Source organism: Pseudoalteromonas sp. 2CM39R (genome assembly GCF_023161845.1).
Genome location: NZ_JALNTM010000001.1, coordinates 288,358 through 399,563 on the forward strand (window position 1 = coordinate 288,358; position 111,206 = coordinate 399,563).

The following is a 111,206-nucleotide window of genomic DNA, read 5'->3' on the forward strand; positions in this document are numbered from 1 at the left end:
CATTTGGTTTGAACGGTAATAGCATTGGTATTTTGCCTAGCGCTTTAATCACTTTAATAAAGCTTTCTACTAATTCAGCTTCGTAAAAACTAGTGAATGGGTCTTGAACTATTAGTACATACTCGGCTTGTTGTTCTTTTGAAAGCGAATTAAGTAATTCAAAATTAAATTGCTGATCTTTAGAAATACGTTTAGAAAGTTGCGGTACGCTTAAGCTTGGCGTATCAACATAACCAATTGTATTTTTAATTAAACCTGAAACAAGTTTTGTATTTACAATTGGATTTACCACTTTAGCAAACTTTGCCATCACCGGCGCAGTTTGCTCGATACCTGCTACTAAGTAATCTTTAGCAGGACGAGCGTAATAACTGTGGTAGAAATTTAAAAAGCGTGAACGAAATGTCGGTACATCAACTTTTATTGGGCATGCAGTAGTACATGCTTTACAAGCTAAACATTCGTCCATTGATTCTTTAACTTCGTGAGAGAAATCATAAACACCTTTTTTCTTATCGCGACTATGTTGATAGCGTTCCCACCAAGTGATTACTTCACCATTAACTAATTCTTTTTCGACATTGAGTAAATCAATATTTTCGGACTCTTGAAGTCGTAACCATTCGCGCATTAAACTCGCGCGACCTTTAGGTGAATAACGGCGGTCACCTGTTACTTTATAAGATGGACACATTGGTGATTTTTCATCGTAGTTAAAACACAGACCATTACCGTTACAGGTCATCGCGTTATTAAATTCTGTTTTAACATCGATAGAAATTTTTTTATCGAACCAGGCACGCTTTTGATCGTCAACAGAAACAAGTGAGTCTTTACTTTCAATTGGTGTACAGATTTTACCTGGGTTTACCCTGTTATTTGGATCAAATGCCGCTTTGATTTTTCGAAGTTGTGTAAATAAATGCTCGCCGAAAAATTCAGGGCCATATTCACTTCGATACCCTTTGCCGTGTTCACCCCACATCAAGCCGCCATATTTGGCAGTAAGTTTAACGACTTCATCTGAAATAAGACGAAGTAATTTTTCTTGCTCAGGGTCACACATATCGAGTGCAGGTCGTACGTGTAAAACACCAGCATCAACATGGCCAAACATACCATATTGAAGGTTGTGGTTATCGAGAAGTTCACGAAACTCGACTATAAAATCTGCTAAGTTTTCTGGTGGTACTGCAGTATCTTCAGCAAAAGCTAACGGCTTTTGACTGCCTTTTACATTACCTAAAAGACCAACTGACTTTTTACGCATTGCATAAATTTTTAAAATATCAGCTTTGTCATTTGTTAACTGATAACCGATCACCCCATTAGTTTGCTTTGCAACACATTCATCGAGTAGCTTACAAAGAGTGTCTACTTTATCTTTAATATCTTCAGGTGAAACTGCATTAAACTCAACCATGTTGAGTCCCTGCATATCTTTGTTTTCAACATCGGTTATTAAGTCCGATACTGAATGCCAAATGATATCTTCTCGAGCAAGGTTAAGTACTTTGCTATCGACTGTTTCTACAGAAGTTGCATTTGCTGAAACTAGAAATGGTGAATGACGAAGTGCAGAATCAAAGCTATCGTATTTAATATTTATTAATGTCTTAAATTCAGCAATGGGCGTAATATTTAGTTTTGCTTCAGTTACAATACCTAATGAACCTTCAGAACCCGTAATTAATCGGCTCATATCAAAGGTTTGTAAATCATCAGAAAAAATATGTTCTAAATCGTAGCCGGTAAGAAAACGGTTTAAGCGTGGGAATTTTTCTAAAATAGCGTCTCGATTCTCAAGGCCAATATCAAGAACTGTTTTATATAACTTACCTACTGTCGTGTTTTGTTCAGCAATTACTTTTGCTTTTTCAATAGGCATAGGGGTTGTGGACATTTCAGTGCCATCAACAAGATAAATTGTCAGGCCTAAAACGTGATCACTTGTTTTGCCATAAACCAAAGAGCCTTGACCTGATGCATCTGTATTTATCATTCCACCGATTGTTGCACGGTTACTTGTTGATAAATCGGGCGCAAAGAAAAAACCATAAGGACGCAAAAAGTCGTTTAATTGGTCTTTTATAACACCCGTTTGCACGCGCACCCAGTTTTCTTCAACATTTATTTCTAAGATTTCACGCATGTAGCGAGATAAATCAACAACTATACCTGGGGTTAGCGATTGTCCATTAGTACCTGTACCACCTCCGCGTGGACCAAAAGTCAGTGATAAAAATGGATCACGTGAAGCAATTTGCATAGCAAGTTGTATGTCTTTTGCTGACTTTGGAAAGATGACACCTTGAGGTACCTGTTGGTAAACGCTGTTATCGGTCGATAAACTTAAACGTGTAGAAAAGCTTGCATCGGTATCACCACTAAAACCTTGTTTTTGTATTGTATTTAAGTAATTAGAAACGAGTTCTGTGGCGGCTTGTTGTTGACTTATTGTTGCTATCATGACGGTGATAAATTAAGGCATTTTGCAAATTATATCATGCTAATAGCTAAGATAAATTGAAGATTTTACAGTTTGTAACACTCTTTTTATCGATTTCGGGGGCAATACTTTTATACTGTGTATTAAAGCAGCAAATGAGATAGTCAGATGAAAAAAATTGCATTAATCAGTTTAGGTGCCTTGTGCATGTTATTGGGTTTAGTTTTTGTCATTATTCCCGGACCGTCGCTGATCTTCTTTATTGCGGGACTTTTCTGTTTATCTTTTTATTATCCTAAAGCGCGTCATTATTTAACCTTGTGCCAAAAGGCTCTGACTAAGTCATGTGCTTATATCGATAAAAAACTTGCTCGCTGATTTAAAGGGCGTGTTGACCTTTTATGATTGATTTTGCAGCAGTGTGTTTGGTATTTAGGCAAGGCAGAGCCTGTGTAGTGTGGTTTTTTCACATAAATAGGCGATAACGCAGCATCAATGCCAAACACGCGTTGCCCTTCGGGTTCTTTCTAGGGGCGATTAACTCTTTGTTGCTCGATTTTTACTTAGCCCACTTGGTTACAAATCTCGCGCCGCGATTAAATCGCCCCTAGAGTGAACAAAGTCTAATCTACAAAGGGCAACACGCCCTTCGAAGTAACAAAAATGCCAGCTAAGTGCTGGCATTTTTTATATCAGAATCTTTATTTTAATTAAATAAAGTACTTAGTCGGCTAATTTCTTAGCAAGATATAACCAAGTTTCTAATACTGTATCTGGGTTCAGAGAAACAGAATCAATGCCCTGCTCAACTAACCAAGCTGCAAAGTCTTCATGATCTGAAGGACCTTGACCACAAATACCTACGTATTTGCCTTTTGCTTTAGCAGTTTGAATAGCCATTGATAATAGTTTTTTGATTGCAGGGTTACGCTCATCAAATAGATGCGCAATTAAACCTGAGTCACGGTCAAGACCTAATGTTAACTGAGTTAAGTCGTTTGAACCGATAGAGAAACCATCAAAATATTCTAAGAACTCATCTGCAAGTAACGCGTTTGATGGTAATTCACACATCATGATTACTTTCAGACCATTTTCGCCACGTTTAAGGCCATGTTCTTCAAGTAATTCAATAACGCGCTTACCTTCTTCAAGCGTACGAACAAATGGGATCATGATTTCAATATTAGTCATACCCATTTCGTTGCGAACACGTTTAATCGCTTCACACTCTAACGCGAAACAGTCACGGAAATCTTCAGAGATATAACGTGCTGCACCACGGAAACCAATCATTGGGTTTTCTTCTTCCGGCTCATATTGCTGGCCGCCAACAAGGTTTGCATATTCGTTTGACTTAAAGTCAGACATACGAACAATGACACGTTCAGGTGCAAACGCACAACCTAGTGTAGCAATACCTTCAACAAGCTTAGAAATATAGAATTCTACAGGTGATTCATAACCTGCCATCATTTCTGAGATTTCAGCTTTTAGCTCGTCAGATTGAGCATCAAAGTTAAGAAGTGCTTTAGGGTGAACACCAATCATACGGTTGATTACGAATTCAACACGCGCAAGGCCAACACCTGCATGAGGTAAGCGTGCAAAGTCAAATGCACGATCAGGGTTACCTACGTTCATCATAACTTTCATTGGTAATTCTGGCATTTCATCAACACGTGAAGTAAGTACTTCGTAATCCAAAATACCTTCGTAGATATAACCTGTATCACCTTCGGCACACGAAACAGTTACATCGTGGCCTGCTTTAATTAAATCAGTTGCATTACCACAACCAACAACTGCAGGAATACCTAATTCTCGAGCAATGATTGCCGCGTGACATGTACGACCGCCACGGTTTGTAACAATCGCAGCGGCACGTTTCATGATTGGCTCCCAGTCTGGGTCAGTCATGTCAGTAACTAGAATGTCACCTTGTTGTACTTTGTCCATTTCATCAATTGAATCGAGTACGCGTACTGTACCTGAACCAATCTTGTGACCAATTGCACGGCCTTCAGCAACAACTGTGCTTGTACCATTTAATTGGAAACGCTCCATAACGTTAGCGTCTTCGTTTGAACGAACTGTTTCTGGACGTGCTTGAACGATGTAAAGTTTACCGTCGTTGCCGTCTTTTGCCCACTCGATGTCCATTGGACGACCGTAGTGCTTTTCGATGATCACAGCTTGCTTTGCAAGTTCTTGAACTTCAGCATCTGTGATTGAGAATTTGTTTGAAAGTGACGAATCTACGTCAACAATTTCAACTTGCTTACCATGTGATTCATCCGCAGAGTAAATCATTTGGATTGCTTTTGAACCAATATTACGGCGAACTACTGAAGGCTTACCGTTAGCAAGTGTTGGTTTATGAACATAAAATTCATCTGGGTTTACAGCACCCTGCACAACCATTTCACCAAGACCATAGCTTGAAGTGACAAATACAACATCTTCAAAGCCAGATTCAGTATCAATACTGAACATAACACCTGAAGCTGCTTTATCTGAACGAACCATGCGTTGGATACCAGCTGAAAGTGCAACACCACGATGGTCATAACCTTGGTGAACACGGTAAGAAATAGCGCGGTCATTAAATAGTGAGGCAAACACGTGTTTGATTGCAGTCATTACTGAATCAATACCACGTACGTTTAAAAACGTTTCTTGTTGTCCTGCGAATGAAGCGTCTGGCATGTCTTCTGCTGTAGCAGATGAGCGAACTGCAAATGAAACATCTTGTGATGCGTCGCCGTGTAGTTGGCTATATGCGTCGCGGATGGCTTGGTCTAGGTTTGGTTGGAATGGTGTATCGATAATCCATTGGCGGATTTCGGCACCGACTTTAGCGAGTGTATTTACATCATCCACATCCAATGTGTCTAAAATATCGTGGATTTTTGAGTTTAAACCAGATTGCTCTAGGAACTCATTGAATGCTTCAGCGGTTGTAGCGAAACCACCTGGCACTTGAACACCAGCGTTAGCTAGGTTTGAGATCATTTCACCTAGTGAAGCGTTTTTACCGCCAACACGAGGAACATCTTGCATACCAAGCTCTTGATACCAGAGAACGTATTCTTGCACGGATCTTTCTCCATAAACAAATTGTAGTACTAACTGTGAGAGTTAAGAAAGAAAACCTTCTAAAAAGGTCGTAGTCATTCTACACTGGCAACAGACCTCACGTAAACCGTGAAGCCCCTATTTTGCAGATAAAGGTAATAAAAAGGTTAAATATGAGAACTGCATTTTATATCTCTGATGGAACAGCAATCACCTCTGAAGTCTTTGGTCATGCGACCTTATCTATGTTTCCTGTTGAGTTTAATCACAAAACAATTCCTTTTGTTGAAACAGAAAAAAAAGCGAATGAAGTTAAAAACTTAATTAATTCAACGGCGCAACGTGATGGGGAACAGCCACTCGTGTTCTTCACTTTTGTTAACCACGAGCTAAGTGAAATTATTAAATCGTCTTGCGCGGTGTGTTATGACTTTTTATCACAATACAGTGATAAAATTTCACAAGAGTTAAAAGTTGCGCCAGTACCGAAGGTTCATAGAACGCATTCGATGCACGAGAAAAGTTATGATTTTCGTATTGATGCGGTTAACTATGCGTTGACCAATGATGATGGCGCTAACATTAAAAACTACTCTGAAGCCGACATTATTTTAGTGGGTGTTAGCCGAAGCGGTAAAACACCTACTAGTTTATACCTGGCATTACAATATGGCATTAAAGCAGCCAATTACCCGCTAACAGAAGATGATTTAGAAAGAGGCACTTTGCCTGAGTGTTTAAAAGCTTACAAACATAAACTTTTTGGTTTAACGATTGACCCTGTTCGCCTTGCCGATATTCGCCAGCGTCGTATGGCAAATTCAAAATACGCGTCTTTAAAACAGTGTCGTATTGAAGTTCGTGAAGTTGAAATGCTATATAAAAAGCAGAAGATTCAATTTTTAAATTCAACTCATCATTCAGTAGAAGAAATTTCTGCAAAGATTATATCTGATACTGGACTTGAAAGACGTAAGTACTAACTTATTTTAGTATCGGACATTAAAAAAGGCTGCTATGTGCAGCCTTTTTTGGATAACTTAATGTTATTTACGTGCGTCTTTTAATAAGTCAGCAACTAAGAAACCTAGTTCTAAAACTTGATCCGCATTTAAGCGTGGATCGCACTGTGTGCGGTAGCGTTGTGCTAAATCTTCATCAGATAATCCATACGCACCACCAGTACATTCAGTAACGTGTTGGCCTGTCATTTCAAGGTGAACACCACCTGGATATGAACCTTCAGCTTTGTGTACTGCGAAGAACTGGCTAATTTCACGAAGAATATTATTAAAGCTACGTGTTTTATAACCTGAGCTCGCTTTCTCAGTATTACCATGCATTGGATCTGAGCTCCAAATAACTTTACGACCTTCTTGTTGTACTTTACGTACTAGTGCCGGTAGTTTCTCTGGCAGTACATCAGCGCCCATTCGTGTAATTAACGTTAAGCGACCTGGAATGTTATCTGGGTTAACTGCATCAATAAGTTTGATTAGCTCATCTGGGTCCATACCTGGGCCAACTTTCACACCAATTGGATTTTTAATGCCTTTAAAGAATTCGATGTGTGCATGATCAAGTTGACGTGTACGTTCACCAATCCAAACAAAGTGTGCAGAACAATCGTACCAATCACCTGATAAGTGGTCACGGCGTGTTAGAGCTTCTTCATAGCCTAATAATAACGCTTCGTGTGATGTAAATAAGTCTGTTTCTTTTAAGCTCGGCGCAACGGTTGAGTCGATACCACACACTTCCATAAATTCAAGCGCATCTTGAATTCTGTCAGCTAGCTGTTGGTATTTCTCTTTAAGTGGATTTGCAGCAACGAAGCCCATGTTCCAGCGATTTACTTGATGTAAATCGGCTAAACCACCTTGCGCGAATGCGCGTAATAAATTTAGCGTTGCAGCACTGTGATGATATGCCGTCATCAAACGCTGTGGATCAGGTACACGGGCTTGCTCTGTGAATTCAAAATTATTGATGATATCACCACGGTACGAAGGTAATGAAACACCGTCGATTGTTTCATAATCTGATGAGCGTGGCTTAGCGTATTGACCTGCCATACGCGCAATTTTAACTACAGGGCATTTACCACCATAAGTTAAAACAACGGCCATTTGTAAAAGTGTTTTAAATGTATCGCGGATATTTGCGGCATTAAAGTCACTAAATGACTCTGCACAATCACCACCCTGTAATAAGAAGGCTCTACCTTCACATACAGCTTCTAATTGTTTGTATAAGCTACGCGTCTCTTCAGCAAATACTAAAGGTGGTGCGCTTTTTAATTGCCCTTCAACTGATTTAAGGGCTTCTTGATCTGGGTACTCTGGCTGCTGAAGTATCGGCAGTTTTCTCCAGCTGTCTGGGTTCCACGATTGCATGTTCTTTCCTCATTCTTAACATAGACCGTTAACGAAAACTAACTTATTGCACGTACTAAGTTCAAGGACAATATTCAGCTATTTACGATTATTTCGTTATTTGATAAGTGGTTTCGATATTAACAATTAGGGTTCCAACATTTTATTGTTTCAAACCAGTTAGTTACACTTTTTTGTTCACCTTATTCGTTGCCTCGTAATATAAGAACACATCTTACCTAACTAAAGCCTTACTGTAACCTCAGCTTTACATGCTTAAATATACTTTTTCAGTTCTACATTGATCAAATTAAAAACTTGTACTAATAGCATGTTAAGGAACACATCATACTTAATCGGAATCATTAGTAAGGTCAACATTACTAGAAAAATAAACTTCAAAAGACCAAAGGATAGGGTTACAATAAAACCAACAATAAGTAAGATGTGTTCCTATGAGTACAAAGTTAGAAATACGCAGTCAGTTTGATTTAGTAAGTGAGTTAACTCATTTGCTTTGTGAAGAATTAAAGGAAGTTGGTTTTCATAAGGCATCATATTATCAATTACCAGATATCGATATAAACGACGAAAAGAAAGTCCCTTCTTCAATTAGTGTACAACAAATTGAAGGCGATGATGCTCATAAGTTAATTCTAAATTCATTTGGTGATTTTTATAAAAAGACAGGATTAAGCAGTCGAGTGTTAAAAAGACATCCTGGTTTATTAGTTTTAAAAGATGTCGATAAGCAACATTTCATTGCAAGGATAAATCAGTTAAATAAAGCCAAAGCTGATTTTAAAAATAGTGTAATAGCTATCGATAATAATGATGCGCGATTTGAAGCGGTTCACAATGCTGTGCCTAATCTCATTACACTTGCTGCATATCGTAAGATCCACTTTGAAACTGAATCGCCCTACTCTGTTCGTTTTACTTGGATGCATAAACACGCAACTAAAACGCTAACTAAAAAAATGGCCTTAGCAATGCTCGATAAATCGGCTAGTTATTCTAATCCAAGAATGATCGACCAACACTCTTGGCAAGCGCTAGTTGCACAAGAGCAAAGTCGTGTTGCAAGTTTAGGTGATAAAGAAAAATTACGAATTCGTAGACCAACAAGAGTTAGTCCACAAGTTAATGTAAGGTATACAGCTCAAAACCGATATCATGTTAGTGCTGCTTTACCTTTTATTTTGATAAACCCAGAACCAGATGTAAAACTTGGTACATTATCTGATTATCAAAAACCAGAAAGTCATCCTCGAAAAAGAGAATATGATTTCTTAGTTGATAGACTTTACTTAGAACAAGTAACAGATTGATTATGTTAAAAAGGCCACATATGTGGCCTTTCCTTTATAGTTAGCAGTCTTTAAAATTTAGTCTTCTACTATTTCTTCAATTTTATCTTCATCGATTAAAACAGCATTTTCAACAATGCGCTTACCACCTTGAATTTCGATTCGTTTGTTATGCTTATTAAGCGTAAGAATCTCATCACAAAATTGATCAGATGGATGCATCTCATATGTGTAATCAATAATATTACCCGTTTTGTCATCTTTGACATTGGTAATGTTATATTCAGAGATTGCACCTTTCTCAATTAAGTCTTTCATTGTCGTAGTCATATCACGACGCAAAGCTTTTAATTTATTCTCGGTAATTTCGTCTGTTGAATAAATAGAGCCATATTTTTCCATAATCGATAATAGTCGGAAATGGTAGGTCTTACCCGGTGCCGCATAACGCCATAAATGATATAAACGAAGCATCATCCAACGAGATAAACCACGTTTTAATTCTTGAGCACTATTAAAGTAGTAACCTTTGTATTCAAGGTTATCGATCATGTTATGAACGAAGGCATTCAAACAAGCTACACATTTTACGTTACCACCCTGACCTTTTTTGCCGCTAAAATGAAGTGACGATAAAAAGTTCATGTTCGATTCGTAAAATGAGTCATCAATATCAGAGTTACGAGTATCTGTTGCTGAATATTTAAAAGAAAGCTTAGAACCTTGTAATGCTTCTAATGATTCTTTGATTTGCGGATAAGGCATCGACTGGCCAACAGCTTTCAGCTCTTGTGCTAATTCATTCATTGAAAAAACAACTGCGTATTGAATACCAGACTTAAAATTGATTTTTACAATTTTTCCTTTAGAGGCTAAACGAATTAAGGCACGTTCGACCTTTTCTTCACGATCAGATGGCCAAACAAGATATTCAACATCTTCACCATCTTTTCTTGTGCTTACTACTGCAGGTGTAATTTTGATTTCACCATCATAAAGAATGCCGTCTACTTTTTCAGAGATTTTTCGTGTAACGATGGTTTTCTTTGGTGCTTCTTCAACAGGAAGCTTCTTATGACCAGAACGGACAAATCGTCCCCATAAATCATAATGATTAAATGTATTTGAGTAAGCTCTCAAACCATGTGCAGCATTTTCAATTGAAACACGCACATCTTTGTTGTCTGTAAATAGTGCAAGACTTTCATTATCTATTGCACTTTCCACCCCGTGGATCTGCCCGCGTAATGTATCGGGTAAGTTATCTACCGAGATGTTGACCTTTCGGCTCATTGTTCTTATTTCCAATTTTTCTTCGACAGTTAATAACAACACATAAAACTTCAAAAGTTAAATGTTTAAGTTAGTATAAACTTGATCCGATCATAATTTATTTCTTTGGATCAGTTTTATACTAACTGTTTCGTAATTGCTGATTTTCAGATCAGATTTTTACTAAGTTATAGTTGATAGGTCGCAATTTTACTAACTCAGTTCAAATTATGTCCTGTTAATCACCTTTTTAAAGTGATTTAACACGACATAAATCGCTTTTTTAAAACTCCATGTGGATAAACAGCTCTTAAGTTATAATAGATCTGATCTGTACCAACTATAGATCAGATCCATACCAACTTATTGTGCATTTTAGTCATGCTCTCGGTGCATAACTTTATAATTTAGTTAGTAAAAAGTTGATCTACACCACTATTTTTGTGAGTAAAACAGTGGTTAAACTGTGCATAAGTCGAAAGCTCATTTTTTGCTTAGTAATTGGCTGATCTGCGAGTCATTAAAGATCTGATCTTAACTAAGTAAAAACACGATCTGGCTTTTTAGTAAATATTCAATGAAATCAGTCATATATTTCACTATTTTAGCATCTTAACCTTATATACCTATATACTTAACCGATATTAAACTTACTTATTTATACTTAGCATCAGTAAAGTTACAAATTTTTATTAAATGTCTTATAAATAAAAGGTATGTCGTCTTAAATACTTGTTTACAGCAATTTGAATGGACATTATACTTAAAGCATAACTTTGAGGAAGAAAGTATGTCTATCAATAATAATGCGCTAGCCACTTATAGGTTACTAAAAGCGACAGCAGAAGTTGCTGAAAAATCGCTAGAAGGACGTATTCAACATTATCGTGCCCATTTAAAGTCTGAAGAAAAAGAACTTCGTACTTATACGCAAAAAGCAGCCGCTGACTTATTAGGCTGTAATAATCGTACCTTAAAACGACGTCATGATAATGGTGACTTTGATGCACTTGATATCAAACGTGGTGCAAATGGCCACTACGCTTATACCTTAGTAAATATCTTTGCTATGGCTGATATCATGGATATTAAACCTGATCACCGTACAGTTGATGATAAATTACAAGTTATCGTTATTAACTCCTTAAAAGGTGGTTGTGGTAAAACTACCAGCATGGTTAACATTGCCGCTGCACTTGCTACTACCAATATTAAACGATACAGAATTGGTATTATTGACCTTGATCCACAAGGTTCTTCATCAAGCTTTTTCCCACCAAGTGAGCCAGACCCAATTACTGTGGGCGATTTAATGCGTGACTGTATTGAGCTTGATGAAAACGAAACCTGGGATGAGTTAGTATCGAACTCTTTCTTACCTACCCATATACCTAATATTCGTATTTTGCCTTCTGGTATGGATGATTTTTACTTCGAGCATGAAACAGCAACTTTATTAAAAGATAGCTCTAGTTACGATAAAACACGTCACTATCATAAATTGCTCGAAAAAGTTATTGAACCGGTAAAAGATCAATTTGATATTATTCTAATTGATACAGCTCCATCACTTAACTTTATGTTTTATAATGCATTAATGGCCTCTACGTCGATGCTTATCCCTGTTCATCCTGAAGCTGTAGACTTTGATGCAAACAATAAATACTTAAAGCGATTAGGCGAGATTTACCATACAGTTGCTGCCCTTGGCCACCAAGGTTGGGATTTCATGCAATTCTTAGTAACTAACTATGTTAAAGGGAACCACTCACAGCGCGACATCGTTAAAGATGTTCGTAGTGCATTTGGTCGTCAAGTAATGAGTTACCCAATCAATCATAGCTCGGCAATTACCGCCAGCTCATCTTCTTTTAATACCATTTTTGATCAAAAAACGTCAGATAGCTTAGCTAGTCGTGAGTCACTACTTCGTGCGCAAGAAAATATCAAAGATGTAGTTGATGAACTTGAAATGCTGATCCGTTCTAATTGGCAGTCAACTCAATCGTCTCTAAATACAGCTAAGTAAGGTAATTAATAAAAATGGCTAAAAAACGTAAAAACGATACCAGCTTAGACCCTTTTTCAACGTCTATCGAAAGCAGTAGTTTAGATGCTTTGCTAGAGCAAGCTTCAGCTGGTGATGTTATCAGTATGCCTGCTCCAAGCGATCCTACACGTCAAATTACTTTGGTGTGTAAGGTTATTCCAAGCTCAGAAATTGAAGCTAGAACAAAGGTCTATGGTAAAAACCGCCGTGTACAATCATTACTAAATGAAAAGTCAGTTGCCGATATCCTTCCTGCAATTGCCGAAGACGGCCGTAACCAGCACCCTGCCCTATGTTGGGATAAAGGTGATGAAATGCTTGTATTAGCAGGTTCTCGTCGTCGTAAAGCATGTATCTTAAGTAACTCTGATTACTTAGTTTTAAGCTCTGAAGATTTCACAGATCAAGATGCTAAAATTCTTGCTGTATCATCTGATCAATACATTGCCCCAAGTCTATGGGAGCTTGGTCAAGCATATCAACAGACCCGTGATGAGCTTATTGCTGAGGGTAAAAAAGGCTCTTATCGTGAGATTGCGGCAATTGAAGGTGTATCACACACTGCGATTGCTGATGCTATCAAAGCGTATGAGAATCTACCTTCTGAGGTTTTAAGCCTTTACCCTACAGCGAATCATGTTGGCCGTGAAGTAGCTAAAAAGCTTATTAGTGCCAAAGAGCGTGACGAGCAGCTGTTTACCAAGCTTGTAAATGACGCAAGTAGTGATAGCGAAATAGCGCAAATCAGCAGCGATGATAAACGTGCTCTTGCAATTACCAAGCTACTAACTGCTGAGCCAGCAGCGCCAAGCCGTCGTGAAGCCCTTATTGATAGTGAGTTTGTGAGCGTACAGCGTAATATCAAAAGCGGTGATTTATCTGTGAAAATCGATAATAAAGTGATGACAGACAAACGCTTAGAGCAGCTAACCAAGCTATTAAATAGCTTTAATTAGTTAGTAAAAGAATGATCTCTCACGCTTTTACTGTTAGTAAAAGCGTGATCTCCCCTTCCCTTTCGTTAGTAAAATAGTGATCTATTACCAGTAAAATTGGTACTTATTACACTTTCAGATCAATTTTTTACCAACTAATAACCCCTTTACAGGGTTTTTCGTTTCATAATTAGATTGCTTAGTAAAAAATTGATCTGTAAAGCCCCTGCCTTGTTATTAACCTGTTTATATCTTGTGCGATTGTTGTTTGTTAAATGCTCAGTATGTCAGTTTTCAGCTTTGATTTTATTTTAAAGCAGATTTTTACCAAGTTATCAGCTCCAACCAGTCCAATATTGCTCAATAGTGCTTTAGCTCTGGGCCGATAGATCATATACTGGCAGAATTATTTTTTGTTTTTACTGCCAAAAGCGTTATGTCTGCTAACTTATCCAAAAATGACTTATTAGCTATCTTTGAAGAAATCAAACAAGAGCAAGAAACTCAGTTTCCTCTGTCTGAGCGCTTCATCAAACAGCTATTTAAGCCGCATGTGTTAAGTAAAGCAAAAGAGTATCACCAGAACGGCCAAATCAACTGGTTAGAACATAACAGTGATTTTAGCGTTATTGATGCATCTATGTTTGGTAACGAAGGAAATACCTTTACTCAGCATATTGAGATCAGTAAATTACCAAGTGGTTTTTCGGTCGATTCGCATTGTACTTGTGGTTCTAAAACTAAATGCCGTCATATTGCAGCTGTGCTCCTAAAACTCAAAATTGAACATTCAGGTGACTACGGCGAAGACTACATCATTAACGATTGGTTTAGTGAGCTAAAAACCCTTAAGCAAGTTACTAATGACAATGCCAAACAGGTTCTATTATTTGTTCTTGATGTAGAGAAATCTGTTGTAACCCTTACTCCTAAAATAGCTAATTATGACGCTGAGCATAACTATACTCTTGGTCGTAACCTTACCGAGCAGCAATTAAATAGTTTTGTAACCCCTACTGATTTATTAGAATCTGACTTTCGGTTATATAGCTGGATCCGTTCTCAAAATGCCCTTGGAAAACTTGAGCTTAAAGGTCAGTGGGGCTTTGCAGCACTACAGCAATTAATTGCCACCCAGCGTTTGTTTTTAGGCCGTTCGCGCCAAGCAATTAAAGCTGACAGTATGCAAGCGTTAGAGTTTGATTGGAAACAAAACAAAGACTTAACGTCATTGAGCATGACGCTTGCTGGGCAAGATAATTGGTTATTGTTAAAAACAACACCCCCTACTTACCTTGACCCTGAGAAGCTAAAAGTAGGCCGAATTCGTACTCCGTTAACGGCTGATGAAATAGCGTTACTTGCCAATATGCCTGCTATTCACACAGAGAACTTTGATCGCGTTTATCAAAAGCTGAATGATAATTTTGGTGAAGGTGTGATCCCTCATGCATTTAAGGAAAGTAAAAAAAGCTTAGCTCGAACTGTATTCCCTGTCATCAGTATTAATAATGACGAGGGCACAATTCGCTTATCATTGCAGTTTAATTATCAAAACTCTTTGTATGATTTAAGCCAGGCGCCAGCTGATATATTAAACCAGTCATTAGAAAACACCGTTGTAAATGAATTAACTAACCTTGGCTTTGAATTATGTAAAGGGGCTTTACAAACTGAGTTTATCTTTAATAAACAATCAGTTATTCATGAGCACTGGTTAAAGTTTGAAATAATTCCAAACTTATTAAAACGCGGTTGGAAAATTAATGATGAGTTAGCAGTCGGCAAAGTCCTTAAACAACTTTCACTGCAAGTTGAGCGTGGTAAAGGTCATCAGATAGTTAGTAAAATCGTGATCTCTGGTGTTAAAACTCAACAATTGTTTGTTACTGATAACAATACTTATCAATCGCTTAATCGACAAAGTGAGCGCTTTTATTACTTTACTGTAGGAAAACGCTTTGCTGTGGTTGAAAAGGCCGCGATGATGCAGCTTAATGATTATCGTGAACGTTTTGAGCATATTAAAACCCGTGACGAAATCTTAATGCCTTTGTCGTTTTTGCCTAAGCTCATCGAGCAAAAAGCAATTAAGGTTAATATTGTTGACGATGCTCTAGATGCTTATCTATCGGAATTAAATAGCTCACAACAGCTTATTAAAAAGTCCGATATTCAAGGCTTAAACCAGGGTGTGCAATTGCGTGAGTATCAACAGCACGGTGTTGATTGGCTTAACTTTTTAAAACGTCACCAGCTTGGTGGTATTTTGGCTGATGACATGGGGCTAGGTAAAACCCTACAAGTTATTGCCTTTTTAGCTAATGCCAAGCAATCACCACAAGCAGGCCCCACGCTAATTGTTTGCCCAACCAGCTTGGTTGGTAACTGGCAAAGTGAAATTAATAAATTTGCGAGTAACTTAAAAATTACCACCGTCTTCGGTGCTGCGCGCAGCGACCAATTACAACAGTTGTCGCAAGCAGATTGTATTTTAACAACTTATCCTCTATTGAAGCGTGATATTGCCTTTTATTCGCCGCTGTATTTTGAAAACATCATTCTTGATGAAGCGCAATATATTAAAAACGACGCTGCGCAGGTTTCACGCTTGGTTAAGCGCCTTAATGCTGACTTTAAGCTCTGCTTAAGCGGCACGCCTATCGAAAATAACTTATTTGAGCTTAAATCTTTGCTCGACTTTGCAATGCCTTCCTTACTTGGTTCGCAAGCACATTTTAAGAGCTATTTTCAAACGCCTATTGAGCGTGATAACGACGTTGCCCGAGCTGATGAACTTAAGTCGTTGATCATGCCATTTATCTTGCGTCGTACTAAAGCACAGGTAACGCAAGAGCTCCCAGAGAAGACAGAGCTAGTTAAAGAGTTTGAATTTGAGAGCAAACAAAAGGAAATTTACACCGGTATAACTGAATCTTTAGAACAGAAATTAGTCGACCTATTTGCACAGCAAGGTGTACAAAAAAGTAAGCTAGCCTTTTTAGATGCATTATTAAAGCTCAGACAAATCTGCTGTCATCCAAAATTGATCGACCCTAGTTCACAGGCTGGCAGCGCTAAACTTGAATGGTTATCTAAGCATTTGCCTATCATGCTTAGCGAAGGTCGTAAGGTGATTATATTCAGTCAATTCACCATGGCACTTGATGTCATAGCAGAGCGATTAAATGAATTAGGCATCAGTTTTAGTTTGCTTACTGGGCAAACAAGACACCGCGACCGTGTTATCGAAGAGTTTACTCAAGGTGATACATCCGTATTCTTAATTAGCCTTAAAGCCGGTGGTACAGGGCTAAACCTAACTCAAGCCGATACTGTGATTCATTTTGATCCTTGGTGGAACCCTGCTGTTGAGAAACAAGCGACAGATCGTGCCTACCGTATTGGCCAAACTAACCCTGTGTTTGTTTATAAATTGATTATGGCTAACTCAATTGAACAAAAAGTATTTAAAATGCAGCAGCATAAGCAAGCTCTTGTTGATGCATTATTTACAGAAAAATCAATGAGTTTTACTCAATTTGATGAAGAGCAAATGCTTGCTCTGATAAAAAATTAAATTTTTTTAAAGTTTTTTTGAACTAATCAAATTTTGGGGCGTCTATTATTATGCTTGTTGTTAAATTGCAGTTTACATAAGCATTATGTTGATTTCCCATTTGGTTACTAAATTTTAGTAATGTTAGAGCCAGCTCACTTTGAGCTGGCTTTTTTTATGCCTAAACCCCCTACTCTGCTGAGCACTAATTCGTTATGATGATGTGTCTTTAAGTTATTGAGTTTTCGTTATGATTACAGAGCTGATTGCACAGATTAATTGGCAAAGTGTAGTGCTTGGTGCTGCTGTAGGTGCTGTTGCAAGTGGCGTTATTTTTGCCTTACAAAAAAGTCGCTTAAAAAATCAGTTAACCGAACTGCAAAATAGTCAGCAAATCCAGCAAAATCATTTAGAACAAAAGCAGCTGCAACTTGAACAAAGCCAACTTACGCTTTCGCAGTTACAGCAAGATTACGCTGAACAACGTGATGAGTCTCAACACTTTAAAACCCGCTTTGTAGAACAAGAAAAGCAAGCACAACAATACAACCAGTTTTGGCGTCAAGTTGAAGCTGAGCTTGCTGATACTAAAGCTGCACTTAATCAGCGTGATGTTGATTTAAGTACCTTAAGAAGCACTATAGAACAAAAAGAACTGCATTTTAAAGAGCAGCTTAGTCATATCAAAGAAAGCAAAGAGCAACTCAAAAAAGAGTTTGAAAACCTCGCTAATCAAATCCTTGAAGAAAAATCGCAACGGTTTAAAACCTTAAACCAAGAGAGTATTGAGCAACTTTTAAAACCGGTTCAGGGTGAGCTAAAAGGCTTTCGCGATAAGATGGAATTGATCCACGTGGAAGATCTAAAGCAGCGTGCAGCACTAAAAACGGAGTTATTGCATTTACAGGCTAAAAGCCAAGCTATCACCGAACAAGCTGATAGGCTGAGCACCGCATTACAAGGGCAAAAGAAAACCCAAGGTAATTGGGGGGAGTTAATGCTTGAAAATGTACTAGACAGCGCAGGGCTGCGTGCTGGAGTAGATTATCAGCGAGAAGTATCGTTTAACACCGAAGATGGCCGTTTGCGCCCAGATGTTGTGGTGTATTTACCTCAGCAACGTCATTTAGTTATCGATGCTAAAACTTCTTTAAACGCGTATACGCGCTATGTAAATGCCGATACAGAGCTTGAGGCGCAGCAAGCGCTTAAAGAGCATGTCACTGCGGTGCAATCACGTATAAACGAGTTAGCAAGCAAAGCCTATGACAGACTACCCGGTATTAACTCACCTGAAGTGGTGATCATGTTTGTACCAATAGAGTCTGCATTTGTTGAAGCGCTTAAGTACCAGAGTGATATTTATCAGCAAGCAATCGAAAAAAATATCTTAGTTGCAACTCCAACGACCTTATTGACTAGCTTGAACATCGTAAAACAATTGTGGCGTTTTGAAGAGCAAACTAAATACTCAAAAGAGCTTGCCGCCCGTGCTGAGCGTTTTTACAACAAGCTCAATGGTTTCCTAACCAGTATGGAAGGGGTTGGCAAGCAATTAGACCGCGCCAAAGAAAGCTATGATAAAGCGTTTTCTCAGCTGTACCGCGGTAAAGGAAACTTAATTAAGCAGGCGTCTGAGTTCAAAGAGTTGGGGGTTTCTGTGCAAAAAGAGTTACCCGCGGAAACTGTTGAAAAAGCCCAATTAGAGTTAGATTAATATGCAGGTTTTAAAGCGCATCGGGTTTGTTGTTTTGGCATATGTATGTTTTGCAAGTACTGTCAAAGCTGCAAATTATGATTACGACAGCCAACTTAATAAAGCGTTACACGCTAATAAACTCGTTGCAATTGGTGATGTTCATGGCAGCAAGCATGTTGTTACTAGGCTTATTAAATACTTAGATGAGCCTAGTAACTGGCAGCAGCTTGATGATCTTGTCGTTGAGTTTGGTAATGCGCGGTATCTAGATTTAGCTGATCAATACTTGTTGAGCAAACAGAATATAAGCATTGATGACGTAAGGCACATTTGGCGCGACACCTTGTATTTTATGGCATGGCAATATGATGTTTATGAGCAATTAGTTTTAAGGTTAAAACAGCTTAATAGCACCCGTGAACATAAAGTTCGTCTTGTCCTTGCTGAGCCTGCAATGAACTGGCAAACCCTCTCTAAAGAGGATTGGCAAAAGCTAGAGCGTAGCCGTGAAACTGGCTATTTAGAGGCTATAAATCAGCATGTTGTCGCTAAGCAGCGCCGTGCAATCTTACTCTTTGGTGCATTTCACACGTTTAAAAAGCCGGTAGTTATAAGCAATCAAGCTTCGCCTTTTAGTTCTGTTATTGCATTACTTGAGCAGCAAAAACTGGGCTCCACATACACGGTTTGGCCTGCGATGAAAAACGATGGTATTGCATCATCATACCCTGCGGACAGCTTGCTCCCTTTATCGGCTAATAGTTCGTTGAATAAGCCGTTAGCATCAATGTCTAAGCGCTTTGCGACAAATAATAATGTAAGCCTTGCGGATGTTGCAAATGCCTATTATGTGCTAAAAAACACTGACAGAAACGCGCCACTAAGTGATGCGGCTTTAAATGATCTGGCGTGGCATAAAGAGTTAAAACGTCGTGCTGAAATAGTGTCACCAAGAAGTGCTAAACAAATCCACTCTTGGCTTAGCCAACATAACTAATAAAAAGCCAACGTCATGTTGGCTTTTTATTAGTTAATAAGTTCTGCTGAAACAATATCGTTGAGCATCAAAAAGTGGTTAAGTACAGACTCTTCAAGTTCGAATACCTGCGCTAGTTTTTCGCCACTTGCTGACATCCCTGTTTGCGCACCAGCAAACTCAATATGCAACCCTAAACGCTTCAGGGTTTGAGCGTCGTAACTATAAATAGCAGAATCACGTTTTTCTGTAATACCAGGCATCATACCTATGATAGTAACCGCCTGTTCAACATTAATGATATCGAAGAATTGTCGCTCTGCGGCTTGCCATTTTGCTATATAGCTAGCGACCTCAGGTGGTTGCTCCATGGGCACGTATAATGGCTGTAATGAGCCCCCATGCCAGCCAATAACGGCTTGCTCTTCAACGAGGACATGTGGGCTTGCGGTAAGTACATAGTTGGCACAAGACGATGCACAAAGCTCGTGTACCACAACATCGAGTTGATATTCATGAACCAAGCCACCTAAATGTAAACCCGCCATTACATCACCACCTTGGCTATTAATAACCAAGGTGTTGATTTGTTGAGCGCTACTTACTAATAACTGTTCGAACTTTTCAACATTTTGCTTTGATGTTTCGCCCTGAAAATAAATAGTGCCCGGCGATACTTCACTAATTTCAGCAACGCTTTGCTGTGTTGTTTTACAACCAACCAGCAGCACGCTCAATAATAATAAAAAACGCATTAACAATGCCTTGAAGTTTTGTTTGTATACAGTGCGCAATTTAATAATATGTCATTAACGAACTGCAAAAATGGCATAGTACGTTTTTTTACTTGAGAAATAAATCCACATAATAGGAACAATTGTATGAATATTGGAATTTACATCTATGATGATGCCGAAGTACTCGATTTCTCAGGTCCGTTTGAGGTGTTTAGTACTGCTAAGCGCCTAGCGAATAATGATTGGCAAGTGAGTTTAATTGCCGAAAGTGATAGTCCTGTACTTGCCCGCGGTGGTTATAGTGTAAACCCCCATTACAGCATTGCTGACTGCCCTTCCCTTGATCTCCTTGTTGTGGTTGGTGGCGACCATACACGAGAGCTAGAAAAAGCAAAGGTTATTACTTGGTTAAAACACACAGCCACTAACACCAAGCGTGTTGCGAGTGTTTGTACGGGGGCATTTTTGCTTGCTAAAACTGGGCTTTTGAACGGTAAAAATGTCACGACTCATTGGCAAGATCAACCTGAGCTGGCTGCTTTGTTTTCTGATCTCAATGTGATTGCAGATACTCGTTGGGTCACCGATGGTAAGTTTACCAGCTCTGGGGGAATTTCTGCTGGCATTGATATGAGCCTAGCGTTAGTCGCTGAGTTTATTAGTTACGAGCACGCCCTACTTACTGCTAAACAGATGGAATATCAATGGCAGACGTTATAATTGTTCAGCAATATAGTCGGTTATAAACTGTTTTAAACAGACAGCCTTTTTACTCAGTAAACGTGCGCTTGGCCAGATAGCATAAATGTCGCGGTTTTCCCCTCGCCAGTGTGGCAGTACTTGAACTAACTGCTGAGATTTTAATTCATCTATAACTTCAAACCGAGGTAACAAAGCAATACCTTGCTCATCACAAACTAAGTATTTTACAAATCCAGTATCGTTAAAAGTAGTAGCAAATCGGCACATGTGAGTATAAGTTGCATTCGTTTGTGTATTGGTTAGCTGCCACTTACTTCTCAACGTGGTACCAATTAACCTATGCTGTTTTAAATCAGTTGGCTCTTCTATGGTAGGTGCCGAATCAAGGTATGCTTTTGTGCTTACAAATAAGGTATCAACACTGCCTAACTTTTTTTGATGGAGCATAGAGTCAGCCTGCGGCCCGACTCTTATTGCTATATCAGCTTGGCTTTTACTCAGCTCTTCAAGTTTATTATTAAGCAATAGCTCAAGTTGAATATCAGGGTACTGTTTAGTGAACGCGAGCCACATCGGCTTTAAGAAACCATGACTAATATTCAGAGGTGCTAAAACTTTAAGCTTTCCTGACAATTGTGCTTTTTGCTCATTAAGTTGGCGGTGAGTTTGTTCAAATTGCTCAATTAATTCAACATAACTTTGAAAATACACCTCCCCTGCTTGCGTTAACGTGCATTGCCTTGCTGAGCGATTTAAAAGCTGCTCGCCTAGGCGTTGCTCAAGCCGTTGCAAGCGTCTCGATACAGTTGCGGTAGGCAACGACAAGCTCTCAGCCGCATTACTTAGGCCGCCTTGTTTAACAATCTGTATGAATAGGGCAATATCGTCAATCATATTCTCATTTATGCAATCATAGTTTGTTTATCTTGCTATTTTTAGCATTTTTGCAATTAGATATCATGTCTTTTATTAAATCATTTAAGAGCATCTAATTATGAGTGTTAATGATATTTATGTGATAACTTTTGTAGGCATAGCGGCGACTTTGTTCATTGATCTTTATGCTTTTCTGCTGGCTAAAGTGTTTAAGATACCGTCATTAAACTTTTGTTTAGTTGGCCGTTGGGGCTTGGGTTTATTAGATGGAAAGTTTAAGCACCTGAATATAGCAACTAGTCCAGTTAAGCAGTTTGAGTGCGTGTTTGGCTGGTGTTTACACTACTTTATTGGTGTTTTATTTTCGTTTCTATTTATATTATTGGTCGGTATTGCTTGGCTTGAACAGCCCACCTTAATCGCTGCATGTATATTTGGATTAGCTAGCGTATCTATGCCATTTTTTGTTATGCAGCCCGCTTTAGGGATGGGGATAATGGCTACGAAAACAGCAAACCCACTTCAAGCCCGCTTAAAAAGTGCTGTAACTCACCTACTTTTTGGTGTCGGAATATATTTATCAGCTCAATTCATTCAATTTATTTAGGAGTATGTAATGGACGCAAAGCATTGGCATCAACGTTGGGAAAATAACGAAATTGGTTTTCATGAAGGAGACGTTAACCGTTATCTAGATCAGTATTTTACTAACTTGAATTTGCAGCAAGGCTATACTGTTTTTGTACCACTGTGCGGAAAAACTCACGACATTCATTATTTGCTAGCGCAAGGTATGCGTGTTGTTGGGGCTGAGCTTAGTGAGATTGCCATTAAGCAGTTATTTGATGAGTTAAAGCTAGAACCCGAAATTAGCCAACACGGCGAACTATTACGTTACCAAGGCGCAAATCTAACCGTTTGGGTGGGTGATATTTTTGCACTTACTGCAGCTGATCTTGGCCCTATCAACGCAGTTTATGACCGTGCCGCTTTAGTTGCGCTACCAAAGCCCATGCGCATTCGCTATACCCAGCATTTACTTGAATTAACTAATAGAGCTAAACAGTTAGTGGTGGTCTTTGAGTATCAGCAAAGTGAGTTTTCGGGTCCGCCGTTTAGTGTGGTCGCCGATGAACTACATCAGCACTACGATGCTTTTTATCAACTAACATTACTGTGCAAAGAACCTCTCGAAGGTGGCTTAAAAGGGCAAGTCCCTGCTATGAACGTAGCTTGGCATTTAATACCAATCCGCAATAATACTTAATCATTTTGAGGGATTAAACCTGTCGCTACCTGCGTTAAAAATTTCTGATTTAGAACAACTAAATAACGAAATTTTTGCCTTGTTATCAACGAGGTTTTATTGCCTCAAAATAGACCACTTTATTAAGCGAATTGGTATAAGTTAGTGCTTACAAACTCATAATGTGTAAATTCACACCTTAGTTGTGCGTTTTTGTGGCTAGTTATTGTACCTCTGTGCGTGCACTATAGAGATAAGCGTATTTAAGGAGTACATTTATGCAAAAGCCACGCGTTTTCTTTGTTTCACATGGCGGCGGCCCTATGCCTTTACTTGGCGATCCAAGTCATGCCGATATGGTTACTTGTTTGCAGTCTATTGCAGCAAAAATTAAAAAGCCATCTGCTATTTTGATGGTGAGTGCACACTGGGAAGCGAACCCTATTAGCATCACTTCGAGCGCTGCTCCTGAGCTAATTTATGATTACTATGGTTTTCCTGAGCCTGCTTACAGTATTGAGTACCCAAGCCCAGGTGAACCAGCCCTTGCCGAAAAAGTACATCAGGTATTGGCAAAAGCTAATATCGATAGCGCATTAAACCCATCTCGTGGCTTTGATCACGGTATGTATGTGCCTTTGAAAATTATGTATCCAGAAGCAGATATACCTTGTGTGCAATTGTCGTTACATCCAAGCCTTGAGCCAAGCTTACACCTAGCGATAGGTGAGGCTTTACAACAACTTGATTACGATAATTTATTGATCATTGGTTCTGGCTTTACTTTTCATAATATGCGCGCATTTTTCACCCCTGAAACCGCTGAAATTAAAGCGCAAAATATGGCTTTTGAGCAATGGTTAGTTGATGTATGTGGCAATACTGAGCTGAGTGAGCAGCAGCGTCAAGCTAAGCTATTAGAATGGCAAATGGCCCCTGCGGCGCGTTTTAGCCATCCTCGAGAAGAGCACTTATTGCCGTTACATGTTTGCTATGGTGCGGCGATGCGCCCTTGTAGTGATATCTACGAACTACGTATTGCTAACAAGCAAGCCAGTATGTTCTTGTGGGACGATTAAGTTTAAGTTCAACCCCCTTGATAACACGATAAAAGCTCAGATTTTATTCATCTAATTTGGTACGCTAGGTAAGTTAAAACCTAGGAACAACAAAATGAATTTAATAAAAACATCAACCCTTGCGTTTGCTGTGGTTGCAGGTTTAGGTTTGCAGGCATGCTCAACTACAGAGCAAGCTAGCACCCCATCAGCAACAGTGAACGCAACGGCTAATCCGCTCTCGCTTGAACAAATTTATAAAGAAAAAGACTTTAAAGCTGAGCGTAGCACCTATTTTACGTGGCTCGATGATGGTACTGGCTATACGGTACTCGAAGAGCGCGAAAGCGATAAAAATACCCAAGACGACAAAGCTAAAGACGATGAGCACGGCGTAAAAGGCAATGATATTGTGTTTTATAACGCCGATGGAACGGGTCGTAAGGTACTTGTTAGCTACGAAAAATTAATCCCAAAAGGTGATAAAGAGCCACTCACCGTTGAAAGCTATCAATGGTCTAAAGATGGTAAATGGCTGATGGTTTTTACCAATGGCGAGCAAGTGTGGCGCTCACGTAGCCGTGGTGATTTTTGGCTTTTAAACCTCGAAACTGATTCGCTATATCAGTTAGGTGGCGAAAACATCGAAGCGAAAAAGCTAATGTTTGCTAAGTTCTCACCAGATAGCTCAAAAGTAGCATACGTGCGTGATAACAACATCTACATGGAAAAAGTGGGCAGTAAGGCTGTGACTGCTTTAACCACTGACGGTAACGACACTATCGTTAATGGTAATTTTGACTGGGTATATGAAGAAGAATTTACCATTCGTGATGGTTTCCGCTGGAGTCCAGACAACAAATCAATTGCCTATTGGCAACTTGATACCAGTGGCGTGAAATATTTCACCATGATCAATAACACCGACGATCTCTACCCTACCCTTAAAGAATTCCCGTATCCAAAAGCCGGCGAGATGAACTCTGCGGTTAAAGTAGGTGTGGTCAGTCTTAGCGACAAGAAAACTCGCTGGGCTGAACTAGGTGGCGATAATCGCGATCGTTATATTCCACGTATTAGTTGGGCAGGCACAGGTGAATCTTTGATGATCCAAGATCTTAACCGTCCGCAAAGCCATAACAAGGTTTGGTTATTCGACTGGCAAAAACAACAGCTGACTAAAATACTTGAAGATAAAGACGATGCCTTTATTGAGTGGTTTTATAAAGCTAATTGGTCTAAAGACGGTAAGTTCTTTATTTGGCACAGTGAGCGTGATGGCTGGCGTCATTTGTACCGTGTATCTCGCGATGGCAAAACGGTTGTTGATTTAACACCGGGCGAGTACGACATCATTGATATGTTAGCGCTCAACGAAGATAAAAACGTTATGTACTTTACTGCATCACCGGATGATCCAGGTCAGCGTTATTTATTCCGTACCTCGCTTGATGGCAGCTCTAAACCGGTGCGCGTAACGCCTGAGTCATTTGATGGTTCAAACAGCTATTACATGTCTAAAGACACCTCTTGGGCAATGCATACCTTCTCTAAATTTGGCACCCCACCAATGAAAGAGATCATCAAAGTAAGCGATCACAGCAATGTGAAAACCTTAGTTGAGAACAAAGCATTAAAAGAGAAATTAGCGACTGAGCAGTTACCGACTCACGAGTTCTTTACGGTTAATGCGCGCGATGGTATTGAGCTTGATGGCTACATCATGTTCCCAGCAAATATGGATAAAAGTAAAAAATACCCAATCGTTTTCTATGTTTACGGTGAGCCGTGGGGCTCAACAGTACAAGACCGCTGGGAAGGTAACAGTTACTTATACAAGTCGTATCTAACTCAGCAAGGCTTTATTGTTGCCTCTGTTGATAACCGCGGTACGCGCGCACCAAAGGGCAGAGATTGGCGTAAATCTATCTATAAAAAAATAGGCTCTATTACCGTGCGTGACCAAGTTGACGCCCTTGATGCAATGGCAAAACGTTGGGATGTCATTGATACCGACCGTGTTGGTGTATGGGGTCACTCAGGTGGTGGTAGTTCAACGCTTAATTTGTTATTCCGCCATGGTGATAAATATAAAGTTGGTATTGCCTCAGCCCCTGTGCCAGATATTCGCTTGTACGATACTATCTACCAAGAGCGCTATGCAGGTAACCCAAATACCGATCCTGAAAGTTATGACAACACGTCTCCAATCACCTTTGCAAAAGATCTGCAAGGTAAGTTGCTACTGATCCACGGTACCGGAGATGATAACGTTCACTACCAAGGCTCAGAGCGTTTAATTAACGAATTAGTTAAGCACAATAAACAGTTCGAGTTTTTCTCTTACCCGAACCGTTCTCACAGCCTACGAGAAGGTAAAGGCACTACCCTGCACTATCACACTATGATGGCTAACTTCTTCGAAAAGCATTTACTTAACAAGTAAATATGCTTTATTAAAAAATACCGCAGCTTAGACATTATGCTGCGGTTTTTTCATACAAACTGTAAACCCCCGTTACAGATAATAAGCATTTTAATCAGAATTCTGTTTCTTCTTAGCTAACTCTCTATTATTGTTATGATGTTCTGCAAGTTCATACCAAAATTTATCTAGCCCTTTTTTTGATTCTAAGGAAATATAAAATCGTTTATTGCACCAACTGACTCGAGGATAGATGTGCTTAAATTGTTCAAGATCAAATTTAGCCCAATTATCAGCATGTCGAATATAAGGAATATCAGTTACCCAAAACCTTAAATCTCCAGAGCTGATTCTGATAATCGAAGAAATGATCTCCCCATACATTGTCCATAGTCTTCGATAACACCGACATATTTCTCCTCTAGAATATTTTTGCTTATCTTTACTGTAAGCAACTAAGTGCTCAAGATTAAAAATATCTAGAAATATAAACGTATAAGCAGAAAGAATGTCATTTGTTCCTTCAAACCCTGCTCTTAATTTTAATAACTTACGGTAATATTTAGGATGAAAGTCAGATTTCAGTGAACCAAGAAACTGACGAGCTGACTTCCAAGAGCCGTCAGTTTCTTTTGAATTTTGAACGAAAGAGTCTAAATCAACTTCCAATTCAATAATTAGCTCGGACAATTTCTCATTTAATGCCCACGACTGCTTATATCTTTCGATAATCATAGTATTCTTTGTTTTTATAGCTTCTACAAGTATGGTTAACTCATGTTGCCCTTTTGCTCCAGCAAATTTAGTAAGGCTATCTAAGCCCCATTTTAAGAGTGATTCATACATAATATGGCTCTTATATTTCCATTTTGAAAATAGGTTTTAACTCAAAAAGCAGTATATAACTATGCGCTAAAACGTGAGTTAAGGGGGTTATGTATTTATTACTATTTAAACGTAGCACTCATTAGAGTGAATGAGCTTTAAACAGAGTAATAAGAGTACATTTATTCGTTTTTGATAAATTTTATAAAGCTCAGTAATGACGAAAAGCAAACTTACAAATAGGTGTTAAACCAATTAACTAACTCTGCTTCTAGTTGCTCTTTATGGTTCATTAAAAAGTGGTCATCACCTTCATACACTATAAGTTTATGGGGGATATGATGCTTATCTAGCGCTTTGGCAAATTGAATTGAGTTATCGACCGATACTCGTTTATCGTCACTGCCATGAATAAGTAATATGGGCACTTTAGGTGAGAGCTGATCAACCCAGTTCATCACAGAGCGTGCTTCAAGCTCTGCTTGTTTGTTCTCTTTATAATTGGGGATACGACGCACATACACGTTTTTTTCCATGTTAGGTCTAAACGTAAGCTCTTTGACTAAATCAGTCGCCCCCGCAATGGTTGCAATGGCTTTTATCTTGTTTGTGTGTTGCATCGCAAGGTGGGTTTGCATGCCGCCTCGGCTCGCTCCTAACATGCCAATTCGACTTTCATCTGCACTTGCTATGTGAGGAATAAAATCAATAAGCGCAAGTACGTCGTTAACATCTTTGCCACCAAATTCATCTAAGTCATCATTTTTTGTTAGTGTTCCGCGGTACTGACTGCCGATAACCACAAAGCCTTGCTCTGCTAAAGGAAATAAATTGCGCATCATTGCTGCAAAATAAACACTGCCAAAATTACCGTTACCGCCGCGGTTATAAATTAACACAGGTAGCTTATTCTTGATGACTTTAGGTTTGATGATATAACCAAGCACCTCAACATCATCGACCTGATATTTAAAATTATGGCAGGTTAAATTTGTTTTAAAGTTATCGAACATATCTTGTGGAAAGGTTTCTTCAAAGGCTTTAATGCGCTTTAAGTATGCTTCTTCGTTTTTAGCTTTGCGTTTATTCTTTTGCGCAATAAATTGATGCCACGAATCATAGTCAGCAAAGATACCTGTGAAGCAGTCTGTTTCTTTTGTTACGTGTTCATCATCGATAATTTTTGCTGCGCTAGTAGAAAAAACAGCGAGAGATAAGCAGGTAGATAAGAGTAATTTATACACAACAACATCCTTATTGGTGACTAAAAGTTACTAATACACAGTAACTTAAATGATGGTTATTTGTATATAACTACTTTTTTACGTATCAAAACTTTTATATTATGAAAGTTAACTTATTGAATTGGAAGTCATAATGAGCAATAAACCGCCGCATATATTAGAGTCTCTGCCTAAGCGTTACACCTTGTGGGGGTTATTATGCCTATCCTTGGTATTCGCTATATTTGTAATTATATGGTCTCGAGCTCCTGAATACCGGCCTTTGGTACAAGATATGCGCTTAGTCAATGCCGTCAAGATAGTTGATGTACTGGACGTTGAAGAGATACCTTACAAGGCTGATATTAAAAATCATATTTTGTACGTTGATGTTCTTCATTCAGACCAAGCAAGGCTAGCACTTGCTAAAGTAGGTTTCGTCTTTGATTATCCAAATAAAGATACATTTAGTTCAATACCACAAGCATGTGCCTTACTTGAATCACAAGAAGCAAAGGAAAATAGGCCTATTCATCAAACTGAATGGTTTCTCCGATTAGTTCGCATGACAATGGCCTCGATAGTACTTATTACTTTAATCTTGGTAGTTGTACGACCCATTTTAAAGAATCTTATTCTTGAAGATAACAACAAGGATTAATATACCTTTTAGCAAATAAAAAGCCGCAATAAGCGGCTTTATCTGTAATGGGGCTTTACACTAAAAATAGGGTTTGGCGTTATTCAACTGAAATGAATACTTCAACTTCTTCACTACTTTTATAGAACTCATAGTCAGTTTTATATGCTCGAATATGCGGGCACTGTTCATTACTAAAGTACTGCCAAACTTGGCCCCAAACATCGATAACGGTTTGTGGCATTGCGCCTTTGCCGCTAAAGCGAAGGTAGTTACCTGTAGCGAGTGTAGTTTGTTCTACCTCTGATGACGTGACTTGCATGTCAGTACATGCAAATACATCAAACTCTCCTGTGACATCAGATTCATAATGAGTATACACGCCATAAACTTGGCTAGATGGCGTTAAATTTGGCGCTATGTCTGTGTAAAATTGCTGCCATAAGCCAGCGATTTTAGCGCCTTCACCACTCATTTCTTTCATATTGCTGGTGCGAACTTTGAGGCCAAATAAAGTCGTTGGGTTGTCTATATTTATTTTCGTTACTTGCTGATCCATTGCATTTTTCCGTGCTTATTTTGTTCCCAGTAAAATACCAGAGCATGTGTACTTTAACCTAGCCTTTTTAATTATTTATTTTTAAAAGACTATATTTTGTCAACGGCCTTTACAGCTTAAAAAACAGTCATGGCATCCTTATCTGCATCAGGTTAAGATGGGTAAAATAACAACAAAATCAGCGGGTGTTTAATGAATAAAATCAATGCGCTTATCTACTTTTTAGCCTTTAGTAGCGGCTTTTGCATTATGGGAATTGAGCTTTTAGGCGGGCGAATTTTAGCGCCATACTTTGGTAGCAGTGTGCATATATGGGGCAGTATTATCACTGTATTTATGTTGAGCTTATCTTTCGGCTATTTACTTGGCGGTAAGCTCTCAACCCGCAATCCTTCGTTAACTAAATATGGTCTCATTTTCTTTGTAGCGAGTATTATGGTGGTGCCAATAGTATTGTTTGCTGAGCCAATTATGACCTTTATTTTCACCCATGTTGAAGACAGTCGTTACGGCTCGTTGCTGGCATCAACGGCGTTGTTTTTTATTCCTACAACAATACTCGGCATGATCTCACCTTACTCAGTGCGATTATTGGTTACCGATCATGAAAAAAGTGGTCAGGTTGCCGGTGGTTTGTATTTTGTGAGCACCCTAGGAAGCGCCCTTGGCACGATTATTACCTCTTTTTATATGGTGCTAGCGTTCGATGTTAACGACATCATTAAAACCTTTGCTGCGGTATTAGGCGCGCTTGGTTTGCTTGCAATTGCTGTTAGTCAATTAAAAACGAAGGAGCGTGCTGTATGTTTAGAGTCTTAATGGTTTGTTTGATCATGACATTGCCTTTTAGCAGCTTAGCCGAAGTAATCCATAAAGAGCGCTCGCTTTATCGCAATATTTTAGTGGAGAAGACTGGCGATTTACTGTGTTTAAAATTTAACGAAAAAACCCGTAAAAGTACGCAAAGTTGTATGTATAAGAGTGAGCCTAAAAAGCTGGTGTTTAATTACACCAAAATGACGTTTGCAAGCTTACTATTTATTGATAACCCTAAAAATGTACTGATCATAGGTTTAGGGGGAGGTTCACTCTCAAATACCATTCATGAGCTTTACCCTAGCGCTCATATCGAAAATGTCGAAATTGACCCAGCGGTAATAAAAGTTGCCCGTGATTATTTTAGCTTTGTAGAAACTGATAACGTAACGTCTAAGGTGCAAGATGGCCGAATTTTTATTAAACGTGCCGCACTTAAAAAACAAAAGTACGATTGGATTATTCTTGATGCCTTTAACGGCGATTATATCCCTGAGCACCTCCTCACTAAGGAGTTTTTTGCGGAAGTAAAAAGTGTTTTGGCTGATGGTGGAATTGTCGCTGCAAATACTTTTTCATCGAGTAAATTGTACCAGCATGAGTCGGCAACTTACTTCGATGTGTTTGGTGACTTTGTTAATGTTGTGACCGATGAAAACTCTAATCGCATTATTTTAGCTGGCTTCGAGACTATGCCTAGCCAGCAACAGTTAGCCGAACGCGTCAACAAACTCGCAAATAAGTTAACCCCTTACGATGTTGATTTGCAGTTACTCAGCGAGCATTTGTTTTATACTAAGGGTAATCAAGATTGGCCAGCGGATACCAAGGTGCTCACTGACCAATATTCACCAGCGAATTTATTAAATTACCAATGATCAAATACGCCTTAATAGCCTTTCTTTTAATTACGAGCTCTGCTGCTATGGCAGAGCACCCTTCACCCCCACCTTTAGCAGCAAGTCAGCAGCAGTTGTCTAAACTATTGAATCAATACAAAGGGCAAGTCGTGTTACTCGATTTCTGGGCGTCTTGGTGCAGCCCGTGTCGACGCTCGTTTCCTTGGTTTATAGCTATGCAGAGCAAGTATCAACAGCAAGGGCTTAAAGTAATTGCTGTAAACATTGATGTTGAGCGCAGTGATGCAGATGCATTTTTAGCTGAGTTTGCAGTGAACTTTAATATTATTTACGACCCAGATGCTGTTATTGGCAGACAATATCAACTTAAAGGGATGCCGAGCAGCTTTTTAATCGATAAAGAAGGCGTAGTACGGTTCCAACACACAGGCTTTGTAGCTGATAAATTAGACCTCTATGAAAACCATATCAAAGAGTTAATTGCTAAATAGTGTTATCTATCAGATAACTTTTGCAGTTGTTCGCTTTTATCGAACACAGCTATCTATTTTATTAATTGCACTAATATTTACTTAGCATGCTAACTATATTAAAATAGTTAGCATGCTAAGTAAATGGAGCGCATCATGTCTTCCACTCCCCCTTTTCACGAAACTCTTGATTTAACATTATGCGGCAGTATGGGCCGTGTGCATCGTTTATGTCGCGATGCTGTCACTTTGGCGGTTGAGCCTTTGGGTCTTACTCAATCTCGCTGGACTGCGATGATGCACTTGTTTCATCTAAACCAAGGTTGTACGCAACAAGAGTTGGCAAATAGCTTAGGCATTGAAATGCCTTCACTAACTCGCACTATTAAGCAGCTTGAGCAACAAGAGATTATTGCTCGTAAAGCTGATGCTGAAGATAAACGCAGTAAACGTCTGTACTTCACTGAACAAGGTCTACAATTGTTAGACACATTGCAGGTGATTATTGCTGATGTGAAACAGCATCTTTATGCTGATTTAACCACTGAGCAACTCGATACCATGGCGCATGGTTTAATTCAGATGGAGCAAAACGCCCGTCAGTGTATCCGTCATTATTCAGGAGATAAGTAACGTCATGACACCAGATCAAAAGTTTGCCCGTTACGTAAAAATCTCTTTAGCGGGCTTTATTGTTTTATTTTTATATTTTGTGATTGCTGATCTGTATATGCCAGTTACACCGCAGGCCCGTGTGTATCACCCTGTGGTGCAAGTGACCCCGCAGGTAAGTGGTCGCGTAACCGACGTATTAGTGACCAATAATCAAGCTGTCGAAAAACAGCAAGCCTTGTTTAAGATTAACGATGAGCCTTTTGAGCTTGCCGTGCAACAAGCTGAACTTGCATATGATGATGCAAAACTACAAAACCAACGTTTAGATAGCAGTGTGAAAGCAATAGAAGCACAGTTAGCGGCTGCTCAAGCTAAGCTACATGAGCAAACGTTGCTGTTTGAACGCGGTGAGTCGCTATTGAAAAAGCGTTCTATTTCAGAGCAAGAGTACGAAACTATAAATGCGAACTATCAATCAAGCAAAGCCAATGTGGCTGCAATTGAAGCCCAGCTTAGCGAGGCTAAATTAGCGCGCGGTAAAATAGGGGATGACAATTTAGCGCTTCGTCATGCTCAAAACCAGCTTGAACAAGCGAAACTAAACCTGTCGTACACCACAGTGACAGCCGATACCGACGGTAAAACAGCAAACTTACAGGTAACACCAGGTACCTATGCTAATAAGGGCCAACCGTTAATGGCTATAGTTGCTAATAAAGCTGATTTAGTGGCTGATTTTCGTGAAAAGTCTTTAGTTCACGTACAAGTTGGTAGCACTGCAAAAGTCAGCTTTGATGCGCTACCGGGCAAAGTATTTACAGGCAAAATTGTTAGTTTTGAAGCGGGTGTGAGTGATGGCCAGCTTAATGCTAACGGTTTACTCAGTGCCACTGAAAGCAGCAACCGTTGGGTACGAGATGCACAGCGTCAACGTATCCATATTCAGCTAGATGAACACCAGATGCTGGCAAAATTTCCAAGTGGTGCGCGTGCAACTGTGCAACTTTTGCCTGACTCTAGCATTGGCAGCTGGTTTGCAAGCATGCAAATTCGCTTCATTAGTGTTCTGCACTTTATTTACTAAGGCTGGGTGAGTTATGTCAGTATTGCAACTCGATGGTAATGGCTTACGCCAAGCGCTACGCATTGCTACGGGCTCAGCATTAGGGTTTTCACTGGCAAAATTGATGAACTGGCCGAATGGCATCTTTTTCACTGTTTACCCTATGTTATTGCTCGGTTTAGTGCCTGTGCTTAACATGCATATTATTCGTCAGTTTTACGCAGGCGCTGTGTTCAGTGCGCTATTCGTATTGGTTGTACAAGGGTTGTTTGCACACTTGCCTGTTGTAATGACAATGATGAGCTTTATAGCCTTTGCCTTTTTGTTCTATCAAATGAGCCGTGGTGCTAACTTTTTATTTGGTGCCACAACAGTGGTGAGCTTGTCGATTCAATTGCATTTTTCGACCTACACCGGCGGTGGTATCAGTATTTATCCGCTGATCATTAGTAACGCTGTTGCAGTTGTCGTAACTGTGCTGTTTTCGATGCTAATGCATGGTTTATTCCCTGATGTTGCACCGCGCCAAGGTCGGGTAATGCCAGAGAAAGCAAAAGAAAGTGTGCGCCATGAAGTATTACTTTGTTCAACCGTAGCGACCTTATCATTTGTTGTATTTCAGGTATTTGATTTACAAGATTCTATCTCTGCTCAAGCGGCCTCGGTACTGATATTGTTTTCGTTGTGCTGGAAAGCGGCGGGTATGGCTGCATGGCAACGCGCGATAGGCACCTTAATCGGTTGTAACTTAGCGTTAGTGGCACAGTTATTTTTGTATAACCATACAGATATTTTGATATTTCCTGCGTTAATTCTGTGGATTTTGACCTTTATCTTTAGTCGTTATCACATAATTGGTGGCGGTATTCCGGGTGTTGGCTTTGGTATTATCACGACATTTGGTATTTTGTTTGGCCAGTCATTAGGGCCGGGGCAAGATCTGGTTTACAGCGCGCTCTATCGTTTTTCGTCGGTGTCTGTGGCCATACTATTGAGCTTATGTGCGGTGTACATAATGCATCACATCTTAAATAGCTTTGAAATGACAAGGCATCACACGTTTGATTAAAGATTAAAAAGGGAGTTAATCAGAACTCCCTTTTTTATTGTTATTTGGTTCGAAAATTGTAGGTAGAGACTTTAGTAAATCGTCTTGTTTTTTTACAACACTCTGTACACAGGTTTTTGAGGCGACATCTGCAACCCAAGCGCCCCATTGTGAACTGCCAGGCTCTTCTCCTGGGGTTGCCCACCATCTGGCTTTATAAAGAATTTCGTTATAACAGGTTTCACTACCTTGCGGATACGCGCTTCCGGCTTGCCATGAATCTACAGCAAAACTCGACATAGGCAAAGCTGACAGCGTTATCATTGCAGCGGCAACAATGCGTGATTTCTGGCCCATACCCGGCTCCTTAATTAGCAGTGAAATTGTATTACCATTATAGACGCGGCAGGATTAACCATCAATTAACTTTGTTAACAAGTTACACTTCTTTACAGTTCTGCTTATTTTTGACACGATCTTCTGATGTGAAAGTTAGAATTTTACATTTTTTCTTAATGCTTTTGTTTGTCCTCTTTTTGTTTTAGAGTCCATGCGCTTTCTCTGAGAACTTTTACTTGGTTTTGTTGCTCTTCGTTTCTTTTGTATTTGTGTTGCATTAATGATTAATTCTTTCAAACGATTAAGCGCATCTTCTTTGTTCATTTCTTGCGTGCGATGACTTTGCGACTTTATGACAATAACGCCCTCTTTGGTAATTCGAGAATCACTTAAATTAAGTAAACGTTGTTTGTAAAAGTCAGGTAACTTTGAGCGATTAATATCAAAACGAAGATGAATAGCTGTAGCTACTTTATTGACGTTCTGCCCGCCTGCGCCTTGCGAGCGGATCGCACTAAAGTCGAGTTCCCATTCATCAATTGTGACGGTATTAGAAATAATTAACATCAGGTTCAGTTAGCTATGGTAAAAAAGGCATTGTAACATTTGTAATTGGCTAAACATAATAGCTCGACTATTTGCGCCAGTTGCTAACCATTTTGAAAGAAAGGAGATCACGATGAAAGCACTACTTATTTCTATGAGCCTACTTGCGATGAGTTTTTCTAGCTTCGCAGAAGATATTTCTGAAAATCAGCTACAGCGTTACATTAAAGCCCTTCCTGCAGTCGTTAATTGGTCACAAAGCCAATCTGAGTTAGATACTGTAAACCTTGGTGGTATGCTAGGTAGTTCTGATGGTGTTGACAGTTCGTCAGTTATGGATGCGCTGGGTCACATCAAAGAGCATGAGCTTTATACTGAGTTCGAAGCCCTTACCAAACAATATGGTTTCACGCCAGAGCAGTTAGTTACTGTTGGCTCAGAGGTATCAATGGCGTATTTAGAAAACCTTAAAGCGGGTATGTCAGAAGAGAACAAGCAACGTGTAAACCAAGCAATGAGTGGTTTACAAAGCCTTACGGCATCATCATCTGATGCGGGTACTCGTTCAATGGCAGGTGCTTTAGAAGGTGTTAAAGCAAGTACTGCAACAGCAGATGTTAGCGAAAGTAACGTCAACTTAGTTAAGCAGTATATGCCGCAGTTAAAAGAACTGTTCGCAATGTTGCAGTAACAGCACTATCAAATAAAGAAAGCGGCGAGTGAGCCGCTTTTTTTATGCTTACTTGAATACCATAGGGTTTTTTAGATGCTGCTTTTGTTGTGCAGTTGGTAAAAATCCAGTTTGTACAAACTCATTAAGGCTTGGGTGACGTTCAAAGTACAAAATATCTAGGGCAAAACGATTCATACCGTACAAGCCCCGATGGATCATATTTGCCGAAAATATGAGTAAGTCACCTTTTTTGAGTGCTACACTTTTACCACGAGTTAGTGAGTCACTATTTCGAGCGCCCTGTTGCTCTAATCTAACTGTTAACTCTTCATCAGAATCCCAGTTTTTATGACTACCCGGTATTAGTTCTATTCCCGGTTCATCTTCAAAAGCAACACGGCAATGTAACACTTCAGGGCCGCTAAGAGCGGCCTTTTGCGAATCAAGCTCTAAGTGATACTGCATATCGCGATGCCAATAATTTGCTTGTTTAGGGTTGTAAGGGTTAAAGAATAGTTGAGTATTCATAAACTGGGGCTCAGCAACAATGCCCTTAACCTGTTTCAATAGTGTGTTGGCGCTGACAAACTCAAAAAGAGTAAACTTTTCCTCAGCACTTAAACATGCAGCGCCAGTTAATCCTGAGCTATTAATACCTCTAGATTGGTAAAAAGATTGGTTTTCTTGCAACCAGTGTTGATGAAATTTATCGAGAATTGGCCTTACCTTGCTAAGCTCACTCTCTGTGTAAAGGCCCTTTACATGGTAGTAGCCGTTTTCAGCAAAAAAGTTATTTTCCATTTTTTACCTTGCTAAAATTGCACGTATTTTACTACTAAGCTCAGGCAATACTTGTTGCTCAAACCACGGATTTTTCTTTAGCCAGATATTATTGCGAGGGCTTGGGTGAGGAAGTGGCAAGTAATTCGGCCAATATTCACGCCACGATTTTACTAACTCAGTTAAGGGCAGCTGTTTAGTGTGGGGTAAATGATATGCCTGCGCGTACTTACCTAAGATAATAGTGAGCTCAATATTATTGAGCTGCGCTAAGAGTTTTTCTCGCCATGCAATTGCGCACTCTTTTCTTGGCGGTAAATCACCCGACTTCCCTTTTCCTGGGTAACAAAAACCCATTGGCAGAATGGCAAAATTGCGCTCATCGTAAAACTCATCACTCGTTACACCAAGCCAAGAGCGAAGCCTTTGCCCGCTTGCATCATTAAAAGGTTTGCCACTTTCATGCACTTTAATTCCTGGTGCTTGACCAGCAATTAAAATGCGAGCCTGCGGATTAAATTGAATAACGGGCCGCGCTCCGAGTGGTAAATGAGGCTCGCAGATCACGCATTTACTAACTTGTTCTAATAATGATTGAGTACTCATGAGTTAGTAAAAATATGATCTATGCTTGCTTTGACCAAACTGCTAACTCATTACCACTTGGCTCTGTGAAGTGAAAACGACAGCCTCCAGGAAAATCAAACAAGGGCTTAATAATTGTGCCTCCGTGTTTTTCTACCTGTGCTTGAGTTTCTTTAATATTATTTGAATAAAGCACCAGTAGCGCGCCGCCATTATTGGTTAAGCTAGTTAATGGGGCTTGATAAAAACCGCCATCAAGGCCCGCTGATTCAGCGCTAAAGGCCGTGTATTCAGGGCCATAGTCGGTAAATTGCCATTTAAAAACCTGATGAAAAAATGCCTTTGTTGCGGCTAAATCTTTAGCAGCAAATTCAACATAATTTAAGCTATGGTGGTTCGACATGGTGTGCTCCTAATTTAAACTATTCTCAAGCGCCATAGCGCAATGAAGTGCTGTACTATCAAGTAATGGAACAGACGTGTCTGCTTGTTGAACTAACAGCGCTATTTCGGTGCAACCAAGAATAATGGCTTCAGCACCTTGCTGAGTTAGATCATCAATAATGGTTAAATACTCAGCTTTAGATTCTGGGCTGATGATGCCTTTACATAGTTCATCATAAATCACTCGATGCACTGTTTCACGCCCCTGTGCATCAGGAATTAACACGTCTATGGCGAATTTATCAGCTAGGCGTTGCTTGTAAAAGTCTTGTTCCATAGTGAACTGGGTGCCCAACAAAGCCACTTTTTTAAAGTTATGTTGGATCAGGTTTTCACCAACTGCATCTGCAATGTGTAACAAAGGAATTGCAACCGCAGCTTGTACTTGCTCAGCGAGTTTATGCATGGTGTTGGTACAAATTAATAAATAATCCGCGCCCGCGGCTTCAACTTGCTTAGCGGCCTTAATGAGTATCTCAGCCATCTGTGGCCAATCTTGTTGCTGTTGAAGCACAGCTATTTCGGCAAAATCGAGGCTAACGAGTACTATCTTGGCACTATGCAGTCCCCCAAGTTTGTTTTTAACACCTTGATTTAAAAGCTGGTAGTAACTTTGTGTAGACTCCCAACTCATGCCACCGATTAAGCCTATTGTTTTCATTGCAGCTCCCTTTTTATTTACTTAACACCATATGATATTGCACAGAACAAAGCTAGCAGATCATTATTTTACTAACAGATCGATTTAGTTGGTTGTGTTTCATTATTTAATACGTGCATGCAAATGATAACTACTATCTTTTCTGTTTGTCGGCGATATAATACGGGGTTTTCTTCTCGTGTTATTTTTTTAAGGGATTATCATGCATTCTCAATCATTAGATGCAGTGACTACCAATCGCCCTAAAAATGCAGCTAAAAAGCGCTCTGTGAGCCTATCTTATCGTGTTGCTGTGTTTTTGCGTTTCGTTGCAGCCATCATTGGTGGTTACGCCTTTACCAGTGTGCTTATTTCATTACTAGCTGTGTTATTACCACTTAATAAACTCGACAGCGTGCTGTTAACCACGACTCTATCGGTATTTTTTTACTGTTGTGTGTTTATTTGGGTGTTTGCAGTTAAGTCTTTAAAGACTGTTTGGATCACTATTTTACTAACAACTGGTGGGCAATTGCTGGCCCTTTCATTGATTAAGGATTGGTTATGAAAGAGAGCTTTTTCCGCTCAATGACTTGGCTTCATACCTGGGTTGGCTTGCTGGTATGCTGGTTACTGTTCTTAATCTTTTTTGCTGGCACCATCAGCTTTTTTAAAGATGAAATCACTATTTGGGCCAAGCCTGAAACGCACCATGTGCAGCATCAAGCACAACGGGTTCAGTCTCAAGCCGAGCAAATTAATTATGTGTTTGCGCAATTACAGCAACAGGCACCTAATTCATTATCTTGGCGGATAAACTTACCTGAGCCACGTAACCCTGTTTTAAGCTATGGGTTTGCTGAGCCTAAACAGCCAGGCCAGCGCCGAGCACCTTTCAACTATACGCATCTAGACCCTAATACCTTAGAGCAAATACCCGAACCTCGGGAAACCAAGGGAGGTAACTTTTTCTATCGCTTGCACTTTGATTTACATTACATAGATGTATTTACTGCACGGATAATTGTTTGTTTAGCCTCATTGTTTATGTTGGTAGCGCTTATAACAGGCATAGTGATCCACAAACGTATTTTTAAAGATATGTTTAGCTTTAGAGCAAACAAAGGCAGCCGAAGCTGGCTCGATGCACACAATGTTTCGTCAGTGCTGGCACTGCCATTTCATATCATGATCACTTACACAGGGATTATCACGCTGATATTTATGCTGTTCCCCTACCCTGCCGAGACTGTATATGAAAATGGCTTAAGGCAAATGTTTGAAGAGGCATTGCCGATTAACAAACGTGCCAAGCCCAGTGAAGAGCAGCGCCCTATGGTGGCAATCAAAGATGTGTTAGATCAGATTTATACTAAGTCACCGAATGCCGACATTAGCTACGTGTTTGTTAGAAATGCCAATACAGCGACCTCACAAATAGTGGTTTATTTGGCAACTGGCAAAGAGGTTGTAGATAACGGACCACGCTACTTATTCGATGGCGTAACAGGTGAGCTTGAAGCGAGTTCTGGCGAAGATTGGAGCGCTTCGGCGCAGTTTTATGACTCAATGACAGCATTACATAGTGGTCGTTTAGCCGAGCCATTGCTGCGTTGGTTGTATTTTTTCTGCGGCGTAGCTGGCTGTGCCATGATAGCTACAGGCTGCATCATGTGGGCAAAACGCTTACGCGAAAGGCTCAAAGCCGACCAAAAACCAAGCTTTGGTTTAAAGCTTGTTGAAAGTCTTAATTTAATAACTTTAATGGGCTTACCGCTAGCAACTTCAGCGTTCTTCATTGCTAATCGTTTATTGCCTATAGAGTTAGCTGGGCGTGCCGATGAAGAAATATTCGTGTTTTTCTTAACTTGGCTTGCGGTTGCACTTTCGGCTGTGAGTAGTATAGAAAAACGTCACTGGCGCTATAATGCATGGCTCAATGCCATAGCTTGCTTTTTAGTGCCCGTGGTAAATGCACTGACAACAGATGGTAATTGGATCACGTATTTACTAACTCAGCAGTGGGCTTTATTCGGTATTGATAGTGCATTTATTTGTGCTGGGCTGCTGTTTTTACTACAAAGCAAAAAAATACCTAGCCATAAAACCGCTACAAATAAGGCTAAATTAAATAAAAACAAGCTGTTAAAGGAGCAACAAGGATGATGGAGTTACTGCAATTTAGTCTGTGCTTTTTAGGGTTTAATTGTTTTGCTCTTGCAAAATTCAATCATTTCCGTGATGTATTTAAAAAGAAATTAACCGAAAAACAGCGAAGTAGCTTTTTATTCAGCGGCTGGATCAGTATTTTACTAAGTTTAGTGCTTTGCGTGCTGTCAGATGCTGGGTACGGCGCATTGCTATTTTGCGGTTATATGGCTTTAAGTGTACTTATACTTATGATTTTATACAGTTTTACTGTTTCATGGGTAAAGCATGTCAGTGTATTAACTATGTCTGTTTTGCTGTTGAGTGGCTTTTCGGTGATGATTTTGTAGTCTAGTTAGTAAAAAACTGATCTGATGCCAATTTGCAATAATGCTTAATTGAGCAAATAGTAAAAAAAATGGGTAGGCAATGCCTACCCAAGCAGGGGATTAAATTGGGGGATCACATGTTGTTTCAAATTAACGACGCTAAGTTTGACTAGTATCCATTACAGTTGTGTTGCACATTCGTGATAATTTAAAGACAGTTGTAAAGCCCCTTTACAAGCTTTCATGGTCAACATAAATAAGCTCGTCTGTTTTAAAACCATATTGTTTTGCTGTGTTTATAAAATCCTGCATTTGCTGTTCTGTAACGTTAGGAGTGCGCGACAAAAACCATAAATACTCTTTGTTATAGCCAGTAATATAAGCGTATTGATAGTCTTGCTTATCTAATTCAAACACTACATATGAGCTATAGAATGGCCCAAAGAATGATACCTCTAGGTGACCTATGTCTTGTTGCTCTGCAAACTTCGCTTTACCTTCAGCTTGCTGCCATTCTTTATCTTCAGCGCTGTAACCTTTATTGATAACTTTTACACTGCCATCTGGGTTAATAGAGTATTCGGCGGTAATGCCCTCAAGGCCGCGTTCAAATGAATGATCTAAACGTGCAATTTCGTACCAGGTCCCTGTGTATTTGTTTAACTCAAAATTATCGACGGGTTTGATGTTGTCTGGCACGCCTGTACACGCAGATAAAATGGCTGTGATACATAAAACCCCGATTAACTTTAATGATGTTTGCACGTTTTTACTCCCTTTAAAAATTAAACAAATTAATACGTTAATAGCACTAATTTAGTTCAATTACGGTAAACTATTAATGTCTAAAATTAAAGATTGAGAACAGCATGAAGATTTGGGTTGATGCAGACGCCTGCCCCGTCGTTATTAAAGAAATATTATTTCGTGCCGCCGAGCGCACGCAGACCTTTACCACATTAGTGGCGAACCATGCGATGCGAGTACCCGCTTCAAAGTATATTAGCCGTTTACAGGTATCTTCTGGTTTTGATATTGCCGACAACGAAATCGTTAAACGTATTGAGCCGAATGATTTGGTGATCACTGGTGATATTCCTTTAGCAGCTGAAGTTATCGAAAAAGGCGCACAAGCGCTTAATCCGCGCGGTGAGTTATATACGACCGAAAATATTCGCTCACGTTTAAACGTTCGTGATTTTATGGAAACAATGCGCTCAAGTGGCGTTGAAATGGCCGGTGGCCCACCGCCTTTAAGCCAAGCAGACCGCCAAAACTTTGCAAATAACCTAGATCGAATCCTCGCTAAAAAGTCATGAGTATCGATAATAGTGGGCCACTGCAAGGTTTTGGTGATGAAGCCTTTAAAGTCGCTGTTTATTTAGAAAAGCGCCCGCCGATGCCTGCTTGGCAACAACTTGACCATTTAAATGCAATGCAACCCGGCCAAATAAACGAAATAAACCAAGCATGTGGCAATGGTTGGCGCAAAGTTTTTAACGTGTATGGCAAGGTACTGTTTGCACTACCAAGTGAATATTATGATTTTGCTAAAAGAGCAGCTGATTGGCAGAGCTTTCGCGATGAACAACTACTGCAAGCAAACAGCGAAACGGCATTACTGTTTAGCCCACCGATATTAGGCAAACCCAAGCAATTACATATAATTGCTGGGCGAACCCATGCTAAACGGCTTATTAATGAAGGGCTTTTGCATTGCCAGCTAACTTGGCTTGATGATGAATTTGCTATTAGTAAATTTGATAGAGTGATTGTCTGCCCCTATTTTGATTACCGCCAGTTGAGCAATATTAAAATTGCGCGACTTAGCCAGCTAGTTGCAGATATTTTTTCTTAGTTTCTGGTTTATTGCGTTATTGAGTTAGCAAACTAAGCTTTAAATACTGTAAAACTTAATAGTAAACTAGATGAAAATATTGGTCGTTGACGATATGCCACTTATGCGCCATGTGTTGATAAACATGTTGCGCAGGCTTGATTATAACGATATAACGGAGGCGACTGATGGTGCTCAAGCGTTTGATTTACTCGAAAAACACAGCTTTGATCTGGTGATTACTGATTTGCATATGCCGAAAATGGATGGCAAATGTTTGCTTAATCATATTCGCGAAAACCCGCTCCTAAGTGATTTACCCGTATTAATGGTAACCTGCGAAGACAGTAAGCAAACGGTCAATGAGATGATCACAGCAAAAGTGAACGGTTTTATCATTAAGCCTTTTTGTTTAAATACACTGCAAAAGCAGTTAAGTCGAATTGTTAAACCAGAATAACCAGCTAAAACTGGAGTTAAGAGCGATGTTTAAGCATTTAACAATAGTGAGTTTATTCACAGCAAGTACTGCAGTGGCGAGTGCTGAACAATTGACTTTGTATACAGAAGTGTTCCCTCCCTATAACTTTGTGCAGCACAACCAGCTTACCGGTATTAACACCAAAATCATGGAATCTTTGTGTGAAAGAGCCAAGTTGAGCTGTACGTTTAGTGTATTGCCTTGGAAGCGCGCAATGTCACTAACACTTGCCCAACCCAATGCTGGAATTTACTCTACTTCGCGTACCGCAAAGCGAGAAACTCAATTTTATTGGGTTGGCCCTTTGGTATCTGGGCATTCATGTTTATACCGTTTAAATAACCGTAACGGCATTAAAGTAACGAGTACACAATCGTTGCAAAACTACACCATTGGCGTATCTCGTGGTGATGTTTATCAAACCGTTCTTGCTGATTTTAACCTTGCTGAAGGCCAGCAATTTTTAACTTACTCAAAAAAGTTTGAAGAGTTAAAAATGTTTAAGCAAGGTAAGCATGACTTGCTGATTGGCTCCTCTCTCACTCTGTCATCACAGTTGATGAATGTAGGTATGAGCCCAGACCAAGTCACGCCGGTATTTGAGTTAAAGCACCCTGCCTTAGTGGGTAATTACTTAGCACTTAACAAAAACACATCGCCAGAGTTGATCACTAAGCTGCAACACGCCCTCGATACCATGAAGGAAGAAAACCTAATTGACCCTCTTGTTGATCAGTTTGTAGCAGAGGATATGCACTCTCACGGAGAAACATTGACAGTTGCACAGCAGTGCTTAAATGGTTCTGCTATTTACTAAGTTGGAGTGGTTTTGGGTAATTTAGCCGCTGTTTTTCTTATATTTGAAGTCAATCGTGATTTTTCGCGCTAGAACGCAAAGCCATTGCCTGATCTTTAATTGCTTTTTATAGTGATAAAAATAACAAAAAAGGCAAAAAATTATGAAACCAACTCCACTATTTAAAAGCTTAGTGCTAGCAGTATGCTTAGGCGCAACAGGCGCCTCTCAAGCTTACGATCGAATCACTGGCCATAACTTTGCTAGTCGTTCTGAAGTCATCGCACAATCAGGTATGGTTGCAACATCACAGCCGTTAGCTACGCAAGTGGGCTTACAAGTATTAAAAGACGGTGGTAATGCCATTGATGCAGCTATTGCGGCAAATGCAGTGCTTGGTCTGGTTGAACCGACTGGGTGTGGAATTGGTGGCGATTTATTTGCCATTGTTTGGGATAACAAAAGCAAGCAACTTTACGGTTTAAATGCCTCTGGCCGTTCACCACAAAGCTTGTCTTTTGATACTTTAAAAGCACAAGGTGACTACATTCCTGCTTATGGGCCTTTGCCTGTGTCGGTACCTGGTGCTGTAGATGGTTGGTTTGAGTTACATAAAAAGTTTGGCAAAACACCAATGAAAGCCTTACTCCAACCTGCTATCGACTACGCTGAAAATGGCTTCCCTGTGTCTGAACTGATTGCCTATTATATGCAAAAAAGTGTGGCTGCTCGTGGTAAATACCCAGGCTTTAAAGATGTTTATATGCCTGATGGGGCAATGCCTGAAAAAGGAGAAATCTTTAAGAACCCTGCCCTTGCAAACACCTATCGCAAAATTGCCAAAGGCGGCCGCGATGCCTTTTACAAAGGCGATATTGCTAAAGAAATTGGTCGCTATATGAAAGAAAACGGCGGCTACTTATCGTATGAAGATTTAGCTGCCCACCATAGTGAATGGGTTAAGCCTGTGAGCGCCGATTATAGAGGATATACGCTTTGGGAATTGCCACCAAATGGCCAAGGTATTGCTGCACAGCAAATTCTGAATATTCTTGAAGGTTACGATATCAAAGCAATGGGTTTTGATAGCCCTGAATACGTACACACCTTTGTTGAAGCGAAAAAGCTCGCGTTTGCAGATCGTGCAAAGTATTACGCTGACCCAGCATTTAACACCATTCCCGTACAAACACTTATTTCGCAGCAATATGCTGATCAAAGACGTAAACTGATAGATCCTAACAAAGCCGCAAAACGTGACCACGCAGGCCCAGTAGAAGGTGATACCATTTATATGACCACCGCCGACAAAGACGGCAACATGGTTTCGCTTATTCAAAGTAATTACCGTGGCATGGGTTCAGGTATGACACCTGCAAAATTAGGCTTTGTATTGCAAAACCGTGGCGAAATGTTCGCCCTTAAAAAAGGCCACATGAACCAATATGAGCCAGGCAAACGACCGTTTCATACAATCATTCCTGCGTTTGTCACCAAAGATGGCAAGCCATATATGAGTTATGGCGTAATGGGCGGTGCCACACAGCCACAAATGCACGCTCAAATACTTATCAACATGATTGATTTTGGCATGAACCTACAAGAAGCCGGTGATGCACCGCGTATTCTGCACACAGGTTCTTCGCAGCCAACCGGTGAGATTATGGAAGACGGCGGTTTTGTTAGCTTAGAGTCAGGTTTTTCAATGGAAACCCGCCGTGAGTTAATGAAAAAAGGCCACACTTTACAAGACGCGGTTGGCCCATACGGTGGTTATCAAGCAATATTGAAAGACCCGAAAACCGGCGTTTATTACGGCGCATCAGAAACCCGCAAAGACGGACAGGCCGCGGGGTATTAGGCTCTCGGAATTTAAAAGAGCTGTCAGCTCGTAGGTTGGGTAGAGCGCAGCGAAACCCAACAAACTTAGGTAAAGTTAGCGAGTTATAAGGGGAAAGAGTAAAGGCGCTTTAAGCTGTAAGTCATAAGCTTTAAGTCGTTGATGCCTACTCGCTGCTGAGATGGATTAGTTACCGTAGGCGTGAAATTAATTTTGCGCGATGGTTCATGGCTCGCTAATTCCCAACCACATCCCCTGCAAATATGATGAAAATGAGCGTTGAGCCATTTTTCTGAATATCTTTAGTACCGATAAAAATCTATCGTTCGTAGGTTGGGTAGAGCGCAGCGAAACCCAACAAGTTGGCGAGTTTCAAGAGTAAAGTTAGCGAGCCTTGATGTAGCAGCGATCTTACATCGCTTAGGCGTGAAATTTATTTCACGCGATGGTTCATGGTTCGGTAACTCCCAACCACATACCCTGCAAATATGATAAAAATCAGCGCTGAGCCGTTTTTCTGAATATCTTTAGTACCGATAAAAAATTTATAGTTAGCAATGCATTACGTTATTTGTTAATAATAGAATTATTAAATATATGAGCGTGATACCGGAAGAAAGATGTGCGATGCGCGCGCTATTAAAGTCACATAGGAATCGCAGTGAAGTCTGAAATTGAAGCATGGATTAAGCAGATAAGTGATCGTCCCGAGGTTAAGGCAATAAACATAGGATTGTTTCAAGCTGGAAGTGTTTATCAAGCATATTTGATCGGTTCTTTTGAATACGATCCAGAAGATGATGATTGGGCATGTAGTGAAGATTATGTACCAGAATATAGGTATCTTGAGCTACCCGGTACAAGCGAACTTGGTTGGGAAACTTTATTAGATTTAGTTTCAAAGTCCATTTCTGAAATTATTGCTGACAACGCTGATAACATTCTTAATCATGTTCCTGTTGTTACTGTCGGGTTTGATGATGGAAATCTGATCAGGATTAAGTGACTTATAACAAACGTATGAATTCGTTACCTTCGGCCACTCGGACAAAAACACGGCGCTGCCTCGCAATTATAGCGCAGCACCTTCTCCTTTTATGGGGGAGTAGACATACTCTATGATTCAGGTTAATAAAAATAGAATCGAGATAAATGGAAATATTGTTGAATTGCCATACTCAATTTTGGAAGCCAAGGAATTAGACCAGAGCATTTTAGTTATTTTCGACTACATGGAGTTTTCCCAAAATTCCGTAGCACAAAATTTCCAATGTATAAATCTAGATGGCTCTGTTTTATGGGTAGCAGAAAACCCCACAACTCAGAGTTCAGATGCTTATGTTAACTTTACAAGTATAGATCTAAACGGTAATCAGGTTGTCGTAAATAATTTTGCAGGCTATACATGCACAATAGATCTAGCTGATGGTAAGTTACTAAAAGGTGTGTTTTCAAAGTAGCGCCTAACAAGTAACTAAGAAGAGCTCAAACGCTTGACTTGCGCTCGTTTGTCACTAATTTTAGCCCATATTTTCACCCGCAAATTGGGTGTTACATGCAAAGGATATTCATGCTCAGATTCTTAGTTTTAAGTTCTCTTTTAGTAACCTCAATTTATTCCACAGGGGTTCAAGCTGACTGCGATATCTCTGGTATTTGGAAACATTCAACTAAGCCAGCAAAATTGCTAGTCGACTTAAGTAAAGGCGAAATCTCTGTTCATTCTCATGATAACAATGCTAAAGCAGTCGGGTTAGTAGTTTTAAAAGGCCTTAAGTCTGGTTTAACTTCAGTAAATTGGGATGCAAAAATGTATAGTGCAACTCAAGATTCATTTGTCGATGTTCAAATAATATCTGAAGGTTGTAATCAACTAAGTGTTAACTTTAACGGTGAGGAGGTTTTAGCGCTTGCCAGATAAAAGTATGTTCAAAAAGTTAATGCAACGTGTTGAGACTAAACTAGCTATTAAAAACTCAATTAGCGTAAAAGTTAAAATTACGTATAAGATCATAGCTTCATTACTTTTTTGCGTTGCTTGCCTAACTTACGAAGATAATTCTATCGTATTCATTGCTTCAATAGTTGGGTTAATTGGAGTATGGATTTACATCCAAATACTTTATTACTTATTCACAGATAAAGATTAAAGTGCATATAAAAGCTTATTAATTAATGGATGTCTAAAGCTTGGTTGGCGCTCATTCTTAGCTAATTATAGCCAAGGATTTTGTGCTGCTTAACACGGCGTTATATATCAGGAAGAATAGTTTCCCAATTTTACTTATGCTGTTTATGTGTCAGGAGTTGTTGATTGCTAGAGTTTATTTCTGAAATTGGGAGCAGTTTTAAGTGGGTCTACCGTGGCTGGCTATATTTTCTATCGTCGTCATATCAGCAAAGAGTTCTCATTGAGTATTCAAAGCGTGGCGCAGTATGGAAGGTTTTTGACATTATTATGAGTGTCGTGTTTATGGGCTTAGAAATACTTCTAGTTTTGTATTTAACTAGGCAACTTTAGGCATTGTCATATAACAAACCACTTAAGCCGCTTGCAGGTTCGTTGGGGCAGTAACACATGGGGAGTGTCACTTCTCTCCGCATTTTAGCCAATCTTAATCTGCCCTCGATGCGGCGTTATCTCGATATAAATTTTACGCGAAACTCACCTAATACAAGCGACTTTTTAAAACGTACATGTTCAGAATTGAGTTGCTTGAATCAAGGCGAAAGCTGTTATTTAAGGCAAGATAAAGTTAGCAAGTTCAAAGAGTAAAGTTAGAGCCATCACGCGAAATAAATTTCACGCTTACGTGTTGTAGCTTTACTCTTTCCCCTTGAGTCTCGCTAACTTGTTGGGTTTCGCTCTGCTCTACACAATCTACAAAACATCACGCGAAATAAATGTCACGCCTACGTGATGTAACTTTACTCTTTCCACTTGTAGCTCGCTAACTTGTTGGTTTCAATATGAAAGCTGACAGCTCTAGTTACTCCTAACTCCCAACCACATACCCTGCAAAACCAAGCACTTTAAAATACTGTTTTGGGGTGCTGAAGCGGGTTTCATTCATTAACTCTGAAAAACGAATTCGGTCTAATGGGTAAAACTCGTGCTCTAGGTTGTGGCGCATGCGTTCTACGCCGACCTCGGTTAAACCTAACTGCGTACAAAGCTGTAGTTGAGATTCGCGCTCAAAAGCGGTTTCAGGGCGCATTAAATCGGCAATATATAAGTTGCTCGATTTTTTAAGTTTGCTGTGAATCGCTTTTAACAGCGTTTTTTTATCGCCATTATCTTTAACAAAGTGCATTACCAGTAAACACAGTGCAGCGTCACATTGAGTGTCGATGTCGTTGATATCACCGCAGTGTACTGTTACGCGATCGCTGATGTTATGCTGACCAAACTGTTGCTCGGCAATATCGAGCATGTCTTGTGAAATGTCTTGAGCAATAAATTGCCAGTTTGGTTTTAGCGCCGCTAATTCGATGATTTCTTTACCAGTTCCGGCACCAACCACTAAAATGCACGCATCATCGTTCAGCGTGGTTGCTAATTGGGCTGCGGTTGCTTGATGTAATAGCTCATAACCTGGAACTAGGCGCAAAATACGTTCGTCGTAGTGATTTGCTTCTTCGTGATTAAAAGTTGGCATGCTAATCCTTTAAATAACTGAGATGGTCGAATAACCACCTGGTTTTTTCGCTACATGCACTTGCGTGGCTACGCGTTCGGTCATTTCTGATACATGAGAAATAACCCCTACTTTGCGGCCTTGTGCTTGTAGTGAATCAAGAGCATCCATCGCGATGCTTAACGTTTCACTGTCCAACGTACCAAACCCTTCGTCGATAAACAAAGAGTTTATCTGTACTTTATTCGACGACAACGAAGCAAGCCCAAGCGCTAGTGCTAACGATACTAAAAATGACTCACCCCCCGATAATGTATTAACAGAGCGCTGCTCATCGGCCATGTCTTTATCGATAATTGCGATATCGAGCGTTTGCCCTATGGCTGTTAATTTGTAACGTTTATTTAGTGTCTGTAAGTGACTATTCGCGTAGTGCAGCAGTATTTTTAAAGTTTGTGTTTGCGCTAAATTACGCATGGTTTTGCCGCTGGCATCCCCGAGCACCTTATTGAGTAAATGCCAGTGCTCATAGCTTTTTTGCTGTTCAACCAATTGCTTTTGTTTATCAGCCAGCGCTTGGCTATTTTGTTGATGGGTTTTAAGCTCCGTCGCAACTTGTAATAGTGCATTATTCGCTTTTTCTTGCTGCTCTGTGGCTTGATTAAGCTGTAATTGCAGCTCATCTTCAGCGAGAGCTGGCTTTTCTTTTTGGTGCTGAGCCAGCGCCTGCTGTCGCTGTTTTAAAAGAGCCTCAGCGTCTTTTAAGCTGCTCTCGGCGGTGTGGTAATCTGCCAAAGTTTGTTTAATTTCAGCGGGGTTTATCGTTAATAGCTCACTAACTGCTTGCTCATCCAAGCTTGGGTGCTGCGCTTTAAAATCGTTAAACCACAGGCTAAATCGCTCATTAAGCGCTGCTTGCTCAGCGGTGAGCTCTTTTTCACGTTCTTCAATATTGGCGATTTGAATGGCTTGTTCGTCACGCGCCTTCACCGCATTACTATGGTTTGTCTGGGCAAGTTGCAGTGCCTGCTGCGCTGAATCTATCGCCTTTTCAAGCTCTGCTATAAACTCATCTACCGATATCGCCGCGTTACTAAATAAGCCCTCGCGCTTTGATTGTATCTGCGTTAATTCGTTTTGAGTTTGGCTTAGTTGCTCGTTGCACTGAGTTAAGGAGGTATGTGCTTCGTTTAGCTGCGGCGTTATATGTGCAAGGTGCTGCTCAATGGCTTTTAAGCTAGTTTTAAGCTCATCCGCCTTTTGCAGCGAAGCTTGATAAGCCTCAACGTGCTCTGCAATGTTCTCTAAAGAAATGCTTTGTGTATTGAGTGCCTGCCACCAAGGTGCACTGGTGAACTGTTGATTCAGTGTCGTATAGAGTTGCTGATGCTCATCATTGAGCTCGTTTAAACGTGTTTGCTGATTATTCAGCTGTTGCTGTAATTCGTTTAACTGCTGCTCTTTGCTATGTAGCGCTTGCCCTTGCTGATTATACTCAGTTTGCTTAGCCGCAAGCGTGTTTTGCAGCTGTTGTTGCTGCTCGAGGGTTTTGTAGTATTGCTGTTTTTGCAAGCTTAGCTGTTGCTGACGCTCGTTTAACTGATCTTCGGTTAAATCATTTAGCTCAGTACGATTAGCCGCCATGGTTTCTTTGAGGCTTTGTTGTTGCGCACTCAGATCAGAGATTTGCCCGCTTAACGAGCTTATCTGTTGGCTGCATGCCGCCAGCTCATTACTTTTAGCTTGCTGTAATGCTTGCTGAGCTTTTAAGTGCTGTTTGGCGTTAGTTAACTGGTTGGTAAAGTCGTTAATAAGTTGACTAAATTGCTCGTTTACCATTTCTTCATGCATAAACGGGTGCTCTTTTGAGCCACATACTGCACAAGGCTCCCCTGCCTTTAAAGTGGCGCGTAACTGGCTAACCCCTTCACTGGCTCTTAACTGCACTTGCTGTAAGTTTTGCTCACAAAACGAAACCTGCTGCTGTGCTTGCTCTGCACCTTGCTGCGCATCTTTTAATGCTGTTTGTAGTTGCTGCTCAGTTTGGCTTAATGTGTTTAGCTGGGTTTGCCAATTTTTTAACTGCTGATGATTAGTTTGCCATACTTGGCGCTTTTCAATCAGGTGTTTAATCGCCTCAAGCCCCGCATCAATATCCGCCATTGATTGGGTGTTTAAACTCGATTTAAAGGCGGTATCTTGATCAACTAAGCGCTTAATTTCTTGCTCAAGGGTCTGAAACAGGGTTTTGCACTGCTGCGCGGCTGTTTGCTGTTCATCAATTTTAGGTTGAAGAGCTTTTACGTTTTGCTGTGATTGGCTAATTGTGTGCTGTTGCTGGCTAAAGCGGCTTAACTCACTTTTAAAGAATGACCAGTCTTTTGCTAATGGTTGCCATTGTGCATGCGTTTCTAAATAGCTATTTATTTGTGCTTGTTGATCGAGCTGTTTTTGCTGCTCTGCTTTATGGCTATTTAGTGTATTAGTCAGCTCTTGATGATGGTGTTTCGATTTATCAGCTTGTACTTTTTGCGCCGCTGCTTGCTGGTTTAATACGGCAAGTTGCTTATCTAACTCTCGGGCCTGGCTGATAATAGGCTGCGCGTCTTTTTGTGCTTGCTTTGCTTGGTTTAGTTGTGCGGTTTGCTTCTCAAGCATTTGCTCAGCGTCTTTGATCAGTGTTTCATGATCAACGTTTAAAAGCTGCTCACGGTTTTTGATAAGCTGCCCATGTTGAGCTGTAATCGAAGTGACGCGTTCGCGGTTATCTCTTATTTCTAAGCATTGCTGAGCTTGTTTCGCTTCAGTGGCTTTTTCAGCAAGCGCGTGCATTTGTTGCTGTAACTCTTGCTTTGCTTGCTCTGCCTGGTTTAGCTGTTGTTGCTGCTGAGATGCTTGCTTGTACCACCCTTGGTACTGTTCAAATTTCTTTATTTGTTTTTGTAACTCAGCGAGTTTGGCCTCAAGCGCTTTTTGTTCTGCTTGTTTAGTTTCGACCTCTTCAGAGCTTAAAACTTGATAATTACTTAAACTTAACTTTAACTGCTCTAATATCTGCAATTGCTCATCGTGGCGCTTATAGATTCGCTTACCAATAAGGCTAAATTTATCGGTGCCAGTTAAGCATTCAAGTAGTTGCGCACGCTCATCTCCGGTTGCTTTTAAAAACGCAGCAAATTCATGTTGCGCAAGCAACACAGCGCGTGAGAACTGCTCAAAGCTCAAACCAATAATACGCTCGATTTCTTTACCTGCAGCACTCCTATCAGCGATTAGGGTTTCATCAGGTAATGAGTGCAGGCTATGTTGTGCAGGTTGTAACTTGCCATCGGCTTTATTACGCGCTCGGCTAAAGCTTAACCTTGCTCGGTACTGTTGTTTATCTTGGCCAATGAAGTCAACTTCGGCATAGCCCTGCCCTGCCCCGCGGCGTAATAAGTTTCGCGAGTCATTAAGTTTGATATTGTCGCCGTTAAAGTCAATTTTATTGCCTGTATCGCCGCGTAATCTTGCTGTTTTGTTATAAAGTGCTAAGCAAATGGCATCGAGTAATGTGCTTTTACCGGCGCCAGTATCACCGGTGATGGCAAACAAGCCTGCTTCTTTTAAAGGTGAAGCGCTAAAGTCGACTTCGGCGTCTAAGATAGAGGCTAGTTGATGAACACGAATCGCTAAAATTTTCATAGTAGGTCCTCTGCATTCAATTCATCGATCACTTGGCTTAGTAAGCTTTCTAATTCTTTTGGCACCGCCTGGCCTGCCATATCTTTATTGTTTGCAAACGCTTGCTCTAAAAGTGAATGTGGGTTTAGCGCTTCAATTTGCGAGACATCTTCAAATAGAGTTTGTTCATCGTCTTGCTGGTTGCTTTGTTGTCGCACCCTTTCAATACCACAAAACTTAACCTGCTTACCTTCAAGGGCTTGTTCTATTTGTTCTCTGAAAGTGGTGTCAGTGTCATGGGCGCTCAATTTAACCCGTAGGTATGGCGCTAAATCTTCATCCGTTAAATCGAGTTGTTTTATAAGCTCACAGAGTTCGTTCAGTGGCACACAGTCTTTTTCTGGTAGCAACATGACTTTACAAAAGCTAGGAATGTAAAGGGGGGTTACAGATGTACCTGAGTCACTAAGTTCGACTAACACAACTTGATGCTGATAGCGTCTTTCAGAAAATGACATCGGCATTGGCGTGCCGCTGTAGCGAATGGTCTCTTTCTTCGCGACGGTCTGAGCTTTATGAAGATGCCCTAGCGCAACATAATCAGGTTGATCAGTAAATATGCTTGCCGATATCGCATCTTCACCACCAATGACTAAATTGCGTTCAGAATCAGATGAAATGTCTCCACCTTTTGCATGCAGGTGGCCCATAGCAATTAATGGCGCGTTTGGTAATTCGCCTGCTGCTTGCAATGCATCTTTGTAGGCTAGGGCAACTGCTTGGTTGTAACTTAACGGTTGCTCTTGTTGGCGGTTATAACTGCTTAAATCACTGCTACGTAAAAATGGCATAGCAACAACATTCGCATCGCCATTTTTTGTACTGATTGGCAGTGCTACTTCATGAGGAGCGTTGCTATCAAAGCGGCCAACAACATGGGTATCAAACTGAGCCAATAAAGGTTTTGCTGCCATAATACGATTTGCTGAATCGTGGTTACCAGCAATAATCACTATGTGTAAGTCAGGGCAATGCTGCTTAGTGGTTTTAATAAATTGGTAGAGTTGGTTTTCTGCGCTGGCAGGTGGCGTTGCCGTATGATAAATGTCACCCGCAACCAGTAGTAAGTCGATCTGTTCTGACACAAGCGTATCGGTTAACCAAGCTAGAAATGCTTGATGCTCATCGAATCGGGAATGCTCGTAGAATTGTTGGCCTAAATGCCAATCAGATGTATGAAGGACTTTCATTAAACGCTCTTATTATTTATTAAGAGCGTCAATATACCTAAGCTGAGCCAAGATGCCCAGCCTGGTTTGTTAACTTAAGCTATACCAAGCAAAAACCACCATAGGCAATGCTAACAATGCCATTATCATAGGTACTTTAAGCGCTTTGGTTTGCTTAGCTTGTAAAATCTTAAGGGCATTTGTTTCATTACATGCCGCTACTTTGTCGATATAAAAATACCCTGAATCTAGGTACTGTTTACAATTTTGTTCGTCCGCTGGAATTGCAATTAGTTCTTGTTGTTTTTTTAGGATATAGAAATCCATACGCTCACCGAATTCTATGCTGATTACCAAACATTTTGGGGTTTAAAATGCATGCTTAGCAGACCCCAAAATCAAAAAAGTGGGCGATTTTAAATACAAATGGCAGTAAATTTCAATAGCAAATGTCGCAAAATTTAATTTATTGCAAAAATAATTGCAATTAAGGATAAAATTACCAGTGCAGTCGGGTAAATTAGCCACTTTTTAGACCCATTTACACTAGGGTTCGTGCGAGATAATGCATCTGACTCATCACAAGCTGCAATCACTTCGACAAATTCAAATCCGCGTTCTTTGTACTCGTTTAGAATTGATTCTTGAGCAGGAATGGCTGCTAAACGAGAGTCTTTTTTTACAATATAAAACTTCATCTAATCACCCTTTCATCATTAACTAGAATTTCAGTCGATTACCTTCTTTTTAACTGTAATACTTTGGGATGAATTAGTGCTGAACTAAAATTAACCAGTGTTTTGTAAAGGGGGTTTACAAGTTGATTTTTTAGTATTTAAAACCTGAATTTTATAGTGATTACTAAAGTATGGATATTAACTGATAAAAACCGCACTTTATCGTTATAATGTTGCATCTTTGTTTGCAGTTTGCGATCCTTTGTAAATGCATAAATCACAGGAATAACAATGAAAAAAGTAATCCTTACTTTCGGGGCTTTGGTATTGCCTTTAGCAGTATCTTCAGCTGTCATGGCATCATCTGTTGAGCAAACGAAAGGCTCATTCGTTGACAAATTTCGTCAGCTAGACGAAGCACTCCCAACTCCAAATGTTTACCGCAGTGCCGCTGGGGCACCCGCTGAAAATTATTGGCAACAGCAAGTAAACTACGACATCGATGTAAAGCTTGATGAAAAGAAACGCCGCTTAACAGCAAGCCAAACTATCGAATACAAAAATAACTCTCCGCACACGCTAAAGTACCTTTGGTTACAACTAGACCAAAATATCTTTAAATCTGACTCAATTGCTGAAATGACATCTACTTTCAATGGTAAAACATTGCAAGGTGACCCTCAGCCAAAATCAACTAAATTGAGCCTAGGTCAGTTACGTCGTCAGCAATTCATGGCCGACAACGAGCTGGGTTATCAAATCGCCAATGTTAAAGACGAAGACGGAAAAGAGCTTAAAGTTACTGTAGTAGATACCTTAATGCGTATCGACTTAAACGAGCCGCTTAAACCGGGTAAAGACGTTGAGTTCAGCATGGACTTCGCCTTTAACATTGTTGAAGAAGACGCTGTTGGCGCGCGTTCAGGCTATGAACACTTTGAAGAAGATGGTAACGATATTTTCTTATTAGCGCAGTGGTTCCCTCGTCTTGCTGCATACACTGATTATGAAGCCTGGACTAACAAAGCCTTCTTAGGTAGAGGTGAGTTTACGCTTGAGTTTGGTGATTATGATGTAGAAATTACAGTGCCTGCTGACCACATTGTATCGGCAACGGGGCAACTTGATAACGCTCGCAGTGTTTTAACCAGGACACAGCGTAAGCGTCTTGAACAAGCTGAAGATGCTAAGCGCCCTGTTTTCATCGTGACTGAAGAAGAAGCGTTAGAAAACGAGAAAGAAGGCACAGACAAAACAAAAACATGGCACTTCAAAGCAGAAAACGTACGTGACTTTGCGTGGGCTTCTTCACGTAAATTTATGTGGGATGCAAAAGGCTATCATCAAGGTGGTAAAGATCAGCCGTTAGTGATGGCGATGTCTTTCTACCCGAAAGAAGGTGGCGACCTGTGGAAGAAGTACTCTACAGAAGCGGTAGTTCATACAATGGAAGTGTATTCGCGCTTTTCGTTTGACTACCCTTACCCTGTGGCTCAGTCTGTAAATGGCCCTGTAGGTGGTATGGAATATCCAATGATCACTTTCAATGGTCCACGTACTGACCTACAAGACGACGGTACACGTACTTACTCACAAGCAGAAAAACGTTTCTTAATCGGCGTTGTTATCCACGAAGTAGGTCACATTTACTTCCCTATGGTGGTTAACTCTGATGAACGTCAATGGACGTGGATGGATGAAGGCCTCAACAGCTTCTTAGATGGCGTTGCTGGTCGTGAATGGGACCACACAATTCCTTGGGGTGTTGAACCTCGTGATATCGTTGCATACATGAAGTCTGAAAACCAAGTGCCTGTTATGACTCAGTCAGACAGCGTATTACGTTTAGGCCCTAATGCTTATACTAAGCCTGCTGCTGCACTTAACATTTTACGTGAAGTGATCCTTGGTCGTGAGTTATTCGACTTTGCATTCAAAGAATATGCACAGCGTTGGAAGTACAAGCGCCCTACTCCTGCAGATTTCTTCCGCACTATGGAAGAAGCGTCAGGTGTTGACCTTGATTGGTTCTGGCGTGGTTGGTTCTACACTACAGATCACGTTGATATCTCGTTAGACAAGGTTTACCAACTTCGTTTAGATACCAAAAACCCTGATATCGACTTTAATCGTTTACGTGATATCGAAGCTGACAAGCCAATGCCGTTATTCGTAAAACGTAATAAAGAAGAAGGCAAAAAGCTGTGGGTTGAAGAAAACCCAGACGTAACAGACTTCTACGACGAAAACGACCGCTTCACAGTAACTAACAAAGAGCGCAACGCGTATAACAAATTCCTTAAAGGTTTAGAGCCTTGGGAGCGTAAAACGTTTGAGCGTGCAATCAAAGAAGATAAAAACTACTACGTACTTGAGTTCTCAAACTTAGGTGGCTTAGTCATGCCTATCTTATTAGAGCTTACTTATGAAGATGGTACGAAAGAAGAGCAGTACATTCCAGCTGAAATCTGGCGTCGTAACCACAAGCATGTACAAAAGCTAATTGTTACAGAAAAAGGTAAAAACCTAGTGTCTGTAACAGTCGATCCACGCTGGGAAACAGCGGATGTTGATGTAGAAAACAACAACTACCCGCGTCGTATTATTCCATCACGCATTGAAGTGTACAAACGTGAGAAGAGTAAAGCGAAAGTTAGCCGCGATATCATGCAAGATATTAAAACTGAGCTGAAAAAAGACGACGAAAAAGATGCTGAGGAGCAACAATAATGCGCTTTTCAGCCATTATTTTTGCTTTATTACTGAGTGCGCCAAGCATGGCGCACCAGTTAAAAGCGTCTGTGACTACCGTGTTATTTAACAAGCGCACTAACAACATAGAGCTGATGCATCGTTTTTATTTACATGATACAGAACACGCCGTTGAACATTTGTTTGACGGCAATGCTGATATCTTAAGTAATAAAGAAGATCAAAAGCGTTTTGCTGATTATGTTGAGTCACATATTGCTCTACAAACTTTAGGTGGCAAACCACTTGAGCTTAAAGATGTGGGTGCGCAAGTTGATGGTAAATTCTTTTGGGTTTATCAAGAAGTCACGATACCTGAGGGAATTCATGGCATTCGTATGAGCAACGGAGCACTTCGTGACCTATGGCCAGCACAAGTGAATATGGTAAACATTGAAGGCAAAGGAAAGGTAAAAACATTGACCTTTAGCCAAGATGATACCTGGCTTGAGGCAAGGTTTGAGTCGGTCAATCCAGAGTAATTCCAATCCAAAAGGATTAAAAAAGTTCCTTTTTTAATCCTTTGATCCTTTAATTAACCCATTTCGTAAACTATCTTATTAATGGGCTTCAAAATTTTCCCAATTCTCATATACAGGGATTTATATGACTATCCATGACAACAATATCCGTGGTGTAATCTTTGACTTAGATGGTACTTTGGTTTCATCAGAGTTGGATTTTTCGCTTATCAAAGCGCAGGTGGGCTGTCCTGTTGAGAATGACTTACTTGCTTACATTGCATCATTACCTTCGCCTTACATGCGTGAAGAGGCGATGAACATAGTTCATCAGCATGAACTCATAGATGCACAACACGCTCATTTATTGCCAGGTGTTGCTGATGCAATTACTAGGCTTAAAGAAAATAACATCCCGATGGCGATTGTAACTCGTAACTACGACCGTGCAGCTGCTATTAAATTAAAGAATAACCCCTTACCAATAGAAACTGTGCTGACTCGCTCTGATGCGCCAGCTAAGCCTGATCCAAGTGCTTTAAATGCGATTGCGACATTATGGGAACTTGATCAATCAGAGTTACTTTATGTTGGCGATTACTTATTTGATATTCAGGCTGCGCATAATGCCAATATGCGTGCTTGCTTGTACGCGCCAGATGAAATTCCTGAGTATGCTAATCAAGCCGATTATGTAATGCATCATTTTTCAGAACTACCTACTTTGGTTGACTCATTCCAAGAGAATAAGGTGTTATGTTAAATAGCCTTGTTTTTAATTTTTCCTGAGATTAATTGTTAGTTTTTTATTTTTCAAAATGTCCTAGTACTAGCCCAAGCCGTCATGAGTTGCTAAAATATCGGCAATTATCAAATGTATTCATAGAGGCATAAGATGGGCAGAGCATTTGAAGTCCGCAAAAACGCCATGGCTAAAACAGCCAATGCAAAAACTAAAGTAAATTCTAAGTACGGAAAAGAAATCTACGTTGTTGCTAAAAATGGCGAACCAGATCCAGAAGTTAACCAAGCGCTAAAACGTATTATTGAGCGTGCAAAAAAAGACCAAGTTCCAGCACACGTAATCGATAATGCAATCAAAAAAGCCGCCGGTGGAGCAGGGGAAGACTATTCTCCTGCACGTTACGAAGGTTATGGCCCTGGTAACTGTATGGTAATTGTAGACTGTTTAACTGATAACCCTAACCGTACTATTAAAGATGTACGTTTACCGTTTACAAAAACAGATTCAAAAATTGGCACACCGGGTTGCGTTGCGCATATGTTCGATCACTTAGCTGTTTTAGGCTTTGAAGGTGATGACGACGAAGTTGTACTTGAAGCGCTAATGATGGCTGATGTAGACGTAACTGATGTAGAAGTAGAAGATGGCAAAGTGTCAGTTTTCGCTCCACATACTGAGTACTACAAAGCAAAAACTGCTCTTGAAGAAGCATTTGAAGGTATTAACTTTGAAGTAGACGAAATCACGTTTGTTCCACAAGTTCATACTGACATCACTGATCCAGATGATATCGCAAACTTTGAAAAGTTTATTTCTATGCTTGATGACTGTGATGACGTGCAAAACGTTTATCACAATGCGATTGTCAAAAACTAATTTTTAAAAAATTAGTACGTAAAAAGGGGCATTTGGTAACAAATGCCCCTTTTTTAATAGATTTTTATTATGTCATGAATGGTGGCTATTCACTGTCGTTATGATTTCAGTTGATATAAGTCAAAAAAAAAGCAGCCCTTGGGCTGCTATGAACGACACATGAAACTCGAAGGGGAGTTGTGTAGTGGCTAATTTAACGACTTATACTTAATACGGAACGCATGCAATAATGGTTCAGTATAGCCACTAGGTTGTTTAACTCCCTCTAATACAAGGGCTAGCGCCGCTTGATAAGCAACACTTTGTGCTAAGGTTTCGGTTGAATCAGCCATATTTTTGTAGGCCGGATCCCCTTCATTTTGTCCATCAACAACTTTCGCCATGCGTGCCATGGTTTTTCTAATTTGCTCTTCAGAACAAACACCATGATACAGCCAGTTGGCCATGTGCTGGCTTGAAATACGCAGTGTGGCACGGTCTTCCATTAAACCGACATGGTTGATGTCTGGTACTTTTGAGCAACCAATACCTTGGTCAATCCAACGCACAACATAACCTAAAATACCCTGTGCGTTGTTATCAAGTTCGGCTTGAATATCTTCTTTGCTTAAGCTGCTGGCATCTTTCATAAGTGGCGGAGTGAGTAAGCTGGTAAGGCTTGCTTCTTTGCGGTCCATAAGCGCTTTTTGACAAGCAAATACATCAATGTCGTGATAATGCATAGCATGCAGTGTTGCTGCAGTAGGAGAGGGCACCCACGCGGTATTTGCACCACTTTTAGGGTGACCACTTTTTTGTTCCATCATTAACGCCATTTTATCTGGCATTGGCCACATACCCTTACCAATCTGTGCTTTACCACTAAGGCCAGTTGCAAGACCAATATCTACGTTGCGGTCTTCGTATGCGCTGATCCAAGGCTCAAGTTTAATAGCGCCTTTTGGCAGTACTACACCTGCTTGCATTGAAGTATGAATTTCGTCACCGGTGCGGTCTAAGAAGCCGGTATTGATGAATACAACACGCTTTTTAGCTTCGAAAATACAGGCTTTTAAGTTAGCTGAAGTACGACGTTCTTCATCCATAATACCCATTTTAATGGTGTTTGCTGGTAAGCCTAACAGCTGCTCCACACGCGTAAATAGAGTATTTGTAAATGCCACTTCTTCTGGGCCATGCATTTTTGGTTTAACAATATTAATGCTATTAGCTGTTGAATTTTTAAGGCTGCTTGTACCTTTTAAGTCATGAAGTGCTGCAGTGCTGGTGATAATGGCATCCATAATGCCCTCAAACACGTCATTGCCTTCACTATCTTTGATAGCTGGGTTAGTCATTAAGTGGCCAACATTACGCACAAACATCATGCTACGGCCTTTTAGCGTGATTGTTTCACCACTTAAAGCTTGGTATTGGCGGTCTTGTGCTAAACGGCGTTCAATAGTTTTACCGCCTTTGTTAAATGCTTCTACAAGGTTTCCTTGCATTAAACCAAGCCAGTTTTGATAAACGTTTACTTTGTCTTCGGCATCAACGGCAGCAACAGAATCTTCACAGTCCATAATTGTTGTGAGGGCTGCTTCAAGTAGTACATCTTTAAGACCTGCTTTATCTGCTTGCCCGATTGGGTGATGATGGTCAATTTGCAGTTCTACATGTAAGCCATTATTTTTCAATAAGATAGCGCTTGGGTTTTGCGCTTCACCTTGGTAGCCAATAAGTTGTTCAGGGTTTGCTAAACGAACCTGACTACTGTCACGTAATGTGATTAAAAGCTCATTATTTACCACCGAATAGCTGGTGCTTTCGATGTGTGAGCCATTTGCTAAAGGCAATGCTTTATCGAGGAACTGGCGGGCATAAGCCATCACTTTAAAGCCACGTACAGGGTTGTATGTAGAGCCTTTCTCAGCGCCGTCGTCTTCACTTAACACATCAGTGCCGTATAGCGCATCATACAAAGAGCCCCAGCGTGCATTTGCTGCATTTAAGGCAAAGCGTGCATTGCTTACTGGCACAACAAGCTGCGGCCCTGCAGTGCTTGCGATTTCAGGCTCTACTTGGTCTGTTTCTATGCTGAAGCTAGCTGGCTCAGGAACGAGGTAGCCAATGTCTTCAAGGAATGCTTGATAGTTAGTTGCATCCCATACCGGCTGCTGCTTGTGGTAGTCATCAATCTTAGCTTGTAGTTGTTCGCGTTTTTCTAAAAGTGCACGATTGATTGGCGTTAGTTCATTGACGATATCAGCAAAACCTTGCCAAAAGGTGTCTGTGCTAATGCCTGTTCCAGGTAAAAGTTGCTGTTCAACAAACTGTGCAAGTTGTTGATCAACGCTTAAACCGTTAAGTGAGAGAGTGGTCATAATAATGTCCTTTAAACGAGCTTAATTTGATCATTCATGGTTCAACCATATCGTAAAAAAGGCTAATAAGCAGGCTATTTGCCATTCACTAAAGATATAGTGGCAATAACAACTATAAATTTACTAAATCCAAAAAATCCGCCTAATGTTGAATTAAGCGCTACGAAGCAAACGCCAAGTAGCCACTCTCACTAACAAAAAATAGATAACCCGTTCGAAGGATTTTTATTATGACAACATATCAACGCGAAACCGATAACCTAGCTACTTTATGTCAAACACAAGGCAAAACGTGGCAGTCAATCAACCCTGAATACGCAAGCCGTATGCGCTTACAAAACCGTTTTCGTACGGGTCTAGACATTGCTCAATACACTGCAGATATTATGCGTGCAGACATGGCTGCTTATGATGCTGACCACAGCCAATACACACAATCATTAGGTTGTTGGCATGGTTTCACTGCACAGCAAATGATGATGGCAATTAAACGTCATAACAAAACAACTAAACGCAGCTATGTATACCTAAGTGGCTGGATGGTTGCGGCACTTCGCTCTGAGTTTGGCCCATTACCAGACCAAAGTATGCATGAAAAAACATCTGTTCCAGCGCTAATCGAAGAAATCTACACTTTCTTAAAGCAAGCTGATGCACGTGAACTTGACCACCTTTACAAAGACCTAGACGAAGCGAAAGCAAACGGTGGTGACGTTCAAGCAGCATTAGATAAAATCGACAACTTTGAAAGCCATGTTGTGCCAATTATTGCTGATATCGATGCGGGTTTTGGTAACGAAGAAGCAACTTACCTACTTGCTAAAAAGATGATTGAAGCGGGTGCATGTGCTATCCAAATCGAGAACCAAGTATCTGACGCAAAACAATGTGGTCACCAAGCTGGTAAAGTAACTGTACCGCATGAAGATTTCCTAGCAAAAATTAACGCTGTTCGTTACGCATTCTTAGAGCTTGGTATTGATAACGGTATTATCGTTGCTCGTACTGACTCATTAGGTGCAAGCCTTACTCAAAAAGTGCCAGTATCTAAAACACCTGGCGACCTTGCTAGCCAATACACGTCATTCCTTGAAACCACACCAGTAAACAGTGTAGATGACTTAAATGAAGGCGACACAGCAATGAAGCTGAATGGTCAGCTTTGCAAACCAACACGTTTAGATAATGGTTTATACCAGTTCCGTGAAGGCACAGAGAAAGACCGCGTAGTTCTTGATTGTGTAACAAGCTTGCAATCAGGCGCAGACTTACTGTGGATTGAAACAGAAAAGCCAAACGTTAAACAAATCGCTGAGCTTGTAAACCGCGTTAAAGAGCAAGTACCAAATGCTAAGCTGGTATACAACAACTCACCGTCGTTCAACTGGACACTTAAATTCCGTGAGCAAGTATATGCTGAGTGGCAAGAACAAGGTAAAGACCTATCTGCTTACCCAAGCATCGATGACAATAAAGCATTAATGGCGCCAGAAATGGATGACACTGAGCTTGCAGCGGCAGCAGACGTACTTGTACAAAACTTCCAAAAAGATGGTGCACGTGAAGCGGGTATCTTCCACCACCTAATAACGCTACCAACTTACCATACAGCGGCGCTAAGCACTGATATTCTATCAGAAGGCTATTTCGGCGACCTAGGCATGCTAGCGTATGTTCGCGACGTACAACGTCAAGAAATCCGCCGTGAGCAAGCATCAGTGAAACACCAAGACCTAGCAGGTTCTAACATTGGTGATACTCATAAAGAGTACTTCTCTGGTGAAAATGCACTTAAAGCCGGTGGTGAAGCAAATACCATGAACCAGTTCTAACCAAGTTGTAATTTCCTTTATAGCTATTCAATAATGTTGTTAGGGGCCTTCGGGCCCTTTTTCACATTTTAGCCGTCAGCTACCAGACACGCATCTCTCACCTCTCACCTCTCACCTCTCACCTCGCGTCTCGTATCTCTCACCTCGCGTCTCGTATCTCGCACCTCGCATCTCTCACCTCGCACCTTGTATCTCGCATCTCGGATCACTCTTTAACTAAGTCTTGGATCAGCCATTTACTAGCTTTATAAAAATACAGATCACGTATTTACCAGCCTAAGAATTTTAGATCAGGATTTAACTACCTCCGCCTTATGAGCCTTAATTTAGGGCTTATTGTCTGATTACAGCCTCTAGAGTGGCTAAAATTAGGTCATTTAAACGGCAATTTAGGACTGTTTTGTAGAATCTTGCGATTTACAAACCGATTTTTTATTAACTCACCCAAGCTATAAACCGATTTTTTACCAACTCAACATCCTTACAAACCAAAATTTTACTAACTGAAGCTAGGTTTTTAGCGGCACAAACCGATTTTTTACTAACTCAAGTTACTGATTTTGGCTATAAACCGATTTTTTACTAACTGCTTTTGGATTAATGTCCGATATTTGAAAAATGTATGTAAGGAGTTACTCACATTTTGACTGTAAAGGGGGTTTACAGGGGAGGAGTTAGCGAGGGGAAAGTTAGAAAGAGTAAAGTTAGAAAGAGTAAAGTTAGAAAGAGTAAAGTTAGAAAGGGGAAAGTTAGAAAGGGGAAAGTTAGAAAGGGGAAAGTTAGAAAGGGGAAAGTTAGAAAGGGGAAAGTTAGAAAGTAGCAGCGGGTTTACCACGCGTTATAGTTTTACTAAATGACGCGGCATAAAGCCGCTGCTACAGGTAAGTGTGAAACTATTTTATGTTTTGTGTATGGCGCGGCATAAAGCCGCACCTAAACTATTGCTCGCAACTCGCAACTCGCAACTCGCAACTCGCAACTCGCAACTCGCAACTCGCAACTACTCACTATGCTTATCAAACCACCATTGAATATAGGCGACTTTGGTCATCAGGTTTGATGGGCGAGCGGTAATACCATGTGAAGCGTTAGGAATACGCACCATCGCTGTATCAACGCCTTGTAGCTTTAATGCTTGGTAAAATTGCTCGGTTTCAGAAATCGGCGTACGATAGTCTGATTCACCGGTTAATAGCATAGTTGGTGTTTTTACATTGCCCACATAGCTAATTGGAGAGCGCTTCATATAATGCTCAATATTGTCCCATGGTTTACCTGGGAACCAATAGTCAGCAAAGAAAGGGTAGAAGTCAGCAGTTAGTACAAAGCTGATCCAATTGATGACAGGTTTAGCAACAACAGCTGCTGCAAAGCGGTCTGTATGACCCACAATCCATGCAGTTAAAACACCGCCACCTGAACCGCCGGTAACAAACAATTTACTCTCATCAATAAAGCCCTTATTGATGACAGCATCAACACCTGTCATTAAGTCATCAAAGTCATTACTTGGGTAGTTATGATGAATTGTTTGCGCAAATTCTTTGCCGTATGAGTCACTGCCGCGCGGGTTCATATAAAGTACAACATTACCTTTGGCTGCGTATAATTGTACTTCAGGGCTAAAGTGAGGACCATAGTTTGCAACAGGACCGCCGTGGATCTCTAAAACAAGTGGGTACTTTTTGTTTTTATCAAAACCCGGTGGGTAAGCAATCCAACCTTGAATAGCCAAACCGTCGTGGCTTGATTTAACCCAAATTTCTTCAACCTTAGCCAGCTCTTTGTCACCCAGCGCATCTTCGTTTAATTGCGTTAAACGTGCGGTTTTACCGCGCTTAATTAATGCTACATCAGCTGGACGCTGGGTATCTGCGAGTGTGAATGCAACTTCACCATCTTCGCTCACATCAAAGTCACCACCTGAATATGGGCGCCCAAAGGCAACACTACCAATCTGTGAGGTAATCACTTTATGTTTACCACTACGTGGCTGGTAAGCTAAGTGTGTTTTGCCTTCGCTATCGTAGCTAAAATAAAGGCCTCTGCCGCTATCATCCCATTTTATATCTTCGACACTACGGTCTAAATCAGCAGTGAGTACTGAGGTTTTACCTGATTTTAAATCAAGTAAATAAATGTTGCTGTTTTCATAGTTAGTCTTTTTGTCGTCATAGCCTGTGTATGCCAGGTAACGACCATTTGGAGAGACTTTAGGACGTGAATCTGGGCCTTTACGATCTGTTATTTGGGCAATTGCACGATCCGCTAAGCTAAGTTTATAGATTTCAGATTCAGTTGGGTGTAATTCATTATCTTCATAACGATTAGCCGAAAAATAAAACGCATCGCCTTGTTCGTTAAAGCTAATAGCACCACCATGATCAAAATCACCAGAGCTCAATTGACGAGCATTGCCGCCCGTTGCACTGATGATAAAAAAGTGACGATAACCTTTTTCAGAGTAGCCACCGCCATCGGCACGGTAATATGTATCGTCAATATATTTAGCTGGCTCTGCCCACTTAGCGCCATCAGGCTTACCCGGTAAAGACACTGGGCTTGCTGATTTTGCTGGCACAAACTGGCTGAACACCAATTGTTTGCCATCTGGCGTCCAAGTTAATCCGCCAGGGCTTTGTGTAAGGTTACTAATCTTTGCTACGTTACCGGTTTTTAACCATTTTACATAGATTTGGCTGCTACCATCTCGGGTAGAAATAAACGCTAAACGAGTTTCATCTGGTGACAATACCGGAGAGTAATCCATATGCACGCCAGACGTTAGCGGTAGCATGGTTTTACCATCTGGGTTTACTGACCAAATATTGCTGACTTTACGGTCGCTTTTGATATCCATGCGATTGCGCACAAAGTAAATTGTATCGCCATTTTTTGTCATTTCTATTTGGTTGGCATATTCAAGATCAAAAACATTTTCAAGTTGAAAGGTATTGCTAGCTCCTGCATGGCTGTAAAAGCTAGCTGCTGCAAGCAGTGCTAAAGACGTTTTAAACTTCATTTTATTTCCTTGTTAGTGAGCAGTAATTAGGGCGTGTTAACCTGTTATAAAGTAACAACCATCAGAAATATAGTCCATTGCGATGAATGGAGAAATCAATAGACAGATGGTCATTTCCCTTTTATGTTGAGTACAGACACTTTTAAACGTAAGGAGCACACAATGATAGGTTACATCATGTTAGGCACTAACAACCTAGCTAAAGCAGTAAAGTATTACGATGAATTGTTCGCCACTCTAAACGCCGAGCGCTTTTTAGAAACTGACCGCTTTGTCGCATGGAGCACTGGCCAAGATAAGCCCGGTTTTGCGGTTACCAAACCTTATAACGATGAAAAAGCTACTGTAGGTAACGGCACTATGATTGCTCTAGCAGTCGAAACCCCAGCCCAAGCAGATGCCTTTTATAAAAAGGCCATAGAATTAGGTGGCACTGACGAAGGCGCTCCCGGCCCACGCGAAATGCCCGGCTTTTATGCGGGATACTTTAGAGACCTAGACGGTAATAAACTTAATGTGTTTTGTTTTACGCATGGGTAAAGAAAGTTAGCAAGGGGAAAGTTAGAAAGAGTAAAGTTAGAAAGAGTAAAGTTAGAAAGAGTAAAGTTAGAAAGAGTAAAGTTAGAAAGAGTAAAGTGAATAGGCGCTAGGCTCTAGGAAACAGGGCCTAGCTTATGTAGCTTTATGCCGCGTAACTCTTAACTTTACTTTGGCTCTATGCTTACATGGCGTGCCAGTAACATCGTGTAATATCTGGCAACTTCTATTCTACATTCAGTAAGCCAAGTCCTTTATTCGATATTTTAAACTCGATACCTGAAGAGCTGGGGCCGTATATAATGGGCTAGAAACAAATAGCAGAGCACTGGGATATATATCATGTGTTTATTAACAAAGAGGTGGGTTGATGTATAAGCAGAGTGATATCAAATCATTAAGTTGGCAAGAGCATGTTATTCAGAGAAGCAATTTGTATTTTGGTACTAATGGACCTTGTCCAAAAGTTATTTCTGCAAATATAGCAGAGGGTGCATTAATTTTAGGGGCTGAATCAGTTGAAATAAAGAAAGTTGCTAAGTTTTGGTGCATTTGTGCAAATTTTGATTGGCTAAACGCTAAAAATGAAAATGGTGTTTATGGGGCTAAGATATTTAATCAATTTTGCCCATTCCAGGAGGCTGGTTCAAATTCTATTCGTTTTGAATGTATGGCATTTTTATTTTCTAAAACACTGATCTTTTTAAGTAAAAATGATGTAACGTTAATTAAAGGGACTGAGGATGATTTAGAACTTTTTACTAATACTTTAAGTCAGCTAAAATATAACGAAGTAGTCATTGCTTTTGAGTTTTCACCTGATTAGAGAAACATCAAAAAAATCGACTGTTAATTGTGAATCTGTTTCAAACACTAACTAGAACAATAGATCTCATGGTAAGCAAAGCGAACTTTTTAGAAAACGCGCTAAAGCACGACCTACAACTCGCAAAAAGTCGCGCGAAGTAAATTTCACGCCTACAAAAACTGATGGCTGACGGCTGAAAGCTGACAGCTAGTTCCCCTACCAACTTCCGCTTATTTTCATTACACTGCCTCTATACAAAATAATTATAAAAATAGAGAATAATCATGACGTCGAAACTGCTTAAACCTCTTTCTTGTGCATTTGCACTGAGCCTTGTGGGCTGTGGTGGAGGTGAGGTGTTTACTGCCCCTGCTAGTAGTGAGTTTGCCCATGGCAATGAGCTACTAAGTGCCACGGCGCTAACCGAGGATGCTAGTCACGCGTTAGTGGCAACCCAATCTGAGGTGTGCGTTTGGGATAATCAGTTAAAAGCGCGTTTGTACGATTGTATAACAGGGCAGGGCGCTGAACATGTTGAGCTTGCGGGCTTTAGCGCTAACAAATCTCGTTTTTTCATTTCAAATCGATTATCGGTGACTTTATACGATACTCGCACTGGGCGTAGTATTGGTACTTGGCTTACCGGGCAAGAAATCGCTAGAGACATCGCTATTTCAGCCGTAGGCGATACGTTGGTTATCGCTTATCGTAGCGGCAAGGCTGAGGTAATAAATACTCGCACAGGTGATACTAAGCGTTTTGATATTCATCGCTTAGATATTAATAGCGTGGCGTTATCGGCTGATGGTCAGTGGGCGTTTACTGGCTCAAGCGACAAGTACGTTAAGCTTTGGTCAACAAGTGATGGTAGCACTCGCTTTGAAGAGCGTTTAGCGACCAGAGTGAATCACGTTACTCTAAATAAAACAGCAAGCTTGGGCTTTGCAATTGACTCGGTAGATGATCGTGTATTTTTTGATTTAGCCAATAAAAAAGAGCTGTCAGAAGTGGCCTCATACTCTAACTTTATTGAATTCACTGCATCGCAATTTATCAATCAAGATAAATGGCTATTAACGGGATCACCAAAAATGAAGATGCGTTTATATCGCGTTGCAGATGGTGAATTAATCGCTGAATACGAAGCTAAACAACAGCGCCAACGTACGTCAGTACTAAGTGTGGCGTACGATGGTAAGCAACTATATTCAGAAACCAGTGACGGCCTATTGCAAGCTTGGCCTTATAAAGCAAATAAAAGCTAAAACAAAAACGCCTACTCTGAGTAGGCGTTTGTTTTTGAGTACGATTAAATTAGTAATCAAACTTATGCTTGGTAAACAAGCTTTGCACTTGTTGCCAAACTGCACCAGGCTTACCATCGCCAACTAACTTGCCATTTACCTTTACAACTGGGCCAACTTCTTTAGTGGCGCTGGTGATCCATACTTCGTCGGCATCAAGTAACTCATCTTTACTAATAATGCGCTCTTGCACTTTAAAGTCACTGTAACTGTGAAGAATATTGAGGATTAACCAGCGGGTGATCCCCGGTAAAATTTGGTTATCAAGTGGTGGCGTACTGATCACACCATCTTTTACAATAAATACATTACTTGAACTAGCTTCGGTAATTTCTTCTAAGCGGTTAAATAGAATGGTTTCTTTGTTACCCGCTGCTGCGCCATGTTGATAATGGATCACGTTGCCAAGCAGTGCCGTTGATTTAATATGGCAACGTTGCCAGCGACGGTCTTGCTCAAGCGATACAGTGTAAGTTGTTGCATTGTCGATATCGCCTTTTGGCTCTGCTGGAATTTCAAAAGCAAACGCGAATACGGTCGGGGTAATATTAGTTGGGTAACCGTGAGCACGTTTAGTGTCGGCGCCGCGGCTAACGTGCAAATAAATCCCTAGGTTGTCACCTTGGTTTTTCTCGCATAAATCATTACAGATTTTACGCCATGTATCGGCACTGTAATCGAGCTTAATTTCAAGTTCGTTTAAACCGTTATTCATACGCTCAATATGTGCGCCAAAGCCAAGCATTTTGCCTTGGTATGATGGGATCACTTCATAGATGCCATCGCCAAATAAGAAGCCGCGATCCATTGGTGAAATCTTTGCTTCATCAGCGCCAAGGTATTCACCGTTTAGGTATACCGTGCCCATTGTTAAACCTCATTCTCTGTCGTAAAGCCGCCAATTTGGCGAAGCCGAGTTATTAATTGTTGACCATGCATTGCATGCAGGCCGTCTTCGGTGAGCTCATTTTTATGGGTGACGCCATCGACACTACCGCGCTCACTTAGGTAATGTAAAATGTTGAGTGGCTCAATATCAGCCAGCAAATCTGTGTTGTGCCAGCGACTTAAAAAGGCAATGAGCCCGTATGCTGCCCAGTTAGATACATCGGCGAGTAACAGCTCATCACAGGTTGTTAAACAAGGAGTGATGTTTAGCGCTTGCATGTGCTGTGCAAGGTTACCCATGCCTATTTCGTTACCGCCATCACCAATCGCTATGGTGGGGCAGGGTGCTTCTGTCACAAAAAAATCAAAGCAGCCACAATGCTCCGAAATATCAATACCGCGCATATTATAATAACGCTGATGCTCGTTAAGCCCCGGGCGTTCTATTGATAAAACACAATCAGGCTTTAGCTGCGCAAGGGCTTTAATACTAAAAGTGTGCGCATTATCAATGCTATTAATTGGTAACTCAAAACAGTTAAAGTCATTTTTCAAGGCACTGTAAAGGGGGTTGCCAGTAACCAAAATGGGCTGTTTACCAAGCTTTTCGAGTACCTTGTAAAGTGCAATTGCACCAACCGGACCATCAGTCTCGAAAGTATTGTTAACCGCAAAGCCAGTACCTATCAACACAGTGCCTTGTGCTTTATAAAGGTGTTTTGCCGCACGTAAATACGTCCCCGTTAGTTGTTTTGCGTATAAATGCTGCATACCACGTGGGTTTTGTTCAACCATCATGGTTTCAATTTGTTGGCTGAGCGCTGCGTCGCTTAAACTTGCTGACATAGTGCTTTGATCTCTTGAATGAGCGCAATACCTGCTTCATTATCGCCATGAACACATAGACTATCGGCATTAAGTGCCAGTTGCTGACCACTTCGCGTTGTCACTGTGCCATGTGCAACTAACTGTTTTACCTGTGCCATTAGCGCCGGTTTGTCGTGTACACTGCCGGCTAAAGAGCGCGCAACAAGTTTACCTTCGTCTGTGTATTGACGGTCGGCAAATGCTTCTAAAATCAGTTCTAGTTCAAGCTCTTTTGCTTGTACTTTGTGTTTGGCTGCTTGGTTGGTAGCTAAAATCATCAACTTTAATGGCTTTGCATAACTAGCCACTGCGCGCATAACAATATTCAGCGTTTGCTCGTCACTCATCATATCGTTATACAATGCGCCATGTGGCTTAACGTATTCGAGCGTTAAACCATGTACTGCAGCCATACCATCAATTGCAGCAATTTGATAATGCAGGCAATTAGTCAGCTCTTTTTCGCTCATAGCCATTGAGCGGCGACCAAAGCCTTGCTTATCTGGGTAACTTGGATGTGCGCCAACCATTACTTTGTGTTGCTTGGCGAGGGCTAGGGTGTTTGCCATCACATCGGCATCGCCAGCATGAAAGCCACAAGCAATATTTGCCATATCAATATGTGGCATAACTTGCTCGTCTAAGCCCATTTTCCACATGCCAAAGCTTTCGCCAAGGTCACAGTTTAGTTTCATCGTCATTTATAACGCTGCCATTTTACTATTTGGAATATCGGTGATCAGCATATGCCCTGGGCTATGCGTGATACAAAAATCAGGTGCCGCGTTGGCAATTGCAACTTGTGGAGTCACACCACAGGCCCAAAATACGGGCACTTCGCCTTCTTTAATGGTCACCGCATCACCAAACTCAGGTTTGTTGATATCTTTAATGCCAATTGCTGCAGGGTCACCAAAATGCACTGGCGCACCATGTACACTTGGAAAACGACTGCAAATTTGGATCGCACGAATGGCATCGGCAGGTTTCATTGGGCGCATGCTTACAACCATATTGGCGTGAAAAATCCCCGCACTTTGGCAAGCCATATTGGTTACATACATTGGCACATTTTTTTGTTCGCTGATGTTTCTGATCTCAAGACCCGCAGCAATTAGTGCTTCTTCAAATGAGAACGAGCAACCAATTAAAAAGGTGACTAAATCGTCGCGCCAATGATTCGTAATATCGGTAAGCTCTTCAACCATTTGACCTTGTTTAAAGACGCGGTAACGGGGTAAGTCGCTACGAATATCAATGTCTTCACCAACAGTTGGCATATCGGTAACGCCCGGTATACGGCTAGTTGCAATGATTGGGCAAGCTTTCGGGTTTGCTTGGCTAAACTGCAAAAAATCAAACGCGTATTGTTTAGGTAAAATCACTAAATTAGCTTGCACAAAGCCCGGTGCAAAGCCCGATGTATTGCCCGTGTAGTCACCCTCGCGTACCATTTTACGAATAGCCGCTGGAGTGGTTAAAGATGCATTTTTTTGCATGTGACTCTCCTTGAAATTAACACTTGCCCATTGTTGCTACAATAACACTCAGTTCAGGTCATTAATAGTAACGGGCAGCTGTCCTTTAGCAGGGGCTTTCCCTAGTAAAACGTTTGCCAGCGCTGTAAAAGCAGGACCAGCAATCTTTTCATCTGTATCTACATCTATATTGTAAGCATAGGTGGCAAGTACAGCATCGCCAAATTTTCCAAATTGGGCAATATCGTAAGGGGCGCGTAAGCTGACAAATACGGTCTTTTTATGGGCTAATTTTGCTTGTTTTAACAATGATTCTAATGCCGCTGATTGATCGGCTTTAGCAATTGCAAACTCAGGGTTATCAGCTAAATCATCCATCCCGCCGACTTCAACAGCACTTTGTTTTGGTGACGCATTAGCGGCAATGATAATGTCGGCTTCGTTAATTTCTTTTAATGTTGCAAGCGGCTCATAGCCTTGCAAACTTGTGCAGCTAAAGCTGATTAGCTTATCGGTGTTATCAATTAACGCCTGCTGCAAAGCATAGCATTTGCGGGTATCTGGCATAATAATATGCACTTTGCTGCCCGATTTAATGTTAAGCGGTAGGGTGTTTTTCTCGTTTTTCACTTCGGTGATAGCTGCCAATGCTAATTCAGCTTCTACTTTTCGATGGCTTTGATCACCCAGTAAAAGCTGCGCTTTTTTGATGGCTGCTTCGTCATCAAGTGAAGAGCTGAGTTTAAACTTTTCTTTAAGTTTTAAAATGCGTGTTGCAGAAGCATTCATTTCGTTGGCATTTAACGTGCCGCGATGTACTTCTTGCTCTAATCGCTCAATCAGAGCTTCAAGTACAGCTAAGTCTTTAGGGCTTCTGATTTCGATTGGCATCAGGGCAATATCAACACCCGCTGCAAAGGTATTTATTACCGCTTCAATTGGTTCAAAAAAGTGGCTGATCCCCGCCATATCGAGAGCATCTGTGATCACCACACCTTGATAACCGAGTTCGTCCCGTAATAAGTCGGTGATGATTTTGCGCGACATCGTTGCAGGTTTGATCATGGTTTTGCCTTCTTTACTGACAAACGTGCTGTCATCAAGGGCAGGGTATTGGATATGGGCAGTCATGATCATACCCGGTTGTTGGTTTTTAATAATTTCTTTAAAAGGGGGGAGATCTTGCTGCCAAATGGTTTCTTTATCATGCATTACTTTTGGCAGGCCTGTGTGGCTATCTACATTAGTATCGCCATGCCCCGGAAAGTGCTTTAACGATGAAATAACGCCGTTGTTTTCAAACCCTGCCACTTGGGCACCACCCAGTTTTGCAACCAATTGCGGATCTTCACCGTAAGAACGCACGTTAATAACTGGGTTATCTGGGTTCATGTTTACATCAACCGTGGGTGCATAGTTAACATTTACACCCAGTGCTAATAGCTCGTCGGCAATAATGCGGGCAGATTCAGTTGCGAAGTGGGTACCATGTTCTTTATAGGTTGCGCCAATCGACATGTTACCGGTAAACGACGTACCAACATCACGAGGAATTCGGGCAACTCGGCCACCTTCTTGGTCTATCGAAATAAACAGCGGTAAGCCTAACTCTGACTTAGCAGCGGCTTTTTGTAGGTCATTATTAAGTTTGATCACTTGCGGCACGGTATCGATATTTTCTGCAAATAAAATCACCCCACCAATGCTATGTTTAGTGATGATATTTGCTAAATCGGCCGGCAGCTCTGTCACCGGTGTACGGCATTTTTGTTCACCTGGGTCTTGCTCGCAGTAATAACGTAGGTCAAGCATGAGCTTTTGCCCTAACTGTTGTTTTAAAGTTAATGCAGACTCAGCAAATGATGATTGTAATGGCATGAAACATCCTAATCCGATAACCAGTGACGATAGTGCAAACTTATTTAACACAGCAAGCTCCAAAGCAAAACGCTTATTTAGTTTTTAGAATAAATTATTCTTGATGTTAATGGGTTTTTAAATATAAATACAGTATTTTTTTGCTACCCTAGCGGTTTTTGAGTCCGACTGCAAAAAGCTAAGTTAGATCACCAAATAGGGCTAATAGGCTTAAATAACCAAACCTTTATACTTATTAAAAGCGTGGCAAGTTGATAATTTATCAATTTAATGGGTCGCTTTTTAGTACAATTTAAAGTAATAATATATTCCATAATCATCAGCGTAAATATGACAAGCCTGGGGGCGAGATGGCTTTAACTCGATTACACGCATTTAAACAGCAAATTAAACCTTTTTTACCAGAGTCAGCATTAATAGAAGATTACTCGCGCCGTTATGCGTACGGAACAGACGCCAGCTTTTATCGATTAATCCCTGAGTTAATTGTATTAGTGAGCAACCAAAATCAAGCAAGGAAAGTGATCATTGCTGCCAACGAGCAACACGTACCCATCACATTTCGCGCCGCTGGAACGAGTTTATCTGGGCAAGCAATTACCGACTCTGTATTGGTTTTACTTTGCGATAGTTGGAGCAAGTTTGAGATAATTGATGACGCTGAAGCAATACGCTTACAACCGGCAATCATCGGTGCTCGAGTAAATCAAGTATTAGCCCCGTTTGGTAAAAAAATTGGCCCTGATCCCGCTTCAATTAATAGCTGTAAAATAGCGGGGATGGCGGCAAATAATTCATCGGGCATGTGTTGTGGAGTGGTGCAAAACAGCTACCACACAGTAAAAGATATGACCCTCATTTTTGCCGATGGCACTGTGCTTAATACGGCTGATAGCCAAAGCTGCAATGCCTTTTTGCAAAGTCATAGCCCTTGGGTTGATGAGCTAATGAGCTTGGTTGATAGCGTAAAGCAAAACCCCGATTTGAGTGAGCGTATCGCTCATAAATACCGTTTAAAAAATACCACAGGCTATGGTCTAAATGCACTGCTGGATTTTTCTGATCCAATCGAAATCATTAAGCACCTCATTATTGGCTCTGAGGGTACGTTAGCTTTTATCGCCGATATCACCTACCACACCGTGGTTGAGCATAAGTACAAACACACAGGTTTCTTTATTTTTGACGATATCAGTAAGGTGTGTGAGCTGGTACAAAGGCTGAGTGGACTTGATGTTGCTGCTGTTGAGCTACTAGATAAACGTGCTCTGATGTCGGTGTCTGAACACGCTATAATGCCAAAAGAAGTGGCCAGCTACCCAGAACAATCAGCCGCACTGTTAATTGAGTTAAGAGCTGAAAATGCACATGATCTCGATGCGCTCACTAACATCACCGAGCAACTTCTTGCTGAGTTTAAACAAAGCCAACTGACAGCGATTGAGTTTTCAGCAGACAGCGCCCGTAATGCGGCACTTTGGAATATCCGTAAAGGCACGTTTCCTGCTGTTGGTGCGGTGCGCGAAACTGGCACTACTGTGATAATAGAAGATGTTGCCTTTGCCCTTGATAAATTAGCTGATGGCGTGAATGCGCTGCATCAATTATTTATTAAATATGGTTATGATGAAGCCATTATTTTTGGCCATGCCCTTGCCGGAAATCTACACTTTGTATTCACCCAAGCTTTTGATACACCAGAGCAAGTAAGCCGATACGAACAATTTATGGCTGATGTGGCGAACTTAGTGGCGGTTGAACTAAAAGGGTCATTAAAAGCTGAGCATGGCACTGGGCGTAACATGGCGCCGTTTGTTGCCACCGAATGGGGAGACGATGGCTTTGCAGTGATGGTTGCGCTTAAAGCTTTATTCGATAAACAAAATATTCTTAACCCTGGAGTTATTATTAATCACGACAAAAATGCTCACACTCAGCATTTAAAAGTCATGCCAAAAAGTGATGATATTATCGATACCTGTATTGAATGTGGCTTTTGCGAAGTTGTTTGCCCATCAAAAGGGCTTACCTTAACACCGAGGCAGCGTATTACTTTATGGCGACACCGCACAGAGCTGCACAATCAATTACTTACAACCGAAGATGTAGCAAGCAAACAAAAGTTAAATCAAAAGCTCAGTGTTATCGAGGCTGACTTTAAATACTTAGGTATTGATTCGTGCGCGGCAACGGGTCTTTGTGGTCTTAAATGCCCAGTGGGAATAAACACAGGCGAATTTATAAAATCACTCAGAGCAGAACAAGCTTCTTCTAGCAAGGTTGCGCGATCATTATCACGCTTTGCAGGCAAGCATTTTGCGGTTGTTGCTACGGGGGCACGGTTTGGTTTAACCGTGATGCAGGTGCTCGAAAAAGCAATCGGCAGCAGTAACCTAAGAAGCCTGAGTAAACCTGCTAATAAGTTGCTTGGTACACCGCTTTATTACTCGGCGTGGCCTAGAGCCGAGCAGCCAATTAATAGAAAGCTTCAACAACCCCAACAAGCGAAAAAGTTGGTGTATATGCCAAGCTGTGCAAGCCGGATTTTTGCGGCCGATAAACGTGCTGATGATAAGCGCCCACTGCTAGATGTTATCTATTCTCTCGCTGCCAAAGCAGGCTATGAAGTGATACTTCCGACACAAGCAGATTCACTTTGCTGCGGTATGCCATTTGCTAGTAAAGGCTTTAATAAAGAGTCTAAAAACAAAAGTGAGCAGTTACTTACTGAACTCGAGGCGCTTTCAAATAATGGCCAATATCCCATCGTTTTTGATGCCAGCCCTTGTGCACTTACTACTCTAAATGCTGCGCAAAATACGGCACTCAAAATTTATGAAAGTGCCGATTTTGCAGCCCAGCATTTACTGCCTAATTTGCAAGTAACGCCCGTGAATGAGCCGGTGATGCTCCATGTTACTTGTAGTTCTAAGCGATTAGGTAAAGAGCAAAGCCTAGTATCACTTGCCAAGGCATGTAGTAATGAGGTGATTATTCCAGCTGATATTGAGTGCTGTGGTTTTGCCGGTGATAAGGGCTTTAACTTACCAGAACTCAATAGCAACGCGTTAAAAACCCTTAAACAACAAGTACCAAAAAACTGTAATCGCGGCGTGTCTAATAGCCGCAGTTGCGAAATTGGTTTAACTGAGCACAGTGGCATTAGTTATCAATCAATTTTGTATCTGCTCGATAAACAAAGCCATGCAATATAACAGGGCTTAATTGCTAATTAGATGAGCCAGTTACTGACTGGCTCATCTAATTTAAAGCTTACACTTTCCAAAAAATGCCTTTGCGGTAGCAGCTGTACATCACACCATAAGACACCACTAAAAACAGCAGTGAAAAGCTAAAAGAAGCGAGGTAATCATTGCTGAACACTAATTGTATTAGGCCATAAATACTGCCTTTTAAACTGCTATCGCCAAGCGGGATCATAATTAGTAGCCGTGCAAACACGCCTGCAAACATAAAAAATAATATCGCATTCGCACCAAATACAATAAACGGAGCGCTCCAGCTGCGCAGCTTATAAATATCTAAAATAGCACTGCACAGAGCATAGAAAATCGCTGCCAGCCCTGAGCTGAGTAGCACATAGCTCGGCGTCCATAAGGCTTTATTGATAGGCGTTATTGGTGTAATCGCATAGCCGGCAATAACGGCAAATGTGCCCAGTAAGATAAGTGTACGTGCTTGTTTTTTAAGGTTGGGTTGCTTAGTTAAATAAACCGCAGCCAACATGCCGCTAAGCGCACTTGCAATGGCAGGAAGAGTTGAGAATAGCCCTTCAGGATCAAATGGCAGTGGCTTAGCATTGGCATAATACAGGTGATGACTACCAAGTACGGCATTATCTATAAAGGCGCTTAAGTTATTGCCACGTAACCATAAGCCACTCACTACCTCGCCGTTTGGCAAGGTATACAGGATATAAAGCATGGCAGCGCCATATAATAATAAAAGAGCGATGCAAGTAATGGCTATTTTCTTAGGCGATAAATAGAGATAACAACATAGAGCGACTAAATACACCAAACCGATACGTTGCAGCACACCCAACACACGCAGCTGCAATAACTTGTCATCAAGCCAGCTAAAAGAAGGGTCTCGAAAGTTGTAATAAAACAAGGCTAAAAACCAGCCGAGGGCAATGAGTTTTATGGTGCGAATAACACCCGCTTTTAGTATTTGCTGATCACTGACCCTTTTAGCACGCAAGCTATTTACTGAAAGCGTGATAGACATGCCGACGATAAAAATAAAAAACGGAAAAATTAAGTCGGTGGGCGTCCAACCATGCCACTGTGCATGTTTCAAGGGCCAATACATCGCTCCCCAACTACCCGGGTTATTCACTAATATCATGGCAGTAATAGTCAAGCCCCGCATGACATCTAACGCCATGAGGCGATGTGAAGGGAGTTTGTTGATGATTTCAGCACAGTGTTGACGCATAGGAAAACTTTATTGTTGTTTTATTTTTACAGTGTAATAAATTATTACATCAAAGCAAGCTGCTTTTTAAACAGTATAAATAGTATTTGTAAGCTGTTCTTTTAACAGTACTAAGCTTTATAGTTTATTAAATTCAACATGTTAAATAACGAGGGTTGTTGGTAAATGGCTTTGATACCGTTCATGTTTAACGAGTGCTTAGTAGCTGAAGTTATTAAACAGAGTTACTTTAATTAATTAGAGTAATTGCACTCATTTGTTTGCGCTAAATCAAATTATGACAAAAGTTTTATAGAGGTACACAGAACATCTTGCTAGTATAAAGGTATTAGATGTTCCCGATATGGACTTTGGGCCCCATGTGTGAGAAGTATCGTGCTTAATAGTCTTAGTCGTGGTTTAAACCTACGCCGCTTAATTTTAGTGTTAGCGTTTTCAGCAACGCTTATAACCTTTCTAAATAGTTATTACTCGAGCTACCAAGTTCAAAAGCAACAACTAATAGATAAAACTCTTAATAATCATAAAGCATACGCCGCTAAGTTGGTGTCAGCGACCGATAACTTTTTACTTAATGCTCAGCAACAGCTTGCTTATGTTGGAAAAATTCTTGAAGACGATTTTCATAATCAAGGCTTAATTAATGCTGAGGCAGACAGACTAAGGCTACAAACTAATAGTTTTAATTCGACCATTATTGTTAATGCTCAGGGCGATATTCTAGGCGTTTCTCCAAAGTCATTGAAACTACAAAATCGTAAAGTAGATAGCTTTGGCACTAAAGCCGCTTTATCGTATCGCACCCCAATGATCAGCGAGCCGTATATTTCGATGGCGGGCAATTTACTGATCTTTATATCGCAGCCTTTATTTGACAAACAAAGTAATTTTATTGGTTATGTAGGCGGCACCTTATACTTAAAACGTACCAGTATTTTAAATGAACTGCTGCAAGTTCATTACTATCAAGACGGCTCTTATTTGTATGTGGTTGATGAAAATCATCGCTTACTGTATCACCCCGATAAAAGCCGCATTGGTGAGCAAGTATTTGATAACCAAGTAATTGAAGAAGTACTAAAAGGAAACGCTGGCACACAGCTTGTTACCAACAGCAAAGGCATTGGTATGCTCGCAGGCTACGCACCTATGACGGTCGCTTCTTGGGGGGTCGTTACTCAACGCCCACTCGAAAGCACGCTTGCTCCGCTTGATAATTTAATGTGGCAAGTGTTTGTAAAAACCGCCCCAATAGGTGTACTCACATTTATATTTATTTGGGTGTTAGCACGTTTAATTGCTCAGCCTTTAAGGCAGTTAGCCGAAACTGCCAATACTTTAGATCGCCCTTCAACGTCACTTGAACTGACACAAATTCGCTCATGGTACTTTGAAAGTAATGAACTCAGAAAAGCCATGTTGAAAGGGGTCGGGCTATTACAAAGTAAAATAGGGCTATTACGCCAAGAAGCGCAAACTGATCCCCTCACTTGCCTGCATAATCGCCGCAGCCTCGATATACAAATTAGCCATTTGATAGCTCAACGTTGCCCTTTTGCTGTATTGGCTATCGATATCGATCATTTTAAACGGGTGAACGATGAGTTTGGTCATGACATTGGTGATGTAGTACTTCAGTCGTTAGCTAAAATTTTGTTAGATGTTACTCGTGATAGTGATGTGGTTGCTCGTACCGGTGGTGAAGAATTCATTGTGATCATGCCTAGAGTTGAGGCAAAACGTGCGTATCAACTGGCTGAGCGTTTGCGTATGCGGGTGTCAGAAAGCTACATTGACCCGGTTGGCTGTATTAATGTATCGATTGGTATTTCGGGCTGGCCAATTGAGCAATTAAGCATTGATGAAGTATTTAAGCTTGCTGACCAAGCTTTATACCAAGCTAAAAAAACCGGTCGTAACCGCTCAGTTGTCGATGCCACATATAGCCAAGATCTTGCTCCAGTTTCTGAGCCTTCAATCTTGGAATAAGTTATTTAATGTGCAATAGTGGATGCTATTAAGTTATTTATGGAAAATCAAAATGGCATTCACTTTGTTGGCTCGTTTAACTAAATCTACTTCTATATTAGGTATTGCGCTTATGAGTGCAAGTACTGCTTATGCCAACCCAAGCGATGATAAACACAGCGAATTTGTAGATGTAGGTGCTTTGCTACCGAATGCCGTGTTAGATATCCGTTATTTTGGTCATCATAACTTTGTTGGCAAACCAGTTGATGGTTACAACGCACCTAAATGTTTATTGCACAGCAGTGCTGCAAGCGCGCTTAAAAATGTGCAAATAGCAGCGCAAACCCAAGGTCTGAGCTTAAAAATATTTGATTGTTATCGCCCGCAGCGCGCCGTTGATCACTTTGTGCGTTGGGTTAACGATTTAGAAGATACCCGCACTAAAGCTGAGTTTTATCCAAACTTAGGCAAAGACCAGCTGCTTGGTGATTACATTGCCGCTAAATCGGGTCACAGCCGTGGTTCAACGATTGATTTAACGTTAGTTGATGCAAAAGGCAAAGAGCTCGATATGGGCTCACCGTTTGATATGTTCGACACTCTTTCTAACACCGACGACCCGCGCATTAGTGCAGAACAAAAAGCCAATCGATACAAATTAAAAAGCCTGATGACAGAGGCCGGTTTCGCTCCTTATTCAATGGAGTGGTGGCATTTTACCTACCAACCGCAAGCATATCCCGCCACCTATTTTGATTTTGTGGTGGAGTAGTAAGTTAGCGAGTTACGAGGGGAAAGGGGAAAGAGTAAAGTTAGCGAGGTACGAGATGCGAGGTAGCAGCGATTTTACATCGCGTCCTAGAACCTAGAGCCTAGCCCCCCCAGAACCTGATGACGCGGGATAAACCCGCTGCTACAGGCTGACAGCTTCTTCACGTTGGGTTTCGCTGCGCTCTACCCAACCTACATCACCTCTTTTATCGGCGAATAATCAACTTTAATTTCAACAATATCGACATTGGCATTTTGTTTAAAAGCGTTTTGCACTTTTAATAAATCAGTGTCTTTTTCTGCAAGGTAGCGGTAGCTTTTGTTGGTCATTTTTTTCAGCGTATATTGGCTGCTAAGCGCTACTGGTAAGCTGTTTTCTTTTAGCGTTAAGTAAATTGCACCCGTTGCGATGCCGCGCTCTTGCATTGCGTGGTTAAAGACTTCTGTGCCCTTGGTTAAAGTAGGCGCATCAAAGGTAATTTTTTCGCCATTATTACTAAAAGCGTTCGTCGATTTTTGCTTGTTGATTTCGACTGCTTTTTTAACATCTTTAACTGAAAGTTGTTCTTTTTGTGAACTGGTTGTTGGCTGCTGTGTTGTATTTTGCTCGCTTATTTCATTTTTTTGACAGCCTGATACTAGTACTAATGCTAGTGTAAGTGCTTGTATCTTAATTGTTTGGTTCATTATGTTCCTGCTTGTTTGTTACTTTTGTTTACAATTAATTCTGTTTTTTGATTGCCATATTGGGTACATTGGCCGCGGTTATGATTGTTAACCGAAAATAAAAATATAACAATAGGGAACGTAAGGAATGTCTCAATTTAAAGTAACAGCAGTTGCTACCATGGTAACGGCTATCTTGGCATCATCTCAAGTACAGGCAAGTGAACAAACTCGCTTTTATAATGCTTCAAGCGTTAGCTCTCAAGTACAATTTAATCCTCAAGTATCTCAGCAACGTGCATTGGCTGAGCGTCGCACTGTATCGGGTCACAAATCTATTTTCGATGCGCAATTAGGTAAAGCTACTTTCCTATGGAATGCAGTAGGTCAAGCTAAGCCTGATATGGCAATGGTGCTTCCTGAGCAACGTAATGCTTACGCTGCAGATTTTTATTTAAATGCCTTAACAGGTGTTAGCACAGCTAAAAAAGGTGTATCAAGCGCTGTATTAGCAGATTTATCTGAGCAAAAGCTTGGCTCAATCACAGCTAAATACAAGCAAAAAGTTCATGATATTGAAGTATTCAACCGTGAATACAACCTGATCATGGATAAAGAATATAACCTAGTTGCAGGTTCTGGTTATTTCGCTAACACAAGTTCAAATGCAACGCAGTCGTTCGCGCCACTTGCTGAGTTTGTTGGTGCTGAGCAAAGCATTAAACGTGCGATTAAAGAACTTGCTGATATCAATGTGTCGTTAACTAAATCAACTGAGCAAGGTGACTATGTTAAGTACACTGTGTCTAACCAAAGTGGTGACAAAGTTGTATTAGGTCAGCCACGTGCTAAGAAAGTATTCTTTGAAGTAGCGGGTGAGCTGCAATCTGCATACTATGTTGAAGTAGAAGTTGCTGATAAAAACAGCCTAGAAAGCGATTACTTCAGCTATGTTATTGGCGCGCAAAACAGCAAAGTTTATTTCAAGAAAGACTTAAAAGCACACGCGGCAGACTTTAACTACCGTGTATGGGCTGACGAAGATGGTTATCCGTGGGAAGGTCCACACGGTGACGTGATCCCAGCTGATGGCCCAGATCAAATTGATGAAACTGAAATCCTAGATGCACCACTTGTAAGCTTGTCTTACTACAAAAAATTAAGCACGATGGATCCGTGGCTTGCTGATGACGCTACAACAACATCAGGTAACAACGTATTTGCTTATGCTGATGTAATTGCACCTCAAGGTTACACTGAAGGTGACTTCACTGCTGAAACTACATCAGATTACACATTCGATTACCCTTACCAAGTTGATCAAGTAGCAAACAGCTACGACAACCGTAAAGCGGCGATCGTTAATTTGTTCTACATGAACAACTTCTTACACGATTTCTTCTATGACCATGGTTTTGACGAAACATCAAATGTTGCTCAAGTATCTAACTACGGCCGTGGTGGTGTAGAAGGCGACCCAATCGAAGCACAAGCGCAAGATAATAGCGGTTTAAATAACGCTAATATGGCAACACCTGCTGACGGTGCAAGCCCACGCATGCAAATGTACTTATACAACTCGAAAGATGCGAAAGTGGGTGTAGACTTTGGTGTGGTTGTAACATCAGATGAAACAATTGGTCTACTTGAGTCTTCTAAAGTATCTGGCTTTGGTCAAATGCAATTTGCTGATATCGCAGGCGAAGTTGTTCGTTTAGTTGACGGCAATGATGTAGATTCTGGTAGCGTAACAGACGGCTGTGAACCTGCAACAAATGCAGCAGAACTAGCTGGCAAAATTGCGCTAGTCGATCGTGGTTCTTGTAACTTCACAGCAAAAGTACTACACGCTCAAGAAGCGGGTGCAATTGGTGCTATCGTTGTAAACAATAACCCAGATACAGATGAGCCAGCGCCAATGGGCGGTGAAGACGATGCAGTTATCATTCCTAACATGGGTCTGAACTATGCTGACGGTCACGCACTTTACGATGGTATCGCTGCAGGCGACACTGTTACTGTTAATATGTTCAACAAAGCAACGTTAAAAGACGGTACGCTAGATAACGGTATTATTGCTCACGAATGGGGTCACTATATCAGTAACCGTTTAGTGGGTAACTCATCAGGTCTTATCAACTTCCAAGGCCGTGCGATGGGCGAAGGTTGGGGTGATTTCCACTCACTAATGTTCATTGCTAAAGCTGATGACATTAACATCCCAGGTAACGACAAGTTCCAAAAAGCTTACGGTAGCGGTACATTCGTAGAAGATTTCTACTATGGTATTCGTCGTGTTCCATATTCAACAAATATGGAAGTAAACCCGCTGTCTTTCCGCCACATTACTGAAAATGAAGGTGCTGATGTAGGTATTGCTCCAACTAATGTTGGTTCACCACACGCAGCAGGTGAAATTTGGGCAACTATGCTTTGGGAAAGCTATGTAGCACTTATCAACGAGCACGGCTTTGAAGAAGCTCAAAACCGTATGGCTAACTACTTAGTTGCTGGTTACAAGCTAACTCCAGTTGCTCCGCTATACACAGAAGCACGTGATGCTATCTTGGCTGCAGCTTACGCAGTTGACCCAGAAGATTACAAACTAATCTTAGGTGCATTTGCTAAGCGTGGTATGGGCTTAGGTGCTAAAGCGCCAGAGCGTTTCAGCGAAGATTTAACCGGTGTTGTTGAATCAGACAAAATGAAACTTGCTAGCTTCACATTCAAAGATGTGGCAATGGATCCAAACTACAACGGTGCAGAGCTAGGTTATTGTTCAAACGATAACGTGCTAGACAAAGGTGAAACAGGCACGTTAACAGTTAGCATCATGAACACAGGTAGTGAAGTACTAACTGGTACTCAAGCACAGTTAACGGTTGTTAGTGGTCACGATGTAACGTTCGAAAATGATGGTTTAATCACTTTTGACGATACAACTCCTTACGCTTCACAAACAAGCGCACCTATCACGTTTACACTAAATGATGCAGGCACTGCTGATACACTTGAAATCGAAGTGTCATTCCCAGAGCTTTCTGCAGATGACGAGATTGTTGAAGCAGCAAGCGATACAGTATCTTACCTTGTGAACATGGACTTTGAAGATAAAGCACCAGTTAGCTCACAAACTGCTGACGATATGGAAGTAGCAGGCGCTTCATTACGTGACTGGAAAGAAAACGTAATGACAGGTGATGACTTAGCTGTTGGCACACAAAGCATGGCAACTGGCGGTAATGTTAACTTCTTCAACAGCTTTGGCTTCGGTCTTGGCGAGCAAACCATGTACCTAAACAACAATGACTTCCAGTCAGATGTTGCGGTTGAATCAAGAGAGTTTGATATCGGTTTTGCTGGTGATTTTGAAGTTTCATTCTGGCACTTCTACCTAATCGAAAACGAATGGGATGGTGGTGTTGTAGAGATCAGCGTAAACGGTGGTAACTGGGTAGATGTTACTGAAATGGGCGGTACATTTGATGTTGGTTACGATGGCCCGCTAATCGAAAACGATGCGCAAGCACTACAAGATCGCGATACCTTCACAGGTAACAATGTTGATGGTAGCGGTGTTTATGGTAACTACGAAACAATTCGTTTCGGTACTGAACTAAACGGTAACCGTGCAAAATTACGTTTCCGTATGTCATCAGACAGCGCAGTACGTGAGTTCGGCTGGTGGATTGATAACGTAACTGTTAGCAATGTAACGTCACCAATCTTCTCAAACGTGATTGCTGGTGATGCATTAGCATGTGATAACGCACTACCATTACTTTCTGTATCGGGTGATGAGTCTGTTTCTGAGTCTGCTTCAGGCACATTAACTGCAACAGCGTCAGACCGTAACAGTGATGACACGCTAAGCTACACGTGGACGCAACTAAGCGGCACAACAGCAACACTTACTGGTGCTGATACTGCAACTCTAGGTTTCACGCCAGGTGCTATCTCAAGCGATGACGAGTTAGTATTTGAAGTAACAGTAAGCGATGGTACAGACTCTGTATCAGAGCAGTTCACTGTTGCCGTAACTAACGAAGCTGAGCCAGTAGAAGAGAAGAAAGTAACTAAATCTAGCAACGGTAGCTTTGGTTTCTTAACACTACTACTTGCACCACTAGCGCTTATCGGCCGTCGCCGTAAACGTAAATAAGACTTTTAAATAGTGATAACAAAGCCCTTACAGCTCGCTGTAAGGGCTTTTTTGGTTTTAAGTTAGTGAGGGAAAGTTAGCGAGTTTCGAGGTGCGAGATACGAGATGCGAGATACGAGGTAGCAGCGATTTTACATCGCGTCCTAGAGCCTAGAACCTAGAACCAAGAGCCTTTTTGTAGGCGTGAAACTTGTTTCGCGCGTCTGACCGCTGATAGCTGAAGGCTGGCAGCTCCTTCGCGTTGGGTTTCGCTGCGCTCTACCCAACCTACGTGAAGAGTCAACAGGTTGAATGCTGTGGGGTTATAAACACTCGATAACCCCACAATTCGGCTTAGCGCTTTCCGCTTAAAGCTATTGAACCGTTGCTTTTAGGCCGCGGCGTTTTAATAGCGCTGAGGTGTCTGGCTCTTGACCACGGAATGCTTTGTACGATTCCATTAGGTCACGCGAGTTACCAACTTCTAAAATTTCTTTGCGGTATTTATCACCCATTTGGCGAGTTAAACCACCTTGCTCTTGAACATAAGCAAAGGCGTCTGCCGCTAAAATTTCACTCCACATGTAAGCGTAGTAACCCGCTGAGTAACCGCCGCCCATTGAGTGTGAGAAGAAGGCTGACTTATAACGAGGTGGTACAAATGGTACATCAACACCATGTTTAGCAAGCGCTTGTTGCTCAAACTTTTCAATGTCTTGTAATGGTGCGTCAGCAGAAAGTGAATGCCATTCCATATCAAGTAGTGCAGCTGCAACGTACTCTAGGGTATCAAAACCTTGGTTGAAGCTACGTGATTGAATTACTTTTTTCAGTAGCTCATCAGGAATTGGCTCGCCAGTTTTATGGTGTTTTGCATAGTTAGCGATAACTTCAGGGTACATTGCCCAATCTTCTTCAAAAGTTGATGGGAACTCAACGAAGTCACGTGATACTGAGGTGCCAGATAGAGTCGGGTACTTCACGTTTGAGAACATGCCGTGTAAGCCATGACCTAGCTCGTGGAAAATCGTTGTTGCTTCATCATAACTGATAAGCGTAGGTTCGCCATTCGCGCCTTTTTGAATATTCATAACGTTTACGACAACTGGCTTTTGTTCTTTAAGGCCAGATTGTTTAACGAATGAGCTCATCCATGCACCGCCACGTTTGCCTTCACGAGCGAAGTAGTCAGCAAAGAAAATGGCTAAGCTTTTACCATTTTCATCAAACAACTCATAGGCTTTTACATCAGGGTGGTAAACCGGAATATCGTTACGTGGTTTAAAGGTGATGCCGTATAAACGGTTCATGGTGAAGAATACGCCGTCTTCTAAAACTCGGTTGAACTCGAAGTATTCTTTCACTGCATTTTCGTCAAGGTTGTATTTATCTTTACGTACTTGTTCTGCGTAGAATAACCAATCCCATGGCTGTAATTTGAATTGCTCACCTGACTCATCAATCTTAGCTTGAATAGCCGCCGCTTCTGCGTTGACGTTCTGCATTAATGCCGGGATCATGCTTGCAAACATATCAAATACAGCTTGTGGTTTTTTCGCCATTTGCGACTCTAAACCAAAATCAGCCCAGCTGTCGTAACCTAATAGTTTCGCTTTTTGAGCACGTAACTGAGCAAGTTCTGCCACGATATCACGGTTACTATTTTCGCCCGATAATGCACGCTCAGCCGATGCACGCCATACTTTTTCACGTAAATCACGGTTTTTCAGTGTTGCCAGAATAGGCTGACGCGTGGTGTTTGTGATCTTAATTAGGTATTTACCAGGGTGACCTGCTTCTGCTGCGGCATTGGCAAGCTGCTCAATTTGACCTGCTGGTAAGCCCTCAAGCTCTGCTTTGTCATCCACTAAAACAACATTTGTTTTAGTAAGCGCTAATAAGTTTTGTGAGAACTGAGTTGTTAAGCTCGAGTGCTTTGTATTGATATCACGAATTTGTTGTTTTTGCTCTGCACTTAATTTTGCACCAGCACGCACAAAACGTTTGTAGTAAACGTCTAATAAACGCTTTTCTTCAGCAGTTAAGGCAAGGCTGTCAGCTTCGCTGTGAATAGCCGCTACTTTCTCAAAAAGTGCTTTATTTAAGAAAATGTTGTCGCTATGAGCCGCTAGTTTTGGCGCTAACTCTTTTTGTAATTCACGACGTGCCGGGTTTGAATCCGTACCCGCTAAGTTATAAAAAATACTGCGTGTGCGTGTTAATAGCTCACCACTTTTCTCGAGCGCAACAATCGTATTAGCAAAATCAGGCTTTGCTGGGTTGTTGATGATAGCTTGCACTTCAGTCATTTGCTCAGACATGCCTTTATTAAATGCCGGCATGAAATGTTCATCTTTAATCGCTCTGAAATCAGGCGTTTCGTATTGTAATACGCTTTTCACAAACAGTGGGTTAGCTTGCTCATTTGCAGCAACAGGTGCTGATTGCTCTGATTTAGGCGTTGATGTTGTTGTTTGCGGTTCTGAACAGGCTGTAAGTAACAGCGCAGAACTGATCGCGGTTGCGATTAGGTGTTTCATAGTTTTTCTCTTGTCATTTTTAAAATTAAATTGTGTCGATATAACCTTGCACATACGTTTTATAAGCTCTTGATTTTGCATAGCGGTTAAAACGGATTACAAAAAGATGCTAAAAAAGCACTTATATGAGGCAGGTATCACCATGTGATCAATGAACCCAGCATACTGTGTCTTATTACAATTGACCTCATACGTTGCGATAAGGTGATTATTGGCTGAGATAAGCCGTTAAAATTCTCTAAGATCGGAAAGCCACTTATAACTCAACAGCTTAAATAGCCCGACCAAATTGATCTTTTTGACTCATAACAGTGTCCAAATAAAAACTTTATGGTATGTTATATTGTAACAACTTGGTCTGCAATCAATCTTGCCATGGAGTGCATTTTTTTACGATAAGTTGCAAGTGTTGCTGAATAAGCAAGGAGTCATATGGCTATCATAATTAAACATGCCTGCGTTGTTAATGAAGGACAGCGCGAAATAAATGATGTACGAATTGTTGGCAATCGAATCGCTGAAATTGCCAAAGATATCAGTGCCAAGGCCAATGATGAGGTAATTGATGCAAGCGGTCTGTTGCTATTACCAGGCATGATCGACGATCAAGCTCATTTTAGAGAGCCTGGCCTTACCCACAAAGGCACGATCGCCAGTGAATCCGCCGCCGCAGTTGCAGGTGGCATTACAAGCTTTATGGAAATGCCTAATGTCTCACCTTCGACTACCACGGCAAAAGCACTTGCTGATAAATACGCGATAGCAGCGCAAACGAGCGCTGCGAATTATGCGTTTTACTTTGGCGCGACCCCAGACAACCTCGATGAAATTAAGGCTCTTGATGCCAAAAAGGTATGTGGTGTTAAAGTGTTTATGGGGGCATCAACAGGCGATTTACTGGTTGAACACCCGCATGCTCTAGAGGCAATTTTTCGGGAAAGCCCAGTAGTCATTGCCACCCATTGCGAGCAAGGGGAGGTTATTCAACAAAACCAGCGCCGTATAGAAAAACGTTATGGCGAGTTACAAATAGAGCATCACCCGTTAATTCGTGATGAGTTGGCGTGTTATGCATCTTCATCGTATGCCGTATCGCTGGCAAAACGCTATGGCTCGCAGCTGCATGTTTTACACCTTACAACAGCAAAAGAGCTAGAACTATTTAGCAACGCACCCATAGAGCAAAAGCACATAACCGCCGAAGCTTGCGTGCATCATTTGTGGTTTAACCAAGATGATTACGCAAGCTATGGCAATCAAATTAAATGTAACCCCGCCATAAAATCAGAGCAAGATCGCCAAGCGCTACTCGCAGCAGTGCGTGATGGTCGCATTGATATTATTGCCACCGATCATGCCCCTCATACTTGGCAAGAAAAGCAGCAACAATACAGCGCTGCACCAGCTGGCCTCCCTTTAGTCGAACATGCATTACTCTCGTTACTGGAGCAGGTAAAACATGGTGCGTTGAGCCTTGAGCAAGTTGTTGAAAAAACAGCGCATAACGTGGCAAAGCGATTTGCTATCGAAGAGCGAGGGTTTATCAGAGAAGGTTACTTTGCAGATTTAGTTCTGGTTGACCCAAACGCAGAAAAGCACGTCGAGCACACAAACACACATTATTTATGCCAATGGACGCCATTTAATGGCACCACTTTTTCAAACCAAATCACACATACCTTTGTTAATGGTGAGTGTGTCTTTGATGGGCAGCACGTAACCCCGCACAAACAGGCCGCTATGGCCTTAACATTCAATCGTTAAAAGAAGTTGATATGCAATTACCCGATATTACCTCGCACTCTAATGTAGATTTTCAGTCGCCTTTAAAATGGGTTGGTATGGAAAAAATAGCATTGCCTTTGAAGCTTGCACAAACTCATGTTGATGTGCACCTAAATGCCAAAGCTGATGTGTTCGTTAGCCTTGATAGCAATGCTAAAGGCATTCATATGTCGCGTCTTTATTTACTACTTAATCAGCTATTGGCTAAACAAAGTTTAACGACTCAGCGTGTTAACGAGTTTATGGAAGCCGTTTTAGCATCACAAAAAGGCTTAAGTAAAGGCGCAAAACTGGTGCTGCATTTTGATTTACCCGAGCTAAAACCAGCGCTACTTAGCGACAATGCAGGTTACAATGCTTACCCTGTCGTTTTAACTATTACAAAGCAGCAAACGCTTGCCATTAATTTAAAAGTTGATATTGCCTACAGTAGTACGTGCCCGTGTTCAGCTGCATTATCAAGGCAGCTTTTGAGCGAAGCGGTCGATAAGCAATTTAGCGATGCGAATATAGATAAAGCATCTTTACTCAGTTGGCTTGCAAGTGAACAAGGCTCTATTGCAACCCCTCATAGCCAGCGCTCTTACGCGTATATTGATGTCACTTTTAGTAGTGAGAAGTTGCCAGATATTGGCGGCTTTATCACAGTATGTGAACAAGCCATAGGCACACCAGTACAAACCGCCGTTAAGCGTGAAGATGAACAAGCATTTGCCGCCCTTAACGCAAAAAACTTACTGTTTTGCGAAGATGCAGCAAGGCGATTGAAGCAGTGCTTCGAAACCATGCCGAGTATTGCTGATTACCAGTTTAAGGTTGAACACCAAGAAAGCTTACATGGCCACAATGCCGTGGTTCATGAATCTAAATATTAAGCTCATAAGTCTAAGTATTAGGCCATGAACCTAAAATGGTTTACAAATTTTGACATTAGCGGTCGCAAAATATTGCTATTCATTTTCACAATGATAATGATACGAGCGCTAAAAATGATAAACATAATAATATAAAGGACGACTATGCGTTTTAAATTTATTGCTGCTGCAGTGGGTCTCGCTGTAGCAAATGTTGCTGTTGCCGACGAAGGCATGTGGCAACCTCACCAGCTACCAGAGCTTGAATCAGTGTTAAAAGCGAAAGGCTTGAGCATTGATGTAGAGTCAATTTCAAAATTAACAGAGTTCCCGATGAATGCGGTAATTAGCCTTGGTGGCTGTACAGCTTCGTTTGTTTCACCAAAAGGCTTAGTTGTCACAAATCATCACTGTGCCTATGGTTCGATTCAATATAACTCGACTACCGAAAACAATATTTTAGAAAATGGCTTTTTAGCTAAAACAACCGGCGAAGAAGTCCCTGCTGCGCCGGGTTCTCGTGTTTTTGTAACAGAGCAAGTAACTGACGTTACAGATAAAGTAAATAAAGGGACTGAAAAGTTAACCGGTAAAGCACGTTTTGATGCTATTCAAGCAAATGAAAAAGCACTTGTTAGTGAGTGTGAGCAAGACAAGAGCTACCGCTGTAATGTGTATACTTTCCACGGTGGTCTAGAGTATTACCTTATTAAATCGCTAGAAATTAAAGATGTACGTTTAGCGTATGCACCTGCTATGGGCGTAGGTAAATACGGCGGTGATATCGATAACTGGATGTGGCCGCGCCACACAGGTGATTTCTCGTTCTATCGCGCGTATGTTGGCAAAGATGGCAAGCCAGCTGAATATTCAGAAGATAACGTGCCGTACCAAAGTGATGCGTTTTTAAAAGTAAGCGCTAAAGGCGTTCAAGAAGGCGATTTTGTGATGGTTACCGGTTATCCGGGCAGCACAAACCGTTACCGTATTTCGCCTGAAGTTGATTACGTGTTTAACACAGCTTACCCATTAGCGCGTAAATATAACTCTAAATATGTCTCGTTAATTGAAGAAAATGCGCCTGAGGGTTCAGAGGCACGTATCGCTTATGAAAGCACGATTGCGGGCTACAACAACTACATTAAAAACTATGGCTCAATGATTGAGAGTTTCAATAAAGGGTCAATGTATAGCCGTAAGCAACAATTCGAAAAAGATCTCACTGCGTGGATCAATGAAGATAGTAAGCGCAAAGCTAAATACGGACATGTACTTGCTGATTTATCTTCGCTAGTTGCGCAGTCGCAAGAGCATAACCAGCGCGACCGCATGTTAGGCTACGTACATCGCTCACAAATGATCTCAACTGCTCGACGTTTATACCGTTTAGCTTACGAAAAACAAAAGCCAGATGCTGAGCGCGAAAGCGGTTATCAAGAGCGTGATATGCCACGTATCGAGTCTCGTTTAAAAAGCATGAGCCGTCGTTATGATGAAGCCGTAGATAAAGCTATTTTACTGTACTTTATTGAGCAATATGCTGCATTACCTAAAGGCGAGCGAGTTGCAGAGGTTGATAAAGCACTGGGTCTTACAAACGGTTTTGATAAACAAAAACAGCAAGCCTTGCTTGATGACATGTATGCTAAATCGGTTCTTGCAGATGAAAGCAAACGTTTATGGATGGCAGATCTTGACCTTGCTCAGTTAAAGCAAAGTAGCGATCCATTTATTCAGTATGCGCATGCAATCTTTGCGGTCACAAAAGATATTGAAGATGCTAAAAAAGAACTGGCTGGTAAACAGCAAGCTGCTCGCCCTGCATTAATGGAAGCAATCATCGCTTATAACAAGGCACTTAATAAGCCAGTTTATGCTGATGCTAACAGCACCCTGCGTGTAACTTACGGTACGGTAGGCGGCTATTCACCGCAAGATGGCTTAGTGGCAACCCCCTTTACATCTTTAGAAGGACTACTTGCTAAAAACACCGGCATTGAACCATTCAACTCACCAGAGAAACAAAACGAGTTAATTAAGCAAAAGCTTTATGGTGATTACACCGGCGGTATGAATACGGTTCCGGTTAACTTTTTATCTAATGTAGATACCACAGGTGGTAACTCAGGTTCACCAACGTTAAACGGTAATGCTGAGCTAGTTGGTTTGTTATTTGATGGTGTTTACGAAAGCATTATTGGTGATTGGGATTACGATGAAAATTTAAATCGCTCAATTCACGTTGATTCACGATATATGCTGTGGGTGATGGATAAAGTTGATAATGCTCAAAACCTACTTAAAGAGATGACTATCGTTAAGTAATCTAAGTTTAACGTTAATTTAAGCTTTAAAATGCCAGTCTAACAGACTGGCATTTTTGTTTTTAATGAAAATAAAATCATTTGATTTCATAAGGTTGAAAAATATTTATAAAAATTAATTTTTCTTAAGTTTTATTTAAGTTTCGCTCGATAAATTTTACACATAGCCTAAGTGGAGCGAACAATTATGCTTTCAGTTCAACAATCACATCAAACTCAAGTTCAAGAGCCTGCCTTTGTTTGCACGCGTGAAGGAGGTCAACACCGTGACCGCCTTGAGCGTAATATTAAGCAAGGTTTTGCTGCAGCCTATGACGCGAAAATTTCGCAGTTCATGCCGCTTCTTTGTGAGCTTAATGTTGATGATGAAGTATGTACGTTAGGTCTTCGCTCTGCATCACAACCTTTGTTTATTGAACAATACCTCCCTGCGTCTATTGAACACTTTGTTTGTGCCAAGCGTGAGCACATTTTTGAGCTCGGTAATTTATGCTCAACGCATCGAAAAGCCACCTTGGCACATTTTGTTTTAATGAACGAAGCGCTCTATCAAGTAGGAGCAAAATATTTAGTGTTTTGTGCAACCCGTAAAGTGAGAGCGCTATTAAAAATGCTGGGTGTGAATTGCAAAGAAATCGGCGTTGCCAATGCACAAGCACTACAAGATCCAGCAAGCTGGGGTAGCTATTACGACAATCAACCAACCATTTGTGTGGTTGACCTAAACGAAGCACATCAGCGTGTACTAAACACCCCAGTTTTATTCAATATCAAACAGCAGTGTTTGCAGTCATCGCGTGAGCTTGCTGTATTTTTGGAGGTGTTATGAGTTGGTTGACACAATTACCACATAAAGATAGCGATACCTTAATGGTTTGCCACAAAAGCGATGGTGTGCGCTCACTAACTAAACAAGAATTTACTGAACAAGTAACTCGTTTACTGCCTACTTTGGCAGAATTTGATGCCCAAGGTGTGGCTTATCAATTAGATAACACACCTGCTTGGTGTGTATTAGAAGCTGCGCTTAGCGAACTTAAAAGAGTGGCAATTCCGCTACCAACGTTTTTTACGGCTCAGCAAGTTGCGTTTGGTTTGCAAAATAGCGGAGCAGGGCTATTTGTATGTGACCGCGCTTATGAAGGTGAGCATGCAAAATTAGTGGCGTTAGTCGATGTTTCTAAGCATTACCCTTTGTACGTTTATCAGTTGAGCAATACAAAGCCAATTTCTTATTTTGCTAACACGCAAAAGATTACCTTTACGTCGGGCTCAACGGGCACACCAAAAGGCGTGTGTTTATCGCTTGAGAGTCAATTGCAAGTAGCAACATCACTTTATCAAAGTATTGATTTAGAAAAACCAAACCATTTGTGTTTACTGCCGCTACCGGTTTTGCTTGAGAATTTAGCCGGTGTTTATGCGCCGCTGTTAGCTGGTGGCACGGTTAATTTAGTGCCTTTAGCTGAACTTGGTTTTTCTGGTGCACAGTTACTTGAGCCACACAAATTAATAGCCACAATTGAGCGCACTGAGCCAAATACCCTTATTTTAGTGCCTGAACTACTGACTTGCTTAGTGGCTTTCGCAAAGCAAGGTTGGCAAGCACCTAAAAGCTTAAAGTTTATTGCAGTAGGTGGTGCTGTTGTAAGCCAAGCGCTTATTAAGCAAGCCCGTGAGTTCGGTTTACCGGTTTATCAAGGCTATGGTTTGTCTGAATCGTCATCGGTAGTGAGCTTAAACACTCGCGACGATGATGACATCGACACCGCAGGGCGAGTACTTAAGCACATTCAATACAAAATTGAAAATGGTCAGCTTTATATCAAAGGTTCATTGTTTTTGGGGTACTTAGGTCAAGCTGCACAGAATGCTGACGATTGGTATGCAACTGGCGATCTCGTTACTGAGCAAGCAGGTCGCTTGGTTATACAAGGCCGTTTGAAAAACCAACTTATCACCAGCTTTGGTCGCAATATCAGTGCCGAGTGGCCAGAGTCGTTATTGCTTAGCCACAGCCAAGTACAACAAGCGGTAGTGATTGGCGAAGGCCAGGCATTTTTAGCCGCGCTTATCTATGCAAACCAAGCGATGAGTGACACTGAACTTGCTGCCCATATTACGGCACAAAACGCGCAACTCCCTGAATACGCACAGATTAAAAAATGGCACCGAATGGCAGAGCCTATGAGCCACACGCAAGGCTTATTAACTAGCAATAATCGCCCAAAACGCGATGTTATCAATCAATTTTTTGCTGCAGAGATTTCTGCACTTTATCAAGAGGCGACGAGCATGAGTCAATTTTTCAATACATTACAAGCCGAAACACAAACAGAGCGCGACTACCTTTTAGCAGCGCCGATTATTGGCCGCGTTTTTAAAGGCGAAGTAAGCCTGAGTGAATATGCATCGTTCTTAACGCAAGCTTATCACCATGTTAAACACACAGTGCCATTACTGATGGCTGTCGGGGCAAAGCTAAGTGATAAACAAGAGTGGTTGCGCGAAGCTGTTGCAGAATACATCGAAGAAGAATTAGGTCATCAAGAATGGGTACTAAACGATATTGCAGCCTGTGGTTTTGATAAAGAGTTAGTGCGTCATTCTCGTCCACAGTTTTCGACCGAATTAATGGTGTCGTATGCCTACGATGTAATTAATCGCGGAAACCCATTAGCATTCTTTGGCATGGTTCATGTGCTTGAAGGTACCTCGATTGCATTAGCCGATAATGCAGCAGGGCGAATTCGTGAGGCTGTAGGTCTACCGAAAAAGGCATTTTCATACCTTACTTCTCACGGTGCACTGGATATTGAACACGTTAAGTTCTTCGAATCACTGATGAACAAAATAGACAATAAAGACGACCAGCAAGCCATCATTCATGCCGCTAAATGTTTTTACAAACTATACGGCAATATTTTTCGTGACCTCGATATCGAGCCTTTCTTTAGCGAAGCTGACTTGGAGCAAAGCGCATGAGTAGCCCGGTGTGTGTGCTAACCGGTGCAACAGGGGGCATTGGCCGTGCTATTGCCCTTCGTCTTGCAAAAGAAGGTTGGCGTTTATTACTTGTTGGTCGAAATGTGAAGCAACTTGCTGCACTGCAATTGGAATGTGGCAATGATGCTGAGTATTTTCAGGCTGACCTAAGTAACAGCGAATCTCGCGATGACCTAGCTAAGTTTGCTCAGCAAATTGGCGGTGCAAGGCTACTTGTAAATAACGCAGGCGTTAATGTAATGCAGGGGTTTAGTGAAATTAGCGAGCAGCAAATTGATCACCTGTTAAATATTAATCTGCATGTGCCTATTAAATTGTGTCAGCTGTTTTTACCACAAGTGACCCGCAATAAAGGCACGATTGTCAATATTGGTTCATCGTTTGGCAGCATTGGTTATCCGTATCAAACCTTGTATTGCGCTAGCAAGTTTGGCTTAAGAGGAATGACCGAAGCTCTTGCCAGAGAGCTCAGCCACAGCGATGTGAAAGTATTGTATTTAGCGCCTCGTGCGACTGACACCGCAATTAACTCGCCACAAGTGCGCGCGATGAACAAAGAGCTGGGTAACACTATGGATCCGCCAGAAAAAGTGGCTGATGCATTAATAGATTTAATTAAATCAAAAAAACGTCGTCGTTTTATTGGTTTTCCAGAAACATTATTTGCCCGTATTAACGGCGCATTTCCATCACTCGTTGATAACGCAATAGCAAAACAACTTCCTAAAATTAAAAGTTTTTTTGCCAACTAAATTGATCAAGGTGAATGATTATGACTAAACTAAATTTAAAAGCCCTAATGATGTTAGGTGTTATCATGGCTGCGCCTGCAAAAGCCGACTTTAATAGCGATTTAAGTTCGGTGCAAAAACAGTGGGCAGTGGTTAATTACGAATTAGTTGACGATGCGCAGTTAGATGCATTCGAAAAGTTAGCGAGCGAAACCGCAGAGTTTACCAAAGCGAACGACCAGCAAGCAGCCAGCCATATTTGGTATGGTATTGTGCTATCGAGCTATGCGGGGGCGAAAGGAGGCTTGGGCGCGCTAGGCCTTGCAAAAGATGCTAAAGCGCAATTTGAAAAAGCGCTAAGCCTAGATCCAAAAGCACTTGAAGGCTCTGCATATACTAGCCTTGCAACCTTATACGGTAAAGTACCGGGTTGGCCAATTGGTTTTGGTGATGACGATGAAGCGAAAAAGCTGTTTAAGCAAGCGCTTGAGCTAAACCCGCGTGGTATCGATAGCAACTATTTATATGCGTCATTCTTGTATGACGAGCGCAAATATAAATCAGCTAAAGAGTTTTTATTGGTTGCACAGCAAGCGCCAGCGCGTCCTGAAAGACCAAAAGCAGATCTTTACCGCCAGCAAGAAATTACTAAATTATTGGCTAAGGTAGAGAAAAAAATAAAGAGATAAACTATGCATTTATTGCTCGTTGAAGATGACCACTTAGTGGCAGAAGGCCTATGTCGTTCTTTACGTCAACAAGGATATAGTGTTGAACATAGTTCTACTGTTCAATCAGCAATGCAGTGGCTGCAAAGTGACGAAATTGAGCTGGTAGTCCTTGATTTAGGGCTACCAGACGGTGACGGCATCGATATTCTAAAGCACATCAAAAAGCATCGTAAAAATATACCCGTGGTGATCTTAACAGCCAGGGGAAGTATTGATGATAAAGTCATGGGGCTAGATTTAGGCGCTGATGACTACCTAGCAAAGCCCTTTGATCCCGCAGAATTATTTGCCCGTCTTCGGGTTGCCAGTAGGCGTTTGACCCAAGCACAAACCAGCACTTTAAAAGTTGGTGATGTTGAAATGGACACCGCCGCTTTTACCGTGAGCTTTCAAGGTGAGCCAGTAAACTTGCCGCGCAAAGAGTTTATGCTCCTTAAAGCCTTGTTAGAAAACCAAGGCCGCGTGCAATCAAAACAACAGTTAGAAAGTAAACTGTATGAATGGGGCGAAGAGGTGGGGTCTAATACCATCGAAGTACACATTCATCACTTGCGTAAAAAATTCCCAAAAGAGTTTATTAAAACCTTACGCGGCATCGGTTATGTGGTGGGTAAACGCTAGTGTCAATTCGTAAAAGGCTGACTTTACTCATTTTGTCTATGGTGATCTTAACCTGCTTTTTGGCTTTTACTAAAGGTTATCGTGAAAGCATGAATCAGGCTGAAGCACTGCTCGATAACGAGTTGGTAACGCTTGCTCATGTGTTGATTGAGCAGCCTCTCAGTAAAGGTACCCCAGCTTATAGTAGTGATTTACCGCAGCTATTATTTCAGGTCTGGGTTGATGACAGCTTGGCCTCAAGCTCAAAGTCATTGCAGCATAACCCTAGCAATCAAAGTCAGTGGCAAACTGGGTTTAGTGTTGAGAACTTGGCTGGGCAACGAGTAAAAGTGTACCGTTTAAGCGAAGGCAATAAGCGGGTGCTTATTGCAGAGCCTTTGAGTAAACGTGTGGCACTCACCGAAACCGTGATTCTATCGGCTATGACGCCGCTGCTTTGGAGTGTGCCCATTCTTGCACTCCTTATTAGTGTGTTTGTAAAACAAGGGCTTGCGCCACTAACTCGGTTATCTAATCAACTAAAACATCGTCAAGCAAATGACTTTACAGCTATTCCTTGGCAAACACCCGAGCAAGAAATAAAACCCGTAATTAGCCGCTTAAATGACCTATTTAAACGGGTTGAAAGTGCTTATTTACGAGAGCGCTTTTTTGCCTCCGATGCAGCCCATGAACTGCGCACGCCGCTCAGTAGTTTAAAAATCAATGTACATAACCTACAGGCCCAAGGTGTTGAAAGTGTTGAACTAGATGCGATGGAACAAGGTGTAGATAAACTAAGTAATATCGTTGAGCAGATGTTGATTTTGGGTCGTACTTATCCAGAACAATGGCAGGCGCAATTTAGCGCGGTATCGGTGCTAGAAATTAGCCAGCAGGTTGCCTCACAGCTTTATGATCGTATTGACGAAAAAGAACACACTATCAGCATTGAAGGTGATGATTTTATCATCGCCGGTGACGAATTCACCTTACTCACCTTATTTGGCAACTTACTTAGTAACGCCATAAAATATACTCCAGCGTCGGGAGAAATTTGTATTACCTTGAAAGCCGAAAATGATCGTTTTATTTGGCAAATAGACGACTCAGGCCCCGGTATTGATGAAGCTCAAAAGCAGCGTATTTTTAATCGCTTTTACCGTGTGGGTGGCGATAAACATCCATCAGGTGAGCAAGGAGCAGGTCTTGGTATGGCCATTGTTGAACACATAGTGTCGATTTATAACGCCGATATTGCCTTAGCTGACAGTCACCTTGGTGGCTTGCGGGTGAGTGTTTCCTTCATGCGAGGAGATGTCAGTGAATAAATGGATTTTGGCGCTTTCTATGTTGCTACTATGCATGCCGTCTTGGCTAGTCTATGCCAAAGAGTACAAGCTGATCTTAAAAGACCATTTGTTTTATCCTGCAGAAATAAAAGTACCTGCCAATAAAAAGCTGCGGCTTTTGATCGAAAACCAAGATGACACCCCAGAAGAGTTCGATAGCTTTGACTTAAATCGCGAAAAAGTGCTCTACCCAGGTCGCACGAGCGTCATTTATATTGGGCCGCTCAGCCCTGGCCGGTATGACTTTTTTGGTGAATTTTCGCCTAATACAGCGCGAGGGACAGTCGTGGCTACGGAGGAAAAAGATGCTGATAACTAGTTTGTTAATGAGCATTAATCAGCTTTTGCCTGTGGTGATTTTAGCTGTGCTTTTGAGCTTGATTGTGCCTTTAAGTCAGCGCCAACTGGGCGTATATGCAGTGATTGGTACGCTACTGAGCTTAGTGTTTGTGCAAGGCGCTGCTTGGCTGAGCCAGTTATTTGACCATCGGGGTTTAGAGTTCATGCAAATGTTGCTGTGTATTGTCATTTTTATCGCTGCGTTAATTAGCTGTCAGCAACGAAGCATGGCAGCTGCTGTGGCTTTGATTGCGACCATGACGTTGTATTTAAGTCATTACATGATCTATTTAGTCAGTTTTTGGCATAGCAGGGATACCGCAGAGCCATTGCTACTGGGTACATTTTTAGGTGTTGGCATTTGTATTAGCTTTGGCGTGTTACTGTTCTTTTTGCTTGAGAGTATTACCAAGCGCGTGGGCGTGCAGCCATTGATTGTGTTACTTGCCTTAAATGCAACGGCAAAGCTATTGATATTTATTGATTTAGCAAGTCAGATCGATTTACTCGATGTGACCTCAAATTATTTAGATTGGCGCGGGTTTTTAGTTGAAAACTCAGAGCTTGGGCGCGTATTAAAAGCCTTAGTAGGTTATGAAGCCACGCCAAGCAAAACCGCACTTTGGGTGTATATCATTGCTACGTTGGGGTTTATCGCCTTAGCCCACGTTTTAAAAATTAAAAAGACCAAGGAGCCAGTATGCGGTTCTTAAAAGTTAGCTTAACTTGTTTGCTTTTAGCAAGCATCAGCCAAGTCGCTCATGCTGATGGCATGGTGGTTGATAAAGTGTACCACCCTTATGTATTGCCTTTTGAGCGCGAAGTTGAGTGGCGTTTAGTGTCTAGGCAAACAGATAGCGGTAATGTGCTTGCACAGCGTGCAGGCTTTGGTGGTGCAATTAACGACACCATGAGCTTAGAGGGCTACTTGGTTGGCGAGCGCGATGATAACGGTGACTTTGGTTTATCTTCGTATGAAGTGGAGTTACGTTGGCAATTGGTCGAGCAAGGTCGCTTGTGGGCCGATTGGGGAGCGTTATTTGAGCTTGAAAAACAACACACACTCGATGCATACGAAGCAACAAGCGGCTTTTTATGGGAAAAAGAATTTGGTCGTACAAGCCTGACAATGAACGCTTTTTTAGTTTATGAATGGGGGGCTGATATTGAAAACGAGTGGGAAAGTGAGTTTCGCTTGCAGTACCGTTACCGCTATCGTTCGGCCTTTCAACCATCAATCGAATTATACGCCGGTGAGGACTTTATTGGAGTGGGTCCAGGCTTTACTGGCTTACACAGATTTAGCCCCAAACGTCAGCTAAAATGGGAAGCGGGTTTTATTAGTGAGCTTAGCCAATCAGGCAAAGATCATAGCTTTCGCTTGGCTTTAGAGTTTGAATTTTAATGTCGATAGTGTTTGACTTATCAAACTAACTCTATATAGTGGGCACCAGCTAGAAAGAAAGCGTGTAATTAATAAATCTTTATTTCGTTGTTGTATAAGTAATACTTGTAGTACCGTCCTGAAGTTTTTAAGTACCATCTCATTTTTTGCTACACCCGCCCACTAGGGCATGTTTAATTTTTTATATCAGGAATAATACTATGTCTAACATCGTATCAGGTACAGTTAAGTGGTTTAACGAATCTAAAGGTTTTGGTTTCATCGAGCAAGAAAATGGTCCAGACGTTTTCGCTCACTTCAGTGCTATCAAAAGCGAAGGTTTCAAAACTTTAGCTGAAGGCCAACGTGTAGAGTTCACTCTTTCACAAGGTCAAAAAGGTCCTCAAGCGGATAACATCACTCCGTTATAATTTTTACTTTTAGTAAAAGTTAAGAAGAAGCAAGCTACGGCTTGCTTTTTTTATGCCTAAAAATTGACTGAGCTAGTGAATATTTCTATATTTAATGCAGCTATGTCATTAGAGTGTATTAATTATCTTAAAATATTTGTTGTTAGCATGCCTAAGCTTTGCACCTGTAGTATTGGCAAAAGATAGTGTCACCATCTACACCGAGCAATTTCCGCCGTATAACTTCTCAAATAAAGGGCACTTAGAAGGCATTAATCTAAAGTTTGTTAAAGCAATGTGCGTTGATGCAAACATTGAATGCCAATTCGAGCTCTTACCTTGGTCTAGGGCATATCATTTAGCCCAGCAAAAGCAACTATCAGGTTTGGTCTCTACGGCACGTATTCCCGACCGCGAAGAGTTATTCAAGTGGGTTGGCCCAATGGCTTCCTCTCGTAACTTTTTTTATCGCTTACAATCAAATGACCGTATTAATCCAATCGATTTATCGCAAGTAAAAGATCATAGCTTATGTGTTGTCAGAGATAGCATTTACGAAAAGTTTGTAGAAAGCATTGGCTTTGAAGGTGATAAAAATCTTCTTAAAGTAAGCCACTATTACGAGTGTATTAACTTATTTTTCAAAAATAAAGTCGAGCTGATCATTGGTTCTGAGCTGTCGTTTAAATACCAATTAATGCAGTATGGTCACCAAGGTAGAGAAGTGGTCAAGTTAGTTGAATTGCCTCTTAATGGCACTGCAGGTAATTTTCTAGCACTTAATAAGACGCTACCTAATGAGTTAGTTGCTCGACTGCAAGCAAGTTATGACAAGCTGAGTAAGCAGGGTCTGTTAGAGACTTATATTGAGCAATATAAGGCGAATTAAGGTCGTTGTGCTAGCATCATTACCGCATTGTATCTTGGTGTCATTATCACCTCATTAAACGCTGCTTTTAAGGCATCGATATAACGTTGGTCGGTATTAATATTTGCTGCGAGATAACCTTTCATGGTTAAAAAGTCGATTGCATGAGCAAAGCTGAAACGAGCTTCATCCAGTGCTAATTGCTCAGCCATGGCCGCAATATAGTTCTTATCATCAATGATTAAATCAACCTTGCCCGACATCAACAGGTGATACGACTTATTAATATCAGAGGTATATACCACAGTATAACCACGTTCTGTTAGGCGCTGCGCTGCTAGGTCATGACGTTGTACCGCTATCTTATATTGCTTGGCTTGCTCATTTGAAGTGATGTTTATATCGCTGCGAGAGCTCAACTTAACAAAGCCCATTTGGTAGGTTGCCACTTCACCAATCCAATGAAAGTGTTTTTCACGTTCAGCAGTTTTCGCCATACTATAAATAAAGATATTCGGTTTCTTCAGTGCCATATTGTAAGCACGGGCCCAAGGGTAAAGCTCTATATTCGTGTTCAAATTAGCTTTAGCAAAAATTGCTTTCACAAGCTCGGTGCTCTCACCGGCAACTTGGTTATTAAGTAAGGTTTGGTTAGGAGGCGACAGTTCAGTCACAACGGTTAAGGTCGGCTTACTCAGTGCTGGCCAACTAAAGAAAAGAATTAGCAAATAAAGTCGTAAATAGTTCATTTATGTACTTAAAAGGACTTAGTAATTAAATCTTAGCACATAAAACGATAAAAGGGCCTTGCGGCCCTTGGTGAAGTATCGTTCAAGTCAGATAGACCTTTAACCCCTTAAAGTCCTATCCTATTGTTTTGCAACTACGGCTCATCTCATTAAGTTTCTAAGCTAGCGAGAGGAAAAAACCTGCAATTGCTGCACTCATGAGGTTAGCCATAGATCCTGCTAACACTGCTCTGAGCCCTAAGCGTGCGATATCCTTTCGCCGACTAGGCGCCATACCGCCTAATCCACCTAGTAAAATTGCTATCGATGATAAGTTAGCAAACCCACATAACGCGAATGTGACAATCGCTTGTGTGTGCGCACTTAACGTATCGCGATAATTAATAAAGTCGAGGTAAGCAACGAATTCGTTAACTACAACCTTCTGACCTATAAAACTGCCTGCGATTACAGCTTCGTTCCAAGGTACACCTAATAACCATGCAACTGGAGCGAATACGTAACCTAAAATTTCTTGTAGCGTTAATGTTGGATGATCAAACCAACCACCAATACCGCCTAATAACCCATTTAGAAGTGCAATAAGTGCTACGAAAGCAAGTAACATCGCACCTACGTTTAGTGCTAGTTGCATACCGTTTGCGGCACCTGATGCGGCTGCATCAATTACGTTAACCGGTTTTTCTTCTTGTACGTCTAAATCAGCTAAATCTTCTTTCGGTGTTTCGGTCTCTGGCACAATCATTTTTGCCATTAAGAAACCACCTGGTGCTGCCATAAAGCTGGCTGCAATTAAGTATTTAAGCTCTACACCAATTGTTACGTAACCTGCCATAACAGAACCTGCTACGGTAGCAAGGCCACCTACCATTACCGCAAATAGCTCTGACTTAGTCATGCTGGCGATAAATGGTTTAACAATCAATGGTGCTTCTGTTTGGCCAACGAAAATATTGGCGGTTGCAGAAAGCGATTCAGGGCGCGAGGTTTTCAATAGCTTTTGTAAGCCACCGCCTAGAATCTTGATTATCCAATCCATCACCCCGATGTGATACAACACAGCAACAAGTGCTGAGAAGAACACGATAACGGGCAATACTTGTATCGCAAAAATAAACCCTAGGGTATCTTGCGATGCCAGTGAGCCAAATAAGAAGCTAATCCCGTCATTGGCATAACCAATAACTGATGATACGCCTCGTGACATACTTGCCAGTACGTTTTTGCCCACCTCAAAGAACAAGACAAAGCCACCAATTAACACTTGTAGTAAAAAGGCGATGCCGACAGTTCTTAAATTAATTGCTTTACGGTTCGTAGAAGCCGCAAAAGCAATGCCTAGTAGCACAACAATGCCTACTAAGCTCATAAATGTTGTCATACTGACTGTTTCCCGTTGTTATTGTTGCAGTAAATATTTTATTTTACTTTTAATTATATCAATGGCAACGCGATTCATACCGCCGCGTGTGACTACGAGATCAGCTTTGTGCTTTGATGGCTCAATAAACTGATAAAACATAGGTCGCACTGTCGCTTGATATTGATCAACAACGGACTGTAATGTTCTGCCACGCTGCTCCATATCTCGTTGCATACGGCGCATAAGGCAGATATCTAACGGTGTATCAATGAACACCTTAATATCAAATTCTTTTCGAAGTGCCGGATCACTCAGTAGCAAAATACCTTCAACGATAAGTACTTTTGCAGGTGCTACTCGACGCTTTTCATCGCTACGGGTATGCATTGCATAGTCATAAGTTGGTACGTCTACTGATTTTCCAGCGCGCAATTGAAGTAAGTGCTCATGCAAAAGCTCATGCTCGAAAGCATCAGGATGGTCGTAATTGGTTTGCGTTCGATGGTCAAACGGCAAATGCGACTGGTCTTTGTAATAAGCATCTTCTTCGATCACTGCGATCGCGCCCGGTTCAAGCTCATTGACTAATTCGTTATAAATTGTCTTGCTAAAAAGAGACTTGCCCGACGCAGATGCGCCAGCAATAGCTATAATTGTTCGTGTCACTAAAGTTCTCGCCCACACAGAAGGAAACATTGTTAGGTAGATCACAATAGCAAAAAAGACACGATTAATCTCTTTTGCTTCGCTTAGAGATGCAAATTTATAATGTTTCTGTTTTATGAAACAGGACTTATGTCCTGTACCAAAAATTCGAAGAGCATATAAAGTATTCACATATTGATAACGAGGTACCCATGGCAAGAGCACTCATCTTAATGGCAGATAGCCTAGGAATTGGCGCAGCACCTGACGCAGAGAAGTTTGGTGACGTAGGCGCAAATACCTTTGCTCATTTACTTAAAGCCTATGCAGAAGAAACTGGTGAGCACTTATCGCTCCCTAATCTTACCCGTTTAGGTTTAGCAGATGCATGCGAAGCCGCAGGTAAAGAACCTTGTTTAGTTAGTGACCGCCAAGCACCTATTGGCGCATGGGGTTACGCTAAAGAGTTATCAAGTGGTAAAGACACGCCTTCAGGGCACTGGGAAATGGCCGGTGTACCTGTGTTATTTGATTGGGGTTACTTCCCTAATACACAGCCGTGTTTTCCACAAGAATTTGTTGATGAGCTAATTGCTCGCGCAGGTATTCCTGGCATTTTAGGTAACTGCTATGCCTCAGGAACAACCATTTTAGAACAGCTAGGTGAAGAACACATGCAAACCGGTATGCCGATTTGCTACACCTCAGTTGATAGCGTGTTTCAAATAGCCGCGCACGAAGAATCATTTGGACTGGAGAAACTTTATCAGGTTTGCGAAATCGCACGGGCGCTGCTTGATGAAATGAACATAGGAAGAGTGATTGCGCGGCCATTTTTGGGTTCAAGCCGTGACGATTTTGCCCGTACAGGCAATCGTCGTGACTATTCGGTGCTGCCACCGTCGCCAACCTTGCTTGATAAATTATCTCAAGACGGCGGTGAAGTGATCAGTATTGGTAAAATTGCCGATATCTATGCGCATCAAGGCATCACCCAAAAACACAAAGCACCAGGGCTAATGAACTTACTTGAGAAAACCTCAGAAGTAATTGCAAGCGCACCTGACCATAGTTTGATTTTTACAAACTTAGTTGATTTTGATGAAAAGTACGGTCATCGCCGTAATGCAGTTGGCTACGCTAAAGCATTAAAAGAGTTTGATGATTATCTACCGACTATCTTAAATCAGCTAAATAGTGATGATGTATTAATTATCACGGCCGATCACGGATGTGATCCAACAGCAGCAGGCACTGACCATACACGTGAATACGTGCCAGTACTTGCATACCAACCGGGAATGACAAACACCCCGCTTGGAGAACGAGCTAGTTTTGCAGACATAGGTCAAACCCTTGCCCAGTGGTTTAATCTTCCTGCACTTGAATACGGTGATAGTTTTAACGACAAGCTATTAGCGAACAAAAAAGGAAACCAATAATGAGTACTCCTCATATCAGCGCCAATGTAGGCGAATTTGCAGAAACGGTATTAATGCCGGGTGATCCGCTTCGCGCTCAATACATTGCTGAAAACTTTTTAGATGACGCAAAACAAGTAACAGGCGTTCGTAATATGTATGGTTTTACCGGTACCTACAAAGGTAAACCAGTGAGTATTATGGGCTCTGGGATGGGTATTCCATCAATGTCAATTTATGCCCGTGAATTGATCGTTAGTTACGGCGTTAAAAATCTAATCCGTATTGGTACCTGTGGCGGTATTGGTAGCGATATCAAAATCCGTGACGTTATTTTTGCACAAGGTGCAAGCACAGATTCAAACGTAAACCGTGCGCGCGTACGTGGTTACGACTTTGCCGCAATTGCTGATTTTGGTTTATTACTTAACGGCGTAAACGCAGCAAAAGAATTAGGCATTGAAGCGAAAGTAGGTAATGTATTTACAACAGATACATTCTACCAAGCAGATAACACATTCTATCAAGAATTAGACAAGCTAGGCGTACTTGCTGTTGATATGGAAACAGCTGGCATGTACGGCGTAGCCGCTGAATACGGCGCAAAAGCGATGGCACTATTTACTGTAAGTGACCACGTAATCACTGGTGAAGCAACACCAAGTGAAGAGCGTCAAAGCACTTTTAACGAAATGGTTAAAATTGCTTTAGAATCAATTTAAATAAGTTCCTTGGTAACGTATTCACTGAAATTTGGAAACACGCCCAAAGTGAAGTGAGACTAACCTCAAAGCCGCATTTATGCGGCTTTTTTTATAGCTGCCTGTTTACCTCGCGTAAAATCCTGCCCGTATCTCGCAACCGCCCCTTAAAACTTGAAAATTCAACTAATTGTTGCCACTTTTAATAGAGGAACAACAATTGAGGATGTTTATGTCTAATTGGGTTGAAGCTAAGGTAAAAGACGTTAAATGGTGGACCGACTCATTATTTAGCTTAATCGTTAATGCCGATGTTGAGCCATTCACGGCGGGGCAGTTTACAAAGCTTGCGATGCAAGTGGGTGATAAACGTGTAGCTCGTGCATATTCTTATGTGAATGCGCCGAACAATCCCGACCTCGAGTTTTATCTTATCAATGTGAAAGACGGGCAACTTTCTCAACAACTCGCACAATTAAAGCCGGGTGACTCAGTGACTATAGAGCGCCGCGCGACAGGCTTTTTTACCCTTGATGAAGTACCAAGCAGTGAGCAGCTTTATATGCTGAGTACAGGTACTGCGCTTGGCCCTTTTATTTCAATATTAGAGCAGGGCGAAGTGTGGCAAAAGTTTGAGCATGTTCATTTAGTGCATGGAGTTCGCTTTAACGAGGACTTAAGTTATCAGGAGCGCATTAATGCGCTCAAGCAGCAGTACCCAAATCTTTGCTATTCGCCTGTAGTCAGCCGAGAGTCAGCCACTATCGGTTTTAATGGCCGGATAACAGACGTAATTAAAGATCATCGTTTATTTGATGTAATAGGGCGCCCAACTGTACCTGATACCGCACAATTTATGATTTGCGGTAACCCACAAATGGTAAAAGATACTACGGCTATTTTGTTAGAGCTTGGTTTTAGCCGCAACAGACGCCGTGAACCAGGGCAGATCACAGTAGAGCAATATTGGTAAAAAACTATGCCAAACAGCTAGAATTTGCTACCTTAGCGCCTCAAATCAGGAATGATGCATTTAGGAAAAGTATGAAACCGTTATTTTTTGCAATCAGTTTATTACTCTCTTGGCAGTCAATTGCAAGTGACGAAACCACCGAACAAACTGGACCTCAAACGAGCAATGAACAAAAAGCCGAAAAGAAGGACGTACCTAGCTTAGAGTTTATTGAAGAAAAGCCAGCTACAGAGCAAAAATCAGCGTCTGAAACTGAAAAAGCGACTGTAGAAGCCGCTCAAGTTGAAGAAGAAGCTGCGAAGGCAACGAGTGAAACAACCACAAGCAGCGACGAACAAAAAGCGACAGCCGCAGCCTTAAAAGCGGTTGCAGAAGTTGATGATAGCAAAGTACTCGGTACACAAACCCCTGCACCTGCAGAGCAACCAAAAACAGTTGCCGAAAAACAGCAAGCCGTTGCAGAAGCAGAAAAAGCCGTTAACCAAGCAAAAGAAGCACTAACAGCGAAGCAGCAAGAAAAAGCACGTCAGTCACGTGAATCGATGGCGGTGATTGAACAGCTGATTGCAGCTTATAATGCTCGTAACATTGATGCTTTTATTAAAATGTACGATGAAAACGTTGAGTTTTATACATTCCCGAATGAGTTGATGTTCACCGGTAAAGAAAAGCTTATTGCACGATACGGCATCATGTTCAAAAAGCTAAAGTGTATTAAATCATCGCCAATTAAACGCATTGTACTCGGCAACATCGTGATTGATCACGAACTCTCTGAAACCTGTACACAAGACCCTAAAGTCGTCGACAAGCGCTCTGAGTTCGTTACCAGCTACAAAATAGAGAATGGCAAAATAACCAAAGTGTTATTCTTCCGTTAGAAAAAAGAGCAGCCCAGCTGCTCTTTTTTTATGGGGTCAAGTTACAAGTTAGCGAGTTTCAAGGGGAAAGGTGCGAGTAACGAGACGCGAGGTACCAGCGATTTTACATCGCGTCCTAGAACCCAAAGCCTAACGCTTATTACGCGGGATAAATCCGCTGCTACATGTAGGCGTGAAACTTGTTTCGCGCGTCTGATCGTTGAAGACTTCTATACGTT

96 protein-coding genes and 1 pseudogene (1 of these 97 running past the window's edge) are annotated in these 111,206 nt (G+C 41.2%); 63 read left to right on the forward strand and 34 right to left on the reverse strand.

Features of this window, described 5'->3' with window-relative positions:
• Positions 1-2,470 carry the 5' portion of an FAD-binding and (Fe-S)-binding domain-containing protein gene (locus MTF66_RS01335; protein ID WP_248526074.1) on the reverse strand. Its footprint begins 575 nt before the window's first position, so only the first 2,470 of its 3,045 coding nucleotides appear in the window; it begins with the start codon at positions 2,468-2,470; the stop codon falls past the left edge of the window.
• 147 nt (positions 2,471-2,617) lie between these two features.
• Between MTF66_RS01335 and MTF66_RS01340 the strand changes: the two genes are divergently transcribed.
• On the forward strand, positions 2,618-2,827 hold the full coding sequence (locus MTF66_RS01340) for a PGPGW domain-containing protein (RefSeq protein WP_248526075.1): 210 nt from the start codon (positions 2,618-2,620) through the stop codon (positions 2,825-2,827).
• Positions 2,828-3,172: 345 nt separating this feature from the next.
• On the opposite strand, the gene ppsA is transcribed toward MTF66_RS01340, so the two are convergent.
• A complete protein-coding gene (gene ppsA / locus MTF66_RS01345; protein ID WP_248526076.1) occupies positions 3,173-5,548 on the reverse strand; it encodes a phosphoenolpyruvate synthase in 2,376 nt (791 codons plus the stop codon).
• A 152-nt stretch (positions 5,549-5,700) separates the two neighbouring features.
• Between ppsA and MTF66_RS01350 the strand changes: the two genes are divergently transcribed.
• Complete coding sequence (locus tag MTF66_RS01350) at positions 5,701-6,510, forward strand: pyruvate, water dikinase regulatory protein (RefSeq protein WP_248526077.1); 810 nt, start codon at positions 5,701-5,703, stop codon at positions 6,508-6,510.
• A 63-nt stretch (positions 6,511-6,573) separates the two neighbouring features.
• Here the strand turns inward: MTF66_RS01350 and MTF66_RS01355 are convergent, their stop codons facing one another.
• The gene (locus MTF66_RS01355) at positions 6,574-7,923 is read right to left on the reverse strand and encodes a class II 3-deoxy-7-phosphoheptulonate synthase (RefSeq protein ID WP_054563102.1); all 1,350 of its coding nucleotides are present in this window, start codon (positions 7,921-7,923) and stop codon (positions 6,574-6,576) included.
• A gap of 434 nt (positions 7,924-8,357) precedes the next feature.
• Here MTF66_RS01355 and MTF66_RS01360 point away from each other — a divergent pair, with 434 nt between their 5' ends.
• Positions 8,358-9,233, forward strand: coding sequence for a DNA replication terminus site-binding protein (locus MTF66_RS01360; protein ID WP_248526078.1), 876 nt, complete (start codon positions 8,358-8,360; stop codon positions 9,231-9,233).
• Between the two features lie 57 nt (positions 9,234-9,290).
• On the opposite strand, the gene MTF66_RS01365 is transcribed toward MTF66_RS01360, so the two are convergent.
• A complete protein-coding gene (locus MTF66_RS01365; protein ID WP_054563104.1) occupies positions 9,291-10,505 on the reverse strand; it encodes a hypothetical protein in 1,215 nt (404 codons plus the stop codon).
• 769 nt (positions 10,506-11,274) lie between these two features.
• Between MTF66_RS01365 and MTF66_RS01370 the strand changes: the two genes are divergently transcribed.
• The 5 genes from MTF66_RS01370 (at position 11,275) to MTF66_RS01390 (ending at position 19,724) form a co-directional block, all read left to right on the forward strand.
• Entirely contained in the window at positions 11,275-12,513 is a 1,239-nt protein-coding gene (locus tag MTF66_RS01370; protein WP_175081417.1) for an AAA family ATPase, read from the forward strand.
• A gap of 14 nt (positions 12,514-12,527) precedes the next feature.
• Positions 12,528-13,490, forward strand: a complete 963-nt coding sequence (locus MTF66_RS01375; RefSeq protein ID WP_248526079.1) for a transcriptional regulator — start codon at positions 12,528-12,530, stop codon at positions 13,488-13,490.
• A 415-nt stretch (positions 13,491-13,905) separates the two neighbouring features.
• Positions 13,906-17,049 (forward strand): DEAD/DEAH box helicase, encoded by a 3,144-nt coding sequence (locus tag MTF66_RS01380; protein ID WP_248526080.1) that lies wholly within the window; start codon positions 13,906-13,908, stop codon positions 17,047-17,049.
• 229 nt (positions 17,050-17,278) lie between these two features.
• Complete coding sequence (rmuC, locus tag MTF66_RS01385) at positions 17,279-18,745, forward strand: DNA recombination protein RmuC (protein WP_058584345.1); 1,467 nt, start codon at positions 17,279-17,281, stop codon at positions 18,743-18,745.
• Position 18,746: 1 nt separating this feature from the next.
• Entirely contained in the window at positions 18,747-19,724 is a 978-nt protein-coding gene (locus MTF66_RS01390; protein ID WP_248526081.1) for a hypothetical protein, read from the forward strand.
• Positions 19,725-19,753: 29 nt separating this feature from the next.
• Here the strand turns inward: MTF66_RS01390 and MTF66_RS01395 are convergent, their stop codons facing one another.
• The gene (locus tag MTF66_RS01395; RefSeq protein WP_248526082.1) at positions 19,754-20,458 is read right to left on the reverse strand and encodes a hypothetical protein; all 705 of its coding nucleotides are present in this window, start codon (positions 20,456-20,458) and stop codon (positions 19,754-19,756) included.
• 126 nt (positions 20,459-20,584) lie between these two features.
• Here MTF66_RS01395 and MTF66_RS01400 point away from each other — a divergent pair, with 126 nt between their 5' ends.
• Positions 20,585-21,160: a DJ-1/PfpI family protein gene (locus MTF66_RS01400; protein WP_248526083.1), complete on the forward strand. Its 576-nt coding sequence runs from the start codon at positions 20,585-20,587 to the stop codon at positions 21,158-21,160.
• Here MTF66_RS01400 and MTF66_RS01405 read toward each other — a convergent pair.
• On the reverse strand, positions 21,155-22,036 hold the full coding sequence (locus MTF66_RS01405) for a LysR family transcriptional regulator (protein WP_248526084.1): 882 nt from the start codon (positions 22,034-22,036) through the stop codon (positions 21,155-21,157). The two genes, MTF66_RS01400 and MTF66_RS01405, sit on opposite strands and share 6 nt — an antisense overlap.
• A gap of 100 nt (positions 22,037-22,136) precedes the next feature.
• Between MTF66_RS01405 and MTF66_RS01410 the strand changes: the two genes are divergently transcribed.
• The 4 genes from MTF66_RS01410 (at position 22,137) to MTF66_RS01425 (ending at position 26,768) form a co-directional block, all read left to right on the forward strand.
• A complete protein-coding gene (locus tag MTF66_RS01410) occupies positions 22,137-22,625 on the forward strand; it encodes a DUF2938 domain-containing protein (RefSeq protein ID WP_248526085.1) in 489 nt (162 codons plus the stop codon).
• Positions 22,626-22,634: 9 nt separating this feature from the next.
• On the forward strand, positions 22,635-23,285 hold the full coding sequence (gene tmpT / locus MTF66_RS01415; RefSeq protein ID WP_248526086.1) for a thiopurine S-methyltransferase: 651 nt from the start codon (positions 22,635-22,637) through the stop codon (positions 23,283-23,285).
• A gap of 257 nt (positions 23,286-23,542) precedes the next feature.
• Positions 23,543-24,343 (forward strand): class III extradiol ring-cleavage dioxygenase, encoded by an 801-nt coding sequence (locus tag MTF66_RS01420; protein WP_248526087.1) that lies wholly within the window; start codon positions 23,543-23,545, stop codon positions 24,341-24,343.
• A 94-nt stretch (positions 24,344-24,437) separates the two neighbouring features.
• Complete coding sequence (locus MTF66_RS01425; RefSeq protein WP_248526088.1) at positions 24,438-26,768, forward strand: S9 family peptidase; 2,331 nt, start codon at positions 24,438-24,440, stop codon at positions 26,766-26,768.
• A 90-nt stretch (positions 26,769-26,858) separates the two neighbouring features.
• On the opposite strand, the gene MTF66_RS01430 is transcribed toward MTF66_RS01425, so the two are convergent.
• Together MTF66_RS01430 and MTF66_RS01435 are read right to left on the reverse strand one after the other, a co-directional pair.
• Positions 26,859-27,593, reverse strand: a complete 735-nt coding sequence (locus MTF66_RS01430; protein WP_248526089.1) for a hypothetical protein — start codon at positions 27,591-27,593, stop codon at positions 26,859-26,861.
• Between the two features lie 212 nt (positions 27,594-27,805).
• Positions 27,806-28,816 (reverse strand): prolyl oligopeptidase family serine peptidase, encoded by a 1,011-nt coding sequence (locus tag MTF66_RS01435; RefSeq protein ID WP_248526090.1) that lies wholly within the window; start codon positions 28,814-28,816, stop codon positions 27,806-27,808.
• 133 nt (positions 28,817-28,949) lie between these two features.
• Here MTF66_RS01435 and MTF66_RS01440 point away from each other — a divergent pair, with 133 nt between their 5' ends.
• A complete protein-coding gene (locus tag MTF66_RS01440) occupies positions 28,950-29,456 on the forward strand; it encodes a hypothetical protein (RefSeq protein WP_248526091.1) in 507 nt (168 codons plus the stop codon).
• A gap of 79 nt (positions 29,457-29,535) precedes the next feature.
• On the opposite strand, the gene MTF66_RS01445 is transcribed toward MTF66_RS01440, so the two are convergent.
• Complete coding sequence (locus tag MTF66_RS01445) at positions 29,536-29,994, reverse strand: GyrI-like domain-containing protein (protein WP_054563121.1); 459 nt, start codon at positions 29,992-29,994, stop codon at positions 29,536-29,538.
• A 192-nt stretch (positions 29,995-30,186) separates the two neighbouring features.
• Here MTF66_RS01445 and MTF66_RS01450 point away from each other — a divergent pair, with 192 nt between their 5' ends.
• The 6 genes from MTF66_RS01450 to MTF66_RS01475 all read left to right on the forward strand — a co-directional run bounded on the left by MTF66_RS01450 (position 30,187) and on the right by MTF66_RS01475 (position 34,887).
• Positions 30,187-30,813, forward strand: coding sequence for a fused MFS/spermidine synthase (locus MTF66_RS01450; protein ID WP_248526093.1), 627 nt, complete (start codon positions 30,187-30,189; stop codon positions 30,811-30,813).
• Complete coding sequence (locus MTF66_RS01455; RefSeq protein ID WP_217876843.1) at positions 30,798-31,688, forward strand: spermidine synthase; 891 nt, start codon at positions 30,798-30,800, stop codon at positions 31,686-31,688. Before MTF66_RS01450 ends, MTF66_RS01455 begins: the two co-directional genes overlap by 16 nt.
• 47 nt (positions 31,689-31,735) lie before the next feature.
• Complete coding sequence (locus MTF66_RS01460; protein WP_248526094.1) at positions 31,736-32,161, forward strand: TlpA disulfide reductase family protein; 426 nt, start codon at positions 31,736-31,738, stop codon at positions 32,159-32,161.
• Positions 32,162-32,296: 135 nt separating this feature from the next.
• On the forward strand, positions 32,297-32,773 hold the full coding sequence (locus MTF66_RS01465) for a MarR family winged helix-turn-helix transcriptional regulator (RefSeq protein ID WP_054553355.1): 477 nt from the start codon (positions 32,297-32,299) through the stop codon (positions 32,771-32,773).
• Between the two features lie 4 nt (positions 32,774-32,777).
• Positions 32,778-33,839 carry an HlyD family secretion protein gene (locus tag MTF66_RS01470; protein WP_058584361.1) on the forward strand — a complete coding sequence of 354 codons (1,062 nt, stop codon included), beginning with the start codon at positions 32,778-32,780 and terminating at the stop codon, positions 33,837-33,839.
• A 13-nt stretch (positions 33,840-33,852) separates the two neighbouring features.
• Positions 33,853-34,887, forward strand: coding sequence for a DUF2955 domain-containing protein (locus tag MTF66_RS01475; RefSeq protein ID WP_248526095.1), 1,035 nt, complete (start codon positions 33,853-33,855; stop codon positions 34,885-34,887).
• 15 nt (positions 34,888-34,902) lie between these two features.
• On the opposite strand, the gene MTF66_RS01480 is transcribed toward MTF66_RS01475, so the two are convergent.
• Together MTF66_RS01480 and arfB are read right to left on the reverse strand one after the other, a co-directional pair.
• The gene (locus MTF66_RS01480; RefSeq protein ID WP_054563126.1) at positions 34,903-35,223 is read right to left on the reverse strand and encodes a hypothetical protein; all 321 of its coding nucleotides are present in this window, start codon (positions 35,221-35,223) and stop codon (positions 34,903-34,905) included.
• 135 nt (positions 35,224-35,358) lie between these two features.
• Complete coding sequence (gene arfB / locus MTF66_RS01485) at positions 35,359-35,772, reverse strand: alternative ribosome rescue aminoacyl-tRNA hydrolase ArfB (protein WP_248526096.1); 414 nt, start codon at positions 35,770-35,772, stop codon at positions 35,359-35,361.
• Positions 35,773-35,884: 112 nt separating this feature from the next.
• Here arfB and MTF66_RS01490 point away from each other — a divergent pair, with 112 nt between their 5' ends.
• Entirely contained in the window at positions 35,885-36,442 is a 558-nt protein-coding gene (locus MTF66_RS01490) for a hypothetical protein (RefSeq protein WP_058584364.1), read from the forward strand.
• Between the two features lie 48 nt (positions 36,443-36,490).
• Here the strand turns inward: MTF66_RS01490 and MTF66_RS01495 are convergent, their stop codons facing one another.
• The 4 genes from MTF66_RS01495 to MTF66_RS01510 are packed head-to-tail and all read right to left on the reverse strand — an operon-like array spanning position 36,491 to position 38,894.
• Positions 36,491-37,225 (reverse strand): phytanoyl-CoA dioxygenase family protein, encoded by a 735-nt coding sequence (locus tag MTF66_RS01495; protein ID WP_248526097.1) that lies wholly within the window; start codon positions 37,223-37,225, stop codon positions 36,491-36,493.
• 3 nt (positions 37,226-37,228) lie between these two features.
• Positions 37,229-37,810: a uracil-DNA glycosylase family protein gene (locus MTF66_RS01500; protein WP_054563130.1), complete on the reverse strand. Its 582-nt coding sequence runs from the start codon at positions 37,808-37,810 to the stop codon at positions 37,229-37,231.
• A 19-nt stretch (positions 37,811-37,829) separates the two neighbouring features.
• Entirely contained in the window at positions 37,830-38,192 is a 363-nt protein-coding gene (locus MTF66_RS01505; protein WP_062565443.1) for a VOC family protein, read from the reverse strand.
• 9 nt (positions 38,193-38,201) lie between these two features.
• Positions 38,202-38,894: an aspartate/glutamate racemase family protein gene (locus tag MTF66_RS01510; RefSeq protein ID WP_248526098.1), complete on the reverse strand. Its 693-nt coding sequence runs from the start codon at positions 38,892-38,894 to the stop codon at positions 38,202-38,204.
• A 202-nt stretch (positions 38,895-39,096) separates the two neighbouring features.
• Here MTF66_RS01510 and MTF66_RS01515 point away from each other — a divergent pair, with 202 nt between their 5' ends.
• The 3 genes from MTF66_RS01515 to MTF66_RS01525 are packed head-to-tail and all read left to right on the forward strand — an operon-like array spanning position 39,097 to position 41,371.
• Positions 39,097-39,441, forward strand: coding sequence for a hypothetical protein (locus MTF66_RS01515; protein WP_248526100.1), 345 nt, complete (start codon positions 39,097-39,099; stop codon positions 39,439-39,441).
• A complete protein-coding gene (locus MTF66_RS01520; RefSeq protein ID WP_248526101.1) occupies positions 39,438-41,039 on the forward strand; it encodes a PepSY domain-containing protein in 1,602 nt (533 codons plus the stop codon). The genes MTF66_RS01515 and MTF66_RS01520 overlap by 4 nt, the downstream gene beginning before the upstream one ends.
• A complete protein-coding gene (locus MTF66_RS01525) occupies positions 41,036-41,371 on the forward strand; it encodes a DUF3325 domain-containing protein (RefSeq protein ID WP_248526102.1) in 336 nt (111 codons plus the stop codon). The genes MTF66_RS01520 and MTF66_RS01525 overlap by 4 nt, the downstream gene beginning before the upstream one ends.
• Positions 41,372-41,581: 210 nt before the next feature.
• Here MTF66_RS01525 and MTF66_RS01530 read toward each other — a convergent pair whose 3' ends face one another.
• Positions 41,582-42,115: a lipocalin family protein gene (locus tag MTF66_RS01530; protein WP_054563135.1), complete on the reverse strand. Its 534-nt coding sequence runs from the start codon at positions 42,113-42,115 to the stop codon at positions 41,582-41,584.
• 104 nt (positions 42,116-42,219) lie between these two features.
• Between MTF66_RS01530 and MTF66_RS01535 the strand changes: the two genes are divergently transcribed.
• The 8 genes from MTF66_RS01535 to MTF66_RS01570 all read left to right on the forward strand — a co-directional run bounded on the left by MTF66_RS01535 (position 42,220) and on the right by MTF66_RS01570 (position 48,225).
• Complete coding sequence (locus MTF66_RS01535) at positions 42,220-42,669, forward strand: YaiI/YqxD family protein (protein WP_058584371.1); 450 nt, start codon at positions 42,220-42,222, stop codon at positions 42,667-42,669.
• A complete protein-coding gene (locus MTF66_RS01540; RefSeq protein WP_248526103.1) occupies positions 42,666-43,208 on the forward strand; it encodes a hypothetical protein in 543 nt (180 codons plus the stop codon). Before MTF66_RS01535 ends, MTF66_RS01540 begins: the two co-directional genes overlap by 4 nt.
• A 70-nt stretch (positions 43,209-43,278) precedes the next feature.
• Complete coding sequence (locus tag MTF66_RS01545; protein ID WP_248526104.1) at positions 43,279-43,647, forward strand: response regulator; 369 nt, start codon at positions 43,279-43,281, stop codon at positions 43,645-43,647.
• 25 nt (positions 43,648-43,672) lie between these two features.
• A complete protein-coding gene (locus MTF66_RS01550; RefSeq protein WP_248526105.1) occupies positions 43,673-44,485 on the forward strand; it encodes an ABC transporter substrate-binding protein in 813 nt (270 codons plus the stop codon).
• 142 nt (positions 44,486-44,627) lie between these two features.
• Positions 44,628-46,325: a gamma-glutamyltransferase gene (gene ggt, locus MTF66_RS01555; protein WP_239963507.1), complete on the forward strand. Its 1,698-nt coding sequence runs from the start codon at positions 44,628-44,630 to the stop codon at positions 46,323-46,325.
• Positions 46,326-46,965: 640 nt separating this feature from the next.
• Positions 46,966-47,310 carry a hypothetical protein gene (locus MTF66_RS01560; RefSeq protein WP_105173343.1) on the forward strand — a complete coding sequence of 115 codons (345 nt, stop codon included), beginning with the start codon at positions 46,966-46,968 and terminating at the stop codon, positions 47,308-47,310.
• A 112-nt stretch (positions 47,311-47,422) separates the two neighbouring features.
• Positions 47,423-47,764, forward strand: a complete 342-nt coding sequence (locus tag MTF66_RS01565; protein ID WP_248526106.1) for a hypothetical protein — start codon at positions 47,423-47,425, stop codon at positions 47,762-47,764.
• 110 nt (positions 47,765-47,874) lie between these two features.
• The gene (locus MTF66_RS01570; protein WP_248526107.1) at positions 47,875-48,225 is read left to right on the forward strand and encodes a hypothetical protein; all 351 of its coding nucleotides are present in this window, start codon (positions 47,875-47,877) and stop codon (positions 48,223-48,225) included.
• A gap of 1,075 nt (positions 48,226-49,300) precedes the next feature.
• Here MTF66_RS01570 and MTF66_RS01575 read toward each other — a convergent pair.
• The 5 genes from MTF66_RS01575 to MTF66_RS01595 all read right to left on the reverse strand — a co-directional run bounded on the left by MTF66_RS01575 (position 49,301) and on the right by MTF66_RS01595 (position 55,532).
• Positions 49,301-49,963, reverse strand: coding sequence for a class I SAM-dependent methyltransferase (locus MTF66_RS01575; RefSeq protein ID WP_248526108.1), 663 nt, complete (start codon positions 49,961-49,963; stop codon positions 49,301-49,303).
• Between the two features lie 9 nt (positions 49,964-49,972).
• A complete protein-coding gene (locus MTF66_RS01580) occupies positions 49,973-53,626 on the reverse strand; it encodes an SbcC/MukB-like Walker B domain-containing protein (RefSeq protein ID WP_248526109.1) in 3,654 nt (1,217 codons plus the stop codon).
• On the reverse strand, positions 53,623-54,855 hold the full coding sequence (locus tag MTF66_RS01585) for an exonuclease SbcCD subunit D C-terminal domain-containing protein (protein ID WP_248526110.1): 1,233 nt from the start codon (positions 54,853-54,855) through the stop codon (positions 53,623-53,625). Before MTF66_RS01585 ends, MTF66_RS01580 begins: the two co-directional genes overlap by 4 nt.
• A gap of 69 nt (positions 54,856-54,924) precedes the next feature.
• The gene (locus MTF66_RS01590) at positions 54,925-55,161 is read right to left on the reverse strand and encodes a hypothetical protein (protein ID WP_054553375.1); all 237 of its coding nucleotides are present in this window, start codon (positions 55,159-55,161) and stop codon (positions 54,925-54,927) included.
• A gap of 134 nt (positions 55,162-55,295) precedes the next feature.
• Complete coding sequence (locus MTF66_RS01595; RefSeq protein WP_054563150.1) at positions 55,296-55,532, reverse strand: hypothetical protein; 237 nt, start codon at positions 55,530-55,532, stop codon at positions 55,296-55,298.
• Positions 55,533-55,802: 270 nt separating this feature from the next.
• Between MTF66_RS01595 and MTF66_RS01600 the strand changes: the two genes are divergently transcribed.
• The 4 genes from MTF66_RS01600 to MTF66_RS01615 all read left to right on the forward strand — a co-directional run bounded on the left by MTF66_RS01600 (position 55,803) and on the right by MTF66_RS01615 (position 60,344).
• Positions 55,803-58,241: a M1 family metallopeptidase gene (locus MTF66_RS01600; protein ID WP_248526111.1), complete on the forward strand. Its 2,439-nt coding sequence runs from the start codon at positions 55,803-55,805 to the stop codon at positions 58,239-58,241.
• Entirely contained in the window at positions 58,241-58,744 is a 504-nt protein-coding gene (locus MTF66_RS01605) for a DUF6702 family protein (protein WP_248526112.1), read from the forward strand. The genes MTF66_RS01600 and MTF66_RS01605 overlap by 1 nt, the downstream gene beginning before the upstream one ends.
• A 124-nt stretch (positions 58,745-58,868) precedes the next feature.
• Positions 58,869-59,486, forward strand: a complete 618-nt coding sequence (locus MTF66_RS01610) for an HAD family hydrolase (RefSeq protein ID WP_054563153.1) — start codon at positions 58,869-58,871, stop codon at positions 59,484-59,486.
• A gap of 132 nt (positions 59,487-59,618) precedes the next feature.
• Positions 59,619-60,344, forward strand: a complete 726-nt coding sequence (locus MTF66_RS01615; RefSeq protein WP_054553380.1) for a YebC/PmpR family DNA-binding transcriptional regulator — start codon at positions 59,619-59,621, stop codon at positions 60,342-60,344.
• A gap of 188 nt (positions 60,345-60,532) precedes the next feature.
• Here MTF66_RS01615 and MTF66_RS01620 read toward each other — a convergent pair whose 3' ends face one another.
• Entirely contained in the window at positions 60,533-62,707 is a 2,175-nt protein-coding gene (locus MTF66_RS01620; RefSeq protein WP_282454001.1) for a malate synthase G, read from the reverse strand.
• Positions 62,708-62,937: 230 nt separating this feature from the next.
• On the opposite strand from MTF66_RS01620, the gene MTF66_RS01625 reads away from it, so the two are divergent.
• Positions 62,938-64,539 carry an isocitrate lyase gene (locus MTF66_RS01625; protein WP_058584382.1) on the forward strand — a complete coding sequence of 534 codons (1,602 nt, stop codon included), beginning with the start codon at positions 62,938-62,940 and terminating at the stop codon, positions 64,537-64,539.
• A 1,000-nt stretch (positions 64,540-65,539) separates the two neighbouring features.
• Here MTF66_RS01625 and MTF66_RS01630 read toward each other — a convergent pair.
• Positions 65,540-67,561: a S9 family peptidase gene (locus tag MTF66_RS01630; protein WP_248526113.1), complete on the reverse strand. Its 2,022-nt coding sequence runs from the start codon at positions 67,559-67,561 to the stop codon at positions 65,540-65,542.
• A gap of 162 nt (positions 67,562-67,723) precedes the next feature.
• On the opposite strand from MTF66_RS01630, the gene MTF66_RS01635 reads away from it, so the two are divergent.
• The 3 genes from MTF66_RS01635 to MTF66_RS01645 all read left to right on the forward strand — a co-directional run bounded on the left by MTF66_RS01635 (position 67,724) and on the right by MTF66_RS01645 (position 70,171).
• Positions 67,724-68,101: a VOC family protein gene (locus MTF66_RS01635; protein ID WP_248526114.1), complete on the forward strand. Its 378-nt coding sequence runs from the start codon at positions 67,724-67,726 to the stop codon at positions 68,099-68,101.
• 367 nt (positions 68,102-68,468) lie between these two features.
• The gene (locus tag MTF66_RS01640) at positions 68,469-68,924 is read left to right on the forward strand and encodes a hypothetical protein (protein ID WP_054563160.1); all 456 of its coding nucleotides are present in this window, start codon (positions 68,469-68,471) and stop codon (positions 68,922-68,924) included.
• 266 nt (positions 68,925-69,190) lie between these two features.
• Positions 69,191-70,171, forward strand: a complete 981-nt coding sequence (locus MTF66_RS01645) for a WD40 repeat domain-containing protein (RefSeq protein ID WP_248526115.1) — start codon at positions 69,191-69,193, stop codon at positions 70,169-70,171.
• A gap of 49 nt (positions 70,172-70,220) precedes the next feature.
• On the opposite strand, the gene MTF66_RS01650 is transcribed toward MTF66_RS01645, so the two are convergent.
• From MTF66_RS01650 to MTF66_RS01670, 5 genes are read right to left on the reverse strand one after another with little or no spacing between them, the layout of a single operon-like run.
• Positions 70,221-71,078: an aminotransferase class IV gene (locus MTF66_RS01650; RefSeq protein WP_248526116.1), complete on the reverse strand. Its 858-nt coding sequence runs from the start codon at positions 71,076-71,078 to the stop codon at positions 70,221-70,223.
• 2 nt (positions 71,079-71,080) lie between these two features.
• Positions 71,081-71,944, reverse strand: a complete 864-nt coding sequence (locus MTF66_RS01655; protein WP_248526117.1) for a glutamate cyclase domain-containing protein — start codon at positions 71,942-71,944, stop codon at positions 71,081-71,083.
• Positions 71,929-72,660, reverse strand: a complete 732-nt coding sequence (locus MTF66_RS01660; RefSeq protein ID WP_248526483.1) for a 5-oxoprolinase subunit PxpA — start codon at positions 72,658-72,660, stop codon at positions 71,929-71,931. Before MTF66_RS01660 ends, MTF66_RS01655 begins: the two co-directional genes overlap by 16 nt.
• Positions 72,661-72,666: 6 nt before the next feature.
• On the reverse strand, positions 72,667-73,464 hold the full coding sequence (locus tag MTF66_RS01665) for a putative hydro-lyase (protein ID WP_248526119.1): 798 nt from the start codon (positions 73,462-73,464) through the stop codon (positions 72,667-72,669).
• 48 nt (positions 73,465-73,512) lie between these two features.
• A complete protein-coding gene (locus MTF66_RS01670; protein WP_248526120.1) occupies positions 73,513-75,321 on the reverse strand; it encodes a glycoside hydrolase family 3 protein in 1,809 nt (602 codons plus the stop codon).
• A gap of 350 nt (positions 75,322-75,671) precedes the next feature.
• Here MTF66_RS01670 and MTF66_RS01675 point away from each other — a divergent pair, with 350 nt between their 5' ends.
• Entirely contained in the window at positions 75,672-78,536 is a 2,865-nt protein-coding gene (locus MTF66_RS01675) for an FAD-binding and (Fe-S)-binding domain-containing protein (RefSeq protein WP_248526121.1), read from the forward strand.
• A 58-nt stretch (positions 78,537-78,594) separates the two neighbouring features.
• On the opposite strand, the gene MTF66_RS01680 is transcribed toward MTF66_RS01675, so the two are convergent.
• A complete protein-coding gene (locus tag MTF66_RS01680; protein ID WP_248526122.1) occupies positions 78,595-79,782 on the reverse strand; it encodes an acyltransferase family protein in 1,188 nt (395 codons plus the stop codon).
• Positions 79,783-80,157: 375 nt separating this feature from the next.
• Here MTF66_RS01680 and MTF66_RS01685 point away from each other — a divergent pair, with 375 nt between their 5' ends.
• Positions 80,158-81,771 (forward strand): sensor domain-containing diguanylate cyclase, encoded by a 1,614-nt coding sequence (locus tag MTF66_RS01685; RefSeq protein ID WP_248526123.1) that lies wholly within the window; start codon positions 80,158-80,160, stop codon positions 81,769-81,771.
• Positions 81,772-81,823: 52 nt separating this feature from the next.
• Positions 81,824-82,525: a M15 family metallopeptidase gene (locus MTF66_RS01690; protein ID WP_248526124.1), complete on the forward strand. Its 702-nt coding sequence runs from the start codon at positions 81,824-81,826 to the stop codon at positions 82,523-82,525.
• A 191-nt stretch (positions 82,526-82,716) separates the two neighbouring features.
• On the opposite strand, the gene MTF66_RS01695 is transcribed toward MTF66_RS01690, so the two are convergent.
• Positions 82,717-83,211, reverse strand: coding sequence for a hypothetical protein (locus MTF66_RS01695; RefSeq protein WP_248526125.1), 495 nt, complete (start codon positions 83,209-83,211; stop codon positions 82,717-82,719).
• A 127-nt stretch (positions 83,212-83,338) separates the two neighbouring features.
• Here MTF66_RS01695 and MTF66_RS01700 point away from each other — a divergent pair, with 127 nt between their 5' ends.
• Complete coding sequence (locus MTF66_RS01700; protein ID WP_058584414.1) at positions 83,339-87,352, forward strand: rhombosortase-dependent M36 family metallopeptidase; 4,014 nt, start codon at positions 83,339-83,341, stop codon at positions 87,350-87,352.
• Between the two features lie 353 nt (positions 87,353-87,705).
• Here MTF66_RS01700 and MTF66_RS01705 read toward each other — a convergent pair whose 3' ends face one another.
• A complete protein-coding gene (locus MTF66_RS01705) occupies positions 87,706-89,871 on the reverse strand; it encodes a M3 family metallopeptidase (RefSeq protein ID WP_248526126.1) in 2,166 nt (721 codons plus the stop codon).
• 432 nt (positions 89,872-90,303) lie between these two features.
• Between MTF66_RS01705 and MTF66_RS01710 the strand changes: the two genes are divergently transcribed.
• The 15 genes and pseudogenes from MTF66_RS01710 (at position 90,304) to MTF66_RS01780 (ending at position 104,276) form a co-directional block, all read left to right on the forward strand.
• Positions 90,304-91,635 carry a dihydroorotase gene (locus tag MTF66_RS01710; protein WP_248526127.1) on the forward strand — a complete coding sequence of 444 codons (1,332 nt, stop codon included), beginning with the start codon at positions 90,304-90,306 and terminating at the stop codon, positions 91,633-91,635.
• Positions 91,636-91,646: 11 nt separating this feature from the next.
• Positions 91,647-92,531: a GTP cyclohydrolase FolE2 gene (gene folE2 / locus MTF66_RS01715; RefSeq protein WP_248526128.1), complete on the forward strand. Its 885-nt coding sequence runs from the start codon at positions 91,647-91,649 to the stop codon at positions 92,529-92,531.
• Between the two features lie 144 nt (positions 92,532-92,675).
• Positions 92,676-94,835: a S46 family peptidase gene (locus MTF66_RS01720; protein WP_248526129.1), complete on the forward strand. Its 2,160-nt coding sequence runs from the start codon at positions 92,676-92,678 to the stop codon at positions 94,833-94,835.
• A 186-nt stretch (positions 94,836-95,021) separates the two neighbouring features.
• Positions 95,022-95,663: a thermostable hemolysin gene (locus tag MTF66_RS01725; RefSeq protein ID WP_248526130.1), complete on the forward strand. Its 642-nt coding sequence runs from the start codon at positions 95,022-95,024 to the stop codon at positions 95,661-95,663.
• Positions 95,660-97,117, forward strand: a pseudogene (locus MTF66_RS01730) (AMP-binding protein); the annotation flags it as partial. The gene MTF66_RS01725 and the pseudogene MTF66_RS01730, both read left to right, overlap by 4 nt.
• 12 nt (positions 97,118-97,129) lie before the next feature.
• Entirely contained in the window at positions 97,130-97,819 is a 690-nt protein-coding gene (locus MTF66_RS01735) for a TenA family transcriptional regulator (protein WP_248526484.1), read from the forward strand.
• Positions 97,816-98,592: an SDR family oxidoreductase gene (locus tag MTF66_RS01740; RefSeq protein ID WP_248526131.1), complete on the forward strand. Its 777-nt coding sequence runs from the start codon at positions 97,816-97,818 to the stop codon at positions 98,590-98,592. Before MTF66_RS01735 ends, MTF66_RS01740 begins: the two co-directional genes overlap by 4 nt.
• A 20-nt stretch (positions 98,593-98,612) precedes the next feature.
• Complete coding sequence (locus MTF66_RS01745) at positions 98,613-99,260, forward strand: hypothetical protein (protein WP_248526132.1); 648 nt, start codon at positions 98,613-98,615, stop codon at positions 99,258-99,260.
• Between the two features lie 3 nt (positions 99,261-99,263).
• On the forward strand, positions 99,264-99,923 hold the full coding sequence (locus MTF66_RS01750) for a response regulator transcription factor (protein ID WP_058584423.1): 660 nt from the start codon (positions 99,264-99,266) through the stop codon (positions 99,921-99,923).
• A complete protein-coding gene (locus MTF66_RS01755; protein WP_248526133.1) occupies positions 99,923-101,233 on the forward strand; it encodes an ATP-binding protein in 1,311 nt (436 codons plus the stop codon). The genes MTF66_RS01750 and MTF66_RS01755 overlap by 1 nt, the downstream gene beginning before the upstream one ends.
• A 19-nt stretch (positions 101,234-101,252) precedes the next feature.
• The gene (locus tag MTF66_RS01760) at positions 101,253-101,573 is read left to right on the forward strand and encodes a cupredoxin domain-containing protein (RefSeq protein ID WP_082665581.1); all 321 of its coding nucleotides are present in this window, start codon (positions 101,253-101,255) and stop codon (positions 101,571-101,573) included.
• Positions 101,560-102,306 carry an iron transporter gene (locus tag MTF66_RS01765; protein WP_248526134.1) on the forward strand — a complete coding sequence of 249 codons (747 nt, stop codon included), beginning with the start codon at positions 101,560-101,562 and terminating at the stop codon, positions 102,304-102,306. The genes MTF66_RS01760 and MTF66_RS01765 overlap by 14 nt, the downstream gene beginning before the upstream one ends.
• Positions 102,294-102,998 (forward strand): hypothetical protein, encoded by a 705-nt coding sequence (locus tag MTF66_RS01770; RefSeq protein ID WP_248526135.1) that lies wholly within the window; start codon positions 102,294-102,296, stop codon positions 102,996-102,998. Before MTF66_RS01765 ends, MTF66_RS01770 begins: the two co-directional genes overlap by 13 nt.
• Positions 102,999-103,198: 200 nt before the next feature.
• Entirely contained in the window at positions 103,199-103,408 is a 210-nt protein-coding gene (locus MTF66_RS01775) for a cold-shock protein (RefSeq protein ID WP_004587186.1), read from the forward strand.
• A 172-nt stretch (positions 103,409-103,580) separates the two neighbouring features.
• Positions 103,581-104,276: an ABC transporter substrate-binding protein gene (locus MTF66_RS01780; RefSeq protein WP_248526136.1), complete on the forward strand. Its 696-nt coding sequence runs from the start codon at positions 103,581-103,583 to the stop codon at positions 104,274-104,276.
• On the opposite strand, the gene MTF66_RS01785 is transcribed toward MTF66_RS01780, so the two are convergent.
• From MTF66_RS01785 to udk, 3 genes are all read right to left on the reverse strand, one after another.
• A complete protein-coding gene (locus tag MTF66_RS01785) occupies positions 104,273-105,004 on the reverse strand; it encodes an ABC transporter substrate-binding protein (RefSeq protein ID WP_248526137.1) in 732 nt (243 codons plus the stop codon). The two genes, MTF66_RS01780 and MTF66_RS01785, sit on opposite strands and share 4 nt — an antisense overlap.
• A 157-nt stretch (positions 105,005-105,161) precedes the next feature.
• Positions 105,162-106,385: a NupC/NupG family nucleoside CNT transporter gene (locus MTF66_RS01790; protein WP_054563193.1), complete on the reverse strand. Its 1,224-nt coding sequence runs from the start codon at positions 106,383-106,385 to the stop codon at positions 105,162-105,164.
• An 18-nt stretch (positions 106,386-106,403) separates the two neighbouring features.
• Complete coding sequence (udk, locus tag MTF66_RS01795) at positions 106,404-107,033, reverse strand: uridine kinase (RefSeq protein WP_248526138.1); 630 nt, start codon at positions 107,031-107,033, stop codon at positions 106,404-106,406.
• A 191-nt stretch (positions 107,034-107,224) separates the two neighbouring features.
• Here udk and MTF66_RS01800 point away from each other — a divergent pair, with 191 nt between their 5' ends.
• From MTF66_RS01800 to MTF66_RS01815, 4 genes are all read left to right on the forward strand, one after another.
• Entirely contained in the window at positions 107,225-108,454 is a 1,230-nt protein-coding gene (locus MTF66_RS01800) for a phosphopentomutase (protein ID WP_063528418.1), read from the forward strand.
• The gene (gene deoD / locus MTF66_RS01805; protein WP_036972525.1) at positions 108,454-109,155 is read left to right on the forward strand and encodes a purine-nucleoside phosphorylase; all 702 of its coding nucleotides are present in this window, start codon (positions 108,454-108,456) and stop codon (positions 109,153-109,155) included. Before MTF66_RS01800 ends, deoD begins: the two co-directional genes overlap by 1 nt.
• Before the next feature lie 211 nt (positions 109,156-109,366).
• On the forward strand, positions 109,367-110,107 hold the full coding sequence (locus MTF66_RS01810) for a ferredoxin--NADP reductase (RefSeq protein ID WP_248526139.1): 741 nt from the start codon (positions 109,367-109,369) through the stop codon (positions 110,105-110,107).
• Between the two features lie 71 nt (positions 110,108-110,178).
• On the forward strand, positions 110,179-110,988 hold the full coding sequence (locus MTF66_RS01815; RefSeq protein WP_248526140.1) for a nuclear transport factor 2 family protein: 810 nt from the start codon (positions 110,179-110,181) through the stop codon (positions 110,986-110,988).
• Positions 110,989-111,206: the final 218 nt, after the last annotated feature.

Bases quoted from the DNA above. Each gene is read 5' to 3' on its own strand.
- MTF66_RS01340 (WP_248526075.1), top strand. From the start codon at position 2,618: ATGAAAAAAATTGCATTAATCAGTTTAGGTGCCTTGTGCATGTTATTG.
- MTF66_RS01350 (WP_248526077.1), top strand. From the start codon at position 5,701: ATGAGAACTGCATTTTATATCTCTGATGGAACAGCAATCACCTCTGAA.
- MTF66_RS01355 (WP_054563102.1), bottom strand. From the start codon at position 7,923: ATGCAATCGTGGAACCCAGACAGCTGGAGAAAACTGCCGATACTTCAG.
- MTF66_RS01360 (WP_248526078.1), top strand. From the start codon at position 8,358: ATGAGTACAAAGTTAGAAATACGCAGTCAGTTTGATTTAGTAAGTGAG.
- MTF66_RS01365 (WP_054563104.1), bottom strand. From the start codon at position 10,505: ATGAGCCGAAAGGTCAACATCTCGGTAGATAACTTACCCGATACATTA.
- MTF66_RS01370 (WP_175081417.1), top strand. From the start codon at position 11,275: ATGTCTATCAATAATAATGCGCTAGCCACTTATAGGTTACTAAAAGCG.
- MTF66_RS01375 (WP_248526079.1), top strand. From the start codon at position 12,528: ATGGCTAAAAAACGTAAAAACGATACCAGCTTAGACCCTTTTTCAACG.
- MTF66_RS01380 (WP_248526080.1), top strand. From the start codon at position 13,906: ATGTCTGCTAACTTATCCAAAAATGACTTATTAGCTATCTTTGAAGAA.
- rmuC (WP_058584345.1), top strand. From the start codon at position 17,279: ATGATTACAGAGCTGATTGCACAGATTAATTGGCAAAGTGTAGTGCTT.
- MTF66_RS01390 (WP_248526081.1), top strand. From the start codon at position 18,747: ATGCAGGTTTTAAAGCGCATCGGGTTTGTTGTTTTGGCATATGTATGT.
- MTF66_RS01395 (WP_248526082.1), bottom strand. From the start codon at position 20,458: ATGCGTTTTTTATTATTATTGAGCGTGCTGCTGGTTGGTTGTAAAACA.
- MTF66_RS01400 (WP_248526083.1), top strand. From the start codon at position 20,585: ATGAATATTGGAATTTACATCTATGATGATGCCGAAGTACTCGATTTC.
- MTF66_RS01405 (WP_248526084.1), bottom strand. From the start codon at position 22,036: ATGATTGACGATATTGCCCTATTCATACAGATTGTTAAACAAGGCGGC.
- MTF66_RS01410 (WP_248526085.1), top strand. From the start codon at position 22,137: ATGAGTGTTAATGATATTTATGTGATAACTTTTGTAGGCATAGCGGCG.
- tmpT (WP_248526086.1), top strand. From the start codon at position 22,635: ATGGACGCAAAGCATTGGCATCAACGTTGGGAAAATAACGAAATTGGT.
- MTF66_RS01420 (WP_248526087.1), top strand. From the start codon at position 23,543: ATGCAAAAGCCACGCGTTTTCTTTGTTTCACATGGCGGCGGCCCTATG.
- MTF66_RS01425 (WP_248526088.1), top strand. From the start codon at position 24,438: ATGAATTTAATAAAAACATCAACCCTTGCGTTTGCTGTGGTTGCAGGT.
- MTF66_RS01430 (WP_248526089.1), bottom strand. From the start codon at position 27,593: ATGTATGAATCACTCTTAAAATGGGGCTTAGATAGCCTTACTAAATTT.
- MTF66_RS01440 (WP_248526091.1), top strand. From the start codon at position 28,950: ATGAGCAATAAACCGCCGCATATATTAGAGTCTCTGCCTAAGCGTTAC.
- MTF66_RS01445 (WP_054563121.1), bottom strand. From the start codon at position 29,994: ATGGATCAGCAAGTAACGAAAATAAATATAGACAACCCAACGACTTTA.
- MTF66_RS01450 (WP_248526093.1), top strand. From the start codon at position 30,187: ATGAATAAAATCAATGCGCTTATCTACTTTTTAGCCTTTAGTAGCGGC.
- MTF66_RS01455 (WP_217876843.1), top strand. From the start codon at position 30,798: ATGTTTAGAGTCTTAATGGTTTGTTTGATCATGACATTGCCTTTTAGC.
- MTF66_RS01460 (WP_248526094.1), top strand. From the start codon at position 31,736: ATGGCAGAGCACCCTTCACCCCCACCTTTAGCAGCAAGTCAGCAGCAG.
- MTF66_RS01465 (WP_054553355.1), top strand. From the start codon at position 32,297: ATGTCTTCCACTCCCCCTTTTCACGAAACTCTTGATTTAACATTATGC.
- MTF66_RS01470 (WP_058584361.1), top strand. From the start codon at position 32,778: ATGACACCAGATCAAAAGTTTGCCCGTTACGTAAAAATCTCTTTAGCG.
- MTF66_RS01475 (WP_248526095.1), top strand. From the start codon at position 33,853: ATGTCAGTATTGCAACTCGATGGTAATGGCTTACGCCAAGCGCTACGC.
- MTF66_RS01480 (WP_054563126.1), bottom strand. From the start codon at position 35,223: ATGGGCCAGAAATCACGCATTGTTGCCGCTGCAATGATAACGCTGTCA.
- arfB (WP_248526096.1), bottom strand. From the start codon at position 35,772: ATGTTAATTATTTCTAATACCGTCACAATTGATGAATGGGAACTCGAC.
- MTF66_RS01490 (WP_058584364.1), top strand. From the start codon at position 35,885: ATGAAAGCACTACTTATTTCTATGAGCCTACTTGCGATGAGTTTTTCT.
- MTF66_RS01495 (WP_248526097.1), bottom strand. From the start codon at position 37,225: ATGGAAAATAACTTTTTTGCTGAAAACGGCTACTACCATGTAAAGGGC.
- MTF66_RS01500 (WP_054563130.1), bottom strand. From the start codon at position 37,810: ATGAGTACTCAATCATTATTAGAACAAGTTAGTAAATGCGTGATCTGC.
- MTF66_RS01505 (WP_062565443.1), bottom strand. From the start codon at position 38,192: ATGTCGAACCACCATAGCTTAAATTATGTTGAATTTGCTGCTAAAGAT.
- MTF66_RS01510 (WP_248526098.1), bottom strand. From the start codon at position 38,894: ATGAAAACAATAGGCTTAATCGGTGGCATGAGTTGGGAGTCTACACAA.
- MTF66_RS01515 (WP_248526100.1), top strand. From the start codon at position 39,097: ATGCATTCTCAATCATTAGATGCAGTGACTACCAATCGCCCTAAAAAT.
- MTF66_RS01520 (WP_248526101.1), top strand. From the start codon at position 39,438: ATGAAAGAGAGCTTTTTCCGCTCAATGACTTGGCTTCATACCTGGGTT.
- MTF66_RS01525 (WP_248526102.1), top strand. From the start codon at position 41,036: ATGATGGAGTTACTGCAATTTAGTCTGTGCTTTTTAGGGTTTAATTGT.
- MTF66_RS01535 (WP_058584371.1), top strand. From the start codon at position 42,220: ATGAAGATTTGGGTTGATGCAGACGCCTGCCCCGTCGTTATTAAAGAA.
- MTF66_RS01540 (WP_248526103.1), top strand. From the start codon at position 42,666: ATGAGTATCGATAATAGTGGGCCACTGCAAGGTTTTGGTGATGAAGCC.
- MTF66_RS01545 (WP_248526104.1), top strand. From the start codon at position 43,279: ATGAAAATATTGGTCGTTGACGATATGCCACTTATGCGCCATGTGTTG.
- MTF66_RS01550 (WP_248526105.1), top strand. From the start codon at position 43,673: ATGTTTAAGCATTTAACAATAGTGAGTTTATTCACAGCAAGTACTGCA.
- ggt (WP_239963507.1), top strand. From the start codon at position 44,628: ATGAAACCAACTCCACTATTTAAAAGCTTAGTGCTAGCAGTATGCTTA.
- MTF66_RS01565 (WP_248526106.1), top strand. From the start codon at position 47,423: ATGATTCAGGTTAATAAAAATAGAATCGAGATAAATGGAAATATTGTT.
- MTF66_RS01570 (WP_248526107.1), top strand. From the start codon at position 47,875: ATGCTCAGATTCTTAGTTTTAAGTTCTCTTTTAGTAACCTCAATTTAT.
- MTF66_RS01575 (WP_248526108.1), bottom strand. From the start codon at position 49,963: ATGCCAACTTTTAATCACGAAGAAGCAAATCACTACGACGAACGTATT.
- MTF66_RS01580 (WP_248526109.1), bottom strand. From the start codon at position 53,626: ATGAAAATTTTAGCGATTCGTGTTCATCAACTAGCCTCTATCTTAGAC.
- MTF66_RS01585 (WP_248526110.1), bottom strand. From the start codon at position 54,855: ATGAAAGTCCTTCATACATCTGATTGGCATTTAGGCCAACAATTCTAC.
- MTF66_RS01590 (WP_054553375.1), bottom strand. From the start codon at position 55,161: ATGGATTTCTATATCCTAAAAAAACAACAAGAACTAATTGCAATTCCA.
- MTF66_RS01595 (WP_054563150.1), bottom strand. From the start codon at position 55,532: ATGAAGTTTTATATTGTAAAAAAAGACTCTCGTTTAGCAGCCATTCCT.
- MTF66_RS01600 (WP_248526111.1), top strand. From the start codon at position 55,803: ATGAAAAAAGTAATCCTTACTTTCGGGGCTTTGGTATTGCCTTTAGCA.
- MTF66_RS01605 (WP_248526112.1), top strand. From the start codon at position 58,241: ATGCGCTTTTCAGCCATTATTTTTGCTTTATTACTGAGTGCGCCAAGC.
- MTF66_RS01610 (WP_054563153.1), top strand. From the start codon at position 58,869: ATGACTATCCATGACAACAATATCCGTGGTGTAATCTTTGACTTAGAT.
- MTF66_RS01615 (WP_054553380.1), top strand. From the start codon at position 59,619: ATGGGCAGAGCATTTGAAGTCCGCAAAAACGCCATGGCTAAAACAGCC.
- MTF66_RS01620 (WP_282454001.1), bottom strand. From the start codon at position 62,707: ATGACCACTCTCTCACTTAACGGTTTAAGCGTTGATCAACAACTTGCA.
- MTF66_RS01625 (WP_058584382.1), top strand. From the start codon at position 62,938: ATGACAACATATCAACGCGAAACCGATAACCTAGCTACTTTATGTCAA.
- MTF66_RS01630 (WP_248526113.1), bottom strand. From the start codon at position 67,561: ATGAAGTTTAAAACGTCTTTAGCACTGCTTGCAGCAGCTAGCTTTTAC.
- MTF66_RS01635 (WP_248526114.1), top strand. From the start codon at position 67,724: ATGATAGGTTACATCATGTTAGGCACTAACAACCTAGCTAAAGCAGTA.
- MTF66_RS01640 (WP_054563160.1), top strand. From the start codon at position 68,469: ATGTATAAGCAGAGTGATATCAAATCATTAAGTTGGCAAGAGCATGTT.
- MTF66_RS01645 (WP_248526115.1), top strand. From the start codon at position 69,191: ATGACGTCGAAACTGCTTAAACCTCTTTCTTGTGCATTTGCACTGAGC.
- MTF66_RS01650 (WP_248526116.1), bottom strand. From the start codon at position 71,078: ATGGGCACGGTATACCTAAACGGTGAATACCTTGGCGCTGATGAAGCA.
- MTF66_RS01655 (WP_248526117.1), bottom strand. From the start codon at position 71,944: ATGTCAGCAAGTTTAAGCGACGCAGCGCTCAGCCAACAAATTGAAACC.
- MTF66_RS01660 (WP_248526483.1), bottom strand. From the start codon at position 72,660: ATGAAACTAAACTGTGACCTTGGCGAAAGCTTTGGCATGTGGAAAATG.
- MTF66_RS01665 (WP_248526119.1), bottom strand. From the start codon at position 73,464: ATGCAAAAAAATGCATCTTTAACCACTCCAGCGGCTATTCGTAAAATG.
- MTF66_RS01670 (WP_248526120.1), bottom strand. From the start codon at position 75,321: ATGCCATTACAATCATCATTTGCTGAGTCTGCATTAACTTTAAAACAA.
- MTF66_RS01675 (WP_248526121.1), top strand. From the start codon at position 75,672: ATGGCTTTAACTCGATTACACGCATTTAAACAGCAAATTAAACCTTTT.
- MTF66_RS01680 (WP_248526122.1), bottom strand. From the start codon at position 79,782: ATGCGTCAACACTGTGCTGAAATCATCAACAAACTCCCTTCACATCGC.
- MTF66_RS01690 (WP_248526124.1), top strand. From the start codon at position 81,824: ATGGCATTCACTTTGTTGGCTCGTTTAACTAAATCTACTTCTATATTA.
- MTF66_RS01695 (WP_248526125.1), bottom strand. From the start codon at position 83,211: ATGAACCAAACAATTAAGATACAAGCACTTACACTAGCATTAGTACTA.
- MTF66_RS01700 (WP_058584414.1), top strand. From the start codon at position 83,339: ATGTCTCAATTTAAAGTAACAGCAGTTGCTACCATGGTAACGGCTATC.
- MTF66_RS01705 (WP_248526126.1), bottom strand. From the start codon at position 89,871: ATGAAACACCTAATCGCAACCGCGATCAGTTCTGCGCTGTTACTTACA.
- MTF66_RS01710 (WP_248526127.1), top strand. From the start codon at position 90,304: ATGGCTATCATAATTAAACATGCCTGCGTTGTTAATGAAGGACAGCGC.
- folE2 (WP_248526128.1), top strand. From the start codon at position 91,647: ATGCAATTACCCGATATTACCTCGCACTCTAATGTAGATTTTCAGTCG.
- MTF66_RS01720 (WP_248526129.1), top strand. From the start codon at position 92,676: ATGCGTTTTAAATTTATTGCTGCTGCAGTGGGTCTCGCTGTAGCAAAT.
- MTF66_RS01725 (WP_248526130.1), top strand. From the start codon at position 95,022: ATGCTTTCAGTTCAACAATCACATCAAACTCAAGTTCAAGAGCCTGCC.
- MTF66_RS01735 (WP_248526484.1), top strand. From the start codon at position 97,130: ATGAGTCAATTTTTCAATACATTACAAGCCGAAACACAAACAGAGCGC.
- MTF66_RS01740 (WP_248526131.1), top strand. From the start codon at position 97,816: ATGAGTAGCCCGGTGTGTGTGCTAACCGGTGCAACAGGGGGCATTGGC.
- MTF66_RS01745 (WP_248526132.1), top strand. From the start codon at position 98,613: ATGACTAAACTAAATTTAAAAGCCCTAATGATGTTAGGTGTTATCATG.
- MTF66_RS01750 (WP_058584423.1), top strand. From the start codon at position 99,264: ATGCATTTATTGCTCGTTGAAGATGACCACTTAGTGGCAGAAGGCCTA.
- MTF66_RS01760 (WP_082665581.1), top strand. From the start codon at position 101,253: ATGTTGCTACTATGCATGCCGTCTTGGCTAGTCTATGCCAAAGAGTAC.
- MTF66_RS01765 (WP_248526134.1), top strand. From the start codon at position 101,560: ATGCTGATAACTAGTTTGTTAATGAGCATTAATCAGCTTTTGCCTGTG.
- MTF66_RS01770 (WP_248526135.1), top strand. From the start codon at position 102,294: ATGCGGTTCTTAAAAGTTAGCTTAACTTGTTTGCTTTTAGCAAGCATC.
- MTF66_RS01775 (WP_004587186.1), top strand. From the start codon at position 103,199: ATGTCTAACATCGTATCAGGTACAGTTAAGTGGTTTAACGAATCTAAA.
- MTF66_RS01785 (WP_248526137.1), bottom strand. From the start codon at position 105,004: ATGAACTATTTACGACTTTATTTGCTAATTCTTTTCTTTAGTTGGCCA.
- MTF66_RS01790 (WP_054563193.1), bottom strand. From the start codon at position 106,385: ATGACAACATTTATGAGCTTAGTAGGCATTGTTGTGCTACTAGGCATT.
- MTF66_RS01800 (WP_063528418.1), top strand. From the start codon at position 107,225: ATGGCAAGAGCACTCATCTTAATGGCAGATAGCCTAGGAATTGGCGCA.
- deoD (WP_036972525.1), top strand. From the start codon at position 108,454: ATGAGTACTCCTCATATCAGCGCCAATGTAGGCGAATTTGCAGAAACG.
- MTF66_RS01810 (WP_248526139.1), top strand. From the start codon at position 109,367: ATGTCTAATTGGGTTGAAGCTAAGGTAAAAGACGTTAAATGGTGGACC.
- MTF66_RS01815 (WP_248526140.1), top strand. From the start codon at position 110,179: ATGAAACCGTTATTTTTTGCAATCAGTTTATTACTCTCTTGGCAGTCA.